The sequence below is a fragment of the Dorea longicatena genome (assembly GCF_025150085.1).
GTDB lineage: Bacteria > Bacillota > Clostridia > Lachnospirales > Lachnospiraceae > Dorea_A > Dorea_A longicatena.
Genome location: NZ_CP102280.1, coordinates 2,679,800 through 2,795,142 on the forward strand (window position 1 = coordinate 2,679,800; position 115,343 = coordinate 2,795,142).

Sequence of the window (115,343 nt, forward strand, 5' to 3'; positions counted from 1 at the left end):
CAGTAAGCACATCCGGCAGATCTCCTGACATCACGGATGCATTGATCTTATCCGAATAGCCTCCACCACTGTCATTTCGTGGAATAAATTCAATATCTGCAAAATATTTCCCATCATATTTCTTATTAAATGCATCTACAGATTTCCTGTAGCACTGTCCTTCTTCTGTGTCTTCGATTGAATGTACCCAGATAGAAAGATATTCTTCGCCTTTGTCATATCCCTTTACTTCTCCTGGTTGCGGCTGTTTATCTCCACACCCCGTCAATGCCATTGCAAAGAATGCTGCCAGCAGTACCCCTACTGTTCGTTTCTTCATAGCTTTCTCCTTTCAGATTCACGATTGCGTAACCAGTTAAGTAACCGGTTACTTTATATGCTCATAATACTATCCAGAATCTTACTTGTCAATAGATTTCAAAGAAAAAGTTACCGGTTACTTAACTAGTTATTTTTTGTTTGATTTTTTTCAATGCACTTGCTATACTGATAATATACATTATAAGAAAGAGGATTTACATGAAACAGAAAAAAGTAACTTTTGCAGATATAGCCGCTTATACAGGCTTTTCAAAAACTACCATTTCCAGATATTTTAATAATCCGGATTCTCTGACTCTTGAAAATCAGGAAAAAATCGCTCATGCACTGGATGTCCTTGGATACCAGGAAAATAAGCTCGCCAAAGTACTGGCTAATGGAAAAAGTGAATTTGTTGGAATTATCATCCCCAACCTGTATCTTCATTATTACTCTGAGATGTTAAACCAGTTACTTTCTACTTACGAAAAGTATAATTATAAATTTCTTGTATTCATTGGAAATAATAAAAAAGAGATTGAAGAAAAATATATTCATGAACTGATGGCTTATAAGATTGAGGGACTTATTGTCTTAAGCAATACCATTTCTTCCGAAGAACTTGCTTCTTATAAACTACCAGTTGTTACCATCGAACGCGAATGTGACCATGTCTGCAGTGTATCTACAGACAACTATCTCGGTGGAGTTCAGGCAACCAGCTTATTGATACGCAATAAATGTGATGTTATTTTACACATCAATTCCATATTCCCAGATACACTTCCAACCTATGGACGTATCCGGGGATTCGAAGATATCTGTAACGAACACCATGTCGTTCACGAATTAATCCAAAGAAATCTTGGAAACACTTATCAGGAAACCCTGACTCAACTAAAAAACATATTTAACGAAATTGAAGAAAAATATCCCTCACAAAAAAAGGGGGTCTTTCTTGCAAATGACACTTATGCCAGTATGTTCCTGAATCTGATATTTCAAAAATACGGGAAACTCCCGAAAGACTATCAGATTGTCGGATTTGATGATTCTCCTATTGCAAGCGAAGCAATCCTTCCAATCACAACTGTTGGACAACAGATTGAAAAAATTGCGCAGACTGCCATGGAACTTCTCGTCCTTCAAATGAACGAAATGAAAAAAAGGAAACCGGCTCCTTTAAAAGAACCGGTTCATAAACAGATTACGCCGGTATTGATCCGACGTGATACTACGGAATAATATCGGTAGTGAGCAAATGATAAATTCCCTGAAGTTTTATTATTCACTTCAGGGAATTCTTTTGACAAATTCTATATTTGGCTTTTTAATTTCTCAACCACTTTTTGAATTATGTTTATATCTTCTTCTAATTCATCTGCTATCTGTTCTGTTGATTTTCCTTTTTTCAATTTCTTCTTTATTATTTTTTCTAAGAGTATCCGCTTTCCAATTTCGATTCCATCCTGTCTTCCAATCTCGATTCCGTCCTGTCTTCCAATCTCGATTCCATCCTGTCTTCCAATCTCGATTCCATCCTGTCTTCCAGCCTCATACTCTGCTTTCCGCAGTTTCTTTTCTTCAAACTCTTTGTCATATTCATAGATGCTCACTCTGATCACCTCAGTCTTATTCTTCAATAAAAACTCTGCCAGGATTCCTTCTTCTATGCATTCGTCAACTGCTCTCGTAACTGCTTCTTCTAAAGAGACATCCTGTTTCGCCGCATATTTTCTTACTCTGGCGACATACTGTGCATATTCCTTTAATGTTCTACAATGTTCCATCAAATCTGAACTGTGGCCATCATTCACATTCAGCATAGTCACTCTTAACTCCAGATCTGGATTTTCTGTTGGATTCTCGTATGCAGAAGATAATCGGAACTCACTACGATCTTCTACTTCTTTTGTTCCATTATAAAATACTAAAAATCTTGGCGTTGGTATCTTTTGTATCACAGTTGAATATAATGATTTCCGAACCACTAATCGTTGATACTCATCCGCAATATAAAACAAATTTCTAAGTGGAATATTCGGATTATACGTTGACTGATGTTCATATAAATATAAATTCATATCCATGATAAACGCCAGATCGTTTTTCATTCCCATATAAATCGCATTTTCCAATGTAACAACCTGCAACTTTTCCGGATCTGTGTACTCTCTCCCATTCACCGCATTGTACAATGATAACAAATTCTCTTTGTCATGGTACAACATTCTAAAAATTGTATCCTTGTACATCCTTTTTGCCTTTAACTGCCGGTTATTCACCTGATACTTTTGAATACGTCTTTTCTGACCCTTTCTTTTCGCCATATTCTGTTTCCTCCTGTATGCAAGAGGATGTCTTTTTACTCTTTCAGTCATCTCCTGCTTTTTTACAATTGATTGGTATGAAAGCATAGATTTCTGAAATAAAATTAGATTATAGATGGTATATGTCCGTTTTTATATACCGTTGATTTTTTTGAAATATGCTTTGGTACATATTAACATATCAATAAATATTAATCAATGTATTTTTTACTATTTCCTTTTTTTGATAATGTTAATCACCTTAGCAATAAGGTATTACAAAATAATATTTTTTTCTTGTTTCAATTCTGTATACAGAATTTTTTGTATCCCATGAAACATAATATAATCCCGGAATAATTTTTTGCGTATCAACATCCACTATTTGCTTTTGTGTTTCTTCATTCTTTTGATATACTATTTCTTTTTTAACTTTTGGAGCAGACCATCCAAAATATACAATATAAATACGTGTACCATTTTCACATTTATGCCGGCGTGCTGGTCCTAACTCGTATAATTCATCAAAAGAATTTACACTCTGTCTCGTTACTAACCCATCTTTCATGAATGCAATTGGTCCATATATATACAAAAATACGATTCCAATTATGAGCAAACATAATATTTTGATTTTATTATTCTTTAACATGCGGCACCTCCTAAAACAGAGTATATTTTTGAATATAGCTCCTGTTTTTAGATTAGAATAACGTTCCATGTTGTAAATGTCAATATAAATGTAAAAGATAAGCGTTGTCAGATCATCCTGTTTGTCTTCTTTCATCAAGGTGCCTTTATAAAAGCCAATTATCTCATATTTCTTTTCACATGCCTTTAATTTGCTCTCATCAATCACTTTCGCTTTTTCTGTTCTATATTCAAAAGCAAAGCTAGTGAATTACTTTGAATTTTTACTATGTTCATAATTACTGCAATGCACAAAATAACACACATATAAAAACATGTACTTCCAATATTCTTTAGAAACCAGCATGGATCTTGAACTGTTTGAATCCCTTCTTTTCTGAATATAGACTGAAGAAGAATTACAAAAGGCGTTCCCACTACACACCCAATCAGCCACGAAATACCACATATAATCCCATATTCCAGAATTATCATCCGGATAATATCTTTCTTTTCTTCTCCGAATACCATAAACATTCCATAATCTTTGATTCTTATCCGGCTATAATTGCTTACTGTATAGCTGATCAAAATCAGACCAATAAACAGCAATATATACATGTACGTTTGAATCGCAACTCCTTGTTGCGACCGAACCCTTTCTTCCATACTCATTGTTCCAAGAACCAATTCTTTAACTTCCAGAAACACGAATAATATAATTGCAACTAAAATAGTACTCATAAAACATACAATACTATTACGCACATTCTTTTTTAATATTTTCAATAATACTTTCATATACTATTCCTTTAAGGAAAAATGTTTCCCCATCTTTTGTCATCTATTCTCAACTTCTATCTGTTCTCCTGCCGGTCTGTTCCTTCTTGCTCCAACCAGATACAGAATCGCCGGAACAAAATCAACAATAATCCCAACAATCATAAGTGGAAAGTCCGACGCTTTCAAAAATGCTTTTCCTGTATCTATTGCAATAATAATTTCATTGCAATATATTAACAGATTAATAATCATATAGATAGAACTACCTACTGTTAACTGTTTTATTTTTTCCGTATTATTACAGTTTGCTTCCCCATAATGTCCCAGATACCACATGCCGATTGAATAAGCAAGTAGCCATAACTCATGCATGCGTTCTCCATTTAAAAAGCAAATATTAATCAAGGAACCTACAATCCCACAAAGTCCAAATATCTGAAAATATATCGAAGTCGCTCTAAGCAATTTCCGTCCTCCCGGTGCTCTGCTTCCTCCTACAGAATAAATCAGATCATCACAGAATTCATGAACCGACTTTCCCAATACTGTTTCAAAATCTTCATTACGCTCCTGTGCTTCTTCCGCCATTCCCGTAATATCCTCAACCATCTGATTTATTTCTCTTTCCGTAAGTGGAAATGTCTTTATATACTTACGCATCTTCCGGATCATTCTTTTATTTTTCTTCGTTAACATAATCTACTTCTCCTTTTTCAAAATTCTATTTACTGATGATTGTACTTCCGTCCAACATTTAATAAATTCCTTCAAATATGCCTGCCCCTCATCCGTTAGTGAATAATACTTTCTTTTCGGTCCAAGCGGCGAAGACCGTAATTCTGAAGAAATCATTCCTTTCTTTTCCAATCGTACAAGTAATGGATAAATACTTCCCTCTTTTACATCTTCAAATCCGAATTCTTCTAATGTTGTTACAATCTCATATCCATATGTAACTGTCTCGGATAAAATCTGTAATATACATCCTTCTAAAGTTCCCTTCATTAATTGTGATTTATCATACATGTTCCCACCTACCTTGCATACTATAGTAGTTCTTAACTATATTGTATCACATAGTAGTTGTTTGTCAAGTAATTTAAGAAGCTTATTTTGAAACAGAATATTTGACACTGAAAAAAATATTTTTGTATCTACAAAACCTGCCATCAGCAGCTTCTTCCGAACGAATGGCGATAAAAAACCGCAGATGCAAGCTTTTCAACTTACCTCTGCGGTTTTTTACAATATAGTCTTTTATTCTCTCTCTTTATAATGATGCGCATCCTCCAGCATCATATCTTTCACCTTCATCAGACGGATCTGGGTGCTTCGTTCATTCTCATCAAGCTTCATCGTAATATACTTGATATTCTTCTGCGCTTCCGGAATGATCACATGCTCCAGGGCGTTGACACGTCTTCTGGTCTTCTCGATCTCAGCCGCCATAAGCTGACAGGCTTTTTCTGTCTCTGCAAGCTTCAGCATATCCGGAAGGATATCTGCAAGAGATTTTACAGCTCCGTCCAGATCACTGGATGTAAACGCAAATCCATACGAATAAATATCATTCGCATCGGCGGTTCTGGTCTTTGTCTCGAATACAGGAATGTCTACACTCATGACATTCTTCTGTCCGACTTCCAGATCTACTTCCTGCTTGGGTGCCATCAGTGACGTATTCAGAGTAGCTTCGTCCATACCCGCTTTGGCTATGACGAAATTCTTATTGGCAGAACGGATACCTGCTTCCACTTTTTCTCTGAGCTCCATGTTTACTTTTACCAGATCCAGGAACTGACGCATCAGTTCGTCTCGTTTATCTTTCAGAAGTTTGTGACCTTTTATGGCTGTGACCAGCTTTTTCTTTGTTCTGGTCAGTTCCATACGGGTAGGGGTTACCTGGGTTGACGCCATAGTATCACTCCTTTCCGTAGTACTCGTCTAAGAACTTATCATCAATTCGCTTAAGCTCTGCTCTAGGCAGCATAGACAGCAGCTTCCATCCAATCTCCAGTGTCTCTTCGATCGGTCTGTCGGTATCGTATCCCTGGGATACATATTCTTTCTCGAATGCATCTGCAAATTTTGCATATACCAGGTCGATATCGGTAAGGGCTGCTTCTCCTAAGATGGTCATTAATTCTTTGGCATCTTTTCCTCGTGCATACGCTGCGAATAACTGGTTCATCGTGTTCGCATGGTCAGCTCTTGTCTTGCCTTCTCCGATTCCTTTATCTTTCAGACGGGACAAGGATGGCAGTACATCAATCGGAGGCTTGATACCTTTGCGGTACAGGTCACGGCTTAAGATGATCTGTCCTTCTGTGATGTATCCGGTAAGGTCCGGGATTGGATGCGTCTTGTCATCCTCCGGCATGGTCAGGATCGGAATCAGTGTGATACTTCCTTTCTTACCATTCTGTCTTCCGGCTCTTTCGTATAAGGTTGCAAGGTCCGTGTACATATATCCAGGATATCCACGACGTCCCGGTACTTCCTTACGTGCAGCAGATACCTCACGGAGTGCATCTGCATAATTGGTAATATCTGTCATGATTACCAGTACGTGCATATCTTTTTCGAACGCCAGATACTCCGCTGCCGTCAGTGCCATACGAGGGGTTGATATACGCTCGATGGCCGGGTCATTTGCCAGGTTGACGAACAGTACCGTTCGGTCAATGGCTCCTGTCTCTTTGAAGGATTCTACGAAGAAGTTGGACTCTTCGAATGTAATACCCATAGCAGCAAATACTACGGCGAATTTCTCATTGCTTCCGCGTACCTTCGCCTGCTTTGCGATCTGTGCTGCCAGGTTGGCATGTGGAAGTCCGGATGCCGAGAAAATTGGAAGCTTCTGTCCACGAACCAGTGTGTTCAGTCCGTCGATGGCAGATACTCCGGTCTGGATGAACTCTTCCGGATAACTTCTGGCTGCCGGATTCATTGGCAGACCGTTGATATCACGTCTTTCATCCGGCAGGATCTCCGGTCCGCCGTCGATCGGGCGGCCCAGTCCGTCAAAGACACGTCCCAGCATATCTTCCGATACGCCAAGCTCCATGCTCCGTCCGAGGAAACGTACTTTACTATTACTTAAGTTGATACCCGTGGCACTTTCGAACAACTGCACCAGTGCATCATTTCCATTAATCTCCAGAACCTTGCAACGGCGCTTCTCACCGCTTGCAAGTTCAATCTCGCCTAATTCGTCATAGGCTACATTTTCAACACCGCGTACCAGCATCAGAGGTCCGGCAACTTCCTGTATGGTTCTATATTCTTTTGGCATAATTAGAAGTCCTCCTTCCCGAATGCAGCCGCAACTTCTTTGTCCAGTTCTTCTTCTACATTCTTATATTCGTTTTCGATATCGGCGTCTGTTGTATATTTATAACGGCCGATCTTTTCTCTTACCGGCATGGCGATCAGTGCATTCATGTCCGCACCCTTGTTCAGTGCGTCGACAGATTTCTCATAAAATGCCAGTACCAGTTTCATCATCAGATACTGCTTACGAAGCGGCGTGTAAGTGTCGATCTCATGGAAGGAGTTCTGATGTAAGAAGTCCTCACGGATGGATCTTGCCGCTTCCATCTTCAGACGGTCAGTCGGTGACAGGGCATCCATACCTACCATCTGTACGATTTCATTTAACTCGGCTTCTTCCTGAAGGATTGTCATCATCTTCTGACGGTCTTCCATCCAGTCCGCTGCCACTTCCTCGTTGAACCAGTTTGCCATATTGTCAACATACAGCGAATAACTGGTCAGCCAGTTGATGGCTGGGAAATGTCTCTTATACGCAAGTGCGGAATCCAGTCCCCAGAATACCTTTACAATACGAAGGGTTGCCTGTGATACCGGTTCAGAGATATCACCACCCGGAGGAGATACCGCTCCGATAACGGAAAGTGCACCTTCTCTTCCTTCTTTACCAAGGGATACCACATGTCCGGCTCTTTCATAGAACTGTGCCAGACGGGAACCTAAGTATGCCGGGTAACCTTCCTCACCAGGCATCTCTTCCAGACGTCCCGACATCTCTCGAAGTGCCTCTGCCCAACGGGATGTAGAATCTGCCATCAACGCTACAGAATATCCCATATCACGGAAATATTCTGCGATCGTGATTCCGGTATAGATGGAAGCCTCACGGGCTGCAACCGGCATATCCGATGTATTTGCGATCAGCACGGTTCTTTCCATCAGAGACTGTCCGGTCTTCGGGTCTTTCAGTTCCGGGAATTCATTCAGAACGTCGGTCATCTCATTGCCACGTTCTCCGCATCCGATATAGACCACGATATCAGCCTCTGCCCACTTAGCCAGCTGGTGTTGGATAACTGTCTTGCCGCTTCCGAAAGGTCCCGGAACAGCTGCCACACCACCTTTGGCGATCGGGAAGAATGTATCGATAACACGCTGACCGGTTACCAGTGGTTTTACCGGCGGCAGCTTCTTCTGATACGGACGGCCCTTTCGTACCGGCCATCTCTGCATCATCGTCAGTTCTTTGTCACCTTTTTCGGTAGCGATCACTGCTACCACTTCTTCTACGGTAAATGTTCCGGCTTTGATCTCTTTTACCGTTCCTTTTACTCCATAAGGAACCATGATCTTCTGCTGTACAACGATGGTCTCCTGCACAGTTCCGAGTACGTCACCTGCTTCGACCTCATCGCCGGCTTTTGCGACCGGTACAAATTCCCATTTCTTATCACGCTTTAACGATGCGACTTCCACGCCTCGTTTTAAGTTATTTCCGGAAATCTTCATAATGTCATCCAGTGGTCTCTGGATTCCATCGTATATACTTGTGATCAGTCCGGGACCAAGTTCTACTGACATTGGTACTCCCATAGACTCTACCGGCTCTCCAGGTCCAAGTCCCGATGTCTCTTCGTATACCTGGATGGATGCCTCATCTCCGTGAATCTCTATGATCTCTCCGATCAAACGCTGGCTGCTTACACGTACCACGTCAAACATGTTGGCGTCACGCATACCTTCTGCAATGACCAGCGGTCCTGCTACTTTTTTAATCGTTCCTGTACTCATACGGACGAATCAACCTCCTTTAGCTGCCAAATATAATATCGGAACCGACAGCCTGCTCTACCGATTTCTTCACACCTGCAACTCCGGCGCCTGTATTTCCGGCGATACCCGGAATCTGAATGATCGCCGGTGTGACCTGTTCCTGATATTTTTCTATCTCATGCGTTAACTCAGCGGCAAGTTTCTCTGTGATATAGATAATTCCATATCCGCCCTGTGCCAGCTGATGTAATTTCTCTGCGGCTTCCTCACGGGTCTGGACGGCAAATGTATCAAGGCCCAGTGCTGCGAATCCGAAGATGCTGTCATAATCACCCACTACTGCGATCTTATACATACATTTCCCTTACCCTTTCCCGGATTGAATCATCCGGCAGTTCATTCTGCTTTCCGGATAAAATGATTCGTACCGTTTTAATCTCATTCTGCCTTGCAATTACGTAGGCAATTACCGGTCCTATCGTAAATGCATGATATTTCTCCGGGCTTATCGTCTGAATGATCCGGTTGTCACACCATCTTTCAAATGCCGACGGCGACTCTGCCAGTGCATCCGCACCTTCTGCATAAGCCGTTCCTCTTAAGTATTCACAGATGGCATCCATGCCGCTAAGTGCCGCTTTCGAGAGTTGGCTGACACTTAAGGAATCACATTCCGCCATTGCCCGTTTCATAAAGTCTGTTGATTTTGCGGTCTTCTGTGACCGGACAGCGATCTTGATGTCCGCCACTGCCACTGTGGATTCTGCATAATCCTGTATGATCTTATCCGGTGACTCTTTTCCCGCCTGATAGATAGCATCCAGTGCTGCCCGGTCTATGATCACATCACAGAGCTGCCCGTCTCCTGTATGAAGAAGTGTCTCGTATGCTTCTTCTCCTGCAATCCGCATACTGTCCGGAAGCTTTCCAAAGTCTCTGTCTTCTACGATCTTACGCATCTCTTCTCCAGGAATCCGAACATCTTCATAATAGATATGCCGGTTCTTATCTCCGGTGCATACTTCCTTGACCGCTGCCTTTAAATTATGAAAAAGCTTCGGATAAGAAAGCACATCGAAATGTTCCATTCCGATCGACAGTTCTTTTACTACTTCCCATGTCTTTTCTTCTTCTCTCGTCAGGATCTTTTCCGCATCCCCGCTGCTTTCGGCATCTCCCCAGCCTTTCTCTTCTAAGAACTGCAGTGCCTGATCATAATTCTGGCACGCAATCAGCTGGTCGATGGTACTGTCAGAGAACAGGGATACTTCCAGGGCACGGATTCTTGCGACCGCATAGGTATATTGTTCACTCATGTTGTTCCTCCATTTCCGAACATTCCTGATATCTGAACATTCCTACTGGTTCTTCTGATGCTTTCCGCATCATACAAAGAGCAGCCGGTGAACGATATCTGAAAGCTCATCCCGCTTCGCATCGAACATTGCCCTGATCGTACAGTTCTCTTCAATTCCACCGTACGCAAGAATGAATCCATTGTCAATATTATCTCTGCCCGCTCCGGCTACAGTAAGTTTTCCTCCCTTTGCCAGAGCTATTTCTTCAATTTCTTTGCCAAATCCTACCGGCATATTTTCCAGATCTTTTACGGAGAAATAGATCTCTCCCTCCTGCGGAAGTATATATGCTTCCAGAATCGACAGAAGCATCTGATAATAATCATCCGGCGCAAGGTTTATAACCTTTTCATACGCCTTCTCGATGATCTCAGCGATCATCTCCTGCTTTGCTTCCAGAAGTCTCGTTCTTCTCTGAAGATCGATGGCTGATTTCACACGCTCTTTCTGCGATGCAGTATCTGCTTCCGACTTTTTCAGGATAGTATCTGCCTGTCTGGCTCCCTCTTCCTGTGCCTTAAGCTTCATCTGTTCTGCCTGTGCTTTCGCATCTTCGATCTTCGCATCCGCTGTCACTTTTGCCTCGTCAAGGATCTGACTTTTGATCTTATCTAATCCAGCCATTGTCCTTCACACTCCTTCTATACCTGAATTGCTGTTACGGAAAGGATAGAAATCAGAAGTGCAAGGATGGCATATGTCTCAACCATTGCAGGGAACAACATTGCTTTACCGAACTGATCCGGTTTCTTTGCTACAATTCCGATTGCTGCCGCTGCTGTCTGTCCCTGTGCTTTTCCTGAGATCAGACCAACGATTCCGATTGGAAGACAAGCTGCCAGGATCAGAAGTCCTGTCTTAGGATCCAGATCTGCTGCACCACCGCCAAGAAGTCCGATCTTGGATAATGTAATGAAACCAACCAGCAGTCCGTAGATTCCCTGTGTACCAGGAAGCAGCTGCATGATCAGTACTTTTGCGAATTTGCTTGGGTCTTCTGTTACAACTCCGGACGCTGCCTGTCCTGCAATACCAACTCCGATCGCAGATCCTGCACCTGCCAGGAATACTGCCACTGCCGCACCAAGAAGTGCATATACCATTCCCATATCATTCCAAATACTCATATCTATTTTTCCTCCTTAATATCTACATATTTTGTCTCCGCATGAAACGGTTCGAAAGGTTTTCCACCGCCTTCGTAGAATTTTCCGAAGAATTCCACAAATTGAAGTCGGTTGGTGTGGACATATGCACCAAGCAGGTTGATTGCCAGGTTCATTGCATGTCCGACGATAAATACTACGATAAATAAGATGACTCCAAATACACTCTTACCAAGCATGCTTCCCATCTGGTTGACAACGGATGCGATAACACCTGTTGCAAGTCCCAGTGCCAGAAGTCTGGAGTATGATAATACATCACTTAACCATCCGGTGATATTATAGATATCATATGCTCCAAGTGCCAGCCGAAGTGCCGGATTCTTGCTCGATCTTCCGGACATCAATAACAGTCCGAGTGCCCCGATGATTGCCAGTGCTTTTGACAATGTAACAAGCGCTGCCGGGAACACGATCTTGGTCTGTGCGATTGAAGCAAATATCTCTGACGGAAGTAACATCAGGATCAGTCCGATCAGGAAAATGTACCACAATACGATATCGCAGAAGAAATCCAGTACCTTTCCGTCTTTTAACAACATATATCCCTTGATCCCAAGACCCACGAACAGATGGACCAGTCCGAATGCCATCGAATAAATCAGAAGTCGCATCGGATCATTTAACGGTGCAAACCACAGCGGCTTGATCGTCAGTTCTTTTCCAAAGAATGTGCTCGATACGACGTCTACGACATCTCCGAAATATCCACCGAATAAGATTCCCCATACCATGGTAGAAATTCCACAGTACATGAACATTTTCATAGATTTCCTCATACCGGCACTCATGCGCGGGAATTTCTTAAGGACGATCAGACACACGATTGCGATGATCGCACCATACGCTGCATCTGATAACATCATTCCAAAGAAAAATACATAGAAGAATGACATGATCGCGGTCGGATCGATCTCTCCTTTATGCGGAAGTCCGTAAGACTCCAGGACTCCTTCCACACTTTCCGAAAATCCGTTATTCTTAAGGATCACCGGTGGTTCTTCGTCTTCTTTTAACTCTTCTACATCGATCACACAGTCATATGCATCCCCGATTCCTTTCTGGATCGCCGGTATCGCTTCTTTTGCTGCGTAACCACTGATAATAAATGTACGTCTGGACTGCGGAAGTGTTCCCAGTACTTCGTACTTTTCTGCACGCATCCGGTAATAGTCACCGATGATCTTCAGTTCCTCCCGGTCTTCTGCGTAAGATATGATCTCTCCCCGGATATCTGCAATTGTCTGTTCGATCTGTCTGATCTGTTCTTCCAGTTCTTCTTTCTGCTTTGCCGGAATCTGCTCTGTCGATACAACCGGTCTTGAGAATCCTGCAGTGCGGAGTGTATTCTCCACATCTGCTGCCTGGTCCTTCATACAGAACACGCTTAAGTACACGGCATCTTTATCCTGACTTATAACCGATATATCTACGGCTTCGATCTCCGGATGATCTTCGGCAAGCTTTCCGTAGATCATTTCCAGTGTCGTCTCCGCCGCCATGGTTCCAAGAAGCATTGCCGTCTTTTTCGTGCCCGGATAATTCATCGCAACTTCCAGACTCATCCATGGTGTAAGTGCTTCTATCTGGGTATTCCGCTTCACAATCTCAGCCTGTGCTTCCGCAATTTTCTTATGATCAGCGATCAGAAGTCCCGCCACTTCCATGACTGCTTCCTGCTTCGCTGCGGCAGCTTCCATCGTCTTTTTATCGATCAGCTCATTTCCTTCCAGACTGGCGAACATGGATTTTTTCTCCGGTGTATACTGATTCAATACATCCAGTGCGTTTTCCGTGATCTGCACCCGTTTCTCGAAGCTTGATTTCGCACTCTGCGTATCCATCTTCTCGAATCCGGCTTCGTCCTGCGCGACCTGATGCATCTCTATCATGCCCATGGACTGCAGTTTTTCCAGAATCGCTTTCCGGTCATGTTTCAATGCGCAGATACTGATTCGCTGCATCTGCAATACTGCCATAACTGCATCCCTCCTTTTTTATTTTTTCACGTTCTTACTCTTCCCATATCATCAGAGCAATGCTTTGATGACTGCGGATACCGCCTCCTCTTCTTTTCCCTGAGCCAGTGCTTTTAATGCTTCTGTCTCCTGTTCCGTCTTCTCGGAAGCCTGTTTTTTTAAGACTTCTCCTTCTTCTTTCGCCTGCAAAAGATCTGCTTCTGCCTGTTTCTTTGCATTTGCTACAGCCTGCTCTTTTATCTCTTTTGCCTCTCTGGCAGCTTTTTCAAGGATCTCGGTACACGTTGCATCTGCTTTTCTTATGATCTCATCCGCTTCATTCTCCGTTTCCTTGATGGTCTTAATGGTTTCTTCTACCATTCATCTACCACCTCTCCTTCAAAAAAATACAAAATCTAATTTAAATTATAATCTTATTTCTGCAATTTTACCATACATTTATTACATTTGTTGTAAATTGTATGTCACTTTGATACATTTTTATCATTTTGTCGTTTTATATTTGTGCACTTATTAATAAGTAGAAACGCCTGCCAGCGCCTCCTGTATTTTTTCATATACCTGGTATGAAAATAAGGATATCATCTCATTTTCTCAACGAAAACGGACAATATCCTTATTTTGTCTAAATAATATGGAATTTATACAGATTGGATTCCTTTTCTTACCAGTGTAATTCGTGAAGATGCCCCTCCAGATTCATACCTGCAAATCCGTTCTGTCTGAGTGCTTCGTAAAGCACGATCGCAACCGAGTTGCCGAGGTTCAGCGAACGGATGTCGCCTACCATCGGGATACGCACGCAGTCTTCTTTATGCTCTACCAGAATCTCTTCCGGGATTCCGGCACTTTCTTTTCCGAACATGATGTAGCAGTCCGGTTCATAGTTCACTTCTGTATATACCTTCGGTGCTTTTGTCGTTGCCATGTAGATCTTGGCTCCCGGGTTCTTTTCCAGGAAATCATTGTAATCAATATAGGTTCTGACATCCAGATGCTCCCAGTAGTCCATGCCGGCACGCTTTAAGTTCTTTTCATTCAAGCGGAAGCCGAGTGGCTCGATCAGGTGTAATCTGGTGTTGGTGGCTACGCAGGTTCTTCCGATATTGCCTGTGTTTGCCGGGATTTCTGGTTCGTGTAATACGATGTTTAACATGTTGTGGTCCTCCGTTTTTCTATTCTTTTTCAAATAAAAATTCTATATAGCTGTATATTTCCGAAAAGTCAATCTGACATTTTCCAGCAAATATCTTCACCGGCACCTGGTCTTCAAAACCATAGATGGCCGGTAATTCATTATGTTCCAAGTCATATACTACAACTTTTTTCTTATCCGGGTCAACCATCCAGTATTCTCTGACTCTTGCAGTAATATATTTTTTTAGTTTTAAGCCCATATCTTTTTTTCTTGTAGATGGTGACAATATCTCAATTACCATATCCGGAGCTCCGTAGACATGGCTTTGAAGTATCTTCTCTCTATCGCAGCATATCACGACATCCGGCTGTATCATCGTCCTGTCATCTTCATCCAGCTGTACGCTGACCGGTGACGGCAGTACCATACATAATCCTTTGTTCTGCCTAATGTACTCTCTTAATTTGATACTGATCTCAAACTTTTCCAGATATCACCTTCATGATCTGTGCCATCTCCATAGATGCGATAAGCCGATACGCTTTCTTTCATCATACCAGGATATGGATTAGAAACAGATCCTTTCATATCTTCTGTACCGTTCCCAATGGTACACCGGAACGATCTGATATCTGTTCGCAGCTGAAACCTAATTCTGTTTTCTTCTTTTTCATCTCTTCTACAGTCATAGGATCATCTCCTTCTTCCGAACGCATAACAATCTATATTTCTAATATTGTTTTCCATATTCTTCTAATAATCTGATATACTTCTCTCCACCTGCACTGCCGCGATCGCACCATCTGCTACCGCAGTCACTACCTGGCGCAGGCTCTTGACTCTTACATCTCCGGCCGCATACACGCCCGGTACGTTGGTATGCATATCCTCATCCGTCTTAATGTATCCCTTGTCATCCGTCTCTACTTTATCTGCAAACACGCCGGTATTCGGGATCATACCGATGAATCCAAACAGTCCGAACAGTCCGTCTTTCGGATCAGCTTCTATCTTCGTAAACTCCCCGGTCTTTATATTCTTCACGGTCATCGTCTGGAGCAGTCCGTCGCCGCTCACTTCTTCCACTACCGAATCCCACAGGAATGCAATCTTCGGATTGGCAAATGCTTTTTCCTGAATAGACTTCGCCGCACGCAGCTCGTCCCTTCTGTGAATGATCGTAACTTTTCTGGCGAATTTTGTAAGGTACAGCGCTTCTTCCACCGCTGCATCCCCGCCGCCCGCTACATAGACTTCCAGGTCGGTAAAGAAGTTCGCATCACAGGTCGCACAGTAAGAGATTCCGCGTCCCTTGTACTCCTGCTCACCTTTGCATCCGATCGGTCTTGCGTATGCACCGGTTGCGATGATGATATTTTTTGCCTGATACGTATCTTTTTCGCCTGTCAGGACTTTGATCTCTCCGTTCAGTTCTACATCTGTAATTGTATCACGGACATGTTCTGCTCCGAACTGCTCTGTCTGTTCGTACATTCTGCGTACAAGAGAAACGCCTGTCTCTCCTTCTACGATCTGTCCCGGATAGTTTTCTATTTCGTCTGTGTTGATAATCTGGCCGCCGGCCTGTCCTTTTTCGATGATCAGGGTGTCCAATCTGCTTCTGCCTGCGTATAAGCCTGCGCTTAATCCCGCCGGACCGGCGCCAAGGATGATTACGTCATATATGTGATCCATGTGTGTCCTCTCTTTCTTTTCGTATGTATTTTTAAAATTATTGATCGTATGATTCTATCTTATTTTACATGATTTTAGCTGTTGGCATACCAACAAATTACAATTAAAAATTCCCTTTTTATTTTTATATTACTTGCTAAAGATATATTTCTATGATATTATAATTATACAAAAAACAACCGCTCAAAGTGGTTGGCCATATTGAGTAATAGAAATCCACCCAGTCCTGCCAAGACTTTTTAGAGGGTGGGTTTTCTATTTCCTACTGACATATCAAATATATAAAAGTCAAAATTTTTATTGTTCATTTACACCACCTCCTATCTATGTATCTTAGGAGGCCTTCCACCCATATTGCGGTTGTTTGTAGTAGTATATCATATACGTTTTATTTATTCAATTTTTAAATAAACTTCATTATACCTTCCGTAATTTGCTCTTTCGTCAGATGATTCTCTTTCAGAACTTCTGCCACATCATAACGATCGAGGAACTCTTTCTTCAGTCCGAAGTTCAGAACCTTCATGTCCGAATCTCCGTAGAATCTTGCGATCTTCTCGCCGAATCCGCCATCCAGAATACCATCTTCCAGAGTGATCACAACATCATGATCTTTCTTAAGCTCTTCCAGAAGTTCTGCATCAATACCTGTAATATAATATGGATTGATCACAGTTGCATCTGTTCCGGTTACTTTCTTAAGCTCTTCAGCAACTTCTTTACCAAGTCCGTAGAATGTTCCAAGTCCAATCACTGCAACCTTAGAACCTTTCTGAGTTACTTCGTATTTGTTCAGATCACCGAAGTCTTTTGTAATCTCTTTTCCGTCTGAGATCACGCTGCCGCCCGGAAGCTTGATTGCTACCGGATACTCATTCTGTTCGATACTCCAGTCGAGCATTGCCAGGTATTCTTCCTTCGTTGTCGGAGCAAAGTATACTAGATTCGGGATATTTGCCATCATCGGGATGTCATATAGTCCAAGGTGTGTCACATCATTCATTCCGTATACCGAACCACAGAATGTTACAATAGTTGCCGGGCTGTTGTTGATGCAGAGATCCTGTGCGATCTGATCATAAGTTCTCTGTACAAATGTGCTGTATACACCATAAACCGGTTTTCCGCCATTTGCGGCAATTCCGGAAGCAAGTGCTACAGCTGTCTCTTCTGCGATACCGACATCTACGAACTGTTTTCCTGCTTCTTTTCTCTTATCTTCTGTGAATCCCATAACAGTCGGTGTTCCGGATGTGATCGCTACTACTGCCGGATCTTTTTTCATCTTATCCAAAAGATAATTCATGGAAATATCCGAATAGTCTTCTTCTGTCATCTCGTATAACGGTTCACCTGTCTCGATATGAAATGGTCCGTTATAATGCCATACTTCTTTGTTCTGCTCTGCCGGTGCATAACCCTTTCCCTTTAAGGTATTGATATGCACAACAACTGGTTTCTTGCTGTCTTTGACACTCTGGAATGCTTCGATCAGCTCTCCGACGTCATTTCCGTGATCCACGTAAATGTAATCTAATCCCATAGCTTTGAACAGGTTGCATTCTGCCTGTCCGTTTGCCTCACGGAGTAATTTTAAGTTGCCATATAATCCGCCGTGGTTTTCTGCGATGGACATATCATTGTCATTTACAATGATGATCAGATTTCCGTCTAATTCTACTGCATAGTCCAGTCCTTCCAGTGCTTCACCGCCGCTTAAGGAACCGTCACCGATCACTGCGATCACATTTCCTTCTTCCCCTTTCAGGTCTCTTGCTTTTGCAAGTCCACACGCAAGGCTGACGGATGTAGATGTATGACCTACAGTGAAATGATCGTGTACACTTTCATTTGGATTGCTGTAGCCGGACACGTCATCGTAATGTTCTTCATAAAGATATGCATCCTTTCTTCCTGTCAGCATCTTGTGCGGATAGGTCTGGTGTGATACGTCATATACAATCTTGTCTTTTGGTGACTCGAATACATAATGCAGTGCGATCGTTGCCTCTACCATACCGAAGTTTGGTCCGAAGTGTCCGCCGTGGATACTGGCTCTCTTTAACAGTGCTTCTCTCATCTCACCTGCCATTACGGTCATCTCGTCTACGGTTAATTTCTTTACGTCTTCTGGTCCGTTAATCTTTTCTATATACATGAACTATTCTCCTCCCAGTTTAATACTCCTGTCTTTACTGCTTCTTCGTATTTGGAAATTTTGTGATTCAACCGGTTGATCGCTGACTCTATCTGCGCTTTCTGCTCTTCTAACTTCTCTCTTTCTTCCGAAAGAAGCTGAAGTCTTGCTTCAAATGTCTCGTCGCCCTCCTGATATAATTTTACATACTCGATCAGTGCCTCCACGGGAAGTCCTGCTTTTCTCATACAGATCACAAGCTCCACCCATCCAAGGTCTGATTCCTGATAGTCTCTGATTCCGCCTGCCGTACGTGTTACTTCCGGTATCATGCCGATGCGTTCATAATAACGCAGGGTATCAGCGGAAATGTCATATGTTTCACTTACTTCTTTTATCGTCAATCCAGACACCACCTTTCCGTTCATTACTATAGCACTTGGAGTTCGCTCCAAGTCAAGATTTTTTCCAAAAATGTAAGAGTAAATTCCGGATTATACAATTCATCCTGTATTTTCTGATATCTGCAGAAGCTGCATAGCAATAACAAAAGCCGTCAGGGAATATAATTCTAATTCATACATTAACATTCCCTGACGGCTTTTCTATTTCTATTATTTCTTTTAAATTCTCTTCAAATCAGCTTCCGTCAACCTTACTTCTGGCTTCTCAGTCTCTCAACAAACCGACTGAGTCTTCCGATCGCTTCTTTCAGATCTTCCAGTGAGTACGCATACGATACACGCAGGAAACCTTCCCCGCTCTCACCAAACGCACTTCCCGGTACGACCGCAACCTTTTCCTCTTCCAGGAACCGCATTGCGAATTCTTCAGAAGTCATACCAAATTCTTTGATACTTGGGAAGATATAGAATGCACCAAACGGCTCGAAGCATTCTAACTTCATCTTTGCAAATTCATTGACCAGATATCTTCGTCTCTGGTTGTATGCATTTCTCATCTGCTGTACTTCATCTTCGCAGTGGCGTAAGCCCTCGATGGCTGCATACTGGCTGTTGGTCGGCGCACACATGATTGCAAACTGATGGATCTTCAGCATCTGTTCTATGATCACAGATGGTCCGCAGATATAGCCAAGTCTCCATCCTGTCATGGCAAATCCTTTGGAGAATCCGTTGATCACCAGTGTTCTTTCCTTCATTCCCGGAAGGGATGAAATGGACACATGCTCTGTCTTATATGTAAGTTCGGAGTAAATCTCATCCGAAAGTACATACAGATCATGTCTCTTCACAACTTCGGCGATCGGCTCCAGATCTTCTTTTGTCATGATCGATCCGGTCGGGTTATTTGGGAACGGCATTACCAGCATCTTTGTCTTCGGTGTGATCGCTGCTTCCAATTCTTCTGCCGTCAGCTTGAATTCATTTTTCTGCTGAAGCGGAATCACAACCGGGTTACCGTCTGCCAAAATCGTACAAGGCACATAAGACACATAACTTGGCTGCGGGATCAGGACTTCATCTCCCTGATCCAGCATTGCACGCAGTGCCACATCGATTCCTTCACTTCCTCCGACCGTCACCATGATCTCATGATCCGGGTCATATTCTACATGGATCTTACGTTCCAGATATTTACTGATCTCAATCTTCAAATCCTTAAGACCTGCATTCGATGTATAGAAAGTCTTGCCCTGTTCCAGGGTGTAGATACCTTCCTCTCTGATTCTCCATGGTGTGTCAAAATCAGGTTCTCCTACACCAAGGGATATTGCGTCCGGCATCTCACTTACCAGGTCAAAGAATTTACGGATTCCAGATGGTTCGATGCCTGTGATTTTCTTAGATAATGGATTTCTCATCATGGTGTTATAAGCATCCTTTCTGGTTTTTTCTGCCCGAACATGATTGTTCCATGGTCTTTATATTTCTTTAATACGAACTGTGTACTGGTTCCTGTGACATCTTCGATCGGTGATAATTTACTTGATACGAACTTTGACACTTCCTGTAATGTCTTGCCTTCAATCAGCACCATCATGTCAAAATCACCGGAGATCAGATATACAGCCGATACTTCCGGATAATTACAGATCCGTTCTGCGGTCTTGTCAAATCCTGTGTCACGCTGTGGTGTTACTTTTACTTCGATCAGTGCATTGACGTACTCGGTTCCTGTCTTATCCCAGTCGATCAGTGTATGATACCCACAGATGATCTTTGCTCTTTCCATGGCTGAAATCTCATTTGCTACGGTTACTTCATCGGTTCCAAGAAGAACTGCCAGTTCTCCGAGGTCTACCCTGCTATGCTTCTCCAGATACAGGAGTATCTGCTTTCTTAATTCTTCCATCATTCATACCTCCGCTGTAAAGCTTCAAGATCTCATCCGGAGCCGGACGGTCGATATAACGCATCTCTTCTCCATTTCTTAAGATCTTATCGTTATTGTCTGTTGTATGTCCGATTACTGCTGCTGTAATCCCCTGATTGTTCAGCGCATCTGCCAGTACTTCCCCATTGTCAGTCACAGCCAGAAAACTTCCTGTGGATATCATCTGATACGGATTCAGTCGGAAATGTTCGCATACCTCGATCGTTTCCTGTAAAATGCTGATCTTCTTCATATCAAGATCCAGTCCCTGATTAAGTTCCAGGGCAAGATTCCACAGTGCTGCCAAGATTCCGCCATCTGCGACCTGACGTACGACAAATGCGCCCCCGGCTTTTGCGGCTTCGATTTCTTTTGGAGCAAATATCTGCTGTCCGTATAACTTTATCTGCTTCATGAAAACCGGCGCAAAACGAGTCTTAAGTTCCTGTTCTTTTTCTTCTGTGATCCTGAGCATGCCATCCATTCCCGCATGACCCACGAACACGATGTCCCTGCAGGCTCGTGCGGTTTCCCGGTTCCAGGCTTCTTCCTTCGGTGCCTTTGCAATTCCCGTAACAGTCACTGCGATCACCTGAACTGCCGGATTGGCGGATGCCTGTACCGCAACAAGGTTTATGTTATATTTTTTACATGCTTTTTTCAGAAGTTTTTCGATCTTGTGGATTCTGGATTTGAACACATATTCCGGATAGGCAATCTGTACACTGACGCTTGCAGATGTTTCGTGCGTATCCTGCATATCCTCGTTCTTTATATCTGTGTCTGTTTCCTCGTCTTCTGTTATATCCGGGCAGACAGAAAACACTGTACCCTGCGCTGCCAGTGCATTTGCAGTCTGTGCAAGTGCGTGTACACCGATCTGCGGTGATAATCCGTAGACGGTAACTGTTTCACTTATAAGCTGTTCTGTCTGTGTCTCTAACTTCATGCTTGTTACGTTCCCCTTTTATCTTTTATTCTCTTCATTCCCAGCATTCCGTACATTCTTACTATGTCTGCACGATGGCAACACACTTTTCTTTATATAAGATGCTTATACAAGATACGGAATGATCATCGTTGCCACCATGGCAATGATAACAATAAGTACAACAATTGATACAATTCTTCTTGTTCTTTTATTGTTAAAATTCATTCTTCTACCTTCTTTAATTCTATTCCCGTTACCGATTATCAGTTTTTACGTAAACAGTAACGTATTTCTCTACATTTTATACTCTTTACAATATTTTTGCAAGAAACAATCCTCACATTTCGGACTCCTTGCACTGCAGATCGTACGTCCGAATGTAATGATATGAATATTCCAGAGAATCCAGTGATCCTCCGGCAGTTCCTTCATCAAATCCTGTTCGATCTTGTCCGGATCCTGATTCTTCGTAAGTCCGAGCCGATTGGATATGCGCTTTACATGTGTATCCACGACCACACTCGGCACGTGATAGATATTTCCGCGGATCACATTGGCTGTCTTTCTGCCTACTCCCGCCAGACTTAAAAGGTCTTCAAGTTCTGATGGGACTTCTCCGTTATATTTATCCCGGATGTCTTTCATACAGGCTATGATATTCTTCGCTTTATTATGATAGAATCCCGTTGGTTTGATATCCTGTTCTAATTCTTTCAGGTCTGCGTCCGCAAATGCTTCGACAGACGGGTACTTCCGGAACAGATCTTTTGTTACAATATTGACTCTTGCATCGGTACACTGCGCACTTAACATCGTAGCGATCAGAAGCTGCCACGGAGTTTCATAATTCAGATAACAGATAAATTCTGTTCCGTATTTTTCATCCAGAAGTTCCAGGATCTCTCCCGTTCTTTTTTTCATAATTCTATTTCCTTTTATATTGATACTTATTTTATTCTCACTTTATCAATTTCCACTTTACAGACCCTGGCTTCCTGATTCAGCGGGTTTCTGTTCTGATAATCGAACAGGATATAGGTATCTGCCAGTTTAAAATATTCTAAATGCGTCATTTTACGCATCTGATTTCTGTCGTATTTTCCATAATCCGGAAGGTACATATGTGTCTCTTCTTCTTTTTCATAAAATGCTCTCGCCACATTCTTTTCCACCAGATAATCCCCGGCGAATTCCGGACGGCTCTTCGCATTTTCACGAAGATAATAATCATATGTGAGCACTTCCCGGAACAGATCTTCTTTTTCTTTATGATGAAGCCGTATATAATTCAGCAGTATCTCATATCTGGCACTCCGCTTGTGTTGAACGGCGTTATAACCATTGTCTTCGTAATAAGATGCAAGCCGGTCATACATGGTGAATGCAGAATCGTATTCCTTTTCCAGTTCTTCCATCGTATTCGTAAACTGACGGCTGTTATAGTAGACCTCCACCATCTCCTCAATCCCTTTCAGGCGCAGCACATCTTCATAGGAAATCCATTTTGTATACAGTACTTCATACGGTGGGTGCGCTTTATGGACAATGCCGTACTCTTCCTGATGCTCCTGCATAAAGGATCCCTTAAGCACTTTCAGGAATCCCAGCTGGAGCTGCTCCGGTTTTAATGCATAGACATCATCAAAGGAATGTGCGAAGCTTTCCACATCTTCGTACGGAAGGCCGGCGATCAGATCCAGATGTTCGTGCACATTTACCTTATTCTGAATTCTTCTCACGATTTTAGATACTTTTTCAAAGTCCATAACTCTGTGGATCTCTTTGATCGTCTTCGGATTTGTTGACTGTACACCGATCTCAAGCTGTACCAGTCCCGGGCGCATCTGTTCCAGAAGTTCCAGTTCTTCTTCATTCAGAATATCCGCGGCAATCTCAAAGTGGAAGTTCGTAATGCCATTATCATGCTCCATGATATATTTCCAGATAGCAATGCTGTGGTCGTGTTTGCAGTTGAATGTACGGTCAACAAATTTCACCTGCGGTACTTTGTGGTCAAGGAAAAACTGCAGCTCCTTCTTCACCAGTTCTATATCCCTGAAACGCAGACGCTTGTCCACCGATGACAGACAATAGCTGCAGGAGAACGGGCATCCTCTGCTTGTCTCGTAGTAAATGATCTTGTGTTCAAAATCTTCCATATGATCGTAGACAAATGGGACTTCGCTCAGATCCATGATCGGACGCCACGGATTGTCGATAATTTTCTCTTTTTCTTCCCGGAAAGTGATTCCGTCCACACCCTTTAACTGGTTATCCACACTCTCCGATTTCTTCCAGGAATTATCCACATTTTTATCCTGATATCCACATACATTTTCTCTTTTTTCGAATTCATTTCGGTATATCCGGCAGATTTCTTTGAAAGTTTTCTCTCCTTCGCCTTTCATCACTCCTTTGACACATGGAAGCCGTCTTAATACTTCTTTTGCATCATAGGAAACCTCCGGCCCGCCAAGCCAGATTGGCATATCCGGACGCAGCTTTCCGATTTCCAGCACAATTTCTTCTATATAGTCCAAATTCCAGATATAGCAGGAAAGGCAGAGAATATCCGGTTGTCTCTTATAGATGTCCATCAGGATATCGTCCTTTTGCTGGTTGATCGTATATTCTCCGATCTCCACCGCCGGATCCTCGGCATAGGCTTTCAGGCTGTAGACCGCCAGATTGGAATGTATATATTTTGCATTGACTGCTGCCAGTAATATCTTCATTATTCTTTCCTCCAGATCAGAATTTTTCCCTTCAGGCATACACCCGATCAGATAAATTCTCATATATCTAGGTATTATAAATTGGTATCGCCTTTTTTACAACATTTCCATTGACTTTTTGCCCGGAACACGTTAAAATGTTGAGCTGTGCAGCCGGGGTGTTAGCGGTACCTTGCACCTGCAATCCGCTATAGCAGGGGTGATATTGCGCAGAGGGCTTGTTTTTGCAGAGCTGCCCTTGGAAAGTGACGTTGATGTTTGGGTCTTACGCGACGGGACTCCATGAACCGTGTCAGGTCAGGAATGAAGCAGCACTAAGTGGAACCTCTCGGGTGCCGTAAGGGTGCCTGGGCTGAGTTAACTACCAAGGTAACGTCTGTGAAGGCTCGTTCGAAGCGCAATGCACATAAATAATAATATAGTATTCATCTTATCCACTGTGATTTTTCGCATGTGGGTATTTTTTATATACAGAACCTGCCATGGCCGGTTTTCTATAAAAATAGAGACAGAAGAATTTCCAAAATTCCTCTGTCTCCGTTTTTTATACTATGCCAAATATTAACGCCAGCAATATCACAATTGCATTTGTTACTGTCTGTACCGGAACTGCCTTCTTACAGAAGTGCTGTACATCTGTCTCTGTCAATGCACATCCAAGATAAGTTGATGAGTTTGTCGGTGTTGAACTCGTTGCCAGTGACAGGTTACATACGAACGGTGCAATGATCGTCACTGCCGGAATTCCAAATCCTGCCCCGATAGAGATGAACACCGGATACATTGCATTGAAGATCTGGAATGGAATAAAGTAAATGATAATCACACATAACAGCAGTAAGATGATATGTATATATTCCAGCATGAACTTCGGACAGATCTTAATCAGTCCGTCTGAGACAGCTCCTACCATTCCCGTATTATTGAATACTGCCTGATATACAGAGATTGCAAGCAGCATTACGATAATGTTCAGATACATCGGTCCGACTTTACCAAATATCTCACCAAAATTCTTTGGATAGTTGATCATTGCCGTTACGACCGTTGCTGCCATAAATACCAGATATGGAGGCAGACTGAATACACCAAGACCGACCATGAATACAATGAATAAGATAAAATTAATCCAGAAAAGCTTTGGCCGTCTGTATGGATTCTCTTCTACTTCTTTTGTCTCCTCTTCTACATTTTCTACAACTACGCCAAATGTTCCCACACGTTTCTTATGCTTGATCCCAAAGTATACCCACTGCAGAACGATGGCCGGGATAAAACATAATGCCCATGGAACCGATGCCTTTGACAGTTCATTGGCAGATAATCCTGCAGAAGATGCCGTATATGCCATTCCAATCCCCCACGGAATGAAGCACATCGCAGACATTGCAGTCTGTGCTATGATAAATGCTGCCTCACGGTCAAAATCATATTTCTTATAAAGTGGTACCAGGATCGGGAATGTGATCAGGTACGCCGGTGTAAAGTTTCCTGTCAGAATTGCAAATGCTGCAATTACGGATGTCAGGATCATAATTACGATGACATTCATCTTATCGCCAAGCTTGTTCGTCACTGCTGATATGATAGTATCAAATACTCCTGCTTCTGTAAGCATCTGAAAATACAGAAATGCAAACAATAACATGAATCCCGCAGATTTCATGATCGAACTGAACTGCTCCAGTACAAAGTCACTTGTCTCCTGTAAGCTAAAGCCCAAAAGTAACGAGCAAATGATCGGTACAATAAATAATACAAAGTTAAATGGTACTTTCTTCGTGACAACCGTTGCCACAACGATCAATACCAGAATAATAGCCATTACAGTAGCATTCATAGTCTGCACCTCCTTAATTCATGTGTGCTTTCAGGAATTTTTCCACAATATCCATATTCTTCTCTGTCCAGAATGCCGGATCTCCGTGTTTTGCATTCTCTACCAGATAGAATTCTACTTCTTTGTCTTCTTCTCTTAATTTCTTATACAGGCGGATACTCTGCTCCGGTGCTACCAGATCATCGGCAAGTCCGTGCATCATCAGGACCGGTGGTATCTCTGTCTCTTTTTTTACATAATTCATACAGGTAACTGCATTGGAAAGTTCCGGATATTCATATACATTCTTCTTACCGATCAGCATTCCTTCCGGACTGTCCGGTTCTCCCTGGTTCAATGTAGTTGGGAAATCTTCTTTTATCTGTACGCATGTAACTCCGTAGAAATCTACGATTGCATTTACCTTGCAGGAATATTCTCCATATACATCTGTGTCCATCAGCTCCTGATCTGCCGTAACCCCCGCAATAAACGCTGTATTGCCGCCGCTTGAATCTCCCATTATAAAGACCTGGGACGGATCAATACGATATTCCTCTGCATGTTTTCTTAAGAAACGTACACCTGTCTTTGCATCTTCTACAGGAGCAGGAAATGTAGCAAGATCGCTTTCTCTGTATTGAAGAATCGCTGTCACAAATCCACGTCTTGCAAGATCTGCCATTGCTCCAAGCCGTTTATAGTTGTCCTGTTTTCTCCATGCCGATCCCTGAACATACAAAATTGCCGGATATATCTTTGGTGCTTTGGCATTCGTCTCTGGTACGATCATCTGGAGCGTACGCTCAATCCCGTCTCTGTTTACATAGCATACATCATGCTTATATATACCATATCTCTCCGTTCCGTCTGCTGTGAGTTTCTGAACCTCTTCCATCCCCTCAATCTGTGTCCGGAAATCTTCAAAACTCATATTTTTGATTTCTTCACTTGTCATTATCCGTTTCCTCCTGACCCGTTTTTCTATATTGTTAATTTTATAACTGGATACAGGTATCAGGTCAAGTGTACTCATATTAATACATTTTATAATTTTCAGTCTTTTTAATCATTTTCTATTAATTTTTTCTATTCTTTTCTTTCTAATTTCACCTCTTTAATGGCATTTTACCTCACTAAAGTGCAAAAACCTGAGATTAACTCTCAGGTTTCAGTAATATATATATTTTCAAATAATTCCAATCATTTCCTTCTTCATCATGTGTGATCTTAATCCTTACACAGTAAGCATCTCCCGGTATCTTTGCATCTTGTTGAAACTTTCGGTATATCTTTCGGATTTTCTTCTGCAGCACTCCTTCCGATGCATACGGTCCGGTAATTTTCAGATACAGGACAAATGCTCTTCCGCCTTTTATCCTGGTATATCCTTTTTGCCTGCTCCAGACATTTTCATTTTTTTCGATATCTTCTATATACTCTGCCCGTACTGCCTGTCCCCAGGAGAACTGGTTTTCCGTTCCATTCAGACTTTCTCTGCTTATCTTAAGTACCGATTTGCTTTCCGGTGCATAATCCATGAAATTAATCCCGTCCGATTCAAGTTGTGCATTTTTGCCATATTCCAGGTTATTCGTCTGAAATCTGATCCAGAAATCCGGCATTTCTTCTATATACCAGTTTCCCTGTTTCTTTTCTATCTCTTCCGTCTCTGCAAGATAATCCGTCACACGTTTTTTTAATTCCTGCAATTCTGACAGTGAAGCATCTATTTCCTCTAATCTTTTTTTCAACAGATTATCTATCGCTTCTGAATCTGCTTCCTTTATCAGATTCCCGACCTCTTTCAATGCGAACCCAAGATTCTTATACTTCATACATTCGTAAATATCCGTGCATGCCCTTATATCGTAAGACCTGTAATTCGAATGTTCTCTTCTCGTAGAACTCAGAAGACCAATCTTCTCATAATATTTTATTGTATGTACAGACACACCTGTAAACTTTGCAAGCATTCCTACTGTCTTTTCATTCATATGATCACCTGTCTTTTATATTTCCCCGGTCTGTTCTTTTTCCAGCTGCTTTTTCTTCTTCCTTGCTTCTCTCAATTCTTTAAAAAATGATTTCATCATCTGACTGCATTCTTCTTCCATCACTCCTGTCGTCAATTCTACCTGATGATTAAATTCAGGTATATCCAGAAGATTTAAGATAGAGCCTGCACAGCCGGCTTTCGGATTCATACATCCGACTACTACCCGTGTCATCCGGGACTGTACGATCGCACCGGAACACATCTGGCATGGTTCCAGAGTTACATACATCGTACAATCCTCCAGTCTCCAGTCATTCATCTTCTTGCTTGCTTTTTTGATCGCGATCAGTTCTGCATGCGCCAGGGTATTATTATCAATTGTTCTGCGGTTATATCCTCTCCCAATGATCTTATCCTGATATACGATCACACATCCGATCGGCACCTCACCGATCGCATATGCTTTCTTTGCCTGTTTGATCGCTTCTTTCATATATTTTTCATCTGTGCTTTGCATATTCATTCTCCGTCTATTTTCCTGTTTTCTATCTCTTCTGTGGTTCTACACAGTCATGTGATCCTCTTATATCCCTGCACCAGTATCCGAACTTCTCTCTGTCATTCTTCTCTTCATCTGTAAGCTTAAGATCCAGCTCTTCTGCAGGAATGAATTCCGGAAATCCAAAGCTTTCTGCGGCTTTTTCTTCCTGCGGATGATACACTCCCGGTACTCCTAATTTTAACCGGTCATCACGGACTGTCAATATCAGATGGTGATAATTATAATACCCGTGGATCAAAAAACTATTATTTGCATGTCTCCATTCACACCTCGGAAGACACACCATATCTTTACGCTGGATCTTGCGGACTTTACCCCCCAGGCAGGCCTCTTTTTCCAAATCATCTTCAAGTTTCCCACTCTCTGATTCTTCATCCTGCACGGTTTCCTTCTTACATTCCGGTTCTTCGTCCTGCGCTAATCCCTTCTTACATTCCGTTTCTTCGTCCTGCGCTAATCCCTTCTTACATTCCGGTTCTTCGCCCTGCGCTAATCCCTTCTTACATTCCGGTTCTTCACCCTGCACGGAATCTTCTTCCATCTTCCACATTTCCATCCTGCAGACGTTTACTACATCGTCATTCCAGACTGCCGCATACCAGTGTCCATTTACGTCCTTTAATATAATTCCGTTGACAAGATCATAATTTTCTTTCTTACCGACATTCTCCGGTGTATAGCATAGCTGCCAGTTCACCGCCGGGCCGGGAACCTCTGTCACTCCCTGCGGGATTCCAATACATTTATCTTCTGTATTCCAGAACAGATACGCCCTAAGTCCCTGCGCATTTTCTTCCATCCGGAATCCTTTTCCGTGCACATGGATCACGCACTGATCCACATCCTGTTCTACTTTTACGAAGCCTACATTCCGCATCTTTTTCTCTTGTTCGTATTCATACAGATATCGAATAAACCGTCTCAAAATATCCTCTCCTGTTTCCGGCTATTTATCACAATCTATTCTGAAATATTTTCTTTTATGCCATAATCGCATTCAATTCCTGATACAGCCTCTTCGCATAGCTGTCTGTCATACCACAGATATAATCCGTAACCAGCAGAAGTCTCAGATAAAGACGATAAACTTCTGATTTTTCTTCTGCATGATAACGATATGCTTTTTTATAATTATTGGAAATAAATGAAATCAGTCTCTCTTCTATTGAGTTCAGTTTCTGCGTTGGATCATCATATTTTATTGCTGCACCGACAAACCTGTCCAGCAGATTATCCAGCATCACCGCCTCTTTCACCTCCATACGATAGATCGTCTCTGTTTTAAATACACATTTGCACGCTATCTCTCCAAGCAGTTTTACCAATCCTTCAGCCAAAGTACCTGCAAACAGATCTTTTTTATACGTGCCTTCCATAATCTCTTCATAATGAGAAGTAAATCCGAAAGTTGCGCAGCCAATCAAAAATCCCTGTGCTTTTACGATCCAGTTCTTCACTGCATAATCACCGGGATCATCTACCCCGTTCTTCTTTGCACGGTCGTATAATTCTACCAGTTTATCTGCCGGGCAGAACCAGTTCTGATCTTTCTCTTCTGGGGCTGCATACTTTTTCTCCCTGTTCTGTAGTTTTCTGAGTTCATCTCTGAGACTATGATATGTAAGAAATCTTTTTACAAATGCATCTTCAATATCTGCGGTCTTATATGCAATATCATCTGCTGCCTCAAGTATAAAGGTAAGTGGATGTCTGTGATTTCCCGCACCCGTCTCTGATACAATATCCTCGAACAGTTCCCGGTCTGCATAATAATAGCCCATCTTCTTCTCTCTGATATCTCCTGATTCCGGATGGATCTTTGTAGATGCTACCGGATATTTTATAATTGTATTCAAAAGCGCATACGTCAGATTCATTCCATTTTCATCTACCAGAAAATGTAATTTGCTGACCAGCCTAAGTGCCTGTGCATTTCCTTCAAAATGATAAAAATCCTCCCTCATCTGAGGTTCGAGCAACTCCTCAAGTGACGTTCCATGATATGTCAGAAGCGGAAGATTTCTTTCAAACCATTCCCTGATCGCCGCTTCTCCATAATGACCAAACGGTGGATTGCCGATATCATGAATCAGTCCTGCACACTGAAGAATATTGCAGATATCCTCTTTCATCTGTACAGTGAAACTGGAATCTTTCTTGTGTACCAATATGCTTTCTCCTATATTCTGACCCAGAGATTTTGCCAGCGAAGAGACTTCCATGGAATGGGTCAGTCTCGTACGGATAAAATCACTTTTATCCAGTGGAAATACCTGTGTCTTATCCTGAAGTCTCCTAAATGACGCACTGCCGATGATTCTGTGATAATCTTTTTCGAATTCACTTCTAAGGTCTGCATCACCATATTTTTGACTCTTGTATCTGTTCTGTCTTTGACGTTTTGTTGATAAAAGCCTTGTCCATTCCATTTTCTGCTCCTCCTTCATATTTTAATCTACAAAATTTGCCACTGGAAGTTCCTGTAGGCGGCAGCTTCTCTTGCATCCCCTTGTACAAAAAGTGTCCAGCCGGAGATCCGGCTGAACACCTTATTCATAACATTTTCTTTCTATGTTCATTCAACACTAATCCAGATAGATCGGCGGCTCATAATCTTTTCCGAGAAGTGCCTTTTTACGTTCCTGATATCCAAGGAATGCCCACTCCGTCATATCTGTCCACTGATGTTTTCCTCTGTCATATACCTGTACATAGCCGATTCTCTTCGGATGCATTCTTACGCTGTTTGATTCATATTCATGTCCTGTGTAAGGATTAAGTTCACCTTTACTGAGATCCTCTTCATCGGATGTGAATAAGTCTTCTTCATTTTCCTGCGCATACCGGCTCTGATATCCGTTATTCTCATAACCGGAGGTCTCATCAGCTGCTGCATATGTTTCCTCCTGTTCCGGTTCCTCCGGCATAAATTCTTCTGCAAGTTTCTCTGACTCACCGTCTCCCGAATAATCAAACTCATGATACTGGATTTCCGGCTTTTCTTCTTTTGCCGGTTCTTCATGCGCTGATTCTTCTTCATGCTTTTTACGTATTCCGAAGAGCGCTCTCCATCCATGCGCTTTCTTCTCCGGTTCAACTTTCTTCGGCTCCGGTTTTTCCGGTTCCTCTGGCTCTTCTACTTCCGGTTCTGACTCATGAGCTGACTCCTCTGTATATTTCGGTTCCGACTCATAAGCCGGCTCCTCTGCATATTCCAGCTCACTTTCATAGGCTGGTTCTTCTGCATATTCTGGCTCTGCTTCATACACTGGTTCTTCTGCATACTCTGGCTCTGCTTCATACGCCGATTCTTCTGCGTATTCTGGCTCTGCTTCATACACCGGTTCTTCTGCGTATTCTGGCTCTGCTTCATACACCGGTTCTTCTGCATATTCTGGCTCTGCTTCATACACTGGTTCTTCTGCATATTCTGGCTCTGCTTCATACACTGGTTCTTCTGCATATTCAGGTTTTGACTCATACACCGGTTCTTCTTCATATACAGGTTCCTCAGCATGCTCCTCTACACCCGCTGCAGGTTCTTCTTCACTTACAGTCACCGACTCTTCTGCTTCCAGTGTCACAGCTTCCGAACTTCCGGTTTCTTCCACCGGCTCCTGTATCTCTTCTTCCTGCTCTTCTATTTCTGTGGCAGGTTCTGCTGTCGCTTCTTTCTCTCTTACAAAATCAAATATTGTTTCCTGAACATATTCCGGATCTGGCTCTACAACCTTTTTAGACTTCTTCTTTTTCTTCTTTTCTATTGCATCTAATTCTTTATGAATATCTACAAGCTCACCTATCGTAATATCTCTTTCTTCTGCTTTGGCAGGTGTTTTCTTCTTTTCAGGCTCTGTAATTTTCTGGGCCTTTGAAAGCTTCTCTTCATGCTCCTCATGTTCTTCTAATATATCCAGATAAAACGGACAATCAAGAATCTTTGCGATCATTCGCATATCCTGCTCCTGGAAATTATCTCTGCCAAGACGCTGGGTCAGATTCTGACGCGACATCTTCTTTCCTGTCTGTTTTTCTATCTTCTCTGCAAGTTCTTTGATCGTCATCCCTTTACGGCTCAGAATGATCTTGACCTGTTCTCCAAACGTTAATTCCAACATTCTTTTCCTCCTTATTATTCTTACTCTCCCATACTCTCCTCGTGTGCTTTTTTATGGTTTTGTAAACATTTTTCTATCTTGATAAATCTTTATTTTTCCCTTTTATATTCTAACAAATCACAGAAAACACGTCAACTCTGCTTACGTTACATTTCCCCGAAAATAAAGGCTAAAAATGAAGTTTTTCATTCAGTTTTTTAACAGTCTTTTCATCCATTTTGACTATTTTTCTATCATAAGAAATGATTCCATTTACCTCTTCTTCTATATCCGATAATTGTGTGTAAACAGTTGCACTTAATCCACGGCTGATATTCGGAATAATGAGCTTTTTTATCAATTTCTCATAGCCCGCCGTAAGTTCTCTTTTTCTCTTGAACTTTTTATAACCGTAGACCTTTTTCTCGTACATACTATGCTTCGGGATCTGCAGCGAATACCCGCCAAACTCAGTAAGTGCCGTTACCCTCTTTTCCGGTGTTACATGCAAAGGGAAGAAATAATCATGGATGCTTCGTATATCCCCGCACCCCTGATCAAACCAGCCACTCGCAGAATCTGTCAGCCTGTAAGGATCTTCTGCCCTTACTATATCTGTCATCTTCTTCGTCTGAAACTGTCCCCATCCTTCATTAAAAATAACCCATGTAACAATGGATGGATGATCATAAAGCAATCGAACCGTCTCCTTCATCTCTTTTTCAAACTGTCTCTGCCCGGCCGGATCCTGACGTCCCATCAGATGAATCCTGGTATCTTTTGCCCGGATATGCATTCCCTCCATGGCCGTCGCCATATACGTTACATACCAGCTCTTATAATCCCGTCCTCCGTTCACCATATCCTGCCAGACCAGCATACCGATACGGTCGCAGTGATAATACCATCTCTGCGGTTCTATCTTAATATGCTTGCGGATCATATTGAACCCCAGGTCCTTCATCTTCTGGATATCATAGATCATCGCTTCATCACACGGCGGTGTGTATAGACCATCCGGCCAATATCCCTGATCCAGTACTCCCTTTTCAAAATACGGCTCATTGTTCAAAAATATCCTCGGTATTCCCTCTTTGTCATTTTTAACTTCTACCTTACGCATGGCAAAGTAACTTTCTACCGAATCCTCTCCCATCCTCACATGAAGATCATACAGAAATGGATCTTCCGGACTCCAGCTTCTCATATGTGGTATCATGATCACACACGGCTTTCCCGTCTTTCCGGATGCTTTCACCGGCCACATCTTTCTTGCCGTTATCGTAACTTCGTAATCAATATCTTTTATGCCATGTTCTTCTTCCATCTGGATCATTATAGAAGACTGGTCATAAAGAGGTGTGATCTTAAGATGTCTGATATAACACTCTGGAACTTTTTCAATCCATACGGTCTGCCAGATTCCACTCTGTGCCGTATAGAACATCCCTCCGTTTTTAAGTTTCTGTTTTCCTCTGCTATAATAACAAGTCTCCGAATAATCTCTTACTTTTACGGTCAACAGATTCTTTTCTTCTTTTAATGCTTCCGTAATATCATATGAAAATGGAAGATAGCCTCCCACATGCTTTCCCTGTTTCTTTCCATTTATATATACGACCGCACACTGATCTACCGCTCCAAAATGAAGGATCCATCTGCTTCCCTTCTCCGGCTTTACTTCATCCGGAAGCCTTCTCTTATACCATAGATATTCTTCTGGTTTTAACTGTCTGTTTACCCCCGACAATACAGCTTCCGGCGAAAACGGAACCAGGATATCCCCATCCATTTTCTTTGGAAATCCTTTTGTTTCTCTTATTGCATATTTCCATATTCCGTTCAGATTTATATAGCTTTTTCTGCGCATGAGCGGTCTTGGGTACTCCCCTAGTACATTCTTTTCATTTATATTGTCTGCCCATTTTGTCATTAACTGTTTCATGTTCATACACCCCTTTATTAAGCAAGTCTGACTTCGTGTAATCTCCCCTCGATCTCATTATCTGTCGTAATTACCGCGACCCTTGCGTCCCCCTGCTCCAGTTCGTACTCCCTGCACAGATATTTCTCCGGATATTCCTCAGGCTGCTTTTTCAGATATGGTATGCCGTCCTGTCCCCAGGCAAATTCATATGTGCGCATGTCCAGGCCCATTCCTCTTCTGGTTGCTTTCATAAAGCTTTCTTTTAATACCCAGAAGCGGTAAAACCACTCCGCCTGTTCTTTTTCATCCTTCCCATTGCGGATGATCTCACATTCTTCCCGGCAAAAATACCGTTCTGCCACCGGCATCCGCAGCTTTCCCTTCATCTCCACATCACAGCCTGTCTGAACATCTTCACGGTCACTACAGGCACACAATACATATTTTCCCGAATGTGACAGATTGAAAACTGCCGATTCCGGAAGTCTCAGAGCCTTCTTCATCTTTTCCCACAATATCCAGGCACCGACACTCCTTGCTTTGTCATCCACATTTTTAAGTTTATCCGCTTTATCTTTTCTCCACTCAGGCACTTTATCATAATATGCCTGATACGTCTCTTCTATTAGTAATGGTGTAATATCTGCTGCCCAAACACTTACCATTTTCCCACTCCTTTTTTACTATACAATTTTAGTCTAACACACTTTTTTAAAAATGAAAGAATTTATCGAATAAAAGTGTTGACAATCAAATCCCATTGCGTTAATATATCATTAGTTTTACGCTTTAAGTAATTAAAGTTTTGCAGTGCGAATATTTTACAGTGCGACTATACTAGACTCACACGGGAAAAGAAATATCACACATGCACAATTATCATACATGTTGGAGGATATTTATTATGATTATCGTATTAAAACCACGCACTACAAAAGATGATGTTTCTCGTGTCGAGAACATGGTCAAAAAGAGAGGACTTAACACACACGTTGTACAGGGCGAAGAGATGACAGTTATCGGTTGTATCGGTGACACAGCCAAAGTCGATTCCAAATTATTCGAAATTGATTCTGCAGTCGATAAAGTTATGCATGTACAGGAGCCATACAAATTAGCCAACCGTGCATTCCATCCGGAAGATTCCATCATCGATGTATCCGGTGTAAAAGTTGGCGGCGACAACCTGGCAATGATCGCCGGTCCTTGTTCCGTAGAATCTTACGAACAGGTACTTGAAATCGCCCAGGCTGCAAAAGCTTCTGGAGCCAACTTACTCCGCGGAGGTGCATTCAAGCCAAGAACAAGTCCTTATTCATTCCAGGGACTCGGACTGGAAGGACTCGACATCTTAACATCTGTAAAAGAAGCAACAGGACTTCCGATCGTAACCGAACTGATGTCAGACAAATACCTCGATATCTTTAACGAGAAAGTAGATCTTATCCAGATCGGTGCACGTAACATGCAGAACTTCGATCTGTTAAAAGAATTAGGACAACTTGACCGTCCAATCCTTTTAAAGAGAGGTCTGAACGCAACTTACGAAGAATGGATCATGTCAGCAGAATACATCATGGCATCCGGTAATGAAAATGTCATCCTCTGCGAACGCGGAATCCGTACTTTCGAAAGCTATACAAGAAATACTCTGGATCTTCAGAGTATCCCGGTACTTCGTAAACTGACACATCTTCCGATCATCGTTGACCCAAGTCATGCGGGCGGCAAATGGTGGTTAGTAGATTCTATGGCAATGGCCGCTGTAGCAGCAGGAGCCGACGGACTGATGATAGAAGTACACAATGATCCGGAATCCGCACTCTGCGACGGAGCTCAGTCATTAAAACCTAAGAAATACGACGAATTGATCAAAAAGGTTTCACAGATTGCAGGTGTTGTCGGCAAGACGATCTAATGCAGATAACCTACCACTGGCAGTTCCTTACGAACGCATGGCGGTTCAGACAAAAACCTTACAGGAGTATATATTATGAAACTTACAGTTAATCTGGAAAAAGACAGTTATCCTATCTATATTGAAAATAACATATTATCCCAGGCCGGAGATTACATCCGAAAGATCTACCACGGAAAACGCATTATGATCATTTCCGATGACAATGTATTTCCGTTATATGGTGACCGGCTGATCCATACATTGGACTCCACTTACGAATGTCACCATCTGGTACTTCCTCACGGTGAATCAACCAAGGATTTCCAGACACTTCCGACTGTCTACAAGGCAATGCTGGAGGCAAAGATTTCCCGTAGTGATCTGGTCATCGCTCTTGGCGGCGGTGTCATCGGTGATCTTGCAGGATTTGCCGCTTCCAGTTATCTAAGAGGTGTAAGACTGGTACAGATCCCAACTTCACTGTTGGCGCAGGTTGATTCTTCTGTCGGTGGAAAAGTCGCAGTAGACCTTCCGGAAGGCAAGAATCTGGTCGGCGCATTCTATCAGCCTTCACTGGTGCTGATCGATCCACTGGTACTTAACACACTGAAGGAACGATTTATCAGCGATGGTATGGGAGAGGTTATCAAATACGGCTGCATCAAAGATGCGGATTTATTTAGTACCTTGGAATCACACAGTTCTTTTGAAGATTTAAAAGAAGAACTGCCTGCCATCATCACACGCTGTGTAGATATCAAACGAATGGTTGTAGAAAATGATCAGTTTGACACAGGTGAGCGTATGTTACTGAATTTCGGACATACACTGGCTCACACCATTGAACAACATTTCCATTATCAGCGGGAAAGTCATGGCGAAGCCGTTGCCATCGGCATGTATCAGATCACCAGGATTGCCGAAGAAAAAGGATTAACACCAAAAGGAACTGCAGAACGTATCCAGAAGGTTTTAAAGACCTACGGACTTCCTTTTGAATGCGGTCTCACTCTTGGGACATTAACCGAAGCGATTGCCTTAGATAAGAAGAATCTGAACGGTAATCTCAACGTCATACTACTTCATGAAATCGGTGACAGCTACATCGAAGCTACAGACATTCAGTTCTTTGCTGAAACAGCAAGGCTTGTATAAATAACAACAATTCTACGAACCGGCCTTATATGGCACTTCGTAATCAGAAAATAATGAATGTAATTTTGGAGGATATATATCATGGGTAAATTAGAAGGAAAAATCGCAATTGTAACAGGATCAGGAAAAGGAATCGGACGTGACGCAGCACTTGCTATCGCTGCTGAAGGTGCCACTGTCGTAACAGTAGCAAGAACACAGTCTGATCTTGATGAAACAGTAAAAATGATCGAAGATGCCGGCGGAACAGCAATCTCACTTTCCAGAGACCTTACAGACGGAGAACAGGTTGCCGACATGGTCAAAACTGTTGTTGATAAATACGGAAGAATTGATATTCTCGTTAACAATGCAGGCGGATACCCAAAAGAGATCTACAAAAATATCGAACATCAGGCAATTAAGATCTGGGAATGGTCAGAAGAACAGTGGGATCAGATCATCAAAACAAACTTGAGAATCCCATTCCTTGTAACTAAAAATGTTGTACCTGTAATGATAAAACAAGGAAAAGGAGATATCGTAAATGTATCTTCAAGAATGGGTCGTATTGCATCTCAGATGGGTGCATACGCTGTTGCAAAAGGCGGTATCGTAACCATGACCAAGACAACTGCTATCCAGACCAAAGAATACGGAATCAAATGCAATGCCGTATCTCCTGGAATCGTGGACACACCGGGGCAGAGAGTCTACAACCACTCTGTAGGACAGGACGGCTGCCCGATGGGAAGCTCAAAAGATGTTGCAAAAGCAATCATCTACCTGCTGGCAGATTCACCGGCAGTTATGACAGGACAGTCTATCGACCTGTTCACAACAGTATAGAACCAAATGACTACAAGAGACACTGTCATCACTGGCAGTGTCTCTTGTAGTCACTTCACAATTATTAACAATTTGTTCGTCTTTTCATCACACTTTCATCACAATTGCACTCTATACTATAAATTGTTCGAAAAAACAACACTTTAAATCTTTTTCATAACTTTTTCCTCAGGACTGCACTCCTCCCAAATAATGCAGTCCTTTTTTTATTTAATTTTTTAACACGATTGGTCTCCCGGTCCGGATATCCACCAGCCTAATGAATTAAATGTCAACCAAATTTATTTCCCCGGCTGTCCATAATAAGCATTTGCTCCATGTTTTCTATAGTAATGCTTATCCTGTAATTCCTGTGGTGCAGGTTTAACGTCTGGGTTGATCATTTCGCATCTTGCTGCCATCTTGGCAACTTCCTCTAATACTACTGCGTTGTGAACTGCTTCGTGAGCATCTTTGCCCCATGTGAATGGTCCATGGTTCTTGCAGAGTACTGCAGGTGTTGCAACATAGTCCAGATCATCTTCATCGAATCTGTCTGCGATCAGGACACCTGTATTTTTCTCATAAGCTTCATCGATTTCTTCTTTTGTAAGATTTCTTACACATGGTACTGTTCCGTACAGGTAATCTGCATGTGTAGTTCCGTAGCAAGGGATTCCTCTTCCTGCCTGAGCCCAGCTTGTTGCCCAAGGAGAATGTGTATGTACAACACCACCAATGTTCGGGAATCTGTTATACAGCTCTACATGTGTTGCTGTATCAGAAGATGGATTTAAGTCTCCCTCTACTTTATTACCCTGAAGGTCTACAACTACCATATCTTCCGGTGTTAATTTGTCATAATCTACTCCACTTGGTTTGATTACGAAAAGACCTTTTTCACGGTCGATTCCGCTTACATTTCCCCATGTGAATGTTACCAGGCCATATTTTGGAAGAAGCATGTTTGCTTCATATACTTCTTTTTTTAATTCTTCCAGCATCTCTTTCTATCTCCTTTATATTTCTGTTACTGCGGAAAAGCTGTTATCAACATTTTCCCCTTGTATATAAGAATATGCAGATACGGGGACATAACCTATGCCCCCTCTGCTTTCATATAATATTTCTTACAGATCTGCACAAGCTCTGCGCTCTACGTCAAGACCTTTCTTGTATGTCTCCATAAATGCTTCGTATCCAGCTACGCCTTCCGGATCCGGATCGATTCTGCTTCCGGCATCGCTTCCGAATACTTTATTCTTCAGGTAGTCTTCCAGCTTCTCGCCTTCTTCACGTTTTACCATGTACTCAGCAAGGATAGCCATTCCCCATGGTCCGCCTTCGCCTGCTGTCTCCATAACTACTACAGGTGTGTTGATCGCATCTGCAAGGATCTTCTGTCCGACACCTTTTGTCTTGAAGAGTCCGCCATGTCCAAGAACGGTATCAATCTCAACACCTTCGTCTTTTGTTAAGATATCCATTCCGACTTTGATAACACCAAGTGCTGTGTACAGGTGAGATCTCATGAAGTTAGCCAGATTGAATTTTGTCTCTGGTGTTCTGACTACCATTGGGCGTCCTTTTTCTACATTTGTGATAGGCTCGCCTGCGTAGTTACCATAAGAAAGGATTCCACCACAGTCAGCATCGCCTTCCAGTGCTTTATTGTAAAGTGTTCCATACATCTGATTCATGTCTACGTCTGCTCCGATAGAATCAGCGAATTCTTTGAACAGATTTACCCATGCATTCAGATCTGTTGTTCCGTTATTGGAATGTACCATGGCAACCAGACTTCCGTCAGGTGTTGTAACCATGTCGATCTCTGTATGTAAGTCTTTCAGAGGTTTCTCAAGGACAACCATAGAGAAGAATGAAGTACCAGCGGAAATGTTGCTTGTACGCTGTGCTACGCTGTTTGTAGCTACCATACCTGTTCCTGCATCTCCTTCCGGAGGACAAAGCGGGATTCCGGCTTCCAGATTACCTGTAGGGTCAAGTTTCTTTGCTCCTTCTTCTGTCAGGATACCGGCTGCGTCTCCTGCTACCAGAACTTTAGGAAGAATCTCTTTTATTTTCCATGGATAGTTCTCACCTTCGATGAGTTTATCGAACTTCTGGATCATTTCTTCATCATAGTCTTTTGTATTCATGTCGATTGGGAACATTCCGGATGCATCTCCTACACCAAGAACCTTCTCACCTGTCATCTGCCAGTGGATATATCCTGCAAGTGTTGTCGTGAATGCGATATCTTTTACATGATCTTCTTTATCCAGAATGCACTGATACAGATGTGCGATACTCCATCTCAGCGGAATATTATACTGGAACAGATCTACCAGCACTTCGGAAGCTTTTCCTGTATTGCTGTTTCTCCATGTCTGGAATGGTGCAAGAAGCTTTCCTTCTTTGTCAAATGCCATATATCCGTGCATCATGGCACTGAATCCGATCGCTCCCAGTTTCTTGATCGTTACTCCGTATTCTTTCTGTACATTTTCTGCCATATCGCGGTAGCTGTCCTGAAGACCTGCCCAGATATCGTCCAGAGAGTAGGTCCACAGTCCGTTCTCATAACGGTTCTCCCATGTATGGCTTCCGGATGCGATCGGATTGTGCTCCTCATCGATCAGTACTGCTTTAATTCTTGTAGAACCGAATTCGATTCCAAGATATGCTTTTCCGCTTTCAATGATCTCTTTTACATTGCTCATTGTACGCTTCCTCCTAAACATTATATTTTAAGTTTTCTTAATATCTCCATTATACTATTTTTGCAGGGAAATATCTATTTCGATATCCCCTGCAAATATAATCTTTTACCCGTAATTCTTTATTTGATTATTTGCGGTATGCAACGCTGTTCCACAGGAGTTCATTCTTGAACTGTCTGATTGTTGTATCCTTATCAATGTATACAGCTTCGATTCCCATGCATGCTGCCCAGTCACCCATCTGCTCTGCTGTTAAATCATAAGAGAATGCTGTGTGGTGAGCTCCTCCTGCCAGGATCCATGCTTCTGTTCCAACCTTTAAGTTCGGCTGTGGTGTCCAGAATGCTGTTGCTACTGGAAGTTTTGGCATTGGTTTCTCTGTCTTCTTGCAGTCTACATCGTTGATGATCAGACGGAATCTGTCACCAAGGTCGATCAGAGATGTTGCGATAGCCGGACCTGTCTTAGATGTGAATACAAGTCTTGCAGGATCTTCTCTGTTACCCATGCTAAGTGGCTGCTCTTTGATGCTGATCTTGCCATCTGCGATTGTCGGGCAAACTTCCAGCATGTGAGCTTCCAGAACGCCTTCTTTACCTGATACAAGGTTGTATGTGTAATCTTCCATGAATGAAGTTCCCTTAGCGTCCTTCATTCCCTGAGTCATGATCTTCATAACACGAACCATAGCAGCTGTCTTCCAGTCACCTTCTGCTCCGAATCCGTATCCTTTTTCCATCAGTCTCTGCATTGCAAGTCCTGGAAGCTGTTTCAGTCCGCCAAGATCTCCGAAGTGTGTTACAACTGCCTGATAGTTATTCTCATCCAGGAATCTTTCAAATCCAAGTTCGATTCCAGCCTGTACTGCTACATGCTCACGGAATTCTTTCTCATCTCTTCCTTCAAGAAGGATGTCATATTTGTCATAGTATTCTTCTACTAATGTGTCGATATCAGCCTGAGATACTGCATTAACAGCTTCTACAACTTCATTTACAGGATAAGCATCTACTTCCCATCCGAATTTGATCTGAGCTTCTACTTTGTCGCCTTCTGTTACGGCTACGTTTCTCATGTTGTCAGCTACACGCATAACTCTGACGTGGCTGCTTTCTACAACACCTACTGCTGTACGCATCCATGATCCAATCTGTTTCTGAACGTCTTCGTCTTCCCAGTATCCTGCAACAACTTTGCGTTCCATGTTCAGACGGCTGAAGATGTGTCCGTACTCTCTGTCACCATGTGCTGCCTGGTTCTCGTTCATGAAGTCCATGTCGATTGTGTCGTATGGGATTTCACGGTTGAACTGTGTATGTAAGTGAAGTAATGGTTTTCTGTATTCCTGTAATCCTAAGATCCATGATTTTGCAGGAGAGAATGTATGCATCCATGTGATAACACCGGCACAGTTCTCGTCTGTGTTAGCTTCGTTGAATGTCTTTCTGATTACTTCGTTTGTGATCATGGTTGGTTTCCATACTACTTCATATGGAAGGTTTCCTGATTTGTTCAATGCATCTACGATAATCTTTGAATGCTCTGCTACGTGTGCAAGACACTCATCTCCATAAAGATCCTGTGATCCTGTGCAGAACCAAAACTGATAATTCTTTGTTTTTAACATGTTTAATTACTCCTTTTCGCTCAAATTTTCTGTTTCATTTACAGCTTCATTATGTCTCTATTATAAAAATATGGACTTGTTTTCTCAATTTCTTAACTCTGCACTTTTGGGAAAATAGTTACCTATTCCGACCTCTGTTATGATATAATCTAAGGAGAATCCAAGGAGGTATTTTATATGAATTTATCCGATTTTTGCCGCCGGATCACAGGACCCGATACACGGCTTCTTCCGGAAAACCATAAATTAGGCGCAAGACTTGTCTGTCCGGAATATTCCAAATCCGTTCAGGAAGTCAAGACGTATCCGTTACTCGGTCAGGACCGCAGCTTCTTATTATGCTGGAACTTCGATTCTCCCGGTAACCTGTATGCAACGATGATGCCGTCTCCGGAGAATTTCTGCTATCATTATTCCTATTCGGAAGGGAAATATACGCAGCTTCACACGCATGATTATCTGGAACTTTCCTATGTTGTGGAAGGAGAATTTCACCAACGGATATTGAATAAAGATGTAGTCTTTCAGAAAGGTGATCTCTGCCTGATCGACAAAAACTGTCTGCACCAGGACTGCCTGACAGACCAGTCTGGGGTCGTACTTTTTATCGGAATTGCCAACGATATGTTTACGGAGATCATGAATGAGAACAGTACCCCGCAGAAGATTCTTTCCTTCCTGCAGTCTGCATTGTTAAAGCAAAAGGATGTCCAGCAATTTCTGCATTTCCGACCATCCGACGGGGCAAGCGAATCTCTGGACGACAGTCTTTTGTTGCTTTTGAAAGAATCTTATTCGCCGGACAGTGGTTCCAGATATATTACAAAAGGTCTGTTATTCCGGATCTTCCGGATCTTAAGTACACAGTATGATTTTTCTCTTTCCAAAGAGCAGAAGCAGACGATGAACTGGATCGTATTCGAAGAGATTTCGGACTATATCCGGGCACATTTCAGAGATATCACCATCCAGGATCTGGTGGATGAATTCCACTATCAGGAGGATTACTTCAACCGCCTGATCAAACGAAAGACCGGACTTACCTATTCCGCTTATGTCCAGCAGATCCGGCTGGAACGTGCGGAACATCTGCTTGTGTCGACTGACAAGAGTATCGAAGAGATTGCCGATTCGGTAGGATATCATAACAAGGGATATTTCTACAAATTATTTCAGGAAAAATACGAAGAGACACCTGCAAGTTACAGACGTCATACAAGATAACGCACGCAATACAAAAAGGATTCTGCAATGCAGAATCCTTTTTTGTACATAGATTTAATTTATATATATCATATTGAGGTTTGTCAGTTTTATGTATGATCTCTAATTCTTTTTCTTCATACTTCCGATGATTGACTGTAATACAATGAAGAAGCACAGTAATGCGGAAAGTGCGATACGTACCCACCAGCTGGAAAGTGTTCCCTGTGTGGTGATAAGACTTGAGATCGTTCCTTTGATCAATACACCAAAGACTGTACCAAATGGTGTTCCTACACCACCGCTTAACAGTGTACCACCGATAACGGAAGCTGAGATCGCATCCATTTCAAGACCTTTGGCCTGCTCTACGAATCCGGAACAGCTGTTTAAGCAGAAGAGGAATCCGCCGCATCCTGCAAGCAGTCCGTCCAGAACGACAATAAAGATCAGTATTGCGATGATAACAGTCGGATATATGTATGCCGGAATGAATTTTCCACGACGGCTGTATGATCCGATTGGGAGATAAATCTTATAATTAGCCCATGCAAGGAATGTCTTATTTTTGATAGAAATCATATCAGTACTGATGATTGATGTCATACCACGTCCAAAGAACATACCTGCAAGTGATACGATGAATGGCTGGATTTCAAGATAAGATACCAGGAATCCCTGAACGATACCAAAAAGGAGTCCGATCAGAAGTGCGATGGCAACTGCCAGAAATACAAGTCCTACCGCCGCGACAACTCTTGTCCAGTTTTTTCTTCCATTCCCTGTTTCACTCATAAAAAAAGTCCTCCTATAATATGTAAACAGCTAATGGCTATTATACACTAATTATAGAAGAACTTCTTCATTACTTATATAATTTTATTTACGAAAATAGTTCGTTTTTTTGCGATTCTAAATATCCCCGCGTCTGTTTCTGGACGCTTTCAGTCGTGTCATGGCACGGGCCATAGAAGCCTGTGACAGATAATACTCCTGAATGCTCTGCTTCTGACGAAGCTGTTCTTCGGCACGTTCCTTTGCTTCCTCTGCACGCTTCACATCGATGTCTTCCGGACGCTCTGCCGTATTAACCAGTACAGAAGCACGGTTATTCACGATCTCTGCAAATCCCTTGGATACAACCGCTGTTACCCACTCACCATCAGGCTTGCGGAAACGCAGTTCTCCGATCTCCACTGCGATGACCATGTTCTCATGATGAGCCAGAATACCTTTCTCCCCGTCGATCGTCGGGATGACCAGATATTCACATTTACCATCGTAGAAGACCTTATCCGTAGATATAATTTTCAATGAAAATGTGCTCATACTAAGCCACTCCTTCTGCCTTCGCCTTAGCGATCACGTCTTCGATCGTACCTACATTGAAGAATGCATTTTCCGGATATTCATCCATCTCACCGTCGATGATCGCTTTGAATCCACGAACAGTTTCTTTCAGTGGAACATATTTTCCAGGAACACCGGTAAATGTCTCAGCTACTGAGAATGGCTGTGACAGGAATTTCTGGATCTTTCTTGCACGGGCTACTGTCATCTTATCCTCTTCGGATAATTCTTCCATACCGAGGATTGCGATGATGTCCTGTAACTCTTTGTACTTCTGCAGGATCTCCTGTACCTTACGTGCTACCTGGTAGTGCTCCTCACCTACAACTGCAGGCTCCAGGATACGGGATGTAGAATCCAGTGGATCTACGGCTGGGTAGATACCCTGCTCAACGATCTTTCTGGAAAGTACGGTTGTCGCATCCAGATGTGAGAATGTTGTTGCAGGAGCCGGGTCAGTTAAGTCATCGGCTGGTACATATACGGCCTGAACTGATGTTACAGATCCGTTCTTTGTAGAAGCGATACGTTCCTGAAGGGCACCCATTTCATTTGCCAGTGTCGGCTGATAACCTACGGCTGACGGCATACGTCCGAGAAGTGCGGATACTTCGGAACCTGCCTGTACGAAACGGAAGATATTGTCGATGAAGAGAAGCACGTTCTGATGCTCTACATCACGGAAATATTCTGCCATTGTAAGTCCTGTCTCAGCGACACGCATACGAGATCCAGGCGGCTCATTCATCTGTCCGAATACCAAGGCTGTCTTATCAAGTACGCCTGATTCTCTCATTTCTGTCCATAAGTCATTACCTTCACGGGAACGCTCTCCGACACCGGTGAAGATGGAATATCCACCATGCTCTGTTGCGATGTTATGGATCAGTTCCTGGATCAGTACGGTCTTACCTACACCGGCACCACCGAACAGACCGATCTTACCACCTTTTGCGTAAGGTGTCAGAAGGTCGATGACCTTGATTCCTGTCTCTAATACTTCGACAGCAGGGCTCTGCTCTTCAAAGCTTGGTGCTTTTCTGTGGATAACCCATTCTTCGCTGTCTTTAATTGGTTCTCCGTTATCGATTGTCTCTCCAAGTACATTGAACAGACGTCCCAGAGTCTTCTCACCTACCGGCACTTTGATACCAGCTCCGGTAGCGGTAACTTCCATTCCCTTCTGCAGACCTTCACTGGAAGCCAGCATGATACAACGTGCAATGTTGTTACCTACATGCTGGGCTACTTCCATGACGCAGCGTTTTCCGCCATTGTCTACTTCCAGAGCATCTTTGATAAATGGAAGTTCTTCTCTACTATTAAATTCTACGTCTACGACAGGTCCCATGACCTGTACGATTCTTCCTTTTGTCATATTACTGCTGCCCACTTTCTTTTTTATTATTTCGTGGTTATTATTTGTTCTGTATACAGTTCCGCCATTTGCGAACTTTGTATCTTACTTCCGTTTCTGCGCATTGGCTCCGCCGATGATCTCTGTCAATTCCTGTGTGATGTCTGCCTGACGGACACGGTTATAAGTAATATTTAATTCATTCAGCATATCTGTTGCACTGTCTGTTGCATTCTGCATTGCCTGCATTCTGGCATTATGCTCACTGCAGTAGGCCTCTACCAGGCATCCATATACGATACCGTTGATGTAGTTCGGAACAATGTTCGCCATCACACTGTGTGTAGATGGCCAGAACACCATATCTTCCTGATACAGTCCGGTTCCGACAAGAGCCGGCATATCTTCCGGAAGGAAGGTTGTCTTCTTCATAGGAAGAAGCTTCTGTTCCTCCGTCTCTGCTGTCATTGCATTGATCATACGTGTATATACGATGTGGATCTCGTCCAGATCTCCATTTCTGAACTGCTCTACCATCTCCGAAGAAATGATTCTCGATCTGTGTAATGTCGGATTCTGAACGGTGTAACGGAACTGAGTATCCATCTCAATTCCTTCCCTCTTGGCAAAGTACTGTCTTCCAGCTTCTCCAAGTACGAATAATTTGTGTTTTCCCGGTTTTTTTAACAGTTCTTCCGTTGCCTTGATCACGTTATGATTATATGCTCCTGCAAGTCCTTTATCTGCGGTGACAACGATATAGCCAATCTTTCTTTCCTCAGCCGGGATACTCTCACGGCCATCAAAGAACTGGCTGTGCATATCCGGCACATGCCGCAAAATTCTGGCGATCTCTGCCTGCATGGCATAGAAGAAAGGTTCTGTGTCAGCAAGCTTTTTCTTGGCCTGTTTCATCTTCGAAGAAGAGATCAGATACATGGCATTTGTTATCTTTCTCGTCTCTTCGATGCTGGCCATTCTTTCCTTAATCTCTTTTGCATTTGCCATAGCTACACCCGCTTATCTTCTTTCCTTGAATTCCTTTGCTGCTGCAAGAATCTGCTCTTTCAGTTCATCATCCAGAACTTTCTTCTCATCGATCGCTTTGCCGATTTCTTTATGTTCTCTGTCGAAGAATGCAAGCATATCCATCTGGAATTCTTTGATCTTCTTTGTGTCAATATCAAGCATCAGTTTATTAGTAGCGACACAAAGTGTGATAACCTGCTCATGAAGACTTAACGGACGTCCCAGAGGCTGTTTCAAAAGTTCTGTCAGACAACTTCCGTATTTCAGCTGATTCTTTGTTGCCTCGTCAAGGTCTGAACTGAACTGGGTAAATGATTCCATCTCTCGTGCCTGTGCCAGGTCGATACGAACACTACCACTGGCTTTCTTCATAGCCTTTGTCTGTGCAGCTCCACCTACACGGGATACAGAAAGACCAACGTTAACGGCCGGACGCATACCGGCATTGAACAGGTCACTCTCCAGGAAGATCTGTCCGTCTGTGATGGAGATAACGTTGGTAGGAATGTATGCAGATACATCTCCTGCCTGTGTCTCAATGATCGGAAGTGCTGTGATAGAACCACCGCCTGCTTCCTCGCTTAATCGGCTGCTTCGTTCAAGCAGTCTTGAATGTAAGTAGAATACATCACCAGGATAAGCTTCTCGTCCAGGTGAACGTCCAAGTAACAGAGAAATGGCACGGTAAGCTACCGCATGTTTGGAAAGATCATCATATACGATCAATACATCTTTTCCCTGATACATGAAATACTCTGCAAGTGCTGTTGCTGAATAAGGTACGATATACTGAAGCGGTGCACACTCACTGGCTGTTGAGCAGAATACCGTGGTGTAATCCAGTGCATCATGTGCTTTTAAGTCATTTACAAGTCTTGCTACGGTTGATGCTTTCTGTCCGATGGCTACATAGATACAGATGACATCTTTTCCCTTCTGGTTGATGATCGTATCGGTTGCAATGGATGTCTTACCTGTCTGTCTGTCACCGATGATCAACTCTCTCTGTCCACGTCCGATTGGGAACATGGAATCGATTGAAAGGATACCTGTCTCAAGCGGAACGCTTACCGACTTACGGTCAACGATTCCCGGTGCCTCATTCTCTACCGGACGATATCCGTCGGCTTTGATCTCACCTTTTCCGTCGATTGGTGCTCCAAGAGCATCTACGATTCTTCCGATATAGCCTTCACCTACCGGAATACCTGCTTTTTTACCTGTACGGCACACTTTTGTGCCCTGTTTGATCTCTGAATCATCTCCGAACAGGATACAGCTGATCTCATTTTCCTTGATATCCTGTACCATACCCTTAAGACCAGTCTCCAATGTGACGATCTCGCCATACATTGCGTGGTCGATTCCGTATACGGAGGCGATTCCATCACCAACAGAGATAACGGTACCAACTTCCTGATCTCTGCTTATTACATCATAATTCTTTATCTCTTCTTTTAATATAGAGATAATTTCATCTGAGCTGATTGCACTCAATTCCTTCACCTCCATGTTAATTCGTTAATTTCCGCTCTAAGCGGTTCAGACGGCCCTGCACACTGTAGTCATATTCTTTTCCGTCAACCTGCAGGATGAATCCGCCGATCAGTGCCTTGTCTTCTGCCATAACCCATTTGATGTCTCCGGCACCGTATTTCTTCTTGATAAAGTCACCCATCTGTTTCTTTTGTTCTTCACTTGGAAGCGCTGTATAACGAAGATAGACTGTCTTAACTCCTGCTGCCTGATTCTGTAATTCTTCGTATGCCGCAAAGATCTGTTCTGCGATCGTCATCTTTTCATGATCGCAGACAACCTTCAGAAATGTTCTCATTTCTTCTGAAAATACTTTATCAATGATATTGTGTTTTGTCTCTTTTGTGATCACTGGATTAACCAGTGCTGCTTTCAATTCCTGTGATTTTTCGAAAATATTCCCTGCCTCCAGGACAGCTTCTTTCGAAATACCAAGTTCATTCAGAACTTTCGCATACCGGAGGGCTGCCACCTGGCAGAATACCGGCTCTGCTTCTTTTCTATTCTTCGCTGTCATGGGAATCACCTGCATCTTTCAAAAACTGGTCATATGCATTCACGCCGCTTATGTTGTCAGCATTCTCAAGTAATATCTTCTTCGCAGCATCCATTGCCAGCCCTGCAACCTGTGCCTTCATATCATCAAAGGCCTGTTCTCTTTCCTGATTCAGGCTTTCTCTTGCTGTCTTCATAACCTTGTCTGCCTTTTCGTTAGCCTCGTTCAGGATCTGGTTGTATTCCTGTTTTGCATCCAGTTTCGCCTGTTCGATCATCTTTGTGGATTCTTCTTTTGCTCCATTCAGTGCATCTTCATACTGTTTCTTCAGAGCATGGGCTTTGTCCTGCTCTTCATTCGCGTGGCTGATTCCGTCTGCAATCATCTTTTCCCGCTTTTCCATAATGTCCATGACCGGGCGAAACAGGAATTTTCTGAGAATCAGATACAGAACGATCAGGTTGATGATCGTCAGTACCAGATTAAAATCTATTCTCAGCATATATCTCTACCTGCCTTTCCCTTCTTTTAATCTGTTATCGTCAGCAAACATTATTTCAAAAGAAGGACGATCAGAAGTGCGATAATGAAACCGTAAATAGCGGTTGCCTCTGCAAGTGCACAACCAAGGATCAGGGAAGTTCTGATCTTTCCGTCTGCTTCCGGCTGTCTTGCGATAGCATCTACTGCTTTGCTTGTTGCGATTCCGATACCAACACCGGCTCCGATACCTGTAAGTACTGCGATACCTGCTCCAATTGCGATAATTGTTCCACTCATAATTTGTTCTCCTTTTCTTGTCTTAAGTTTTCTTATACTAAATGTTGTAAATGTCTGATTCGTCTTATTCCATCTCTTCTGTCATAAATAATGCAGTTAAGAATACGAATACATATGCCTGTAATAATCCGTCAAATATATCAAAATAAAAACTAAACGGTATCGGCACGATTAACGGAACGACCTCTTTGATCAGTTCCATGACTACAAATCCGCCTAACATATTACCAAACAGTCGCATACAAAGCGACAGCGGACGGATCACGATCTCCAGTATCATGATTGGTGCTACGATCGGCACTGGCTTTGCAAAATGTTTGCACCAGTGAACCAGACCATTTCTATGGATACCGGACCACTCGATCACGAACATACTCATAACGGCAAGTGCGATTGTTACGTTCATGTCCTTTGTCGGAGGCTTGAATCCTAACAGTCCGATGACATTTGATATTGCCAGATAAAGTGCAACCGTCATCAGATATGGAATATAGCCCTTGTTTTCTTTTCCTATAATACCTTCAAAGAAATCCTGTGCCCAGCCGATCACTGATTCCAGCATAAGCTGTACCTTTCCCGGTTTCTCTATACTTAGATTCCTTACGAATACTATACTGAGAATAGTAAGAACCGCCATGATGATCCAAGTTACAACAACACCTTCGTCAACAGCGATTCCTCCAAATACCGGGATCGTAAATACGGTTTCACAGTTAAGTTCTTTAACAAGGCTTTCAACAAGCTTTTCCGTACTATCCCCTTCCTTCATAATTTTTTTGCTAGTTTACAGCCATTTTTTGAAAATGTCAATCATTTTGTCTAATGGTCATTTTGCTTAATTTTTTATTATTTTTTTGTGTATTTTTACTTTTATTTATTTTAATTTTTCCGTTTTTCTCATCAAATTTCCACGTCAAAATGGTAGTTCCAATCTTCGTCCTTTTTTTCACAAGGAAAATGCACAATTTTTATTTTTCATTTCCTGTCTTTTTCTACAAAACGATATTTTTCTTCAATTTTCTTCTTGATAAAATGTCCTCATTGTCTCATCTCCAAAAAACGACATTTTATATTAATTGTATATTGCATTCTCCGTAAATAGCGGCTCTTTATGCACCTATAGTATAGAAAACCTGCTACCTGCCACTTCTTTTGAACACATAGCAACAAAAAAGGAGTGTAACAACTTTTTTTAGCCGTTACACTCCTTTTTTCGTTATTTAATTTTGTATCTCAATTTTATATGTATCATCATTCAAAATTGATATATCCGTTCTCTTTGGTATTTTATTCTTTTAATCGGCGATGATCCGGTACTGCAGATTCTCATATAAAAGCTTATTCCCTTCCATGATATCTCCCGGCAACAATGCTCTTGCCACCGTCTTGGTTTCTTCCGGATCATGCTTAAGTGCATCGACACGTCTGAGTTCTGCGTAATCACCATCAATCTTCTCGACTACATAAATACATGTTAACATAATTTTGCCTCCTTTTTTCTGTCTTATCATCCTGTCTTTTGTATAAGTTGGTTTAATTATACTATCTTTAATTCAAAAAGTAAATTTTTCTGTATTGATTATTGCTAAGATTTATAATAATATATACTTATATAAATTCGTTATACATTACATATTAAAAGGAGCCTTGCAATGAACGAAGTGGATTTTTCAAAAGTGGGATTAAAAATGAAACAATTAAGGAGTGAGCGTGGAATCACTCAGGAACAGGTTGCCAAAGATCTGAACTGTACTGTTCCTTTCGTCAGTAATGTCGAAAACAATCGAGCAAAGCTTAATTTAAGAGTTCTTCTTTATTACTCTAAGCTCTGCAACGTATCCGTGGATACTATTCTGGATGCCGGAAGAGATATTCCTCCTCTGGATGAGAAAGAGCATCAGTTAAATGATGAGATGCTGAATGTATTCCGTGGTTTTTCTGTAACAGAAAAAGAAAAGATCATCAAGATGTTACGCATCTGGCAGGAGAAATAATCTCCTGCCCTTTTTATACCCAAGTATGCAAGAGGACCTGCCAGCGGCCAAAGCATCCGTAATGAGCTGCCAATGGCAGGTCCTGTAGATTTCTATATTTTGTTAAAAATCCTTAAGCACAACCGTTCCCTGATTCCGGCTTTCCTGTACATCAATGATTCTCTGATTCTGGCTTCCTCTGAACACCAGTGTTACATCTTTTAATTCTTCCTTGAATTCTCCGTCTACCAGTACATCAATATACGACAGCATCTCCTCTGTCACATCTGTATGGACACATCCTCCCGGAACCATATCACGGTCAAAAAGATACCCACTGTAACACCAGATATCTTTCTGCGGATAAGTTTCTCTTATCTTCTTAAGGAGCTTTACCAGTTCCAGCTGGTTCTCCGGTTCGAACGGTTCACCACCCAGAAGCGTAAATCCCTGGACAAAACCAGCCCCCAGCAATCTTAATATTTCTGCTTCTGTCTCTTCTGTATAGTGCTGGCCGAATCCGAAATCCCATGTCTCTGCATTAAAGCAGCCTTTGCAGTGATGTCTGCAGCCTGATACGAACAAACTGACTCTTACGCCGGGTCCGTCTGCAATATCACACTCTTTGATATTTCCGTAATTCATAATCTGTATACTCTCCCTAGTCACTGATCATCATCTTGATGATCTCTTCATTAGTCTCTTTCATACCATCTTTTCCGAGACGACCAATATTCTGGATCGTTGCCTCTACTCCTTTTGTAACGATTCCGTCACCGGCATAGAACTGCTGCCCTCTTAAATACATATTATATCCAAGAATCCCGGCATCTACAGATGAAGCGATTTTCGCAGCACAGGATGCTTTTGCACCATCACATACCATACCGGATACAATTGCCAGAGCATTTACCACTGTATGGATCACTTCTTCATAACCACCGCCACAAAGATATGCTATTCCGGCTCCGGCTGCCGCACCCGCACTTACTGCACCACAATATGCCGACAGTCGCCCGATTCCCGTCTTCTGGTGGATTGCGACCAGATTCGAAAGAACCAGTGCGCGGTATGTCTTTTCCTCTCCGGATTGTAATTCATCTGCATATTCCAGAACCGGAAGAGAACAGGTCATTCCCTGATTACCGCTTCCCGCATTGATCACAACCGGAAGCTCACATCCGTTCATACGCGCATCGGAACCTGCCGCCGCACGTGCTTTTGCTCTGGTACGTACATCGTTTCCATAAGTATCCAGAAGAACACTTCCGATGTTTGCTCCGTAATTTCCTTTCAATCCTTCATCCGCAATTGCAGAATTATATTCTATCTGACGTCCGATCACTTCCCGGATATCTTCTATGTCCACTGTATTTGCAAAATCCCAGATAGATTTCATATCCAGAAGACTTCTGTCTGTCAGTCCTTCTTCGCTTTCTCCTGCGACCGGTACATTAAGCAGGATCTCTCCATTCTTTTCTATTCTTACAATATTCGTATGATAGTTGGCAATTCTTACTTTTGCCTTATCTTCCCCGTGAAATACCTCCACAATAATATCAAATACACATCCGTTATTGATATGTTCTACCGTAATCTCTGTATGTTCAAGAAATTCTGCGATTTCTTTTGTCTCTTCTTCTGTTACCTCGGAGATAACTTCCAGTTCTTTTTCTGCGTTTCCTGCAACAATCCCCGCTGCTGCTGCCGCCGGTATTCCTTTTAAATGATTTGTATTCGGCACAATTACACTCTTTACATTCTTAATGATACTTCCGCTTGCTCCGATACAGACTCTGTCCGGCAGACATCCCAGTACTTCTCTTGCCTTTGCAGCCGCATAAGCCAGCGCGATCGGTTCCGTACACCCCATTGCAGGAATCAGCTCTTCATTTAAAATCTGAACATATGCCTGATACTTTTCATTATCTTTTGTCATTTTTTAATCCTCCTGTCGACATTTTCTTTTCCCCATATTTTTTTATTATAACGCATGCCCTTTTGAAAAGCTATCTTTATACGATATAAAAAGGCCTTTCAAAAAGCTTTCTCACTTCTTAAAAGGCCTTTTTTACTGTCTTTATATCTTGCAGTTTTACAAATGCAATACTCTGTCCTTAATCTCCTGCGTACGTCCTTGATTCCAGAACTGTGTTCCGATATATCCGCAGGTTCTTCTTGCCACAAATAACTTATCCTGATCCTGATTACCACAGTTCGGGCATTCCCAGATCAGCTTTCCATTCTCATCTTCTTTAATCTGGATCTCTCCGTCATATCCACAGCATTCACAGTAATCACTCTTTGTATTCAGCTCTGCATACATAATGTTATTGTAAATATACTGCATAACAGAAAGTACTGCCGGAATATTGTTCTGCATATTCGGTACTTCGATGTAACTGATTGCTCCACCCGGTGAAAGCTTCTGGAAATCGGCTTCGAATTTCAGTTTCTTGAATGCATCAATCTTCTCTGATACATGTACATGATAGCTGTTCGTAATATAATTCTTATCTGTTACACCCTTGATGATTCCAAAACGCTTCTGCAGACATTTTGCAAATTTGTATGTGGTAGATTCCATCGGTGTTCCGTATACAGAATAGCTGATATTCTCTGCTTTTTTCCACTCTTCACATTTATCATTTAACTTCTGCATTACCTGCATTGCAAATGGTCTTGCTGCGGGATCGGTATGTGATTTGCCAAGCATACGTACACACATCTCATAAAGTCCTGCATATCCAAGCGAAATAGTGGAGTAACCATTAAATAATAATTTATCGATCGTCTCACCCTTCTTCAGTCTTGCAAGTGCACCGTTCTGCCACAGAATCGGAGCAACATCGGAAACCGTTCCCAGGAGACGTTCATGTCTGCATCTCAGTGCTCTGTGACATAATTCCAGACGCTCATCCAGGATCTTCCAGAATTTCTCCATATCTCCTTCTGATGAACATGCAACATCAACTAAGTTGATCGTTACAACTCCCTGGTTAAAACGTCCATAGAACTTATGGCTTCCGTCCGGATTTCTCTGGCTGTCTTCTACCGTCAGGAACGAACGGCATCCCATACAAGGATATACTTCTCCATTCTTCATCTCTTTCATAATCTTGGCAGAGATGTAGTCCGGTACCATACGTTTTGCGGTACATTTTGCTGCCAGTTCTGTCAGATGCCAGTATTTGGAATCTTCTGTAATATTATCCTCATCCAGTACATAGATCAGTTTCGGGAATGCCGGTGTGATCCATACACCTTTTTCATTCTTTACTCCCTGCATTCTCTGAATCATCACTTCTTCAATGATCATAGCCAGGTCATCACGGGTTCTGCCTTCTTCTACCTCATCCAGATACATGAACATCGTCACAAATGGTGCCTGACCGTTACATGTCATTAATGTGATAAGCTGATACTGAATTGTCTGGATACCACTCTTTACTTCTTCTCTTAAACGGCGCTCTGTCACCTTATTGATAATTGTCTCATCTAAAGCTTCTCCGCATTCTTCACGCTCTGCGATTACATTTCTGCGGATCTTCTTACGGCTGATATCGACAAACGGTGCCAGATGTGCCAGTGTAAATGACTGTCCGCCGTACTGGTTACTTGCTACCTGTGCAACGATCTGTGTCGTTACATTACATGCTGTAAAGAAGCTGTGCGGCTTCTCGATCATGGTCTCACTAATGACAGTTCCATTCTGAAGCATATCCTGAAGATTGATCAGGTCACAGTTATGCTCTTTCTGTGCGAAATAGTCGGAATCATGGAAATGAATGATTCCCGCTTCATGCGCACGTACAACCTCTTCTGGAAGAAGGACACGTCTTGACAAGTCCTTACTTACTTCTCCGGCCATATAATCACGCTGTGTAGAGTTGATCACAGGATTCTTGTTAGAGTTCTCCTGATTCACCTCTTCATTCATATGATCCAGAAGTGCAAGAATTCCGTTATCTGTTGTATTCGTCTTTCTCATCAGTTCTCTTTTATAACGATAGCGCACATATTTCTGTGCGACTTCATAGCCGCGCAGTTCCATAATTCCAGTCTCTACCATATCCTGTATATCTTCTACATTGACAGCATGAGTGGATTCCTCAATTTTCTTTGCAACGTTGTCCGCCACTGCCATAATCTGATATTCATTCATCCGATGCAGTTTATCGACGTCCTTGTTTGCACCTTTGATCGCATTAATGATCTTCTCCAGGTCGAAGGCTACCTCTTCGCCGTTTCTCTTAATTACGTTCGTCTTTATTTCTGCGTTCATGTTTATCCCTCTCTTGTTTTTATTGCCGATGTAGTATGTGCTCACCCTCAAATACTACTAAATATTGTTTTTTTAACATCATTTCCGCACAAGATATTGTGCAAGTAATATGATACTCTATAACAGGCGAAAATGAAAGAGGTAATTTTGTTAAAATAAATGTTTGAAATGTGGTCTAAATTTTGGTGATATTTTTTTACGAAATCTGTTGCATTTTTAATTTTGTGACGGGTAAAGTGTGGCACATAGTTAAGAATACTTAAGACGCATTCCCTGTATTGATTTTTGCATTCAAAGATACTGATAATATGAAGTTGTTGTGCCGATATTTCTTCATTTATAAAATTAATCTCTGTCAATCTTAATCCATATAACAAATTATCATTTTTTGTTGTTTCGTAACATTTGTTACAAACCATTTCCTATAAAAGCTATATACTCTAATCACAACATAAGTTGTACAACACCAGTTAACACCAACTAAGTTTTAATAAAAAGGAGATTTTAATTATGAAAAAATATGTATGTGAACCATGTGGCTACGAATATGACCCAGCTGTAGGAGACCCGGATAACGGAATCGCACCGGGCACAGCCTTTGAAGATATTCCGGATGACTGGGTATGTCCAATCTGTGGATTAGGAAAAGAGGTATTTGTTGCAGAAGATTAATTACTATTGATTACTCTTCTTCCTGCAGCCTTTCATAATCCGTGATCTCAATTACCTTACGGCCTACAAGACGGATGATACCTTCATCCTGTAAAGTAAGCAGCATACGCGACAGAGATGGTCTTGTAGTATTCAGATATACTGCCAGATCTTCCCTGTTCATATGCAGACGAACCCGGTAGTCCGGATCACAGTTTTCCAACAGGTACGCCGCTACACGCTGACGTAAGTTTCCACTGGTAAGAACCTCTATCTGACGGTTACATTTCTCTGCTTTTTCCGCAAAAAGCTGAAGCATATTGAACACAACCTTACTGTGATGTACACAATTTCTTTCGCATCTTCCGCCAAAGAAATTCTGTGAAACCTCCAGAACCGACACTTCACTTTTTGCTTTTGCATAACCGGAGTAAGCAGACTGGCGCAGAAATAGTTCTACTTCGCCAAACTCCTCACCCACCGTAACATAACTGCTTCGAGTAATCTTGCCATTCAGGTTGATACTGCCAAGCTCAACCATTCCTTCCAATATGAAATATAATTTTAACGGTGCATCACCCTGGCGGAAAATATAGGTACCTTTCGGATATTTCTTTACTACAGCCTGTGAACAGACAAGACTTTTTTCCAGTTCTTCTTCTGTCAGGTTCTGAAATATCTGTAACTGTTGTAACTTCATAATCCAATCCTTTTCTCTGCTGATAACAATTTCTATGATTCATTATAGACTATGCGAGACTGGGATTCAATGCGTATCAAAGACAGGAGGTTTCTCTATGAATATTACATTTGACGATAACTTAATTACAGGCAACAAGACCATCGATTCCCAGCATCAGGAACTGATTGACCGCATCCGGCAGTTCGTTGCAGCATGCGAATCCAGTGACAGTAAGATCAAAGCAATCAAAATGTTAGATTATCTTGATGAATATACGAATTTCCATTTTCAGGAAGAAGAAGATCTGCAGAAAAAAGTATCTTACCCGGAACTTGCCGCACATCATGCCAAACATGAAGAATTCAAGAAATCCATTCAGGAATTATATGATTATCTTAATGAAAACGAAGGACCTGATGATCAGTTTATCGAACAGGTAAAGCGCAATGTCGTAGACTGGCTGTTCCAGCATATCAAGACTTTTGACCGGTCTGTAGCAGAATATATTCATTTGAAAGATAATTCTGATCGATTATAGTGATTCATAAAAATGCACAAAACGGACATGTTCTCATAACAATGTCCGTTTTTGTGATATACTTAATTTATTATATTTACAAAGGATTGGGGTACTTATGAATCAGAAACTTACCAAATACGCCTGGTTACTGCCATTTTTCTCCGGCATCTGCTGGGGTGCTGCCGGAATCTTTGTCCGTACACTGGAACACGATGGGCTCGACAACTTTTCCATCATTAGTTTCCGGATGTTGCTTGCAGCTCTGATCACTGGCATATGGATTCTATTCTATAACCGACATTTATTTTATGTACATCGGCGTGACTTCTGGCTTTTTATCGGAAGCGGCATGATCGGCATGACCGCCCTCAGTGTCTTTTATAATATTTCCGTTACGAAAGGATCTCTTGCACTTTCTGCCGTGTTACTTGCCATGTCTCCAGTCTTTGTTCTGTTTCTGGCTGCTATATTCTTCCATGAACCAGTAACCAGACACAAACTGACCTGTGTAACACTCGCACTCATTGGCTGTGTACTGGTAAGCGGAGTACTGGAAAGCAATGGACTTTCCTGGAGCATAACAGGAATTCTCTGCGGAATTCTGGCAAGCTTTTTCTATGCTGTATATGGAATCATAAGCAAAAAAGTCACACAAAAAGGATATCATTTCCTGACGATTACTTTTTACGGCACACTCTTTTCCGGCATGACAATGCTGCCTTTCAGTAATATACACTCTTTAAGCGGTATGATTGTCTCAGGGCAAAGGACCACCTTTTTTATCCTGGTTATTCATGCGCTGGTATCATCCGTCCTGCCTTATGCACTATATTCTTTATCCATGCGCTATATGGAGGCCGGCAAGGCATCGATTCTCGCTTCCAGCGAACCTGCCGCCGCCATGTTATTCGGAGCGGTACTCTATGCCGAAACACCAGGTATTCTTTCCATCTGTGGACTTTGTTTTACAATTACTGCTGTAATATTATTAAATTATGAAAGGAATTGAACATATGGTACACCCGAACGACAATGCTATTGCCTATATGAATAAACGCGGATTCCGCAACATCATACTTTCCATCGAAACAATCACCAGTTGATGTGCCCCTCCGCGTCTGGAGATATCGGTAGGATTTACCGATAAAGAAAAAGAGGACATGCTCGCACAGGGGTATGTCTGCGAGACCAGTCCTCTTGGAAATGTCTATTATCTGCCTGATGGGGTTACTGTAACCGGGGATATCAGCATCAATTATATGGAATATCCCTGGATTACATGCTTTGAGGTAAGCGGTCTGGCTGTTTCACGTTCCTGAGACAGCCAGGCTATGTATTACTCTTTTGCTTCCTCCATTTTTTGTATTTCTTGTTCTGATTGTTTTATCTGTTCATCCAACTGTCTTATCTGCCTATCGCTTTCTTTTATCTGTTCATCCAACTGTCCTATCTGCCTATCACTTTCTTTTATCTGTTCATCCAGTTGTCTTATTTGCTTATCACTTTCTTTTATTTGTTTATTCCGTTGTCTTATCTGTTCATCCAGTTGTCTTGACTGCTCATCTTTCTGTTTTATCTGCTCATCTAGTTGTTTTATCTGCTCATCTTTCTCTTCTATCTGCCTCCGCATATCTTCAATCATGAATTCTACTGTATTTCGATCTAATTCTAACAATTCTTCCGAAAACATCTACATCACCTCTTTCAACTGACTAGTTATTTTTATAAGTATCTAAAACAATTCTTTTGACATTTTTCATGCTATTTTTTATCCAATAGCTGCTGTAATCGTTGTATTTCTTTCCTCATTTCTAACATCTCCTCATCCTTCTGACTCAACTGCTCTCTCTGGCAGTCTATCTCCTTCTGCATATCATCAATCATCAGCTTTACTGTATTCCTGTCTAACTCCAGCAATTCTTTCGAAAACATCTGCATCACCTCTTCGATATTCCGGCAGACATCATAAGCCTGTTCATACATTTCTTTAAAATCCGGATATTTCTCTATAATTTCTATAATTGTCTCCGGATCATCCATGCAGAAAAATGCAAGCCATGCCTCCAGCCGATTTTCTATTTTTACACTTCTATTTTCATTTTGCTGATTCTTTTTGAATATGTCAAGAGGTATGAACAGATATTCCTGTAATAAATTTATATTTACCCCTGTATCAGATTTTTGCATAAACCGATGGATATAATTATTGGAAAATTTCTGGAATTCGGTTGGACTTTTTTCGAATAACACGATCGTGTACACCTGTTTGATATCTCTGTAAGAGAATCGTTTTCCTTTGATTCCTCTCACTCTCTTATACTGCCGAAGCAACAGATCCGCCGAGTAACAGGCACTTCTTTCTCCCGGAAAATAATATCCGATTTTCTGAATTTCCAGATTCGCAATACTTCCATCTTCCAGTTGCACCACCATATCTGTAATAAGAAGCGTAGATTCATCCGCTAATCTTGTCCCGTCATTTGGTAATACATCTACGATTCTCACTCTTTGTCCAAGAAGCAGTGTGAGTAATTCATTTACCCTCTCCGGTGTATTCTCCGGATTCAGAATTTCTTTTATCATGAAATCATACATGATTTTTATACCTTTCACTCCGGTACAAAAATCCAGAAATTCATTTTGATTTTCCTCTGTCCACTCATAAAATAAATTTTTTAATCTGCTTTTACTTTCAATCTCATTCAACACCTCCTCCCTTGTCCGAATCATCGGGAAATACTGTTGAAGTTTGTTTGTCATAGGCACGTCCTCCTGAATAGATTATAAAATTTTCGTGTTCTCTCAAGTCGGAAATATGTTTCAGACATTTTTAGGTGTGAAACGGTCGAAACTTGATGCCTTTTGGCCTAGAAATACTTAAGAGTTTGTAGAAGTCACTCTTTGAAGTGCATTCAGAATAGCATATTGTTCATATGATTACAAGATTAATTTTCGTAAAAAAAGCGGCAGAATTATCTTCCGCCGCATAGCCCATATCACCATCTATATATTATCTCATCTTAAAACTTCTCCATCTCCCCAATGATCGTTCTGTAAAATTCTTCTTCCGTGCCCTCTTTTCTCACATCATTCATCACATATCCGTCTTTCAGAAATATCACTCTCTTACACCGGCTTGCCATCTGTGGATCATGCGTTACCATCAGAAGGGTCTTCCCTAACTCCTCATTGATTTTCCGGAATTCCTCCGCAACAACTTTTCCGGATTTTGAGTCGAGGTTTCCCGTCGGCTCATCTGCAAATATGATACTCGGATCATTGATCAGCGCCCTGCAGATTGCCACTCTCTGCCGCTCACCGCCGGACAGTTCATAAGGATTCTTTTCCTGAAGATGTTCAATCCCAAACTGCTTTTCCAATGCTTCCGCTTTCTCTTCACATTCTTTCTGTTCCTTTTTATCCAGCAATACCGGAAGCATGATATTTTCTTTTACCGAAAGACTGTCCATCAGATTAAAATCCTGGAATACAAATCCGATCTTTCTACGTCTGATATCCGTAAGTTCTTCTTTCCACAGCTCATTCGTATTCGCACCGTCAAAGATCACATCTCCGTCCGTCTGCTGATCCATAAATCCCAGGATCTTCAGAAGTGTTGTCTTTCCACAGCCGGATTTTCCCATAATTCCGACGTACTCTCCCTGTTCTACATCAAAGTTAATGCCTTTCAGTACCGAAATCGCATCCGCATCATCAATCTCCCCACCGGCTTTTGGAAATTTCTTGATCAGGTTATTTACCTTTAATATTTCTTTCATGCTTTCCTTCTACCTTTCTTATTGTATACTGCTCAATCACCTTTACACCGATGCCCTGCACTACAAGATATATAACTGCAAAGATCAACAGATATCGCAGATAATGTACACAGTCAGCCTTCGTATATTCCCGCATGTTCCATATCTCCCCGGTTAACACCGGCACCATAACAACCGCAACTGCTGCAGGGATCCAGAAAAAGATTCCCGTCTCTGTCCGGATCAGCTTTTCTCTTTCTTTCGAGCTCATTCCAATACAGGTTAAGAAATGATTCCGCTTCTTCTTGTCCGTCATCTCAGATTCATATTTCAAGTAAATGACCAGAACGCTTCCCAGCAGAAATGCTCCCATGATAAATATATCTACTACCGTTGTCATAAAGCGTTCGCTTTCAATCTGTTCCATCGATGTACGTTTGGAATAGCAGGATAATACATCCTTGTCAAATCTTTCATCCTCTTTATGTACCTTCCGAAAAGCCTGGAGCTCTTTTTCTATCTTCTGATAATCTACATTTTTCACATTCAAAAGGACAAGCTTTGTCGGCCAGTGATGGATCGTCACTCCTTCTTCTGCTTCACCCTCCTCAACCGGATCTCCGGTGATCCAATTATATTTCTTCCAGTCGTCCTGAACCTTTTCAAAATATTCATCCGAAAATACAACCAGATTCTCCTCACTTCCCTGCCGAAATGCACCTGTCAGGATATCCATCTTTTCCCCCTTTACGGTTCGTGTCGGATAGATCTTTTCCCGATCAAGAAATCCATAAGATTCTATCGGCTGTCCGATGTGCAGGTACGGCTCTTTTCTCGAATTCAGGTAATCCAGTGGATGTGCCTTCGTACTCTTGTCCTGTTGGTAAATAATATAGATTTCCTTTCCGTCAGCAGATAGATTCATTTTTTCACTTTTCTTTCCAAGTGCCTTATTCAGTTCTTTATACGTCGTCTCCGAGATGCCTATATGCTGTCCCTGCGGCATGATCACTACTCTGGCATCATCCAGCTTTTCCGAATTATCCACATTCGTCACGCGTACCATCGGATACTCCTGGAATTTCACGTCATATTTTTCCTGCAGCTGTTTCCAGAATGTCTCATCCGCTTCCGTTGCCATACATACAAAATCATACGGGAACAGTCCTTCCGGCTTTTGCGCGATCTTCGCTGAGATCATATCTTTTCCAAATAAGAACAATATCAGTACCGGTATAAGACTGATCACGTACACATAACGGAATGTACTCTTGAAACGGTAATAAAACGAATTATATGGGATCAACTTTGCATAATAACTCTTTTTATGCTTCCGCACTTTCAGGAACAATCCAAATCCAAACTTTTCCGCCAGATAAATGCCCAGGAAGATAAATAAAAGTATCCTTAACCCTTCGGCATTCTTCCGCATTCCGAAATTCACGATTCCAAATACCACAATGACCAGGCCAATTGTAAGCCACAGACCGATCCGTTTTTCCGGCATCTTCTCCTTTTCCACATCGCCCAGCTGCATTTTTTTTAGTTCCCTGTACAGGAAGAAATCCCGCAGGATCATCAGTCCAATCCCGGATATTCCGATCAGGATAAGACTTGCAATCAAATATGTGAATCCTGTAATCTTCGCCGGCTGTGCTCCCACTCCGGATCTTGCCATGAAGATTCTGCGGATGATACACAAGATCACACTTCCGATGCAGGCTCCCCCGATCAGCATTCCCAGAATTCCAGCCACAATCTCTGCTCCAAGCACTTCATAAAGTGTAGACTTCCGCATTCCCAGAGTCGAAAATATACTGTAATTTCTCATCCGTTTTCTGAAATATGACAACAGATTCGTGATCATCAGCATCAGCGATGCGATCAGACTCACGATCAGGAATTCCAGCAGAATTGCCGTGATTCCATGCCCCGTCAGTATATTTCCTTCTTTATTAAATGGTGCCAGCATCTGTGCCATTCCGACTCCGGAAAATATCAGCGTCGCCGGAAGCAGGTTCATACTTACGTAAACAATAAAATCTCTTTTTGAACTTTTAAAATTCTTCCACAGGGCCGTATAGAATCCTTTCGGATACTTCCCCGAAAATTCCAGATGCTTTTTCTTTTCTTCTTTGTAATTTTTCTCTCTGGCTTTAACTTCTTCCTGTATCTTTTTCTCTTCCTGCCACGAATCAATCAGCTTCGCACCGATCAAATTGATCACCAGAAGCACTACCAGTAAAAATGGATACACCTGTGACAGCGGATCTGAAAATACTGCCCCATCTGCCCCAAGAAATGATATCATACATCCTGCGATCAGTGACATGATATCCAGAAGCAGTTTATGGTGATTGCTTAAAGCCAGTATTAGATTCACAATTCCTATCACCTGGATTACCAGTACCATTACCAGTTCACAGATGAACAGCATCAGTATCTGAACCATCATCTGTTCATCTGCACCGTCCAGTACTCCCAAAGGCTTCAGACTTTTCTTTATGTAACTCATCCCATCGCCCGAAGCAGCCAATTTTATCAGATATCCCGGCACATTGCATTTCCATGTCCCCATGTTCATCCACGGAAATAATAGCACCGCCTGGATGATCACCTGCATGATCAGCGTGAATATCTTCATTCTCTTTTCCGTCTTATTCATAACTTTTGCCTCTCATTTTTCATACACGCTTATTATCCGAGATCTAACGTCTCTCTTCATATACGCTTACTATCCAAGATCTAACGTCTCTCTCTTTATACCTGCGCCACCACCGGCTTAAATCCCTCCATTCCTACAACCATCACCGGTGCTCCTGCCGGGATCTCCGTTCCTTTCTCAGATCCCTGTACTCTTACTTTCATATGATGTCCACACAGATATCCTTTTCCCTTCCAGTTGATTCTGGTATCTGCCGTTCCGATCTCCCATAAAAGTCTGGTCTCTCTTCTGCTCTGCAAAAGATTCATAAATCCTCTCAGTACCATATTCAGCAGACATGCGATCAATACACAGCAGAGGATTCCTGCATATCCCTTCACCGGGAAGCTCGGAGCAAAACATAATGCCGAGATAAAAAGTACCAGCCCGCTGTTTGCAACGTAACATCCCTGCCCCCAGTCTCTTCCGACTGCATAGAATAAAGCTTTGCCCGTGTATTTCTCCCAGAAGCTCAATCCGATTCCATAGACAGCCAATCCGATTCCGATATTCCGGTGTATAACTGCCGGGATTTTATTCAAGCCAAGCGCCTCATTCCACAACCATAAAAATGCGTTTGGATCTCTTGCGATAAGATAAGAAATGCACACACATACAATTGGTACACATCCCAGTGCCAGCATCCACAGAAACATATTGGAATCAAACACTTTATGATAGATCTTATCCATTGCTTCACCTGCTTCCTGCGGATCGCCCATCTGGCGGACTGCTTCTTCCTCTGCTTCAACTTCCGTCATCCCTGATTCCATTAATGCGGCTTTGCAGTCTTCTATATGCGCTTCATATTCATTTACAATCTCTTTTCTTACAGACGAATCGGTAATCTTCTTCCCAAGTTCTTTCAGATATTCTCTTTCCTTCATATCTAACACCGTCCTTTTCTGCCACCTTCACTGCCTTACCTGTGCTATACGGAATACTGGATCATGCTCGTAACTGCATTAGCATAAGCATTCCATTCTTCGATCATTTTCTCCAGATATTTCTTCCCGTTAGGTGTGATCCGGTAATACTTTCTGAGTTTCCCGTTCGCCTCCTGGTTATAACTTTCCAAATATCCGGACTGTACCATGCTGTGAAGCAGCGGATACAATGTTCCTACCTTTAATTCGAATACATTGTCCGATCTCTTTGAGAGTGTATCGATCATTTCATATCCGTACATATCCTTTTCTGAGATCAATTTGAGAATTAACATTGCGGTATTTCCTGAGACCATATTTTTGTTTACTTTCATAGTGATTGCTCCTTTCTTATATTTGCTTTCATTATATATCGGCTTTCGATAGTTGAGTGTAAAAAAATTTTCTTTCTTCTTGGTTTTATTATATATCGTATCTCGATATATGTCAATATGCAAGAATAAAAAGAACCAGAAATGCAAACCTGCATTCCCAGTCCCTTTACCTTCTTCTTTCCTACAACAGCTCCGCAAACAATCGCAGGAACAACTGTCCCAGCCGCAGAGTCGCACTTCGGCCGGACTTATACTTCTCCGTCACTTCCCTGCACTGCTCAAAAGTCTGCTCCATATCCCGTCGGATGTCCAGTACTGCATCACAGTCCGCCATAAAACATCCATTTTCAAAATGATGATAAAGGCTCCGGTAATCCAGATTGATCGTGCCGCAAGTCGCCATGCAGTCATCCGCCACGCTCATCTTGGCATGACAGAACCCCGGTGTCCACTCATAGATCCTTACACCATCCTGTACCAGATTGTGATAGAACGACCTGGTGATACTGTAGATCAGTTTCTTATCCGGAATTCCCGGCGTGATGATCCGTACATCCACACCGCGCTTGGCCGCCAGCGAAAGGGCATGTGTCATCTCATCCGTGATGATCAGATACGGCGTCATGAACCAGCAGTATCTGTCCGCTTTATTGACGATACTGATATAGACATCCTCTCCAACCTGGATCCCATCTAACGGACAATCTGCATACGGCTGGATATATCCCGTCTGCTGCGCCTGATACGGATGCTGTACCAGATATTTTTTCTGTGCCTCTATATCCAGAACGTCCACACCGGCCGGGGTCTTCCCGGACGATTCCCACATCTCCAGAAATGCTGCCGTAAGCGAAGCCACCGCATCCCCTTCCAGACGGATTCCCGTATCCTTCCATTCTCCGTATGGATGTGTATAGTTAAAATACTCATTTGCCAGGTTATAACCGCCTGTGTACCCAACCTTTCCGTCAATCACCGTAATCTTTCTGTGGTCACGGTTATTCAGGAACATATTAAGTCCCGGAAGCAGCGGATTGAATACCCGGCAGGCAATTCCTTTCGCTTCCAGTTTTCTCGCAAAACTCAGATTGACGAATCCGATCGATCCCATGTCATCATAGAACACCCGGACCTCTACACCTGCCTTCACCCGTTCCTCCAGAACCGTCTGGATCCTGCTCCATGCATATTCATCCTCAATTGCATGATATTCCATGAAAATGAATTGCTCCGCCTTCGCAAGATCAGCAAGCTGCGCCTCCAGTCCTTTGACCGCTTCATCAAAATAAATCACATCCGTATTCTGATACACCGGATAACACGCATTTCTTTCTATATAATTGGAAACATTTCCCGCTTTCGGATCTGATGCATTCAGACATTGCAATACTTCTTTGTTCTCCGGCAAAAGAGGCAGAAGCTTCTCATCAATCTTTTTGTAGCGCATCCGCATCTTCCAGGTTCCGCCGTTCAGACCGATCAGAAAATAGAGTGCCACTCCAAGAATCGGCAGTGTCAGGATCAGGATGATCCACGGTGTCTTCATCGAGGAAGTCTCATTTCTTCCATATATTTTCAGAACCAGTATGACGGCAAATATTCTGGTCATATTATCTATAACTACTGCATATTCATTCAGTCCCTTGAATATTCCAACCAGGAACACCACTTCCAATAATATCGAAAACACCGTGAACATCAGCCGCTTCACGCCATTTTGTGTCTTTTTCTTTCCTTCCAGTGTATGACTGCTCATCTTCTCACTCTTTTCTTCTATTGTAAATTATGATTATACTAACACGAACGTGTTTCCGGCTCAAGACTTATCCGAAGTTCAATCAGAAATTATTGACCTCAGTTTTCCCGGAAATAAGCAACAAAAAAATCACCATCCCCGCAGCTCGCAGTCTGCAAAAACAGTGATTTAATAGTGCGCGATCAGGGGTTCGAACCCTGGACACCCTGATTAAGAGTCAGGTGCTCTACCAACTGAGCTAATCGCGCATCTTTGGTTGTCTGTGTTACGTTCTCCGTAACGACAAGACTTATTATATAATAAGGTTTTTAAAAATGCAAGTACTTTTTTACTTTTTTTCATATTTTTTTATTTTTCTCATATATTGATATGGGGGTTGAATTTATGAGCCATATTATCCATTATGTTACAACCAATTTCAAAAAAATCTTTTATACTGTCTGCACAGAGATTATCTCCTGCATTCAAGGCACAGCTCTGCATTTTGTCCTGGTCGCTGCCTTTCTCGGAACACTGAATCATTTCCTGTATTTTTTATCCGGGCAGTCTCCAATCGTTGCACTTTTCTGCCCGGTTAATGAATCCGTGTGGGAACATTTGAAACTTTTATATTTTCCTTTTTTATTCGTAAGCATATGGGAATATCTGTCTCTGCATCCGGTTGTTTTACCGTTCTTTTACTGTCGGTATCTGGGTGTGCTTCTCGGAATGTTTTTTACTGTTTCTGTTTTTTACACATATTCCGGGATTCTCGGCCGGAATTTTCTGATCTTAGACATCCTGCTTTTTTATTCCAGTGTAATATTTTCATTTGGAATGTCTGAATATATTTCCGGCAAGACCCGTTCTCCTCACGAGACAGAACCTGGCTTTGTAGTCTCACTCTGGTTGATAACATCTTTTTTCTTCTTTGTATTTACATGTTTTCCGCCAGATCTTCCGTTATTCTATTCAACATAAGTACAACAACCATCAACACATTTCCCTACATATATAATTAATTATTCACACCATGATGTGCAACATAGCTGTTAATACCCAATGCTTTGAACACATATCCCTGTGACTGATAATATTCAATAATTTTCGGCAGCGCTTCCACAGTTGTATCTTTGGTCTCGGAATCATGTGACAGCAGGATGATATTATTGTCATGGAAACTGGTTGCCTGATCCACAAGCTGTTCCGTTGTCCTCACGGCCCCGTCTCCCGAACTTCCATTCCAGTCATAATATTGATATCCTCTTGCCTGAACCTCCTGCGTAAGCGTTGTCATAATTCCCTTCGTGTAACTTGCAGATATGGTATTCGAAGATCCTCCCGGAAATCTGATAAAACACGGAACATAGCCGATCTCTTCTTTTACAAGCTGTCCAATCTGGTCAAGATCCTGAAAATATGCATCAACAGATGCATACACCTTTGCGTAATCATGAGAATATGTATGCATTCCGATCGTATGTCCCTTATCATAAGCCTTTTTGATCATATCTTTATATTCCGGCATGGCTCCTGTAACAAAAAATGTTGCTTTCGCATTGTATTTATCCAAAATGTCCAGCACCGCCTGCGTATTCTTAGACGGTCCGTCATCCAACGTCAGATAGACAACTTTTTCATCCGATTGTTCTGTTGTACCCACTTTTCTTCCTGGTTGAACTGCAAATTCACTTCTGTCATCTGCCTGATCTTTTTGGCCTTGATTTTCTTTATTGGATGCATCAGTTTCATTCTCATTGATCGTAAGTTTTTTTGCAGTTGCTTTTTTCTTTGATACTGCCTTTTTACTTTCCGTCTCGGCCGTTGTCATCGTTTTACCGGCATTCTTTTTTATAACATGCCCGCCGATTCCCACACCTATGATCACTGCTGCTATGCAGACTGCTGCAATCAGAATCTTTCTCTGTGCACGATCTTTTCGTCTTCTATTTTTTAACTTTTTCCTGCTCATACTTTTTTCCTCTTTAATTTTCAACTTTATTCTCACTTTTAAGTAATTGCTTTTTCTTTTTTACTATCATACCGCTTTTTTCCTTTTTATCAAGCCTTTTCTCGAGACTTTTTCACTGCAATGTAGTATTGTAATAAATAGATTATCACTTACAAATGTCGAAAGGAGTTTTTAATATGAGTGAAAATGGAAATAAAGTCTGTCCTGTCAGCTGCAAAATCGAACATCATGCCATGATGTTCGCATTTCTCGCCAAACATGCAATTGAATTATGCGGTGAAGCCGGAAAAGACGCAATCCTTGCCGGAATGACTACCTATGGAAATGAGCGGGGTGCCCGCATGGCGGCAAATGCACTCGCACACGGTGATGAACTGACTACCATGACCAATCAGGCATACGGTGAATGGAAACCAGATTACGCCGGACAAATGGACTTCGGAACGCTTCGCACCGAACCGACACTTCAGACTTACATTGCAAAATGTGCATGGTGTGAAGCATGGAAAAAGCATAACATTACCGAATATGGGAAATATTATTGCGTCAATGTAGATAATGCCGTTTACCAGGGTTTCCGTTCCGACTTCGTCTGTACACCGACTGCCACATCTATGAGCTGGGGCGGCAAGCGTTGTGAATTCGACTGGGGACACCCGCTCTCGCAGGAAGAGGTAAAAGAACTGGCTGAGAAAAAGGCCAAACTTGGGACTTCCTGTATGAAAGATTTTAATTTCCACACAGCACATTTAAAATATACCGTCAGTCAGGCTCTGATCCTGAATCTTGGTGAAAAAGGGGACGAGGCAGTTAAACTTGCGCTTGCTGATTATGTAGATACATTTGGACAGGAATATCTGGATGTACTGAACGGTCTTTATCCGGTTGAATAGAATTTGCTGCTTATTGACATTTTTTTACTTTTCATATAAGAAAGCTATGAAATCTATTTACATCCTGTTTTTCTATGCTAAAATGATAGATAAACACCCGATTCTATGAGGAGGTATCTATATTTTGAATAAACTAACAACCGAACATACACCTGACAATATTATTGCCAGCTGGCTCGACGATCATCAGGAAGAACTTGTACATACTGCCGATTACATTTTCCATCACCCGGAACTTGCATATCAGGAGACACTTTCTTCCAAATGCCTGGCAGATTATCTGGAAAGCCAGGGATTTAAAATAACATGGAAAACAGCCGGTATCGACACCTCATTTACCGCAGTCTGGGGAAGTGGAAAACCACTCCTTGGATTCCTGGCTGAGTATGATGCTCTGGCAGGTGTCGGACACGCCTGCGGACACAACCTGCTTGGAACTGCTGTTGCCGCAGCGGCCTGCGCATTAAAAGCCGATATGGAAGCAACCGGTGCTGCCGGAACGATCCGCGTCTACGGCTGCCCGGCCGAAGAGATCATGTCCGGCAAGATCGTGATGAACGATCAGGGAGTCTTTGATGACCTCGATGTTGCTATTACCTGGCATCCATTCGACCGCAACCGTGTCAGCAACGATATCTGGCAGGCACAGGACATTAAGAACTACACATTCCACGGAATCAGTTCCCATGCCGCCAAAGCTCCTGAAAAGGGACGCAGTGCCCTCGATGCCGCTGAACTTATGAATGTAGGCGTCAACTATCTCCGTGAGCACGTACCGGGAGATGTCCGCATGCATTATGCCTACATTGATAACGGCCTTCCGGCAAATGTTGTTCCGGATATCGCGAAGACAAATTATTTCATCCGCTCCTACTTACGTTCCCGCACCGAAGATGCAAGCGAACGTGTAGACAATTGCGCAAGAGGTGCCGCTCTTATGACAGACACCACCGTCGATATCGAACTGGTTGCAAGCTGCAGTGAGATGAAAGTTAACCGGGTACTGACAGAATTATATTACGATGCCATGACCCAAGTCCCGACACCGACTTATACACCGGAAGAACTGGATTTCGCAAAGCAGATTACAGAAGAAGCCGGGCTCATCAATGACGGAACACTATTCTCCGGCCTGGAACCGCTTGAAGATGAGCCGGTTCCGATCGCTATCGGCACAGATGCTTCACAGGTCAGCCACACGGTTCCGCTGATCACCTTAAGTGCCGCTACGATGTGTAAAGGCACCCCGCTTCATCACTGGGCTGCTGCCAAACAGGCCGGTATGACTATCGGACAGAAAGGTATGCTCTATGTTGCAAGATGTATGGCAGAAGGTACGAAATTATTGATGGAAACACCGGGAAGTATTGAGAAAGCGTGGGAGCTTCATAAGCTGACTCCTTAAAGTTTCTGTTCATAAGGAGACGGAGGATTTTTATAAATTCTCCGTCCCAAACAAAAAACTATAACAATTTATCCCCCAAGGAGGTTATAACTATGGTCACAAAAAAAGCGAGATCATTCTTCTTGCCGTAAAACCACAAAATGCACCAGAAGCTCTGTCACAGTGCCAAAAAGCCCCGGATGGAAAAGCTTTGATGTCCATCGTAGCCGGTGTCACTGTCGAGAGACTCCAGAATATGATCGATGGCACACCTAGAATTTTAAGACTTCTTCCTAACACCCCTGCAATGGTATTCGAAGGTGCATTTGCACTCTGCTCCGACAACGATCTGACAGAGGACGAATTAGAAGCAGCAAAATCTATCTACAGCACGATCGGTGTGGTAGAAATGATTCCGGAGCACCTCTTAGATGCAGCCTGTGGCTTAAGCGGCGGAGGTCCTGCTTATGTAGCTATGTTCATTGAACCCATGGCTGACGGCGGTGTAAAACAGGGACTCCCGCGTGCAACGGCATACCGCCTTGCAGCACAGACCTGCCTTGGTACTGCAAAGATGATTCTCGAAAAAGGAATCCACCCGGGCGAGTTAAAAGACATGGTTACATCACCGGGCGGAACAACCATCGAAGGCTGCGAAGCTCTCGAAAAGGCTGGTATGCGTGGTGCTGTAATTGAATGCATCAATGTAAGTACAGAAAAATCCCGTTCATTATAATCATTGTCATTCTATGTCGATTAATGCGGCGGAATTATCAGACAAAAGAGGAGTTATCCACAGTTTCCCGTGGATAACTCCTCTTTTGTTGGGGATAACTGGAATTACTCTGCAAAATTTGTCGTTGAAATAAGCCGGGAGATTTTCAGAAATCTACCGGCCTATTTTACATTTTTTCTACATTTTCATCCTCTTTATCACCTTCAACCGTGTAAATTCTTCTCTTTCCTTCTCCTCCAGCGCATTACTGATCGTATGCACCAGATTCGTATACATCGGTATCGTAATATTCTTAAGCGCATTTGCCCGCTTCTGTGTCTTCTTGATATTTGCCGCCAGACGGTACGCCGAGTTCTCCACCTCAGCCAACTTGATCGTAAGTTCCTTCACTTCCCGGAAAGCTTCTCTTGCAATATCCACCGACTCATGTGTCGTGCTGAACGAATACGTCAGATCATTCTGCTTCGCATCATACTTGATGTGCGGGATCTCCGTTCCCATGATGCTTCTGGTCTGCATCTTCAGAGAATCCTCGATTGGAACAGTAAATGCCAGTTCCTGGACTTTACTGATCCCGTGTTCGATATTGGCACGCTGCAGGCAGGCGTATGCTTTTGTAAATGTCGCATCGATCTCTTCCTGAATATCTTTTGCCTCATCGATCAGTCCCATCAGTTCTTTCAGAAGAATATTCCGCTTCTTATCCATCAGATCGTAGCCCTGACGCGCAAGCATCAGAGAATTCTTCGCAAGCATCAGATTTCCCTTGGTAGGAAATTCTCTCGGATCCATATGCATCCCTCCTACTCTTCTGTCACCAGCGTATCCCGCGTATCCTTCCAGTACTTCTCAATCAGCTTCGTATCAATACGGTCCAGTTCTTCCTTCGGCAGAAGTCCAAGTAGTTCCCATCCAAGATCCAAAGTCTCCATCATCGTACGGTTCTCCGTCGGTCCCTGCCCGATATAACGTTTTTCAAATTCTTCACCGAACTTCAGATACTGCTTGTCAATCGGCGACAATTCATCCTCGCCAATAACGGAAGCAAGGTTTCTTGCCTCTCCGACCTTCGCATAAGCGGAGAATAACTGGTTTGCAAGATCCTGATGATCTTCTCTCGTGTATCCTTTTCCGATACCGTCCTTCATCAGACGCGAAAGCGATGGCAGGATACTGATCGGCGGATAGACTGCCTGACCGTGAAGATTACGGTCCAGTACGATCTGTCCTTCTGTGATATATCCGGTAAGGTCAGGGATCGGATGTGTAATATCATCATTCGGCATGGTCAGGATCGGAAGCTGTGTTACGGAACCATTTGCCCCGTCCACAATACCGGCACGTTCATAGATCGTTGCCAGTTCACTGTATAAATATCCCGGATATCCTTTTCTTGACGGAATCTCGCCACGGGAAGAAGACACTTCACGCATAGCTTCCGCAAAAGAAGTCATATCCGTCAGGATAACCAAAATATGCATATTTTTCTCAAATGCCAGATACTCTGCTACCGTCAGTGCTACCTTCGGCGTGATCAGACGCTCCACCACCGGGTCATTCGCCAGGTTCAAGAACATACACACATGGTCTGCCACACCGCTTTCCTCAAATGTCTTACGGAAGAATTCCGCCACATCGTGCTTCACACCCATTGCTCCGAATACAACTGCGAACTGTTCATCCGAATTGTCACCAAGCGAAGCCTGCTTGACGATCTGTGCCGCAAGCTGATCATGCGGAAGTCCATTTCCTGAGAATATCGGAAGCTTCTGCCCGCGGATCAGTGTCGTCAGTCCGTCAATTGCCGAGATTCCGGTACGGATATAGTTTCTCGGGTATTCCCGTCTGACCGGATTCAGCGGAAGTCCGTTTACATCCCGCTTCTCAGCATCTGTGATCGGTCCAAGGCCATCGATTGCTTCCCCGATCCCGTTAAATGTACGGCCCAGCATTTCCTCTGACACGGCAACTTCCATCGGATGTCCCGTAAGCCTCGTGTGGGTATTATCCAGCGACATATTTTCCGTTCCTTCAAATACCTGGATCACGGCCTTATCTTCATCCAGCTCCACGATACGTCCCATTTTCCTCGTATCATGATCTACAATAAATTCCACGATCTCATCGTAAAATGCATTTTCCACGCCTTCCAGTACGACGAGAGGGCCATTAATGCTGCTCAGTCCAAGATATTCTATTGCCATCTTACGTCCCTCCCTTTACGCATTTTTCTCGATGACGCGGTTATAAAAGTCATCAATATCCAGTTTATACAGATCCAGTAACTGCAGATTGTCATTCGGCACATCATACTTGATCGCAATGACCTTCTCAAATATACCTTCTGCCTTCAGCACCGACATCGGCATCCCCATCGCCACCAGTTTCCGGCTCGTCTTATACAGATACAGAATAACATCCATCATCTTGAACTGCTTCTCAAGTGATACACACGTATCATCCTTATGAAATGCATTCTGCTGCAGGAATCCCAGACGGATCACCTTCGCAATCTCCAGGATCAGCTTCTGGTCATCCGGAAGCACATCCCCGCCGATCAGTTTTACAATCTCCATCAGGCTGCTCTCCTGGTTCAGGATCGCCATCAGACGGTTCCGGTAATCAACGAATTTCGGCGATACATGATCCGAATACCAGCCGCTTAAGTCATTCAGATATTCACTGTAACTCGTCAGCCAATGGATCGCAGGGAAATGTCTCGCATACGCCAGGGATTTATCCAGTCCCCAGAAGCAGCGCACAAAACGCTTCGTATTCTGCGTAACCGGTTCAGAAAAATCTCCTCCCTGCGGAGATACCGCTCCGATGATAGAGACCGATCCTGTCGCACCATTTAACGTCTGCATCATGCCGGCTCTTTCATAGAATGCCGACAGTCTCGATGCCAGATACGCCGGGAATCCTTCCTCCGCCGGCATCTCTTCCAGTCGTCCCGAAAGCTCTCGCAGTGCCTCTGCCCATCTGGATGTCGAATCCGCCATGATCGCCACATCATACCCCATGTCACGGTAATATTCCGCCAGTGTCAGTCCGGTATAAATGGACGCCTCACGGGCAGCTACCGGCATGTTCGATGTATTGGCGATCAGCGTCGTTCTGTCCATCAATGGATTGCCCGATTTCGGATCGACCAGCTCCGAAAACTCTTCCAGAACCTGTGTCATCTCATTTCCACGCTCGCCGCATCCGATATATATGATAATATCCGCATCCGACCATTTTGCGATCTGATGCTGGGTCATCGTCTTACCCGTTCCGAATCCTCCCGGGATCGCAGCCGTTCCACCTTTTGCAATCGGGAACATCGTATCCAGAATTCGCTGTCCTGTTACCAGCGGCACACTTGCCGGGAATCTCCGGTTCACCGGTCTCGGTACACGGATCGGCCAGTGCTGTGTCATCGAAAGTTCTCGTTTTTCTCCATTGAACAGTTCAATCGTAACCAGCGTCTCATCAATCGTATATTCACCATCCGGAACCACCGATACAACAGTCCCTTCTACTCCCGGCGGAACCATGCATTTGTGCACGATAGCCCGCGTCTCCGGCACTTCCGCAATGATCGTTCCACCCTGTACCATATCGCCTTCAGCCACTGTGATATGCGTCTCCCAGAGTTTCTGACGGTCCAGTGCGTCCACACTGACACCACGGGTGATAAATGCCCCGCCCTTGTCAGCGATCCGCTCCAGCGGTCTCTCAATACCGTCAAAGATATTATTCAGGATGCCGGGTGCCAGCGTAACCGACACTGCCGCTCCCGTACCTTCCACAAGTTCTCCCGGATGCAGTCCGGAAGTCTCCTCATACACCTGTACCGTCGTCCGGTCCTTATCCAGGGAAATGACTTCGCCAACCAGCTTTTCTTCTCCCACATGGACCATTTCCGACATCTTAAAATCCGTCTTCCCTTTCAGGTAAATGACCGGGCCGTTGATGCCATATATCTTTTCTGTCTTTCCGCTACTCACCCTTTACACCTCCCCGGAACTGGAATTTCTGGTATTCATTCTCCAGTGCACCTTTGAATGCATAGTCCACCAGGACATTCTTCTCAGGCACAACCGCACGCACCCCGCCGATAAAATCCACTTTGCTGATCGTCAGCGTCATTCCCGTACGTTCTTCCAGATATGTCTTCTTGTCTGCATCAGACGGATTGATATAGATCGTCATCGCCATCCCTGATGCAAACTGTGCTGCTTTCTCTATATAACGGATCAGAACTTCTTTATACTCTTCCGTTCTCATGAACGCCAGAAGCTTTAACTGCACTTCTTCGAACAGTTCCGTCTTAAGTTCTGTCTGCGTCTTTCCCATCTCACGTTTTAATTCAAGCTGCGCCTTTGACATCGCCATATTCAGCTGCTGTTTTGCAGTCACACTCTCCGCACGCACTCTCGTCTCCGACTGCCGTCTGGCTTCGATCTGATGCTGTTCGAACACACTTCGAAGCGCATCCTCATGCTGCTTTACGATCGCATTCGCCTCCGCTCTTGCTTCTTCCATCGCCGCCGTCCGGATATGCGTGATCTTCTCTTCGTTTGTCAAATGTGCCACCTTCTTCCTGTCTATAATTTCAACCCTATCGCTTCATTTACATACGACGTGATAAAATCTTTCTTACGTCCGGTCCCGTGTCTGTCAGGAATCTCGATCAGAAGCGGCATCGTCCGCTCCAGCTTGATCTCGTCTATCAGGTCCGGGAATTCTCTTCCGAATTTCTCCGTCAGCAGAATCACACCTACATTCTTATCCTCCATGGCATTTTCGATCGCACACCGGAGTTCTTCTCTTTCATGTACCACGATTCCGTCTACCCCTGCGAGACGCATTCCTGTCAGAGTATCGATATTATCACTGATCAGATACATCTTCATCTTACAATTTACCTAAGATCATGAAGGAGATGATCAGTCCGTACAGACACACACCTTCTGCAAGACCTACGAAGATCAGTGACTTACCAAGTGCACTGGAATCCTCGCTGATTGCCCCAAGAGCCGCACTTGCTGCACTTGCAACGGCGATACCACCACCGACGCAGGAAAGACCGGTTGAAAGTGCTGCTGCCAGGTATCCGAATCCGGTTGCGTTCGATGCCGTATTGCCGGCTGCTTCTGCTGCCTGTACCGGATCTCCCGCAAAGAGCATGATTCCCGCGATCAGGACAGTACTAAAGAAGAAAAATACATTCGTGCCGATGGCTCTTTTATAACGCTTCTTCGTCCTCTGTCCGATCAGGAAATATCCGAATGGAATTACAATGCTAAGTAACAATGTTGCAATTAACAATAATCTAACTGTCAGGCTCATATTTTTGTCCTCCTGTAAATATATCTCTGAATTCTGTCTTATTATTTTTCCTCTACAGAACCTGCCACTGGCAGCTTCTTTCGAACGCATGGCGATTTATCCTCTGGATCACAAAATCACTTAAATCGTTTCTTTACTTTTCGTCACTCTGGCTGTGAAACGGCTTGAACTCCCGTCCGGTTCCCTTATAGAACCTGCTGAACATCTCATAATATTCCAGACGCAGTACCTGGATACCGACGACCAGACCTTCCAGTCCGCACACCAGCACATTTCCAAGCACGAACACGATCCAGTTCGTGTGTCCCGCACTTGCGCCGGATAACATCAACACAACCTCCATCATCGCCGCATGGCTGACGGCAAATGCACCGATACGCACATAAGAAATGGTATTGGAGAAATAGCTCAGCATCGTCTCGAACAGTTCGAAGAACGCCTGCACGAAGAACATTACCTTGCCCTCTTCCATCTTCTTATGCTGCTTTGTCACCAGATTTCCCAGCGGTTCCTTGAATACGAACAAGATCACCGGAACTCCTAGGAAGATTACCATCAGGATATTGCCCGGAACCTTATGTCCCGTCATGTAAAGCACGATCGTCAGCACCAGGAATCCGTAGAACACCAGTCCCGCGATTCCATTATGGGAAAATAACATATTTTCCACATCATGACTCTTGATCGAATTAATCACGTTAAAGATCATCACCAGGATATTCAGTCCCATGCCAAATGCAATGGCAACCACAAATACTGTGTTGAGCTGTCCGATAAACGGCAGGTTCGTCATCGCATCCACCGGCCTTAACCAGTGTGCCTGTATCACATCTTCGAATCCGAAGATACTTCCGAACATGAATCCAAAGAATGTTGAGAACAGTCCCGCAATGGATATGATCCCAGCCAGGTTGATCTTCTTAATCAGGTACAAAAGCCCGCCGAATACAAACAGGCATAAGCCCTGGCCGACATCCCCAAACATCGCACCAAAGATAAATGTATACGTCAGTGCCACGAACATCGTCGGATCCATCTCATCATTTGCCGGAAGCCCGTACATCCGGATGAACATCTCGAACGGCTTGAAGAACCTTGGATTCTTAAGCTTCGTCGGCGGCTCTCCGAAGAATTTCTCCTTGTCTTCTTCTACAACAACGAATACCTTATCATCATTCTTCGATTCCGCCAGGAATTTGTTCACATCATCTTCGCCCATCCATCCGCACAGGATGTAATAGTCTTCTTTATTATCTCCCTCTTCAATCCTTGCCGCCAGCTTGCGGACATCAAAGTTCGTAGCCAGTTCTTCCAGACGCGTCTTCGCACCTCGGAGCTTTGCGGCATTCTTTGCCATCAGCTCACTGATCTGTTTTTTAATCCCAGCAATCTCTTTCTGTTTTTCTTCAATTTCTTTTTCAAGCTCTTCACAGGCCTGCGCCGGCGTTCCTATGTATTCGGATGGAATTGCAATCCTTTCAAAATGTAAGGAATTGAATACCGAATCCACCTTACTGGAATCCGCATTCGATACGAAATAACATCCATATACATAATTTTCATTCCTCGTACCTTCGATAAATACCGCATTCAGATCATCAAATAAATATTTTTCCAGACGTTTGTAATAATTCACATCTACCCGTCCGAACCGGACTTTCATATATTTATACTTTAATGATTTCTGCATATCCAGTTCCAGTGTCCGGAACGGCTCCATGATCAGAAGCTTTTCTTTGTATTCATCTACCTGCTTCTTCGTTAACTCTTTCTTCTCCAGCAGATCCAGATAGTCATGATTGACATCCCGGATCAGGTTCAGCATATCCTCCTGATTCATCGATACATCGATCCTCTGGTCTTCATCCGCTAACAGTGCGCTGAACTGTTCTGCCTTCGCAAGCGGCTCTTTGTATGGATTGACTTCCACAAAAGGCTGCAGGTTGTCGGTCGTCTTAAGCTCCGCCGCCGCATTCTCAAGCTGCATCTCGTATTTCGACAGATACACCTCGCAGACACGGTCGATATCATTCTTCGGTCCGCTGATGCTTAAGAACTTCATCTTAACAATCATTGATTCACACCTCCTAAGTATCCTAATGTCTCTCCCTTCGTCAAACCGTAACGGATACACTCAAGGGCTGTCGTTAGTTTATAGATTTCTTCTTCTTTCAGGAACAGATACGTATTGACGATCGCGATCGAATACGGATCATTCCTTTTATCAGTCAGGTACAACTTCCGCAGGCAGTCGCGGTACATCTGTTCCAGTGTTTTATCCGTCTGCATATAATTATATTTTCCTGCATAGTACGTCTTTTCCACTTCTGCTTCAAACTGTTCCAGTGTCGGCGTCTCCACCAGTGTCTTGAATTCTTCTACTTTTATCCGATAGTGGATCGGGATCGTCATCGAATAGATATCCGGCGGAAGCATATGATAATACTTCTTCGCACGGTAGATCCACTGAAGATTCAGAAGATCGATCTTCATTCCATAGTCCTTTAAGAATATCTTCTGCTCATGTCCTTTCAGAACCCGTTTTCCCTTTTTCCACATCGTAGAAAAATAATACAGATCCAATGCCAGATCATAATCAAACAGCGTTCCCGCTCCGGAATCTCTGATTCTGGCAAGCGCACCATAATATTCCGTATCCCGTAAGTTATCTACAAGCTCGTCGATATTTTTCGAAGTTATCAACCGGTCTATGGAAATTTGTGAATATCTGTTGAAAAACTCTTTCTTGTATTCCAGATCAAATGGTTTCTCATAATGATTGAACACGATCCTCAAACAGTAGTTGATCAGATCGACTTCATACCGTTTCCAGTATAATTTTAAGAACGTCTTCTGCTCCATCCCGGCAAACCGGAAGATCCTCGAATAATCATCGAACAACGACTGATACAGGATCTTCTCCACATTTCCCCTATGATATAAGGAAACATCCATCCGCTCCACATATGGTGCATACGCCGTCTTGTCTTTCAGATATTCAATTGCTTCTGTCACTGTACCAAGACCTGCGATCGTATCATAATCTTTCTCTTTCAGAAGCTTCGCCGACATCGCACGTACCTTTGTCGTGATCCCGCTGTAAGCCATCACATTTCCCATACGCTACACCTCGATCATATGTCTTACGATTTCCTCTGCATAAATGTCATGATTTTCTTCGTATTCCCTCTTCAGATCATCAATCGCCTTCTGGTCCTTCTTCCGTTCCCGGTCCAGAACTTTCTCTACTTCCTGCTGCGACTTTGCTTTTATCTTCTCCAGTTTTTTCTGTGTCTCTTCTTCCAGGTCCCGGTCAAATTGATTCCTTTCTTCCTGTATCTGTTTTTCAATTTCACTTTTCTGCTGTCTGGCATGCTCTACGATCGCCTCCGCCGTTTCTTCCACTTCAGCCAATTTCTCAATAACAGAGTTCATAAGCCGCCCTCCTTTTTGCACATTTCACAACGAATAATTGTTACTTTTTTATCCATGTTATAATAATACACCTATTTTCTAAAATTACCACTATCATTTTGTATATATTGTATTATTTTTCTCAATTCTTCTGACAATTTCCACTTCCATTGACTTTTTCCTGCACAGACGCTAAACTAAGAACGATTTGCAAAATGTCAGAAAATCCTTGCAAATCCATTGATTATAAGGAGGAACACACATATGCGTCTTAGAAATATACCACGTGCAGAGAGCGTTCTCGAAGCCTGCAAAGAAGTTGTTAAGAATCCGGAAAGCTTATGCGGACACTGGAATCAGGAGTTCCAAAATGAACGACCGCTGCACATCGAGATCGGTATGGGAAAAGGTCAGTTTCTTCTGACTCTCGCAGCCGAAAACCCACAGATCAACTACGTCGGCATCGAACGCTATTCCAGCGTCTTATTACGTGCCGTTGAGAAATTCCAGGAACTGGAAACCGAAGGAAAAGCTCCTGCCAACATCCGATTCATCTGTATGGATGCGAATGACCTGCCGACGGTATTCGCCCCGGCGGAAGTATCCCGTATCTACCTGAACTTCTCCGATCCATGGCCAAAGGCCCGCCATGCAAGAAGAAGACTGACATCCAACGAATTTTTCAAGCTTTATGACAAAGTCCTGACTGCAGACGGAACCGTAGAATTCAAGACAGACAACCGTCCGCTCTTCGACTTTTCCGTAGAAGAACTTAAGACTTCCGAACTGTTCGTTCTGGATCAGCTTTCCTATGATCTTCATAATGACAGTAAGATGAACCAGGGAAATATTATGACCGAATATGAAGCAAAATTCTCTTCCATGGGCAATCCGATCTGCAAACTGATCGCAAAACGCAGATAAAGGAACCTCTTCCCTTTCCTTTCATATATTAATAGAGAGCATATCTTATGCTCCTGTAATCCTGTGAAAGGGTGGAAGCTTATGTTACATCTGACGACACAAAACTTTGAAAGCTTCAGGTCCTGTCACTGGCAGCTTTCTTCCGATGCACCGGCGGGTGAAAGCACGGACCATCCCGTGTTTGCCGTAGTCATGTTCTACGCCGTCTGGTGTGGAAAATGTGCAATGATGCGTCCCATTATAGAAGATCTCGAAAAAAAATATCAGAAAAAATATTCCGGCAGCATTCGCTTTTTTGAAGTAGAGACCACAGAATCCGGACTTCTCGCAGCTGAGTATCAGACAGATCTTCTTCCGACATTTCTCTTTTTCAAAGGCCAGGAACTGATCGCTGTCATGCAGGGGATGATATCACAGAACGATTTTGACGCACGTCTACAGAAAATCTTTAGAAATAGTTAATTTATATTTCCTAGGAAAACATAGTTTTTTATGCTATATTTAAGAAGTAACAGGGATAAATATATTTAATAAAAAGGGGGCATGGTGAACACACCACGCATTATGAAAAATTTAAAAAGAGCATTACCAGTTGCCATGGCAGTTGTACTTGGTTCTACTGCGGCACCATTGGTCGTAAAGGCAGATTCATCTAAAGTTGTAACACTTGGAGCCAACCTGTCAGATTCACAGAAGAATTCCATGTATGAGTACTTTGGTACCTCTTCTGACAAAGCAGAAGTCATCGAAGTTACCAATGCAGATGAAAGAAAATATCTCGAAGGGGTCGCTCCGGAAGAACAGATCGGTACCCGTACCTACAGCTGTTCATATGTAGAGCCGACCACAAGCGGCGGAATCCAAGTAAAGGTTTCCAACTTAACTTATGTTACAAGTTCTATGATCTCCAGTACACTTCTTACATCCGGTGTTGAGAACTGTAACGTTATCGCTGCTTCTCCGATCGAAGTATCCGGAACAGGCGCACTGACAGGAATCATGATGGCTTATGAGAAAGCCACCGGAACAACTCTGAACGAAGATCAGAAGGCTGCCGCAACCGACGAACTTGTCACAACAGGAGATCTGGCAAATGATATCGGACAGGACAAAGCCGAAGATGTCATGAATGATGCCAAAGAAAGCGTTATTGAAGACGGCTTAAAAGATGAAAACGATATTCAGGATGCAGTGGAAGATGCTGCCAAGAATAACGATGTCACTCTGACACAGGAACAGATCGACAAGATCTCTGAACTGTTAAAGAACATTTCCCAGTATGACTATGATGTCAAAGCACTGAAGAATACACTGAACAACATCGACGGAAAGAGCGAGGGATTCTTCTCCAACCTCTGGAATTCCATCAAAGGAATCTTCGGCGGCAGTGACAGCTCTGATGGCGGAATCATCAACAATACGGATGACAGTGCACTCGGCGATGATGTCGTAAGTAACAGCACACTGGATTCTTCCGACAACTCTTCTTCGAACAATTCCGACAGCGCAGATAATTCTTCCGACAGCAGTTCGGATGACAACAGCGATGACAGCGGATTCTGGGGCAAGATCAAGAAATTCTTCAAGGATCTGTTCGGCGGAAGCGATTCTAAAAAAGACAATTCAGATAAGAGCAAAAACGATGCCAATACAGAGGACAGCAAAGATACTGATGATGATCAGTCTGACGACACACAGAATGATTCTCTGAACAGTGATGCAGATTCTTCAGATGCCGGCACAACAGACAACTCTGCTGATGATTCTTCACTGAATAACAGTGCCGATGATCAGTCCGATACTCAGAGCAGCTTACCAGGCAGCAGCGAATCAGATTCTTCCAACTCTGATACGTCTGATTCCACAGCTAACGGCTCTGCCAACTAGACATAAGCATTAGCAGGTAATTATAGTAACAAACGAATTATAATGACAATACAGCAAACCTGCCACTGGCAGCTTTTCTTGCACACTTTGGTATAAAAACACCGGGAAGCTTAAAAAAACTTCCCGGCGTTTTTTATTTTACTTCATTCAAATTAAAATCTCTCTATTCCAAAATTTAAATAATCCTAAAATTACTCCTCTTAAAATTCAAACACAGCAACTCCGTAAGGCGGCAGCTTATAAGCAAATGAATACGGTCTTCCATCACATTCTTTTGCCTCAGCCTTATAGATCTTCTTCCTTACCTCTCCGGTTCCGCCGTATTTTTCCTCATCACTGTTCAGAATCAACTTATACTGTTTCTTTCTCGGAACTCCGACTCTGTAATCATCTCTTGCCATCGGCGTAAAGTTGCAGACGAACAACAGATTCTTCTTTGCACCTTTGGAATGTCTCATGAAACTATAGATACTTCTGTATCCATCATCCGCATTGATCCATTCAAATCCTTCCCAGCTCTGATCCATCTCATACATCGCCTTATGACTCTTATACAGATGAAGCAACGCTTTTACCCACTCTTTCATCTGCTGATGCTCCGGCTCAGCCAACAGGAACCAGTCAAGTTCTCTTTCCTCGCTCCATTCACGAAGCTGTGCGAATTCCTGCCCCATGAAAAGAAGCTTCTTACCGGCGTGTCCCATCATGAATGCATAACCAGCTTTAAGGTTAGCATATTTATCAAATCCCAGTCCCGGCATCTTATTAAGCATCGAACACTTAAGATGTACCACTTCATCATGCGACAATACCAAGATATAATTCTCACTGTATGCATAACTCATGGCAAATGTCATCAGATGATGATTATCCTTACGGAAATATGGATCCAGCTTCATATATTCCGTGAAATCGTGCATCCATCCCATATTCCACTTTAGGCTGAAACCTAAACCGCCTTCTTCCACATCACCGGTAACCTTCGGCCATGCTGTAGATTCTTCTGCGATCATGAGTGCTCCCGGATTTCTTCCAAGAACAACAGAGTTCAAATGTTTGAAGAAATCAATCACTTCAAGGTTCTTATTCTCACCATACTTATTCGCTACCCATTCGCCATCTTTCCGTCCATAATCCAGATATAACATAGACGCAACAGCATCTACACGAAGTCCGTCTATATGGAATTTTTCAATCCAGAACAATGCATTGGAGATCAGGAAATTGCGGACTTCATTTTTTCCAAAGTCAAACACTTTTGTTCCCCAGTCCGGATGTTCTCCAAGTCTTGGATCTGCATATTCATACGTCGCAGTTCCGTCAAAATCAGCAAGTCCATGTGCATCCTTCGGGAAATGGGCCGGTACCCAGTCCAGAATGATACCGATCTTATTTCTATGCAGATAATTGATCATCCATGCGAAATCTTCCGGTGTCCCATACCGGGATGTCGGTGCATAATAACCAGTCACCTGATATCCCCAGGAACCGTCAAACGGATGCTCCGCGATCCCCATCAGCTCCACATGTGTATAACCCATTTCTTTAATATATTTGGTAATTGCTCTGGCAAACTCTCTATATGTATAGAAACCTTCATCTTCCCGTCCCGGATGGCGCATCCAGGAACCAATATGTGCCTCATAGACAGACATCGGCTTATGCTTATGATTCCAGGTCTTTCTGTGGGTCATCCATTCTGTATCCGTCCATTTTATATTCTCAATATCTGTAACTCTGGATGCTGTTCCAGGTCTTAATTCCGCATAATTGGCATATGGATCTGCCTTAAATATCTGTTCTCCCGAATAAGTCTCAATACAATACTTATACATCTGATTTTTCTTCACACCAGGTATAAAACAGGTATAGATTCCCAGAGGTTCTTCTCTCTTCATCGGGTTCGCCTCTGTATCCCATTCATTGAACTCTCCGACTACCGAAACTGCCTGTGCATGCGGTGCCCATACCGCAAAATACACACCTTTTTGTTTTCCGTCCTGTACCAGATGTGCACCCAGCTTCTTATAAATCTCGTAATGATTGCCCTGTCCGAAAAGGTATTGATCCAGCTCGCCTATTTCATACGGTTTCTTCTTTTTTTCAGCCATAATTACCCCTCGCATTCTGTTGCATATTTATAACAACATTATACTTTACAAAAGGGCAAAAAGAAAGAGTTTTGACAGTTTAGTTTGTCAAAACTCTTCCAAAATCTGACTTAAATTTTAAAATCTTCTTCTTTCAGAATAATTCTGTCAGAATCATCTGTTCCCTTACCAAATACTCTTCGTGCAAGGTGTTTTACATTTGCTTTCTGTGAATGAGCAATTGCTTCATCCATGATCTCTTTAACTTCTGCAACAGATACTGCATGGTCTTCTCTTTGCATTACATCGATACGGCTGTACAGTGCAAGGATTCCCATCTCATCCAGTTTATATCCATTCTCTTTCGCATATGTCTGACCGAATGTTACCAGCTCATCATTAATGAATACCGGAAGTTCCAGTTTCGAACTGAATTTCTTCTTGAATTCCGGATTAGCTGTCATCAGACGCTCCAGAGGTTTTCTCTGATCTTCCAGTACGAAAAGTAATTCACCTGTCTTCTTTTCCATCAGATAATTAAGTTCTTTTACCGTTCTTGAATTCAGCTTGCCAGCATGTTCAATGATGATTGCTCCTCCACGAAGCTTCTGGATGATATTCGTAAGTTCTTTCTTATTCAAAGACTCACCTGTAACGATCGCTACTTTACCCTGTTTCAGATTTCTCTGTTTCTGGATTGCTTTTACGATATCAACCGCAAGAACTGTTTTACCAGATCCTTTTCTTCCGATTACCAGAAGGTTTCCTGTCTTGGAAGTACCCTCTCTCTGGGCACGTCTGTCATTATCAAGAACCTCTACGATCTGTTCACTCATTCCTCTTACCGGAACGAAATATGAGAATAACTTCTTCTGTTCTTCCGTAAGTCCTGCCTTTAATCCGATTTCACTCGTTGCACTCAGATCATATCTTCCTGTTACAACGAATCCGGTATCAAATGGAACTCCACCTTTTGACTTTTTAATTCTTGCCTGGATCTCTTCTTCGGATGGCTCTTCAATCTCTAATTCTTCTGTGTCATCCTCATCTTCGATCTCTTCTTCGTCAAAATCTTCTTCCTCAAAGTCGCCTTCGTCAAAGTCTCCTTCATCAAGATCCTCTTCCTCAAAGTCAGCTTCGTCAAAATCTTCCCCTTCAAGGTCTTCGCCAAAATCAAGCTCTTCGTCATCGTCGATCTCTTCTTCGTCGAAATCCTCTTCGTCCATATCTTCTTCAAAGTCGCCTTCGTCAAAATCGGTTTCTTCATCATCTATGTCTTCAAAGTCGTCTTCGTCATCGGCTTCGTCAAAATCGGCCTCTTCAAGTTCTTCCTCGTCAAGATCTTCTTCCTCAAAGTCAGCTTCGTCAAAGTCTTCCTCGTCGAAATCTTCTTCCTCAAAGTCGCCTTCGTCAAAGTCTTCTCCTTCAAGATCTTCTTCCTCAAAGTCGCCTTCGTCAAAGTCTTCCCCTTCAAGATCCTCTTCCTCAAAGTCGCCTTCGTCAAAATCACCTTCCTCGAAACTGCTTCCATTCATATCCAGTCCGTCAAGCTCATCTTCGATTCCTTCTATGAAATCTTCATCCATTCCCGGACCGTCTTCAAATTCTTCCTCATAAATCTCATCTTCGGAATCTTCATTTTCACTCTCCATCTCTTCCATCAGACGGACAATGTCATCCGGTATTCTCTGTGTATTTCTTTCAGATTCTTTCTCGTCGGCTGCCTCTTCCTCAGCTTTTCTTGCTGCCTCTTCCTCGGCCTTTCTTCTGGCCTCTTCTTCAGCTGCTTTTCTTGCTGCCTCTTCCTCGGCTTTTCTTCTGGCTTCTTCTTCAGCCTTTCTTCTGGCCTCTTCTTCGGCTGCTTTTCTTGCTGCCTCTTCCTCGGCTTTTCTTCTGGCTTCTTCCTCAGCTGCTTTTCTTGCTGCTTCTTCTTCAGCCTTTCTTCTGGCCTCTTCTTCGGCTGCTTTTCTTGCTGCCTCTTCCTCGGCTGCTCTTCTTGCTTCTTCTTCAGCCTTTCTTCTGGCCTCTTCTTCGGCTGCTTTTCTTGCTGCCTCTTCCTCAGCTGCTTTTCTTGCTGCCTCTTCTTCAGCTTTTCTTCTGGCCTCTGCTTCAGCTGCTTTTCTTTCTACTTCTTTGCGCTCTTCTTCCTGACGGATTCTTGCCTGTTCTCTTTCCTTCTGGAGACGCTCCTCATCTTTGGCTTTCTGCTTTGCAATCGCCTCTTCATGATCTTTCTGTTTTGCTTCCCATTTCTGAAGGATATCATCGATCATCATCTGACCGTTTGCCAGGATTTCATCCTCGCGCTCTTTCATTGCTTCTTCTTCAATATTAATACCGCTTGCAACAGCAACACCCTGTGCCAGAGCTTCTTCTAATGTGGCCCCCGTAACTACCTGTTTGATTGCTGATGCATGCTCTTCAGGTGTCTCAACAGATGCTTCCGGTTCTTCTTCCCTGTACATCGGAGTCTCTTCCACTGCTGCAGTTGCTTCCGGTACAACTTCCTCCGGTACGACATCTGCCTGTGCGGCTTCCTCCGGTATTTCAAACTCTTCCTGCATCGGAACCGGCTCCGGCGGAATCTCCTGTACTTGTGCATCATCTATTCTCTGCACCGTACTTTCCTGTACCTCTTCCTCAGAACCTTCATCATATTCATTCTCATCGTCAACTTCTTCCAATGTTGACTCCGTCTGTTTTACAGGTTGCGGCTGCTTCTTTACTGCTCCCGGACGGCTGTCATATTTTTCCTGCTGAAGCGGCGTCAGTGGCTTATACTTCATCTTAAGTTCCATCGCCAGGTATACATACTTTCCTTCGCTGAACCAAAGAATCAGGTCATCACATTCTTCCAGACATTCCGCAGTCATTCCCGCCTCATCATATAACTTGGCAAGTTCATATGCCCATTTTTCAATATATTCCGCTTTTTTAAATTCTTCCAACGCCGCAATCTGATCCGAAAGTGCTGCTCCCTGAGTTCTCAGGATCTTATACTTCAGGATATATTGATTCGGGTCTTTTGGCGCCAGCTTAACAAACTCTTCATAACAGTCTGTCGCTTCTCTGATATCCTTAATCTTTAATGCCAATGTACCTAATCGATATACGATTTTACGGCTTCCCGGTGCTCTGTCAAATGCCAGGAATAAGATATCTCTCCCTTTCTTAAATTCTCCGTTATATTCATAAATCTCACTTACCGTATTAAGCATAGAAGCGTTCTTTACTCTTCGCCAGTCTATACTTTCAGCAATATCCATTGCTTTCTGGTATTCCTTTTTTTCCAGATGATCAAGCATCTGCTCGGTCTTTACCCTATATTCATATTTATCCAATATTTCTCACCTCAAATATTTATTTTAAAAAAGCGTATTTCCCTACAATTTTACTTATATAAGTTTATCATATGACCTGTCTATTGTCAAAATATCCGGTTAAATATGTTAAAAAAATATTACAAAAGTTACAAAAGTTTATAATTTATTGTCGGCAGCTTCTTCCGAATGCATGGCAATGCCGAAAACCTGCCACTGGCAGCTCCTTACGAACGCATGGCGATAAAAAAACAGCCATCATAATTCTTTTTATTATGATGGCTGTTACATATTCAATTTTATCATATACTTTTCATTTGTTTCGGAGAATTAATTATTATTTTATTCCCTGACGCCTTTTTATGTATTTCAATGATCTTTTACTCATTGTCCTACATGTTCATTCAAATCTACTATTCATGTTTCTTTACACATTTTAATAATATATTTAAATATATGGTATTATGTTCAATATGTTTACAGTTTTTTTATTTTTATTATCCGGTTTTATTTTCTCCGTTTATTTTTATTATTATCTGAATCTCCTCTACCGGCCTTTTTATCTATTATTATAAAGGCTTACTCTATGGGAATTTTTAACTGTCATACCACTAACATATTGATTCGATGATTCTACTGTGTCCATTGGATTAAGCCTCCTTTTCATAAATTTCCAATCAACATATCTCACCGACATATGAAATATTTTTTATCCTTATAAACTTTTTTCATTCTTTATACACATAAAATATAAATGATATTTATTACCTTGTCTCTTTCATTAAGATTATTCCTATATCCCCGTGATATCATTTTATAATCTTACCTCATCCATTCTCTATCTTTACAATATACTTTACGATATCTAATATTCGATGCATTACCAAATACTTTATACCTATATATGCATTTTAGATTTCTAAATGAATCGGAACTCTGATAATAAAAATTCTCTTATAAAATATATGCTATAGAATTTTCAAGATTCCCTTTCTCGTCAGAAATTCTTTTTTGTTTATTTTGGATTTCCTTTGGATTGATTACATAATATCATTCGGCTTTTATTTTGTCAATACTTTTTGCAATTTATTTTATTTATTTTTCATTATTTCATTTTAGCAATTGAATTGTCTGATTTTTCTTTATTTATTTTAATGTTTACACAATACTATACATTTTCAAATCGTATGCTTTTGTTAACATCATACGCTTGCACATGTCCAATTGTTAACCAGCCATCTTTTGTAGTTGACATTTTATCCTGTTTATTTTATACTTCTGTTATATTTTTGATATAAAACTAAAGGAAAGGAGTTCTGCCATGTCGTACGGCAGACAATTACCACTATGAACAACACAGTAAATAGCACAACAACGAAAAAGCTTTCCACCCGCAAACTGGTTCTGATTGCTTTGATGACTGCAATCACCTGTATCTTCGCTCCTATGGCGATTCCGATTCCGGTCAGCCCGGTACCGATCAGTCTTACCAACCTGGTGATCATGATCAGTATCTATGTACTTGGTTTTAGAGATGCAACCATCAGTTACATCGTATATCTGTTACTTGGTCTTGTCGGTCTCCCTGTATTTTCCGGTTTTACCGGTGGATTAGGAAAGCTTGCAGGTCCTACCGGCGGATACCTGATTGGTTTCATCTTCCTTGCACTGATTTCCGGACTGTTCGTTGATAAATTTCCAAAGAACAGAATCCTGGCAGTTGTCGGTATGATCATCGGTATGGCAGTCACTTATATCTTCGGTACAGAGTGGCTTGCGATCCAGTTAAAAATGTCATTCGTTGCAGCACTTTCTATCGGAGTAATCCCTTATCTTGCCGGTGATGCAGTGAAGATTATCATTGCGATCATCGTCGGACCTGTACTCCGCGCACGTTTGCAGATATTTCAGTAATATCATCTATTACTGAAATATCTGCAGAACCTGCTGCCGCATGTTCTTATACAAAAATACACAATACAGGAAAATCAAATTAACATGTTCTTCCTTGTATTGTGTATTTTTATTATTCCAACATTCTTTTTCTAGCACAAACTGCTTAGCCACTTCCGACGTAGTTCTTCCACCGACCTCATAATATAATCCGGATGGTATTTATATTTCTTTTCTTCTTCCTCAGTTGCCTCTCCCGTAAGCACCAGCACGGTATCTATCCCGGCATTGTATCCACACAAAATATCCGTATACAGACGATCTCCTACGATTACTGTCTCTTCTTTCCTGTAATTATTTCTCCTTAATGCCAGTTCTGCTATATCAGGTTCCGGTTTCCCGATAAAATGCGGCATCCGTTTTACTGCATGTGCCAGCATCTCACAGATTGCTCCGCAGTCCGGTACATATCCGAACTCGATCGGACACACATAATCGGGATTCGTAGCAAGATAGTCTACCTTCTTTGTACTTAGAAGTTTACAGGTGTCTGTCAATTTCTCATAAGTGAGCTGATTATCATAAGAGATTACCACACAGGTAATCTCCTCATCTTCACAATCCGTTGTCACACGGATCTTATTCTTCTTCAATTCCCGGATGAATGATTTCGTCCCTAATACATAGATCAGTTCTCCGTCATGATGTTTCTTCAGATAATCAATCATTGCATAAGATGCTGTCAGAAAATTCGTATATTCCGTATGAATTCCAAGCCTCTGAAAAAAACGGATATAATCTTCCACACTTCTGGTCGCATTATTGGTAATAAAGACATACTGCCCGCCATTTTCTTTAATGTCTCTTAAAAACTTTGCTGCACCTTCGATCAGTTGATTTCCTTTGCAGATCGTACCATCTATGTCCAGAAGGAACAGTTTCTTTTCTCCCAGCATCCGCTTTAGTTCTCACTTTCTTTCCGGACACGGACGGCCACATCTGGATAATTTGTGATCACTGCAGTTATGCCTACTTCTATCAGTTCTTTCATATCGGTTTCTTCATTCACAGTCCAGACACGGACCTTCAGACCACTCTTTTTATATTCTTTCAGGAAATCGGCCATCTTCACATGATATACCGCCGGATGTAAACCATCTACGTTTGTCTCTTTGGCATATCCTCCCACGTTCAATATTACGTCGCTGTACAGATACGCCGTCTCTGCATCCGGTACGATTTCTTTCAGCCGCTGCACACTGTAATGATTGAAAGACGAGTATACGATCCGGTCTTTCATTCCTGTTTCTTCTACAATCTCTGCAACCTTTTTCTCAATATCCGGATACCAGTAAATTCCCGTCTTTAATTCTATATTTACCTGAATGCCGGATGGTTTTACTGCTTCCAAAACTTCTTTTAATGTCGGAATTTTTGACTGGTTGTATGCAGGAAATCTATCCTTTAATACAGTCAGTTCTTTTAATTCCTGAAGTGTATAATCTTTTACATAACCGGTCTTATCTGTCACCCGGTCGATTGTCTCGTCATGAATGACAACCGGAATTCCGTCGCTGGATAATTGTACATCCAGCTCGATTCCGTCCGCCCCCTGTCTGATTGCCAGGGCAAATGCCTCCAGTGTGTTTTCCGGAGCATAGCCGCTGGCACCTCTGTGCGCAAATACTTTTGTATTACTCAATTGTAACGCCTCTTCTTTTTCTAATTATTTACAGTGTTATAGTCTTTGATGGATTTGTTAATCGTATCTGACATTTTCTGTACCGCTGTATCTACATCTTCTTTTCCATTCAGCATACTTTCAATTTCAGATTCTACCGTTGCTCTTGCCTCTGGGAATACGCTCAACAACGCTCCGCAATACTTCGGTGAAGAATCATGCAGCTGATCGATCGCTGTCTGGAACTGTGGATACTGTGCAATGTTGTCTTTAAATGTCTGCTCGTCCTGTGACTTTGTTGTAACTGGAAAATAACCTGTCTGTGCATTCCAGTATGCCTGAGACTCTGGAGAGATCAGGAATTTTACGAATTCCCATGTTGCACGGAGTTTCTTTGGATCTTTATTGTCCAGAGCCCACAAAGATGCACCACCGATAGACACGCCGCCTTTATCACTTTCTTTTACCTTAGGGAAGTATGCTGTTCCAACATTGAATTTACCATTCACATCCTGAAGAATCTGCTTTAAGGATGCTGTAGATCCCAGTGTAATTGCTGATTTTCCTGCTGAGAAATCTGCAAGTCCTGCGTCCCCGCCTTTTCCTACGATCGGTGCATATCCATCTTTATTTAATTTCTGCCACTCAGTCAGAATATTTTTGGCTGCACCGTTTTTATCAAACTCAACTGCTGTTGCTGTCTTATCTCGTCCATTTCCATTATTTGCATAGTTAAGTCCCTGTTTTCCGATAAGTTCCTCGAAGAACCATCCATAGATTCCAAGAGACATTACTTCACTGGCTCCGCCTTTTGACATCAGCTGTTCACCAATCTTATCAATTCCTTCCAGACTGTCAGGTACATCCGTGATTCCTGCTTTGTCGAACATGTCTTTATTATAATACATGATCGGTGTAGAGGAATTAAATGGCATAGAATATAATTTATCATCAATTGTATAATATGCTGACAAGTTTGGTTCGATCTGAGACACATCATATTTATCTGCATCGATCATTTCCTGCATCGGAACGGTCCATCCGGATTCGATCATAAATCGTGTACCAACTTCATATACCTGCACCAGATCTGCACCCATGTTACCGATCTGTGCACTCTTTAACTTATTCAGGGAATCATCATACTCGCCCTGATACTGTGACTCTACTTTGATTCCATATTTGTTCTCGTCATTGAACTTCTTTACCAGCGCATCAATTGCCTGCCCGTTAACACCACCCATGGAATGCCAGAATGTGATCGTTGTTCCATCTACGTCTTTTGCATCAGCCATTTCTACTTTTTCATTGCTGTCTTTACTTCCGTCGGAACCATTCTGGCTCACAGATGATTTTCCATTGCCACATCCTGCCAGCATTCCGGCTGCCATTGCTGCCACAAGCAATAATGAAACTGCTTTTTTCTTCATAATACTTTTCCCTCCTGAGAAATTTTTGTTTTCATTTTTGTAATATCAGAGATAAATATTGGTTTGCAGATTATTTTATTCATTTATCTCTGATATCCTGGTATTGTACGTGTATGTGGTATACACAGATGTTATATGCAGAGAACTTGCCACTGGCAGCTTCTCTTGCATACTTTGATATATAGAATCGGGACCGTACGTATTTTTATTTCCCGTTTCTACTGTTATAATGTTAGAACCTTTAGCCTTTTACGGCTCCCGAGAACATTCCTCTGATCAGCTGTTTCTGACCTATGATGAAGATGGAAATCGACGGGATAATGATCATCACAACTCCCGCGATCATCAGTGTGATCGACTGCGAATCTACGCTGTCCAGCATGCTGATACCGATCTGTACCGTTCTCATATTGTTGGAACCTGTAACCAGTAATGGCCACATATACATGTTCCATGCATTAATAAATGTATAGACTGCCATTGCCCCGATTGCCGACTTGGTAAGCGGAATTAGGATCTTGGCAATAAATCTTAAGTTACTGCATCCATCCAGTTTTGCAGATTCATATAAAGACATCGGGAAGGTCATATAGAACTGACGAAACAGGAAGATTCCCATTGCCGATGTCAGGTATGGAATAATCAGTACCGGATAAGTGTCCAGGATTCCCCAGTTACCTACTGTCAAATAATTGGAGATAATCGTTGCTTCTCCAGGGACCATCATCGTTGCCATAACGACTGCGAATAATAATCCTTTTCCCTTAAAATCCAGGAATGAAAATGCAAATGCTGCCAGCGAGCATGAGATGATCTGCCCGATCGTAATACATCCTGCCATGATGAATGAGTTCACGATAAACCGGAATAACGGCACCGTTGTAAATGCCTCTTTAAAATTCTGTAATGTCGGATGCTTTGGAAGCAGATTCAGATCTGTTGTAAATAATTCATTCGATGGCATAAATGCGATGCTTATTGCATACAAAAGTGGAAGTAAAATCAATACTGCAAATACAACATTTGCCACAAGTCTTAATGCTGTACGGCTTCTCTTTTTCGCAAGTGCCCTGGCATTCATTTTATTCTTTAATTCCAGAAGTTCGCTTTTTGATAAACGTCCCTCCATTGGAATTGCCATACTTTCTGACTGACTCATTAATAATTCACTCCCTTCTTTTCAATACGGAACATTACCAGCGTTACCAGCATGATGATCACAAATAAGATAACTGACTGTGCAGATGCGCTTCCGAATTTATAATTGAAGAACGCATCCCGGTAAATGGAATATACGATTACATTGGTCGATTCATTCGGTCCGCCCTCTGTCAGGATCTTGATCTGTCCAAATGACTGGAAAGCCTGAATAATATTTACCACTACGGTGTAGAACATGATCGGTGAAAGTCCCGGAAGTGTTAAGCTGAAGAACTGCTGTACTCCGCTTGCCCCGTCCACGGATGCTCTTTCATAAATGGTCTCGTCAATATTTCCAAGTCCTGCCGAAAAATACAGGAAGTTAATCCCACTGTTCAGCCATGCCGTCAGGATTGCCACACAGTAAAGTGCTGTGTGCGGATCATTCAGCCAGTTGATATCCAGTCCCAGAAGCTTATTTACAATTCCGACTGCCGGATGAAGCATGATCTGGAATATCATGGCTGCCGAACTTGATGCGATTGCCATCGGCAGTGCATATGCCGTACTGAATACCCGGATTCCCGGAAATGCCTTATTACACAGTACTGCTGCGATCAGTCCCAGAAGCATTCCGCCGAATACTACGATCACTACAAAGATTAACGTTACTTTCAAACTATTTCTAAATGACTCTGAAGTCAGCAGATCCACATAGTTCTGAAGTCCTACGAACAACTTTGCCTGTCCCATTTTATTTGTCATAAACAGACTTAAGTAAACTGTCTTCACAAATGGATAGAACAGAAATATGGCAAATATCAGAAGACTGGGTACCAGATAGAAATATGGCGTAATCCGCAATTTCTTTTTCTTTTTCATTCTTAACATCCTTTCCTGTACAAGACATTTTCTTCTGTCTCTATATCAAATACATGGGCACGGTCCATATCAAAATACAGCTTCACCTTTTCTCCCACCTTTGTCTGGTTGGATGGCTGCAATCTGACCGCATGTGTTTTATGCTGCTCATCAAAATACAGCACCACTTCTGCACCAAGCATTTCTCTTGTCACAACAGTCTCTTCCACGCCTACACTGTTCTGCTCGAACCCACCGGCTTTTGCCTCTTCATACTCATAGATGTCTTCCGGGCGGATTCCTAAGATCACTCGTTTTCCATTGTATTTTTCACGGATGATTTCCGCATTCTGTCCGGTCAAATATACCTTCTTCACAGGTCCGGTTGTTGCAAAAATCAATGCCGTCTTCTCTCTTTCTGCATACACATCACATGCGATAAAGTTCATCGACGGAGAACCGACAAATCCTGCTACAAATTTGTTGATTGGATTGTCATAAATGCTCTGCGGTGTATCTACCTGCTGGATCAGCCCGTCTCTCATAACCACAATTTTTGTTCCCAATGTCATCGCTTCTGTCTGGTCATGCGTAACATAGATGATTGTTGTATCCAGTTCTTTATGTAATTTCTGAAGTTCCACACGCATCTGGGCACGTAATTTGGCATCCAGATTGGAAAGTGGTTCATCCATCAGAAATGCTTTCGGCTGTCGGATGATTGCCGCTCCGATCGCCACTCTCTGCTTCTGCCCTCCGGACAGTGCAACTGGTTTACGGTCTAGCAGGGAATCAATCTCCAGGATCTTTGCCACCTGTCTGACTTTCTGATCAATCTCCTTTTTTGGTACTTTCCGGATCTTCAGTGAATAAGCAATATTTCCGTAGACCGTCATATTCGGATATAATGCATAATTCTGAAATACCATCGACATATCCCTCTCTTTCGGTTCCAGGTAATTGCAGAGTTTTCCATCAATCCATAACTCACCATCTGTAATCTCTTCAAGACCTGCTATCAATCTTAATGTCGTTGACTTTCCACATCCGGAAGGCCCAACAAAAATCACAAACTCTTTATCATGAATGTCCAGATTAAAGTCCTTTACTCCATAATGCTCTGAATCGAATTGCTTACAGACATTCCTCAACGCAATTTCTGACATTCCTTTTCCTCCTTTGCAGCCTGATGACTGCTTTCTTTTTCATCATTTCTCGTACGGTGAATATCCTATCACTTTTGTTTAGGGGGCTCTATCATGGTTTTACAAAGATTTTGTTAAATGTTGGTAATTGAATTGGCGGGAAGATTTAACAAATTTTACTTGTATTTAATGCATCAGGCTGACGGATACCCGGACCAGAATAAAAAGTAGGAAACCGTTCCTGTTCAGGTTGCGTCGGTGGGAAATACTAAAGCGTCAAAATTATGCTAAAAGCGGGCCTTCGAAATTTGCAACTCGCCATCCGGCTCAAACAAGCAATTTTCGAAAACTCAACGCATAATTTTGACGCTTAACTATTTCCAACACCTCCTACACATTCACTGGAACGGTTTCCTACTTTTTATTCCGTGTGTATCGAATGCCTGAAGAATTAAGTGCCGGAAGTGTAACCTTTGTGGTAACGGAAGGTTATGAAATACAACTATAAAAAATTTGAAATATTAGCGGATTTATAAGGATTATCGCTAATTTCTGTACTGTAGTGGCCGACACAAAGGTTACTGCTCCTGGTACTTAATTATTAACTTCCGCAACCAGTCACGACTTAAGTTAATACATTAAATATCAATTAAACACCTAATTTACAATATGATATCCCCGGTTTTCTCCCCTGTATTCATATCATAAGCTTCAATAATATTTCCACTGATCACATACAGTGTATCTTCTATATATATTCCACGGACACCCTGCGAAGTATTTCCATTGATGTCTTCTTTTAGAATTGTGTCGAATTTCTTTTCTTTTTCGTTATAGGTCAGCAGGCAGTATGTTTCTCCATTCTGGCTGTAACCAGAGAATCCGATTCGGTTTTTGGCCGCATCGACAAGAACTGATTTGTAATCGTATGCTGCATTTGTTCTATAAAGATCATCCAGAACAAGTGTGGCTTCTTCTTTGACATCTGCGCGGTCTAAAATATCAAACATGGTAACTTTCACACCTTCTGACATGCCAGATTCTTCATCTGTTGACATACCGATTCCAAGCAATTTATCCTCTCCGTAAAAATGCAGGTATTCCGAGAATCCCGGAATCTTTAACTTACCGAGAATCTTAGGTTTTTCTGGATCAGACAGGTCTACGCTGAATAACGGATCTACCTGCTCGTATGTCACAAAATATCCGGTCTCTCCCATGAATCTTGCGGAATAGATGGACTCTCCTTTCGCCAGATTCTCAATAGAACTGATTTTGTCTAATTTTTTATCCAAGATTATTACCAGATTTTCATCATTATTGGTTGTAAATAATCTCAGATTCCCTTTGTATTCATCCAGAGAAAAGGTATCATTCAGGTATCCTTTTACTTTTCCCTGCGCTACAGCCTTTAGTTTCCCTTTCGTATAAGAAATCTTTCTAAGGGTTGTTACAGTCTGATTCTCCTGCTGCCATTCTGATTCGTAATAATAAATGTTCTTTCCGCTGACATACATCTTCCCTCCCCCAGAAAGAACTGCTTTATTATCTACTGTCTCATCCGGTTTACTGATATCCACAGAGCTGATTACTTCGTACATCGTTCCGCAGTTCACCGGCGGCAGACAGATGCTGGCCTGGCTCATCTCTTTATCATTCACAAGCGGTACATAAGTTAGCGGTTTCTCTTTTACCATATCACTGCCTGTATAATATTCACTGAACAGATACAGATACCCATCCGCCATACGGGAAGAATGATAAGTGCCACTCTGTGTGACTTCGCCTTCTTTGACCGGCTTTTGTATATTTTCTATATTATAAGTAACCGCTGCTGTATTCGATTGATTCCAGTTATCTGTGTTCACCTGCTTCTTACTATTCTTATCCGTGCAGTCTTTCTGACATACAACAATTAATTTTCTCTGTTCTGTATTTACATAAAATTCCTGGATATTATACTCTTCTCCCAGTGTAATTTCGTTATATTTTTTTAATCCATTCCTGACATCTACAATGTCGATCGTCCGTCCATTGTCTTCTCTCACATACAGGTATGTTCCATCTGTTTTAGCAATGTCACCCTCGTCTACGCCGGATTGACGGATATTGGTCTGTGAATAGTTCCCGTTTGCAGCCGTTGTTGCAATACCAGTATCTGTTGCAGAAGCTGTCGATGAAGGTGCTGTTGATTTTGCTATTGAAGACTCTGTTGATTTTGCTGTTGAAGCAGAATCCTGTACATCGATCTCATTCCCGCCTCTTGCATACATTGCTATGCCGGAATTATCCTGTGCGCGTTTGATATATTTATAGATTTCATCATAACTTCGGGCTGCCCGGATTTTTTTACTGTTACTGATCTTATTTTCTGTATTGCTATTTCCTGCACTGCTGCCTGCATTGCTACCTGACACACCTGAAGAATTTATCACTCCATTATGCATCCTTCCATACTGCCACACTACAGTTCCCGCCACGACCGCCACACAGGCTGCCGCTACAAGTCCGATCTGGTACGGGCGGAAATGCTTCTTTTGCTTTTTATTCTCTAATAATTTTGCTATGTTTTCCGGCTTCAGACGATTCAGAACTTCTGTATCTTCCGACATTTGTAAAATCTGGTCTACTATATTCTGTTCACAGTATTCATTCTGTTTTTTCCCATTTTTCTGATACTCTTCAGAACCTGTCTCTTTTTTATACCCGGTTTTCTCATATTCATTCTCACGCTTCATACATTTTTCACTCCCTTCTACCGCATCATATGTTCTCTGTATCCGTCCAGCACACATTCCATCTTCCTTAGTGCCCGGCTGCGCTTCGACCGCACCGTATTCGGATTCAGTTTCATCATCTCTCCAATCTCCTGGCTGCAATATCCACCGAATACAGATAGACCCACTAAGATCTGTTCCTCTTCAGACAATACGAAAAAAGCCCTCCTTACATCAATCGCCAGATCATAATCCGGTAACGTGGACTGCTCTGGAAATTCTTCTTCTCTTTCCGGAGATTCTTTCGAAACTTTCTTCCATTTCTTCTTACATTTATTGGTAAGAATCGTAAAAATCCAGCTGCGGAATGCTTCTTCTTTTTTTAATTTATGTATATTCTCGTAAGCTGTAACGACCGCTTCACTTACTGCATCTTCTGCTTCCTGCGGGTCCTTCATCAGGCACAGTGCATAACGGTACAGATCGCGGTAGGCAGCCTCGTACATTTCCGAGAATTTCTTTACACTGCATTTCATATCGTGCCCTCCCTCAGATATGAGTTTTTATAATTTTTTTGTTCTTATATATATTATCTATATATAAGAGTCTTTTGCTTCAAATTCTGTTGCATGTATCTTATCATATTTTTTTGTTTATATTGGAGAGAAAAAAGGTTATTAAAATAATTCTAATTTATTTGTTCACTTTTTTATAAAGTTCAATCATTTCTTCTGCCAGAACCTTGAATACTTCCGTACTCATCATCTGGTCTTCCGCATGTGCAAGGATGAGGCTCATCTTCACGTCTTCACCGACCACTTCTTTCTGCATCAGATCTGTATGTGGTTCATTGCTCTGGCTTAAGAGTTCGTCGCCCTACTTGATCAGTTCTTCACGAACACATGCCAATCTTCAGGACCTGCCACTGACAGCTTCTTTCGAATGCACTGGCAATAAAAAACACTCCGAAAGGTCACCTAAACCTTCCCGGAGTGCTTTTTTGTCCGCATCTGTAATTTATACTATTATTTACTGCCTATCCTCTATAATAATTGATCAGACATCCTTTCAGGATGATCTCTCTTTCCGCATCGGTCATATCACCAAGCTTCAGAGTGATCTCTTTCAGAGAATCTCCAACCACATAAGCCTTGATCTCGGCACTCTTATCTTCCACCGCTTTTCTGATCTCCGGCACGAAGATATAGTCGCCGTTACGGAAGCTTAAGTTCTCGTAATCTTCCTCCGTGATAAATGGAAGCATACCCCAGTTGATCAGGTTCGAACGATATCTCTTGGTTGCATATTCGTTCGCAATATTTGCCCAGCCGCCGAGTACCTTCTGACAGGATGCTGCCTGCTCTCTTGCAGAACCATCTCCCGGTTTTACTGCAAAGATCGTGCTTCCGATTCCGAGATTACCTTTTCCTGTCTCCGGATATGTCTCGTGGATCTTATCCATAACCGGTTTCAGTTCATCTAATACTTCTAACGGACACTGTCCTGCTTCAATTGCTTTCTCAGCTTTCTGTACTTCCTTCGCACGGCCTACATAAGCAGGATCTTTTCTGGACAATGCAAATTCTGCAAGTCCCAGAGGGTTGGATCTGTAAGATGAGGTCTCACCGGATGGAATCAGTTCATCTGTTGTGGTGACCGGATCATGGATCTCAGATACCACTTTCAGAAGTAAGTTTTCCGGAAGTGCTGCCATTGCAGGCCAGTCTTTGATATTTGGTCCGAACTTGATCTCTACCGATGGATCTGCTACACCATGGCTGTCGAAGACACGGTTCGCATAAATGTTCTTATCAAAATGATAAGTCTGTCCTTTATATTCCACATCCATGTCAGTTGCAGGTGTAAGGAATCCCTTATTTGCTGCTGTTGCTGCGATGGAACGTGCATCCATAAGTGCAACAGATGCGATCTGTCCGCTCTGAAGCTTAGAGCCTTCACGGTTCGGGAAGTTTCTGGTTGAGTGACGAATGGAGAACGCATTATTGGCAGGTGTATCTCCGGCACCGAAGCAAGGTCCGCAGAATGCTGTCTTCACAATCGTTCCTGCTTCCATAAGGTCAGCAACTGCACCGTTCTTTACAAGTTCCATGTAAATCGGTGTACTTGCCGGATATACGCTGAATGTAAATTCATCAGAACCAATGTAATGTCCTTTGATAATGTCTGCTGCAGCACAGATATTTTCAAATCCACCACCGGCACATCCTGCGATGATTCCCTGATCCACATATAACTGTCCGTTCACAATCTTATCCTGCAGAGAATAATTAACTGCTCCGTCCAGGCTTACGAGAGCTTTCTGCTCTACATCGTGAAGGATGTCTTTTAAGTTCGTTCTTACTTCGTCAATCGTGTACACATTAGACGGATGGAACGGCATTGCGATCATTGGCTTGATCTCGCTTAAGTTCACATATACCATACCGTCATAGTAAGCAACAGCTCCAGGATTCAGCTCTTTATAATCTTCGCTTCTTCCGTGAATGTCGTAAAATTCTTTAATCTTGTCGTCGGTCTTCCAGATAGATGACAGACAGGTGGTCTCGGTTGTCATAACATCGATACCGATACGGAAGTCAGCGCTTAATTTACTTACACCAGGTCCTACGAATTCCATTACTTTATTGTTAACATAGCCATTTCCAAATGTTGCACCGATGATCGCAAGTGCTACGTCCTGTGGTCCGACACCTTTCATTGGTTCGCCGTCTAAGTAGATTCCGACTATGCCCGGCATCTTGATATCATAAGTCTTATTCAGGAGCTGTTTTACAAGCTCCGGTCCGCCTTCTCCCATAGCCATGGTTCCGAGTGCTCCGTAACGGGTGTGGCTGTCTGATCCTAAGATCATCTTGCCGCCGCCGGCTAACATCTCACGAGCAAATTGATGGATGACTGCCTGATGAGGCGGTACATAGACTCCACCGTATTTCTTCGCGCAGGTAAGACCAAACATGTGGTCATCTTCGTTGATGGTTCCTCCAACCGCACAAAGTGAGTTATGACAGTTCGTAAGTACATAAGGAATCGGGAATTTTTCAAGTCCGGATGCTCTGGCCGTCTGAATAATTCCGACAAATGTAATGTCATGGGACGTCAGCTTATCGAACTTGATCTGCAGACGATCCATATTTCCTGAGGTATTATGCGCTGCCAGAATGTTATATGCCATCGTATTCTTTGCAGCTTCCTGTGGAGTCACATCTTTACCTGTCTTTGCAGCAACTGCTTCTTTTTCTTCCACAATCTCTGTTCCATTCAGTAAATAGACTCCCTTGTCATATAATTTCAGCATGTTTTGTCCTCCTACTATCGTGTTATAAATATATTGAAATGTCTGAATTCAGACACTTTCTAACAAAATTACTGTTTCATATATTTCATATGATCCGCTACCATCATAGCAATCTTGAATGTCAGTGCATCATCAAATACACGAACATCCAGTCCAGTCTTCTTCTGAATCTTCTCCAGACGGTACACCAGTGTATTTCTATGCACATACAGGCGCCTTGCCGTCTCTGATATATTCAGATTATTATCAAAAAATGTATAAACAGTCGTCAGTTCTTCTTCTTCGAAAATGTCTGCTTTGCCATCTTCGAATACTTCATTCAGGAACATCTCACAGAGTGATGCCGGAAGCTGATGGATCAGACGCCCGATCCCAAGTTCATTGTATGCAAGAATTTTCTTCTCTACATAGAATACTCTTCCAACCTCCAGTGCCATATCTGCTTCCTTATATGATCTGGATACATCCTTTAACTCCTCTACAATTGTTCCATATGCTGCTCTTACACTTACCATAGCTTCCATGTTCAGTGTTGTGACCAGCTCTTTGGCGATCTGTTCTACCTGCGGATAGTCATCGGTCGACTGCAATGATTTTACCAGAATGATATGTTTTTCATCAATTGCGGTTACGAAATCCTTTGTTCCCGTCGCATACAGACCTTTCAGTGTTTCCTGTACCAGAATGTCTCCTTCATTCTTCGGTTCGATTACAAATACAACCCTCTTAATTTCTGCCGGAATCTTCATCTTCTTTGCCTGATTATAGATATCGACCAGAAGCAGGTTATCCAGAAGCAGATTCTGAATGAACCGGTTCTTATCCATCCGTTCTTTGTATGCATAAAGAAGATTCCTAAGCTGGCTTGCTCCCATGCGCCCCGCCAGTTCCATACCATCTGCATTTCCCTTCAGCATCAGTATATAAGTCGGATCACTGTCCTCATAGATGCGGAACATTCCCATCTCATCCAGGATCATCTCATCCGGCTCTTCTTCATCATCACGGAAATCCTGAATCTGAAGCTCATACTCTGTCAGATTCTCATTCGTCCTTACAAGACAAAGTCCCTGCATATCCCATATTGCACAGTCAAATCCGGTGATCTCCCTGATATCCTGCGCTGTTTTGTGTAATATCTGATTTGATAACACTCATTGTCCTCCATTTCCTGTCCGCAATACTGTTCTTTGTGTCCTCTTGCATACTTGTATACATTTTAACACGCTAACGAACTGCATTACGAATACATTATAACAGATAATAACGCTTTAACAAAGTAAAATTTTATTGTCTGCATAAAAAATGCAAAAGACCGGACGCTGTCTCACGCCCGGCCCCTCTTATATTCATCTGTTCCCCACGATTACCGCGGTCTTTATTCCTATCTGTAATTACAGACTAGTTAGTGATTGTAACCTGTGTCTCTTTATCAAATACGTGAATCTTCTCAGCATCCAGAGCAAATTTCACATGGTCACCTGTTCTTGCTGTTGTTCTAGGATCAACTCTTGCTGTCATGCTTGATCCTTCATAGTCAAAGTATAAGAATACTTCTGCACCAAGCATCTCATATACACGGATCTTAGCTTCGATCACTGTATTAGGAGAAGTTTCGATGAACATCTGCTCATCATGTACATCTTCCGGACGGATTCCGAGAACAACTGTCTTTCCTGCATATCCACCTTCGATCAGCTTCTTAGCTTTTGCCGGTGGAAGTTCGATCTCTGAAGGTCCTGCTACTAAGTATACTTTATCTCCGACAACTTTACATGTAGCGTCAACAAAGTTCATCTGTGGTGATCCGATGAATCCGGCTACGAACTGGTTGCATGGATGATCGTACAGAGTCTGTGGTGTATCTACCTGCTGAACGATACCTGCGTTCATAACTACGATTCTGGTTCCCAGTGTCATAGCTTCTGTCTGGTCATGTGTTACGTAGATGATAGTTGTACCTAATCTCTGATGTAATTTAGAGATCTCGATACGCATCTGTCCACGAAGTTTTGCATCCAAGTTTGAAAGAGGCTCGTCCATAAGGAATACCTTAGGATTACGAACGATCGCACGTCCCATTGCAACACGCTGTCTCTGTCCACCTGAAAGAGCCTTTGGTTTACGGTCAAGCAGTGGTTCCAGATCAAGGATCTTAGCTGCTTCACGAACCATTTTGTCAATCTGGTCTTTTGGTACTTTTCTTAATTTCAGCCCAAATGCCATGTTATCGTATACTGTCATATGTGGGTACAGAGCATAGTTCTGGAATACCATTGCGATATCTCTGTCTTTTGGCTCTACGTCATTTACCACTCTGTCTCCGATCTTTAATTCTCCGGAAGTGATATCTTCCAGACCGGCAATCATACGAAGTGTTGTAGATTTACCACATCCTGAAGGTCCTACGAAGATGATGAATTCTTTATCTTCAATCTCAAGGTTGAAGTCTTTCACTGCTTCAAATCCATTTGGATATGTTTTGTTAATGTGTTTCAATGATAAACTTGCCATTGCTATAATTCCTCCTGATTTATAATCATTTTTATTCCAGTCGTTATCTGTTTCGTTCTGATAAAAGTATATAAAAAAAGTTCAACCCGGGTAATGCCCAAGTTGAACAATCTTTTTCTCTTTTTCTATACAAGTTGACGAACAGCCTATAAAAGTGCCTGGTAAATATCTCTTTTTCCTACACCTCTGTCTTTTGCCACCTGTTTCATCGCAGATTTTTTGTCCATTCCCTGTCCGAGATAAAGTTCCATATGTTCTTCGATACTCATCTCTTCCCATCTGGCTTTTTCCTCATTGCGGATCTCTTCTCTGCTCTTTCCTTCGATCACCATGACACATTCACCCTTCGGCTCCTGTACATCATAATATGCCAGCGCATCTTCGATCGTTGTGGCAAATACGGTCTCGTGCTTCTTCGTAAGTTCTCTGCAGATGCTGATACGTCTGTTACCGAGAGTCTCCTGAAGCGTCTTCAATGTACGGACCAGTCTGTGCGGTGCTTCATAGATGACCATAGTTCTCGTCTCATCTTTCAGTTCCTCCAGAACGGCCTGTCTTTCTTTCTTATCCGTTGGAAGAAATGCCTCAAATGCGAACCTTCTCGTTCCAAGTCCGGATATCGTAAGCGCCGTGACACATGCACAGGCTCCCGGAACAGCTGTAACCGTGATCCCTGCTTCCTGACACATCTTCACCAGTTCTTCGCCCGGATCAGAAATTCCTGGCATCCCGGCATCCGTGATCACTGCAATGTTCTCACCGCCTTGCAGACGTTCTACAAGTTTGTGTCCTTTTTCTATCTTATTATATTCATGATAGCTGGTCATCGGTGTCTTAATCTCAAAATGATTCAGAAGCTTGATACTGTTTCTGGTATCTTCTGCTGCGATCAGATCCACTTCTTTTAATATCCTCACCGCCCGGAATGTCATATCTTCCAGATTCCCTATCGGTGTTGCACATAAGTACAATGTTCCTGCCATCTCATACTCCTCCATCTTATGTTTGGTGCCTGCTCTGTATCTATCTGCCCGGTCCATCTGCTGCCATGGCTGCCATGGCTTTTGCGCCGTGATATTTTCCTTACTTACGACGGACTCATTCCGTAGAGTGCAAGCAGTTCCTCCGTATAACTTCCATCTTTCTGATATACAACCAACGGCGGTTCTACCTGCATCCTCGGATTGCCACCCTTCATTCCCTCGATCAGAACCATATTCGGTTCTTTATCTATATACGGATATACCAGCCGCATACGCTTCGGCTCAATTCCATACGCACACATCTTTGTCATGATCTCCGGAAGCCTGAACGGTCTGTGGACCATATAGAATCTTCCTTTGACTTTCAGTATCTTCGCACTCTCTCTTAAGATATCATCCAGTGTACAAAGTGCCTCATGTCTTGCAATATACAATGCTTCATTCTGATTCTTCAGTCCGTGGTCTCCGATCATATACGGGGGATTGGTTGTAATAACCCCAAAAGAGGCGGCTCCGAATATGGATGCTGCCTCCTTGATATCTCCCGTTACAATGTCGATCCGTTCTTCCAGCCCGTTATAACTGACACTGCGCCTTGCCATATCTGCACTCTCTTCCTGGATCTCCAGTCCTGTATAATGCAGTCCCGGATATTTTGCCTCCAGAAGTATCGGAAGAATTCCTGTTCCCGTTCCGAGATCCAGTGCTTTTTCATTCTTCTTTACTCTGGCAAATGCTGACAAAAGCACTGCATCCATTCCAAAACAGAAACGGCCCGGACTTTGAATGATCTCATATCCTTTGATCTGCAGATCATCCAGTCTTTCATTCGGAAGTAATTTAGTTATCATCTAATTTTGACGCTCCGTTCTTTTCTTCTAACGCCTTCAGTTCCTTCATCTCTTCTTTCGAAAGTCTTACGTCTTTCTTCTTACGTCTTGGTTTGAACTTCAGTTCTGCTGCCGGATATTCACGGATCTCTTTCTCGTCATTATCCAGCGTCACAACAACCTTAACCAGCTGGCGGAGCACGTTAACTGACTGTACATCTCCTCTTAATCCTTCCGGTGTCGTCACATGATCTCCGTTCGCCGGAAGATGGCTGTTCAGTTCTTCATATGTCTCTTCTTCATTCGTCAGACAACACATCAGTCTTCCGCAGACTCCGGATATCTTTGTCGGGTTCAGTGAAAGATTCTGTTCTTTCGCCATCTTGATCGATACCGGTGCGAACTCGGATAAATACGTGTGGCAGCAAAGTGGTCTTCCACAGATACCGATCCCGCCGCGGATCTTCGTCTCATCACGCACTCCGATCTGTCTTAACTCGATTCTGGTACGGAACACACTCGCCAGATCCTTTACAAGCTCACGGAAATCAATTCGTCCGTCTGCCGTAAAGTAAAACAGCACTTTATTATTATCAAATGTATATTCCGCATCGATCAGTTTCATCTCAAGGCCGTGTTTGTGGATCTTGTCTAAACAAATCTTGAATGCTTCTTTTTCTTTTTCTTTATTCTTCTCTTCTTTTTTCTTATCGTCCTCTGTCGCAAGACGGATCACGGATTTGAGTGGCTGTGTGATCTTGTCATCTTCCACTTCTTTCGGTCCGGTTACTACGGAACCAAATTCCACACCTCTTGCAGTCTCAACGATTACCTTATCACCGGTCTTGATCTCAAGTTTTCCCGGTGAAAAGAAATATATTTTTCCGGCAGTTCTGAATCTAACGCCTATTACCTTCGTCATATGATTAGTTCTCCTTTATGGTCAGGAACAAAAGCTCCATAACCAGATCGAAGTTAACATTCGCTTTCAGTCTGGCTTTCGCTTTCTCAAGGCTCTCCAGGATCAGTTCGATTCCTTCATAAGAGCTCTTTCTCGCCTGTTCTTTTATACTCTGTAACTGGTCTTTGAATACGACCTTGTCAATCTCTTTTGTTGCTTTATATAATAAGACATCCCTGTACCAGATCATGATAATGTCCAGGTAGTCTGTGATCTCTAATTTATATACGGATATATTCTTAACCGCAGCAACGATTTCATTTAATTCCATCTCATTGATATGCTTCAGAAGCTGTACCGCTTCTTCTCTGATCTCGTTAAAATGATCGGAATTGGCCAGCATGATCGCACGTCCCATATTACCCTGTGCAAATGCCGTGCACATATCTGCTTTATAATCCGGAATCTCCAGATTCTCCATCAGATACTTTTTGATCAGTGTATCTTTGATATTACGCAGCTTTAACATTACACATCTGGAATTGATCGTCGGAAGTAATGTCTCCGCATTCTCCGTCAGCAGCAAGAAAACTGCATATGACGGCGGTTCCTCGATCGTCTTCAGGATCGCATTCTGTGCCTGCGGTGTCATCATATCTGCCTGTGGGATAATGTAGACTTTGTACGGTCCCTGATATGGTTTGATATCCACAGTGTTATTCACCTGTGTACGGATATCATCTACGCTGATGCTGTTCGGCTTTTCATGTGTCACACGGATAATGTCCGGATGATTGCCACTCTCTGCCTGCTTGCAGGAATGACATTTTCCACACGGTTCATTGTCCCCGGTCTCACACAAAAGCGTCATGGCGAACAGATTCGCCAACATCTTCTTACCGGAACCTCTCTCCCCGTTCAGAATATATGCATGAGAGACCCTGTTATTCTCTACTGCACTGCTGATATATTTTAATATGTCTTTGTGGCCAACCACATCTTTAAAGCTTCCCATCTCGTATTACCTCTACTATCTCTTCTTTGCATCGTACTTTATCATCATTCTGATATCTTCTTGTAATTCCTGCTTTCTTCAGATTATCCTCCGAAAAATCTTTCTGATCAGCCAGAAATCTTCTGCAGACTTCTTCATAGCCCGGATGATTCTGCTGCTGTTCTCGCACGATCGCGCGCATCAGGCGTTCTTTATCCTCCACTTCGATATAAAGCGGGATCAGGTTCTCATTTCCATAGTACTCTTTTGTCTTTATATAAGACTCCAGTGTACCGATCATGAGATAATCATTTTCATCCAGATTAATCTGTCCATCATCTATTGTAGCATATTTCCAGTCCCCATACACGGTTTGATAGGTGCGAAGTTCAATTATTTTACCCTCTTCACGGTATTTTTCAAGTATTTCATCCGTTACGAAGTAATATTCCACTCCATCTTTCTCGCCTTCACGCATCGGTCTGGTCGTATATAAAGTTAAAGTCTTAAGCTCCGGAAGATCCTTTCTGATATCTTTGTAAATCGTATCCTTTCCCGAAGAGCTTTTACCCATCATGTAGTATATCTTACCCATCTATCCACACCTCTATGCCATCTTCCGATTGAAGTCCCTCAATCGAAAAATCATGTTCCTGATACCAGTGAAGTATCTCTACCGCTTCTTTTGTAATACGCTCACCCGGTACAATCAGCGGGCTTCCCGGCGGATAGAGGTATGCGTATTCCACAGAAATGCATCCGATACTGTCTTCAAAGCTTCGTTTTTGTATCTTATCCGTGCGGTTCACTGCCTCTGCGATCGTCCACACTTTTTCAAGTGCCGGCTGTCTGCCGGAAAGTGGGAGGTCGGTTTCAATAGCAGCCGGCCGGCCTTGCTTGGTATCTATCTCTTTATCAATCTCTAGCAGCGCATCTCTCAACCGGTCCAGACCTTCCTGCGTATCTCCCACAGTTGTCATAGCCAGAACATAGGTCCCTGCCAGCATTTCCATCTGCAAATGATATCTATGAAGTAATATCTCATACAGCTCGTGACTGGACATCGGTGCGTGTTTTACGGAGATCACGAATTTGGATCTGTCATAGCGGTCTGTATTATCAGTCTGGATAATTTTCAGATACTTAAGCCGTTTCAGATCTTTGCGAAGTGCTTCAATGCGATTGGCATACTCAGAAAAAATATTTTTATATTTATAATCTGGTCTTGCATCCGAATGCGTTTCAAGTGTCTCTTCCAGCATTCCGATACACGCATCGATACTCGCCATCAATATGTACGACGGACTGCTCGTCTGCAACATATCCAGATACTGTTTCACTTTTCTTCGCTTCACCATGTCCCCGTTCACATGCAGAAGCGCCGTCTGTGTCAGCGCCGGAAGCGTCTTATGAAGACTGTTGATCACCAGATCCGCACCATATATATTCGCACTCTTTGGGAAATACGGATCAAATCCGAAATGCGCACCGTGTGCTTCATCCACGATCAGCGGACACCCTTTTGCATGCACAATCTCTGCAATCTTTTCGATGTCCGACACCACACCATCATATGTCGGTGACACGATCATCACCGCGCGGATCTTCGGATGTTCTTCCAGTGCTTTCTGTACATCCGCAACATCAATCTCTGTGCTCAGTCCCTGTTCCGTATCGAATTTCGGATAGAGGTAGACCGGATCCAGTTCATTCAGATATATCGCATGATACACAGACTTGTGGCAATTTCTTGCCACAAGTATGGAATCTCCTTTTTCAGTTGTTCCTAATATTGCACTTAAGATTCCAACCGTACTTCCATTCACCAGAAAATGTGTCTCGTCCGCATGGTAAACTCTTGCTGCTCTTTCCTGCGCATCTCTTAGAATTCCCTCTGCATGATGCAGATCATCAAAGCCATCAATCTCTGTAATATCGATCCGGTACGGAGATGTCCCGTCCATCAGATCCAGATTTCTCTTGTGCCCCGGCATATGGAATGCATAGTAGTCAGAATCGCTGTAAGCCTTTAATTTATCAAATATATTATTCATGCGTATATTTTAGCAAAATAACATTATATTATCAAGCCATAAACTCCCGCAGGATCTGGCGGATCATCTCATCCTTTGGAAGCTCACGTATGGTGTCTTCTTTCGGTATTTCTTCCTGTACATCTTCCTGTGCAGACTCCTTATCGGCATTTCCTTTAATCTCCATTGCCTGCGCATTACCGGCCAGAGTCCCGGTACTTTGTACCTCTTCTTGCAATATATCTTCTGTCCTTTTACTCCCGTCTGTACCGGCAAGCCGCGCCGATGCTTTTGCCAGGTTCCTGGCGTTCTCCTTTACTCTTTCTTTTCTGCGGCTCTCACGCTGCATCTGCACAACACCGGAGCCGGATACCGGAACAGATTCTTCTTTTTCTTCTTGCTCCGTTTTGTCCTCTTTTTCTGCCTTTTCTTCTTTTGTATCATTTGTCTCGTCTTTTTTGATCACACTGTCTCTTCGTCCGGTGCGTTCTTTCTGATTTGCCTTTTCATACTTGTGGAGACATACATTTTCCAGATAATCTACCATATAGTTCTTTGCCATCTGCATGCAATAATTCTCATCCGTTGTCAGATGGAACAGCCATACCAGGATTCCAAGTCCTGCGCCACATGCACCCATCCGCAGGACAGCATCTCCCATGCCATATACCTGATAACTCAGTCCCGCACCGACAAGTCCGGTTACGATAAGCAGTCCCGCACATATCTTCTCCAGTCTGCGCAGCGTGTGAAGTCGTAATCCACAGACTTTATACTCATACAGATACTTATCCACAAATACCCCTACGTTTTCCACCGTATCGCTGATCATACATGCGTGTTCGAATTTCGCACGGACCAGGCGCATCAGCGGGTGGTTACTCTTACTCATACTTCCCGCCGCCTCCACCATACGTTTCATCGTCATACTCACGATACACTTGTCCACCACACCAAGTCCGGTCAGGATCCCCATGAGTACGAACAGTAACTTCTTGTCCAATAACATTTCCAGCATAATAAAAGCCCTCCTTTTGATTTGCATTATACTGTAAATCAAACAGAAGGGCGCTTAATTTCGTTCCTTATATTTCGCACGGAAAACCACATATCATGTCAGTTCCGGGCACATTCTGTGATATTTTAAATTGTATGCCTTTTCACTTATACCTAGATCATCGGCAGTAATTCCTTCATAAGTCTTACACTGTGGGCAATTGCCTTCTTTTCAAACGTTGGATAATCCATAGTCGCGCTGTTGTCAGCTTTATCCGAAATTGCACGAATGATGACATACGAAACTTTGTTCAGGTAAGCTGCCTGGGCAATTCCCGCACCTTCCATCTCTACACACATCGGATGGAATAATGATGAGATTCTTTCCTTCACATCTTTATCCGAAATAAACTGATCGCCGCTTACCACTCTTCCGGTAAATGTGTGAATATCCGGATTGGCTTTCTCATTTGCTGCTACTGCCTTCTTGACCAGTTTTTCATCTGCCGGGAATGACAGTGTGTCCATTCTTGGGATCTGTCCTGCCGGATCTCCGAATATCGTCGCATCCATATCGTGATGCAGTGCATCTGTCGAGATCACCATATCTCCGATATCAATCTGTGCATCCAGTGAACCCGCAATACCGGTATTAATCAATGTATCCACACCAAATCTGTCCACCAGGATCTGTGCACAGATTCCTGCATTCACCTTACCGATACCACTTCTTACAATAACAACATCTTTGCCGCCCAATGAACCTTTGCAGAATACCATCCCTGCCTGTTCTATAGTCTCATCGATCTGCATATCTTTTTTAAGTTCTGCCACTTCTTCTTCCATTGCTCCGATAATACCTATCATAGCTCTATATCCTCCTGTTATTACGATATTTTCTATATTAATTCGTCTATGCCCTATTATATCTTATAGAAAATTCGATTTCAACCGGCGAAATAAGTAGCAAACAGACAGAATCTCTGTTATAATCTGAGACGTATGACAATAAAACAATTATTTACAAAAGCAACAGGAGGTAATAGATATGGATTACAAACCATCAGGAGTCTGTTCTCGACTGATCCATGTAGAACTTGACGGAGATAAAATCGCAAATGTAGAATTCGTAGGCGGATGTGCCGGAAATACAGCCGGAATCAGCAGCCTTGTAAAAGGAATGGACGCTCACGAAGTGATCAAACGTCTGGAAGGAACAAAATGTGGTGCAAGACCAACATCCTGCCCTGACCAGTTATCCAAAGCTTTAAAACAGGCTCTTGGAGAATAATTTTCTGCGAATTTCATAACTACAGAAAAAAAGGCTACTTGTCCTCCCCTTATCGGGGAAGACTTGTAGCCTTTTATGGGGATACCTTCTTTTTTATGTACTCATACTGCAAGATTTCGATCTTTATTCAGTGTTTCGTTTACTTGTTACAATTGTTACTTTTTTAATTGTTTTTCGTTCA

At 42.6% G+C, this 115,343-nt stretch carries 107 protein-coding genes, 1 tRNA gene, 1 other RNA gene and 2 pseudogenes (1 of these 111 cut by a window edge); 20 read left to right on the forward strand and 91 right to left on the reverse strand.

The window, feature by feature from the left end; translation table 11 throughout:
* Positions 1-319: the beginning of an ABC transporter substrate-binding protein gene (locus NQ508_RS12850; RefSeq protein ID WP_006428716.1), read on the reverse strand. The gene continues 1,004 nt to the left of window position 1, outside the view; only the first 319 of its 1,323 coding nucleotides appear in the window; its start codon is at positions 317-319; its stop codon lies beyond the left edge, outside the window.
* 200 nt (positions 320-519) lie between these two features.
* Between NQ508_RS12850 and NQ508_RS12855 the strand changes: the two genes are divergently transcribed.
* Positions 520-1,545 carry a substrate-binding domain-containing protein gene (locus NQ508_RS12855; RefSeq protein ID WP_006428717.1) on the forward strand — a complete coding sequence of 342 codons (1,026 nt, stop codon included), beginning with the start codon at positions 520-522 and terminating at the stop codon, positions 1,543-1,545.
* Between the two features lie 71 nt (positions 1,546-1,616).
* Here the strand turns inward: NQ508_RS12855 and NQ508_RS12860 are convergent, their stop codons facing one another.
* The 24 genes from NQ508_RS12860 to NQ508_RS12980 all read right to left on the reverse strand — a co-directional run bounded on the left by NQ508_RS12860 (position 1,617) and on the right by NQ508_RS12980 (position 24,544).
* Complete coding sequence (locus NQ508_RS12860) at positions 1,617-2,630, reverse strand: FliH/SctL family protein (RefSeq protein ID WP_044920611.1); 1,014 nt, start codon at positions 2,628-2,630, stop codon at positions 1,617-1,619.
* A gap of 241 nt (positions 2,631-2,871) precedes the next feature.
* A complete protein-coding gene (locus tag NQ508_RS12865; RefSeq protein ID WP_022415069.1) occupies positions 2,872-3,261 on the reverse strand; it encodes a hypothetical protein in 390 nt (129 codons plus the stop codon).
* 203 nt (positions 3,262-3,464) lie between these two features.
* Entirely contained in the window at positions 3,465-4,040 is a 576-nt protein-coding gene (locus NQ508_RS12870; protein WP_006428720.1) for an FtsX-like permease family protein, read from the reverse strand.
* 39 nt (positions 4,041-4,079) lie between these two features.
* Entirely contained in the window at positions 4,080-4,718 is a 639-nt protein-coding gene (locus NQ508_RS12875) for a hypothetical protein (RefSeq protein ID WP_006428721.1), read from the reverse strand.
* Between the two features lie 3 nt (positions 4,719-4,721).
* Positions 4,722-5,048: a PadR family transcriptional regulator gene (locus NQ508_RS12880; RefSeq protein WP_006428722.1), complete on the reverse strand. Its 327-nt coding sequence runs from the start codon at positions 5,046-5,048 to the stop codon at positions 4,722-4,724.
* 231 nt (positions 5,049-5,279) lie between these two features.
* Positions 5,280-5,939, reverse strand: coding sequence for a V-type ATP synthase subunit D (locus NQ508_RS12885; RefSeq protein WP_044920618.1), 660 nt, complete (start codon positions 5,937-5,939; stop codon positions 5,280-5,282).
* A gap of 4 nt (positions 5,940-5,943) precedes the next feature.
* Positions 5,944-7,317, reverse strand: a complete 1,374-nt coding sequence (locus NQ508_RS12890; RefSeq protein WP_006428724.1) for a V-type ATP synthase subunit B — start codon at positions 7,315-7,317, stop codon at positions 5,944-5,946.
* Between the two features lie 2 nt (positions 7,318-7,319).
* Complete coding sequence (locus NQ508_RS12895) at positions 7,320-9,086, reverse strand: V-type ATP synthase subunit A (RefSeq protein WP_006428725.1); 1,767 nt, start codon at positions 9,084-9,086, stop codon at positions 7,320-7,322.
* Between the two features lie 19 nt (positions 9,087-9,105).
* On the reverse strand, positions 9,106-9,423 hold the full coding sequence (locus tag NQ508_RS12900) for a V-type ATP synthase subunit F (RefSeq protein ID WP_006428726.1): 318 nt from the start codon (positions 9,421-9,423) through the stop codon (positions 9,106-9,108).
* Entirely contained in the window at positions 9,416-10,384 is a 969-nt protein-coding gene (locus NQ508_RS12905; protein ID WP_006428727.1) for a V0D/AC39 family V-type ATPase subunit, read from the reverse strand. Before NQ508_RS12905 ends, NQ508_RS12900 begins: the two co-directional genes overlap by 8 nt.
* 69 nt (positions 10,385-10,453) lie before the next feature.
* Entirely contained in the window at positions 10,454-11,050 is a 597-nt protein-coding gene (locus tag NQ508_RS12910) for a V-type ATP synthase subunit E (protein WP_006428728.1), read from the reverse strand.
* Positions 11,051-11,067: 17 nt separating this feature from the next.
* The gene (locus NQ508_RS12915; protein WP_006428729.1) at positions 11,068-11,553 is read right to left on the reverse strand and encodes a V-type ATP synthase subunit K; all 486 of its coding nucleotides are present in this window, start codon (positions 11,551-11,553) and stop codon (positions 11,068-11,070) included.
* 2 nt (positions 11,554-11,555) lie between these two features.
* Positions 11,556-13,571, reverse strand: coding sequence for a V-type ATP synthase subunit I (locus tag NQ508_RS12920; protein ID WP_006428730.1), 2,016 nt, complete (start codon positions 13,569-13,571; stop codon positions 11,556-11,558).
* A 51-nt stretch (positions 13,572-13,622) separates the two neighbouring features.
* Positions 13,623-13,931, reverse strand: coding sequence for a hypothetical protein (locus NQ508_RS12925; protein WP_006428731.1), 309 nt, complete (start codon positions 13,929-13,931; stop codon positions 13,623-13,625).
* A gap of 304 nt (positions 13,932-14,235) precedes the next feature.
* On the reverse strand, positions 14,236-14,727 hold the full coding sequence (locus tag NQ508_RS12930) for a tRNA (cytidine(34)-2'-O)-methyltransferase (RefSeq protein ID WP_006428732.1): 492 nt from the start codon (positions 14,725-14,727) through the stop codon (positions 14,236-14,238).
* Positions 14,728-14,746: 19 nt separating this feature from the next.
* Complete coding sequence (locus NQ508_RS12935) at positions 14,747-15,136, reverse strand: Uma2 family endonuclease (RefSeq protein ID WP_006428733.1); 390 nt, start codon at positions 15,134-15,136, stop codon at positions 14,747-14,749.
* Between the two features lie 326 nt (positions 15,137-15,462).
* Complete coding sequence (gene trxB, locus NQ508_RS12945) at positions 15,463-16,404, reverse strand: thioredoxin-disulfide reductase (protein ID WP_006428736.1); 942 nt, start codon at positions 16,402-16,404, stop codon at positions 15,463-15,465.
* A 403-nt stretch (positions 16,405-16,807) separates the two neighbouring features.
* Positions 16,808-18,562 carry a 1-deoxy-D-xylulose-5-phosphate synthase gene (locus tag NQ508_RS12950; RefSeq protein WP_006428737.1) on the reverse strand — a complete coding sequence of 585 codons (1,755 nt, stop codon included), beginning with the start codon at positions 18,560-18,562 and terminating at the stop codon, positions 16,808-16,810.
* Positions 18,553-18,945, reverse strand: coding sequence for a MerR family transcriptional regulator (locus NQ508_RS12955; RefSeq protein ID WP_022416401.1), 393 nt, complete (start codon positions 18,943-18,945; stop codon positions 18,553-18,555). The genes NQ508_RS12950 and NQ508_RS12955 overlap by 10 nt, the downstream gene beginning before the upstream one ends.
* Positions 18,946-19,196: 251 nt before the next feature.
* Entirely contained in the window at positions 19,197-20,366 is a 1,170-nt protein-coding gene (locus tag NQ508_RS12960; RefSeq protein WP_044920690.1) for an aminotransferase class I/II-fold pyridoxal phosphate-dependent enzyme, read from the reverse strand.
* Positions 20,366-20,857 carry an Lrp/AsnC family transcriptional regulator gene (locus tag NQ508_RS12965; protein ID WP_006428740.1) on the reverse strand — a complete coding sequence of 164 codons (492 nt, stop codon included), beginning with the start codon at positions 20,855-20,857 and terminating at the stop codon, positions 20,366-20,368. Before NQ508_RS12965 ends, NQ508_RS12960 begins: the two co-directional genes overlap by 1 nt.
* Positions 20,811-21,827 (reverse strand): AIR synthase-related protein, encoded by a 1,017-nt coding sequence (locus NQ508_RS12970; protein WP_006428741.1) that lies wholly within the window; start codon positions 21,825-21,827, stop codon positions 20,811-20,813. The genes NQ508_RS12965 and NQ508_RS12970 overlap by 47 nt, the downstream gene beginning before the upstream one ends.
* A gap of 276 nt (positions 21,828-22,103) precedes the next feature.
* Positions 22,104-22,730, reverse strand: coding sequence for an endonuclease III (gene nth, locus NQ508_RS12975; RefSeq protein WP_006428742.1), 627 nt, complete (start codon positions 22,728-22,730; stop codon positions 22,104-22,106).
* Positions 22,731-22,756: 26 nt separating this feature from the next.
* Positions 22,757-24,544, reverse strand: coding sequence for a B12-binding domain-containing radical SAM protein (locus NQ508_RS12980; protein ID WP_044920623.1), 1,788 nt, complete (start codon positions 24,542-24,544; stop codon positions 22,757-22,759).
* A gap of 145 nt (positions 24,545-24,689) precedes the next feature.
* Between NQ508_RS12980 and ffs the strand changes: the two genes are divergently transcribed.
* Positions 24,690-24,952: signal recognition particle sRNA large type (gene ffs, locus NQ508_RS12985), an RNA gene on the forward strand.
* 136 nt (positions 24,953-25,088) lie between these two features.
* Here the strand turns inward: ffs and NQ508_RS12990 are convergent.
* The 9 genes from NQ508_RS12990 to NQ508_RS13030 form a co-directional block, all read right to left on the reverse strand.
* Positions 25,089-26,384: an SLC13 family permease gene (locus tag NQ508_RS12990; protein ID WP_006428744.1), complete on the reverse strand. Its 1,296-nt coding sequence runs from the start codon at positions 26,382-26,384 to the stop codon at positions 25,089-25,091.
* A 13-nt stretch (positions 26,385-26,397) separates the two neighbouring features.
* Positions 26,398-27,321: an alpha/beta hydrolase gene (locus tag NQ508_RS12995; protein WP_070099255.1), complete on the reverse strand. Its 924-nt coding sequence runs from the start codon at positions 27,319-27,321 to the stop codon at positions 26,398-26,400.
* A gap of 199 nt (positions 27,322-27,520) precedes the next feature.
* The gene (locus tag NQ508_RS13000; protein WP_006428746.1) at positions 27,521-28,360 is read right to left on the reverse strand and encodes a helix-turn-helix domain-containing protein; all 840 of its coding nucleotides are present in this window, start codon (positions 28,358-28,360) and stop codon (positions 27,521-27,523) included.
* Positions 28,361-28,375: 15 nt separating this feature from the next.
* Positions 28,376-28,879 (reverse strand): tRNA adenosine(34) deaminase TadA, encoded by a 504-nt coding sequence (gene tadA, locus NQ508_RS13005; RefSeq protein WP_044920694.1) that lies wholly within the window; start codon positions 28,877-28,879, stop codon positions 28,376-28,378.
* 28 nt (positions 28,880-28,907) lie between these two features.
* On the reverse strand, positions 28,908-29,849 hold the full coding sequence (locus NQ508_RS13010; RefSeq protein ID WP_044920626.1) for a hypothetical protein: 942 nt from the start codon (positions 29,847-29,849) through the stop codon (positions 28,908-28,910).
* Between the two features lie 55 nt (positions 29,850-29,904).
* Positions 29,905-31,353, reverse strand: coding sequence for a deoxyguanosinetriphosphate triphosphohydrolase (locus tag NQ508_RS13015; RefSeq protein WP_044920630.1), 1,449 nt, complete (start codon positions 31,351-31,353; stop codon positions 29,905-29,907).
* 156 nt (positions 31,354-31,509) lie between these two features.
* Positions 31,510-33,042: a helix-turn-helix domain-containing protein gene (locus NQ508_RS13020; RefSeq protein ID WP_006428751.1), complete on the reverse strand. Its 1,533-nt coding sequence runs from the start codon at positions 33,040-33,042 to the stop codon at positions 31,510-31,512.
* A 169-nt stretch (positions 33,043-33,211) separates the two neighbouring features.
* A complete protein-coding gene (locus tag NQ508_RS13025; protein WP_006428752.1) occupies positions 33,212-34,972 on the reverse strand; it encodes a glycoside hydrolase family 2 protein in 1,761 nt (586 codons plus the stop codon).
* A gap of 11 nt (positions 34,973-34,983) precedes the next feature.
* Positions 34,984-35,613 (reverse strand): 4'-phosphopantetheinyl transferase family protein, encoded by a 630-nt coding sequence (locus NQ508_RS13030; RefSeq protein ID WP_006428753.1) that lies wholly within the window; start codon positions 35,611-35,613, stop codon positions 34,984-34,986.
* Positions 35,614-35,852: 239 nt separating this feature from the next.
* On the opposite strand from NQ508_RS13030, the gene aroF reads away from it, so the two are divergent.
* The 3 genes from aroF to NQ508_RS13045 all read left to right on the forward strand — a co-directional run bounded on the left by aroF (position 35,853) and on the right by NQ508_RS13045 (position 38,831).
* On the forward strand, positions 35,853-36,866 hold the full coding sequence (aroF, locus tag NQ508_RS13035; RefSeq protein ID WP_006428754.1) for a 3-deoxy-7-phosphoheptulonate synthase: 1,014 nt from the start codon (positions 35,853-35,855) through the stop codon (positions 36,864-36,866).
* Positions 36,867-36,941: 75 nt separating this feature from the next.
* Positions 36,942-38,003 (forward strand): 3-dehydroquinate synthase, encoded by a 1,062-nt coding sequence (gene aroB / locus NQ508_RS13040; protein WP_006428755.1) that lies wholly within the window; start codon positions 36,942-36,944, stop codon positions 38,001-38,003.
* Positions 38,004-38,084: 81 nt separating this feature from the next.
* Positions 38,085-38,831: an SDR family NAD(P)-dependent oxidoreductase gene (locus tag NQ508_RS13045; protein WP_006428756.1), complete on the forward strand. Its 747-nt coding sequence runs from the start codon at positions 38,085-38,087 to the stop codon at positions 38,829-38,831.
* A gap of 281 nt (positions 38,832-39,112) precedes the next feature.
* Here NQ508_RS13045 and NQ508_RS13050 read toward each other — a convergent pair whose 3' ends face one another.
* The 3 genes from NQ508_RS13050 to araA all read right to left on the reverse strand — a co-directional run bounded on the left by NQ508_RS13050 (position 39,113) and on the right by araA (position 43,160).
* Positions 39,113-39,814, reverse strand: coding sequence for an L-ribulose-5-phosphate 4-epimerase (locus tag NQ508_RS13050; protein ID WP_006428757.1), 702 nt, complete (start codon positions 39,812-39,814; stop codon positions 39,113-39,115).
* A 126-nt stretch (positions 39,815-39,940) separates the two neighbouring features.
* Positions 39,941-41,533 (reverse strand): xylulokinase, encoded by a 1,593-nt coding sequence (locus tag NQ508_RS13055; protein WP_139009273.1) that lies wholly within the window; start codon positions 41,531-41,533, stop codon positions 39,941-39,943.
* A gap of 127 nt (positions 41,534-41,660) precedes the next feature.
* On the reverse strand, positions 41,661-43,160 hold the full coding sequence (gene araA, locus NQ508_RS13060; RefSeq protein ID WP_006428759.1) for an L-arabinose isomerase: 1,500 nt from the start codon (positions 43,158-43,160) through the stop codon (positions 41,661-41,663).
* A 177-nt stretch (positions 43,161-43,337) separates the two neighbouring features.
* Here araA and NQ508_RS13065 point away from each other — a divergent pair, with 177 nt between their 5' ends.
* On the forward strand, positions 43,338-44,384 hold the full coding sequence (locus NQ508_RS13065) for an AraC family transcriptional regulator (RefSeq protein WP_006428760.1): 1,047 nt from the start codon (positions 43,338-43,340) through the stop codon (positions 44,382-44,384).
* Positions 44,385-44,486: 102 nt separating this feature from the next.
* Here NQ508_RS13065 and NQ508_RS13070 read toward each other — a convergent pair.
* The 10 genes and pseudogenes from NQ508_RS13070 to NQ508_RS13115 all read right to left on the reverse strand — a co-directional run.
* Positions 44,487-45,095 (reverse strand): annotated as a pseudogene (locus tag NQ508_RS13070) (ABC transporter permease subunit); the annotation flags it as partial.
* 180 nt (positions 45,096-45,275) lie between these two features.
* Positions 45,276-45,692: an ATP synthase F1 subunit epsilon gene (gene atpC, locus NQ508_RS13075; RefSeq protein WP_006428762.1), complete on the reverse strand. Its 417-nt coding sequence runs from the start codon at positions 45,690-45,692 to the stop codon at positions 45,276-45,278.
* Between the two features lies 1 nt (position 45,693).
* On the reverse strand, positions 45,694-47,091 hold the full coding sequence (gene atpD / locus NQ508_RS13080) for a F0F1 ATP synthase subunit beta (RefSeq protein WP_006428763.1): 1,398 nt from the start codon (positions 47,089-47,091) through the stop codon (positions 45,694-45,696).
* Between the two features lie 84 nt (positions 47,092-47,175).
* On the reverse strand, positions 47,176-48,078 hold the full coding sequence (gene atpG / locus NQ508_RS13085) for an ATP synthase F1 subunit gamma (protein WP_006428764.1): 903 nt from the start codon (positions 48,076-48,078) through the stop codon (positions 47,176-47,178).
* A gap of 12 nt (positions 48,079-48,090) precedes the next feature.
* A complete protein-coding gene (gene atpA / locus NQ508_RS13090; RefSeq protein WP_006428765.1) occupies positions 48,091-49,611 on the reverse strand; it encodes a F0F1 ATP synthase subunit alpha in 1,521 nt (506 codons plus the stop codon).
* Between the two features lies 1 nt (position 49,612).
* A complete protein-coding gene (atpH, locus tag NQ508_RS13095; protein ID WP_006428766.1) occupies positions 49,613-50,152 on the reverse strand; it encodes an ATP synthase F1 subunit delta in 540 nt (179 codons plus the stop codon).
* Positions 50,136-50,633 (reverse strand): F0F1 ATP synthase subunit B, encoded by a 498-nt coding sequence (gene atpF / locus NQ508_RS13100; RefSeq protein WP_006428767.1) that lies wholly within the window; start codon positions 50,631-50,633, stop codon positions 50,136-50,138. The genes atpH and atpF overlap by 17 nt, the downstream gene beginning before the upstream one ends.
* A 50-nt stretch (positions 50,634-50,683) precedes the next feature.
* Complete coding sequence (gene atpE / locus NQ508_RS13105; protein ID WP_006428768.1) at positions 50,684-50,911, reverse strand: ATP synthase F0 subunit C; 228 nt, start codon at positions 50,909-50,911, stop codon at positions 50,684-50,686.
* 64 nt (positions 50,912-50,975) lie between these two features.
* On the reverse strand, positions 50,976-51,680 hold the full coding sequence (locus NQ508_RS13110; RefSeq protein WP_006428769.1) for a F0F1 ATP synthase subunit A: 705 nt from the start codon (positions 51,678-51,680) through the stop codon (positions 50,976-50,978).
* Positions 51,681-52,206: 526 nt separating this feature from the next.
* On the reverse strand, positions 52,207-52,392 hold the full coding sequence (locus NQ508_RS13115; RefSeq protein WP_044920637.1) for a hypothetical protein: 186 nt from the start codon (positions 52,390-52,392) through the stop codon (positions 52,207-52,209).
* A gap of 171 nt (positions 52,393-52,563) precedes the next feature.
* Between NQ508_RS13115 and NQ508_RS13120 the strand changes: the two genes are divergently transcribed.
* Positions 52,564-52,905 (forward strand): helix-turn-helix domain-containing protein, encoded by a 342-nt coding sequence (locus NQ508_RS13120; protein WP_006428771.1) that lies wholly within the window; start codon positions 52,564-52,566, stop codon positions 52,903-52,905.
* 102 nt (positions 52,906-53,007) lie between these two features.
* Here the strand turns inward: NQ508_RS13120 and nrdG are convergent, their stop codons facing one another.
* The 3 genes from nrdG to nrdD all read right to left on the reverse strand — a co-directional run bounded on the left by nrdG (position 53,008) and on the right by nrdD (position 57,169).
* On the reverse strand, positions 53,008-53,529 hold the full coding sequence (nrdG, locus tag NQ508_RS13125; protein WP_006428772.1) for an anaerobic ribonucleoside-triphosphate reductase activating protein: 522 nt from the start codon (positions 53,527-53,529) through the stop codon (positions 53,008-53,010).
* Positions 53,530-53,545: 16 nt separating this feature from the next.
* Positions 53,546-54,823 carry an L-cysteine desulfidase family protein gene (locus NQ508_RS13130; protein WP_006428773.1) on the reverse strand — a complete coding sequence of 426 codons (1,278 nt, stop codon included), beginning with the start codon at positions 54,821-54,823 and terminating at the stop codon, positions 53,546-53,548.
* Positions 54,824-54,979: 156 nt separating this feature from the next.
* Positions 54,980-57,169, reverse strand: coding sequence for an anaerobic ribonucleoside-triphosphate reductase (gene nrdD, locus NQ508_RS13135; RefSeq protein ID WP_006428774.1), 2,190 nt, complete (start codon positions 57,167-57,169; stop codon positions 54,980-54,982).
* 510 nt (positions 57,170-57,679) lie between these two features.
* On the opposite strand from nrdD, the gene rd reads away from it, so the two are divergent.
* Positions 57,680-57,841: a rubredoxin gene (gene rd / locus NQ508_RS13140; RefSeq protein WP_006428775.1), complete on the forward strand. Its 162-nt coding sequence runs from the start codon at positions 57,680-57,682 to the stop codon at positions 57,839-57,841.
* Between the two features lie 10 nt (positions 57,842-57,851).
* Here the strand turns inward: rd and NQ508_RS13145 are convergent, their stop codons facing one another.
* The gene (locus NQ508_RS13145) at positions 57,852-58,520 is read right to left on the reverse strand and encodes a Crp/Fnr family transcriptional regulator (protein ID WP_006428776.1); all 669 of its coding nucleotides are present in this window, start codon (positions 58,518-58,520) and stop codon (positions 57,852-57,854) included.
* A gap of 97 nt (positions 58,521-58,617) precedes the next feature.
* On the opposite strand from NQ508_RS13145, the gene NQ508_RS13150 reads away from it, so the two are divergent.
* The 3 genes from NQ508_RS13150 to NQ508_RS13160 all read left to right on the forward strand — a co-directional run bounded on the left by NQ508_RS13150 (position 58,618) and on the right by NQ508_RS13160 (position 60,341).
* Positions 58,618-59,040, forward strand: coding sequence for a bacteriohemerythrin (locus tag NQ508_RS13150; protein WP_006428777.1), 423 nt, complete (start codon positions 58,618-58,620; stop codon positions 59,038-59,040).
* A 97-nt stretch (positions 59,041-59,137) separates the two neighbouring features.
* Positions 59,138-60,031 carry a DMT family transporter gene (locus tag NQ508_RS13155; protein ID WP_006428778.1) on the forward strand — a complete coding sequence of 298 codons (894 nt, stop codon included), beginning with the start codon at positions 59,138-59,140 and terminating at the stop codon, positions 60,029-60,031.
* A 151-nt stretch (positions 60,032-60,182) separates the two neighbouring features.
* Positions 60,183-60,341, forward strand: a complete 159-nt coding sequence (locus NQ508_RS13160; RefSeq protein ID WP_155116003.1) for a hypothetical protein — start codon at positions 60,183-60,185, stop codon at positions 60,339-60,341.
* Between the two features lie 17 nt (positions 60,342-60,358).
* Here NQ508_RS13160 and NQ508_RS13165 read toward each other — a convergent pair whose 3' ends face one another.
* From NQ508_RS13165 to NQ508_RS13200, 8 genes are all read right to left on the reverse strand, one after another.
* A complete protein-coding gene (locus NQ508_RS13165; RefSeq protein WP_044920644.1) occupies positions 60,359-60,712 on the reverse strand; it encodes a hypothetical protein in 354 nt (117 codons plus the stop codon).
* A gap of 71 nt (positions 60,713-60,783) precedes the next feature.
* Entirely contained in the window at positions 60,784-61,782 is a 999-nt protein-coding gene (locus NQ508_RS13170) for a PD-(D/E)XK nuclease family transposase (RefSeq protein ID WP_006428780.1), read from the reverse strand.
* A 260-nt stretch (positions 61,783-62,042) separates the two neighbouring features.
* A complete protein-coding gene (locus NQ508_RS13175; protein ID WP_006428781.1) occupies positions 62,043-62,801 on the reverse strand; it encodes an ABC transporter ATP-binding protein in 759 nt (252 codons plus the stop codon).
* Entirely contained in the window at positions 62,776-65,445 is a 2,670-nt protein-coding gene (locus tag NQ508_RS13180) for an ABC transporter permease family protein (RefSeq protein WP_006428782.1), read from the reverse strand. The genes NQ508_RS13175 and NQ508_RS13180 overlap by 26 nt, the downstream gene beginning before the upstream one ends.
* 95 nt (positions 65,446-65,540) lie before the next feature.
* Positions 65,541-66,371 carry an NfeD family protein gene (locus NQ508_RS13185; RefSeq protein WP_006428783.1) on the reverse strand — a complete coding sequence of 277 codons (831 nt, stop codon included), beginning with the start codon at positions 66,369-66,371 and terminating at the stop codon, positions 65,541-65,543.
* Positions 66,372-66,415: 44 nt separating this feature from the next.
* Entirely contained in the window at positions 66,416-66,745 is a 330-nt protein-coding gene (locus tag NQ508_RS13190) for a PadR family transcriptional regulator (protein ID WP_006428785.1), read from the reverse strand.
* 181 nt (positions 66,746-66,926) lie between these two features.
* Positions 66,927-68,501, reverse strand: coding sequence for a phospholipase D-like domain-containing protein (locus NQ508_RS13195; protein ID WP_006428786.1), 1,575 nt, complete (start codon positions 68,499-68,501; stop codon positions 66,927-66,929).
* Between the two features lie 175 nt (positions 68,502-68,676).
* A tRNA-Lys gene (locus NQ508_RS13200) sits at positions 68,677-68,749 on the reverse strand.
* Positions 68,750-68,885: 136 nt separating this feature from the next.
* Here NQ508_RS13200 and NQ508_RS14325 point away from each other — a divergent pair.
* Positions 68,886-69,461, forward strand: a complete 576-nt coding sequence (locus tag NQ508_RS14325; protein ID WP_242654802.1) for a DUF6512 family protein — start codon at positions 68,886-68,888, stop codon at positions 69,459-69,461.
* A gap of 37 nt (positions 69,462-69,498) precedes the next feature.
* Here NQ508_RS14325 and NQ508_RS13210 read toward each other — a convergent pair whose 3' ends face one another.
* Positions 69,499-70,452: a polysaccharide deacetylase family protein gene (locus NQ508_RS13210; RefSeq protein WP_006428789.1), complete on the reverse strand. Its 954-nt coding sequence runs from the start codon at positions 70,450-70,452 to the stop codon at positions 69,499-69,501.
* A 176-nt stretch (positions 70,453-70,628) separates the two neighbouring features.
* On the opposite strand from NQ508_RS13210, the gene NQ508_RS13215 reads away from it, so the two are divergent.
* From NQ508_RS13215 to proC, 3 genes are all read left to right on the forward strand, one after another.
* Positions 70,629-71,345, forward strand: a complete 717-nt coding sequence (locus NQ508_RS13215; protein WP_044920647.1) for an L-2-amino-thiazoline-4-carboxylic acid hydrolase — start codon at positions 70,629-70,631, stop codon at positions 71,343-71,345.
* A 121-nt stretch (positions 71,346-71,466) separates the two neighbouring features.
* Positions 71,467-72,750 (forward strand): amidohydrolase, encoded by a 1,284-nt coding sequence (locus NQ508_RS13220; RefSeq protein ID WP_416387610.1) that lies wholly within the window; start codon positions 71,467-71,469, stop codon positions 72,748-72,750.
* Positions 72,751-72,820: 70 nt separating this feature from the next.
* A complete protein-coding gene (proC, locus tag NQ508_RS13225) occupies positions 72,821-73,465 on the forward strand; it encodes a pyrroline-5-carboxylate reductase (protein WP_080543161.1) in 645 nt (214 codons plus the stop codon).
* Between the two features lie 177 nt (positions 73,466-73,642).
* On the opposite strand, the gene NQ508_RS13230 is transcribed toward proC, so the two are convergent.
* From NQ508_RS13230 to NQ508_RS13270, 9 genes are all read right to left on the reverse strand, one after another.
* Complete coding sequence (locus NQ508_RS13230) at positions 73,643-74,257, reverse strand: V-type ATP synthase subunit D (RefSeq protein ID WP_022415198.1); 615 nt, start codon at positions 74,255-74,257, stop codon at positions 73,643-73,645.
* A gap of 11 nt (positions 74,258-74,268) precedes the next feature.
* Positions 74,269-75,669, reverse strand: coding sequence for a V-type ATP synthase subunit B (locus tag NQ508_RS13235; RefSeq protein WP_006428794.1), 1,401 nt, complete (start codon positions 75,667-75,669; stop codon positions 74,269-74,271).
* A 15-nt stretch (positions 75,670-75,684) separates the two neighbouring features.
* Entirely contained in the window at positions 75,685-77,457 is a 1,773-nt protein-coding gene (locus NQ508_RS13240) for a V-type ATP synthase subunit A (RefSeq protein ID WP_022415200.1), read from the reverse strand.
* Positions 77,450-78,037, reverse strand: coding sequence for a V-type ATP synthase subunit E (locus NQ508_RS13245; protein WP_022415201.1), 588 nt, complete (start codon positions 78,035-78,037; stop codon positions 77,450-77,452). Before NQ508_RS13245 ends, NQ508_RS13240 begins: the two co-directional genes overlap by 8 nt.
* Positions 78,038-78,057: 20 nt before the next feature.
* On the reverse strand, positions 78,058-78,366 hold the full coding sequence (locus tag NQ508_RS13250) for a V-type ATP synthase subunit F (protein WP_006428797.1): 309 nt from the start codon (positions 78,364-78,366) through the stop codon (positions 78,058-78,060).
* Between the two features lies 1 nt (position 78,367).
* Positions 78,368-78,802: an ATP synthase subunit C gene (locus NQ508_RS13255; RefSeq protein WP_022415203.1), complete on the reverse strand. Its 435-nt coding sequence runs from the start codon at positions 78,800-78,802 to the stop codon at positions 78,368-78,370.
* Between the two features lie 133 nt (positions 78,803-78,935).
* The gene (locus tag NQ508_RS13260; RefSeq protein ID WP_006428799.1) at positions 78,936-80,876 is read right to left on the reverse strand and encodes a V-type ATP synthase subunit I; all 1,941 of its coding nucleotides are present in this window, start codon (positions 80,874-80,876) and stop codon (positions 78,936-78,938) included.
* On the reverse strand, positions 80,873-81,922 hold the full coding sequence (locus NQ508_RS13265) for a V0D/AC39 family V-type ATPase subunit (protein ID WP_006428800.1): 1,050 nt from the start codon (positions 81,920-81,922) through the stop codon (positions 80,873-80,875). The genes NQ508_RS13260 and NQ508_RS13265 overlap by 4 nt, the downstream gene beginning before the upstream one ends.
* A gap of 3 nt (positions 81,923-81,925) precedes the next feature.
* On the reverse strand, positions 81,926-82,237 hold the full coding sequence (locus NQ508_RS13270) for a hypothetical protein (protein WP_006428801.1): 312 nt from the start codon (positions 82,235-82,237) through the stop codon (positions 81,926-81,928).
* Between the two features lie 243 nt (positions 82,238-82,480).
* Here NQ508_RS13270 and trmB point away from each other — a divergent pair, with 243 nt between their 5' ends.
* From trmB to NQ508_RS13285, 3 genes are all read left to right on the forward strand, one after another.
* Positions 82,481-83,140, forward strand: a complete 660-nt coding sequence (gene trmB, locus NQ508_RS13275; protein WP_006428802.1) for a tRNA (guanosine(46)-N7)-methyltransferase TrmB — start codon at positions 82,481-82,483, stop codon at positions 83,138-83,140.
* 81 nt (positions 83,141-83,221) lie between these two features.
* Positions 83,222-83,602 (forward strand): thioredoxin family protein, encoded by a 381-nt coding sequence (locus NQ508_RS13280; protein WP_006428803.1) that lies wholly within the window; start codon positions 83,222-83,224, stop codon positions 83,600-83,602.
* 102 nt (positions 83,603-83,704) lie between these two features.
* Positions 83,705-85,027 carry a DUF1002 domain-containing protein gene (locus NQ508_RS13285; protein ID WP_006428804.1) on the forward strand — a complete coding sequence of 441 codons (1,323 nt, stop codon included), beginning with the start codon at positions 83,705-83,707 and terminating at the stop codon, positions 85,025-85,027.
* Positions 85,028-85,227: 200 nt separating this feature from the next.
* Here the strand turns inward: NQ508_RS13285 and glgB are convergent, their stop codons facing one another.
* The gene (glgB, locus tag NQ508_RS13290) at positions 85,228-87,138 is read right to left on the reverse strand and encodes a 1,4-alpha-glucan branching protein GlgB (protein WP_022416449.1); all 1,911 of its coding nucleotides are present in this window, start codon (positions 87,136-87,138) and stop codon (positions 85,228-85,230) included.
* Positions 87,139-87,248: 110 nt separating this feature from the next.
* Positions 87,249-90,422 (reverse strand): hypothetical protein, encoded by a 3,174-nt coding sequence (locus NQ508_RS13295; RefSeq protein ID WP_006428806.1) that lies wholly within the window; start codon positions 90,420-90,422, stop codon positions 87,249-87,251.
* Positions 90,423-91,784: 1,362 nt separating this feature from the next.
* On the opposite strand from NQ508_RS13295, the gene NQ508_RS13300 reads away from it, so the two are divergent.
* Entirely contained in the window at positions 91,785-92,351 is a 567-nt protein-coding gene (locus NQ508_RS13300) for a biotin transporter BioY (protein ID WP_006428808.1), read from the forward strand.
* A 131-nt stretch (positions 92,352-92,482) separates the two neighbouring features.
* Here the strand turns inward: NQ508_RS13300 and NQ508_RS13305 are convergent, their stop codons facing one another.
* The 20 genes and pseudogenes from NQ508_RS13305 to NQ508_RS13400 all read right to left on the reverse strand — a co-directional run bounded on the left by NQ508_RS13305 (position 92,483) and on the right by NQ508_RS13400 (position 114,738).
* Complete coding sequence (locus tag NQ508_RS13305; protein ID WP_006428810.1) at positions 92,483-93,286, reverse strand: HAD-IIA family hydrolase; 804 nt, start codon at positions 93,284-93,286, stop codon at positions 92,483-92,485.
* Between the two features lie 5 nt (positions 93,287-93,291).
* Positions 93,292-94,032 carry a glycerophosphodiester phosphodiesterase gene (locus NQ508_RS13310; RefSeq protein ID WP_044920654.1) on the reverse strand — a complete coding sequence of 247 codons (741 nt, stop codon included), beginning with the start codon at positions 94,030-94,032 and terminating at the stop codon, positions 93,292-93,294.
* A 20-nt stretch (positions 94,033-94,052) separates the two neighbouring features.
* Positions 94,053-95,441, reverse strand: a complete 1,389-nt coding sequence (locus NQ508_RS13315; RefSeq protein ID WP_006428812.1) for an ABC transporter substrate-binding protein — start codon at positions 95,439-95,441, stop codon at positions 94,053-94,055.
* A gap of 241 nt (positions 95,442-95,682) precedes the next feature.
* Positions 95,683-96,600, reverse strand: a complete 918-nt coding sequence (locus NQ508_RS13320) for a carbohydrate ABC transporter permease (protein WP_006428813.1) — start codon at positions 96,598-96,600, stop codon at positions 95,683-95,685.
* Complete coding sequence (locus NQ508_RS13325) at positions 96,600-97,463, reverse strand: carbohydrate ABC transporter permease (protein ID WP_044920657.1); 864 nt, start codon at positions 97,461-97,463, stop codon at positions 96,600-96,602. Before NQ508_RS13325 ends, NQ508_RS13320 begins: the two co-directional genes overlap by 1 nt.
* 2 nt (positions 97,464-97,465) lie before the next feature.
* Complete coding sequence (locus NQ508_RS13330) at positions 97,466-98,608, reverse strand: ABC transporter ATP-binding protein (RefSeq protein ID WP_006428817.1); 1,143 nt, start codon at positions 98,606-98,608, stop codon at positions 97,466-97,468.
* 641 nt (positions 98,609-99,249) lie between these two features.
* Positions 99,250-101,325 carry a beta-propeller domain-containing protein gene (locus tag NQ508_RS13335; RefSeq protein ID WP_006428819.1) on the reverse strand — a complete coding sequence of 692 codons (2,076 nt, stop codon included), beginning with the start codon at positions 101,323-101,325 and terminating at the stop codon, positions 99,250-99,252.
* A gap of 17 nt (positions 101,326-101,342) precedes the next feature.
* On the reverse strand, positions 101,343-101,840 hold the full coding sequence (locus NQ508_RS13340; RefSeq protein WP_006428820.1) for an RNA polymerase sigma factor: 498 nt from the start codon (positions 101,838-101,840) through the stop codon (positions 101,343-101,345).
* A 157-nt stretch (positions 101,841-101,997) separates the two neighbouring features.
* A pseudogene (locus NQ508_RS13345) lies at positions 101,998-102,165 on the reverse strand (PTS lactose/cellobiose transporter subunit IIA); the annotation flags it as partial.
* A 175-nt stretch (positions 102,166-102,340) separates the two neighbouring features.
* Positions 102,341-104,620, reverse strand: a complete 2,280-nt coding sequence (locus NQ508_RS13350) for a hydratase (protein ID WP_006428822.1) — start codon at positions 104,618-104,620, stop codon at positions 102,341-102,343.
* 68 nt (positions 104,621-104,688) lie between these two features.
* Complete coding sequence (locus NQ508_RS13355; RefSeq protein ID WP_022416442.1) at positions 104,689-105,774, reverse strand: PucR family transcriptional regulator; 1,086 nt, start codon at positions 105,772-105,774, stop codon at positions 104,689-104,691.
* A 247-nt stretch (positions 105,775-106,021) separates the two neighbouring features.
* Positions 106,022-107,134 carry an ABC transporter ATP-binding protein gene (locus NQ508_RS13360; RefSeq protein ID WP_006428825.1) on the reverse strand — a complete coding sequence of 371 codons (1,113 nt, stop codon included), beginning with the start codon at positions 107,132-107,134 and terminating at the stop codon, positions 106,022-106,024.
* Between the two features lie 146 nt (positions 107,135-107,280).
* Positions 107,281-108,117 carry a 16S rRNA (cytidine(1402)-2'-O)-methyltransferase gene (rsmI, locus tag NQ508_RS13365; RefSeq protein ID WP_044920663.1) on the reverse strand — a complete coding sequence of 279 codons (837 nt, stop codon included), beginning with the start codon at positions 108,115-108,117 and terminating at the stop codon, positions 107,281-107,283.
* A gap of 104 nt (positions 108,118-108,221) precedes the next feature.
* Positions 108,222-108,968, reverse strand: a complete 747-nt coding sequence (locus NQ508_RS13370; protein WP_006428827.1) for a tRNA1(Val) (adenine(37)-N6)-methyltransferase — start codon at positions 108,966-108,968, stop codon at positions 108,222-108,224.
* Positions 108,958-109,869: a PSP1 domain-containing protein gene (locus tag NQ508_RS13375; protein ID WP_006428828.1), complete on the reverse strand. Its 912-nt coding sequence runs from the start codon at positions 109,867-109,869 to the stop codon at positions 108,958-108,960. The genes NQ508_RS13370 and NQ508_RS13375 overlap by 11 nt, the downstream gene beginning before the upstream one ends.
* Positions 109,870-109,873: 4 nt before the next feature.
* The gene (gene holB, locus NQ508_RS13380; RefSeq protein WP_006428829.1) at positions 109,874-110,863 is read right to left on the reverse strand and encodes a DNA polymerase III subunit delta'; all 990 of its coding nucleotides are present in this window, start codon (positions 110,861-110,863) and stop codon (positions 109,874-109,876) included.
* Positions 110,850-111,437, reverse strand: a complete 588-nt coding sequence (locus NQ508_RS13385; RefSeq protein WP_006428830.1) for a nucleoside/nucleotide kinase family protein — start codon at positions 111,435-111,437, stop codon at positions 110,850-110,852. Before NQ508_RS13385 ends, holB begins: the two co-directional genes overlap by 14 nt.
* Complete coding sequence (locus NQ508_RS13390; protein WP_006428831.1) at positions 111,430-112,896, reverse strand: aminotransferase class I/II-fold pyridoxal phosphate-dependent enzyme; 1,467 nt, start codon at positions 112,894-112,896, stop codon at positions 111,430-111,432. The genes NQ508_RS13385 and NQ508_RS13390 overlap by 8 nt, the downstream gene beginning before the upstream one ends.
* A 31-nt stretch (positions 112,897-112,927) precedes the next feature.
* The gene (locus tag NQ508_RS13395; RefSeq protein ID WP_049940548.1) at positions 112,928-113,893 is read right to left on the reverse strand and encodes a hypothetical protein; all 966 of its coding nucleotides are present in this window, start codon (positions 113,891-113,893) and stop codon (positions 112,928-112,930) included.
* A 152-nt stretch (positions 113,894-114,045) separates the two neighbouring features.
* Positions 114,046-114,738: a 5'-methylthioadenosine/adenosylhomocysteine nucleosidase gene (locus tag NQ508_RS13400; RefSeq protein ID WP_006428833.1), complete on the reverse strand. Its 693-nt coding sequence runs from the start codon at positions 114,736-114,738 to the stop codon at positions 114,046-114,048.
* A gap of 181 nt (positions 114,739-114,919) precedes the next feature.
* On the opposite strand from NQ508_RS13400, the gene NQ508_RS13405 reads away from it, so the two are divergent.
* Positions 114,920-115,162, forward strand: coding sequence for a TIGR03905 family TSCPD domain-containing protein (locus tag NQ508_RS13405; RefSeq protein ID WP_006428834.1), 243 nt, complete (start codon positions 114,920-114,922; stop codon positions 115,160-115,162).
* The last annotated feature ends 181 nt before the right edge of the window (positions 115,163-115,343 follow it).

Bases quoted from the DNA above. Each gene is read 5' to 3' on its own strand.
- NQ508_RS12855 (WP_006428717.1), top strand. From the start codon at position 520: ATGAAACAGAAAAAAGTAACTTTTGCAGATATAGCCGCTTATACAGGC.
- NQ508_RS12860 (WP_044920611.1), bottom strand. From the start codon at position 2,630: ATGGCGAAAAGAAAGGGTCAGAAAAGACGTATTCAAAAGTATCAGGTG.
- NQ508_RS12865 (WP_022415069.1), bottom strand. From the start codon at position 3,261: ATGTTAAAGAATAATAAAATCAAAATATTATGTTTGCTCATAATTGGA.
- NQ508_RS12870 (WP_006428720.1), bottom strand. From the start codon at position 4,040: ATGAAAGTATTATTGAAAATATTAAAAAAGAATGTGCGTAATAGTATT.
- NQ508_RS12875 (WP_006428721.1), bottom strand. From the start codon at position 4,718: ATGTTAACGAAGAAAAATAAAAGAATGATCCGGAAGATGCGTAAGTAT.
- NQ508_RS12880 (WP_006428722.1), bottom strand. From the start codon at position 5,048: ATGTATGATAAATCACAATTAATGAAGGGAACTTTAGAAGGATGTATA.
- NQ508_RS12885 (WP_044920618.1), bottom strand. From the start codon at position 5,939: ATGGCGTCAACCCAGGTAACCCCTACCCGTATGGAACTGACCAGAACA.
- NQ508_RS12890 (WP_006428724.1), bottom strand. From the start codon at position 7,317: ATGCCAAAAGAATATAGAACCATACAGGAAGTTGCCGGACCTCTGATG.
- NQ508_RS12895 (WP_006428725.1), bottom strand. From the start codon at position 9,086: ATGAGTACAGGAACGATTAAAAAAGTAGCAGGACCGCTGGTCATTGCA.
- NQ508_RS12900 (WP_006428726.1), bottom strand. From the start codon at position 9,423: ATGTATAAGATCGCAGTAGTGGGTGATTATGACAGCATCTTCGGATTC.
- NQ508_RS12905 (WP_006428727.1), bottom strand. From the start codon at position 10,384: ATGAGTGAACAATATACCTATGCGGTCGCAAGAATCCGTGCCCTGGAA.
- NQ508_RS12910 (WP_006428728.1), bottom strand. From the start codon at position 11,050: ATGGCTGGATTAGATAAGATCAAAAGTCAGATCCTTGACGAGGCAAAA.
- NQ508_RS12915 (WP_006428729.1), bottom strand. From the start codon at position 11,553: ATGAGTATTTGGAATGATATGGGAATGGTATATGCACTTCTTGGTGCG.
- NQ508_RS12920 (WP_006428730.1), bottom strand. From the start codon at position 13,571: ATGGCAGTATTGCAGATGCAGCGAATCAGTATCTGCGCATTGAAACAT.
- NQ508_RS12925 (WP_006428731.1), bottom strand. From the start codon at position 13,931: ATGGTAGAAGAAACCATTAAGACCATCAAGGAAACGGAGAATGAAGCG.
- NQ508_RS12930 (WP_006428732.1), bottom strand. From the start codon at position 14,727: ATGTTAAACATCGTATTACACGAACCAGAAATCCCGGCAAACACAGGC.
- NQ508_RS12935 (WP_006428733.1), bottom strand. From the start codon at position 15,136: ATGGTACTGCCGTCACCGGTCAGCGTACAGCTGGATGAAGATGACAGG.
- trxB (WP_006428736.1), bottom strand. From the start codon at position 16,404: ATGGATCACATATATGACGTAATCATCCTTGGCGCCGGTCCGGCGGGA.
- NQ508_RS12950 (WP_006428737.1), bottom strand. From the start codon at position 18,562: ATGTATATAGAAAAGATTAACGGACCAGAAGACGTAAAGAAATTAACC.
- NQ508_RS12960 (WP_044920690.1), bottom strand. From the start codon at position 20,366: ATGAGAAATCCATTATCTAAGAAAATCACAGGCATCGAACCATCTGGA.
- NQ508_RS12965 (WP_006428740.1), bottom strand. From the start codon at position 20,857: ATGGAAGAATTAAGAAAGCAGATACTCCTGTATCTGGAGAAGCATAGC.
- NQ508_RS12970 (WP_006428741.1), bottom strand. From the start codon at position 21,827: ATGAAGTTAGAGACACAGACAGAACAGCTTATAAGTGAAACAGTTACC.
- nth (WP_006428742.1), bottom strand. From the start codon at position 22,730: ATGAAAAAAAGAACGGGAGAGATCCTGGAACTTCTGGATGAAAAATAC.
- NQ508_RS12980 (WP_044920623.1), bottom strand. From the start codon at position 24,544: ATGAAGATATTACTGGCAGCAGTCAATGCAAAATATATACATTCCAAT.
- NQ508_RS12990 (WP_006428744.1), bottom strand. From the start codon at position 26,384: ATGAATGCTACTGTAATGGCTATTATTCTGGTATTGATCGTTGTGGCA.
- NQ508_RS12995 (WP_070099255.1), bottom strand. From the start codon at position 27,321: ATGACAAGTGAAGAAATCAAAAATATGAGTTTTGAAGATTTCCGGACA.
- NQ508_RS13000 (WP_006428746.1), bottom strand. From the start codon at position 28,360: ATGAATGAAAAGACAGTAGGAATGCTTGCAAAGTTTACAGGTGTGTCT.
- tadA (WP_044920694.1), bottom strand. From the start codon at position 28,879: ATGCAAAGCACAGATGAAAAATATATGAAAGAAGCGATCAAACAGGCA.
- NQ508_RS13015 (WP_044920630.1), bottom strand. From the start codon at position 31,353: ATGGAATGGACAAGGCTTTTATCAACAAAACGTCAAAGACAGAACAGA.
- NQ508_RS13020 (WP_006428751.1), bottom strand. From the start codon at position 33,042: ATGTTGGAATTAACGTTTGGAGAACAGGTCAAGATCATTCTGAGCCGT.
- NQ508_RS13025 (WP_006428752.1), bottom strand. From the start codon at position 34,972: ATGAACATGAAACAGTTAATGACAAAATGGGCAGACAATATAAATGAA.
- NQ508_RS13030 (WP_006428753.1), bottom strand. From the start codon at position 35,613: ATGGTAAGTGTTTGGGCAGCAGATATTACACCATTACTAATAGAAGAG.
- aroF (WP_006428754.1), top strand. From the start codon at position 35,853: ATGATTATCGTATTAAAACCACGCACTACAAAAGATGATGTTTCTCGT.
- aroB (WP_006428755.1), top strand. From the start codon at position 36,942: ATGAAACTTACAGTTAATCTGGAAAAAGACAGTTATCCTATCTATATT.
- NQ508_RS13045 (WP_006428756.1), top strand. From the start codon at position 38,085: ATGGGTAAATTAGAAGGAAAAATCGCAATTGTAACAGGATCAGGAAAA.
- NQ508_RS13050 (WP_006428757.1), bottom strand. From the start codon at position 39,814: ATGCTGGAAGAATTAAAAAAAGAAGTATATGAAGCAAACATGCTTCTT.
- NQ508_RS13055 (WP_139009273.1), bottom strand. From the start codon at position 41,533: ATGAGCAATGTAAAAGAGATCATTGAAAGCGGAAAAGCATATCTTGGA.
- araA (WP_006428759.1), bottom strand. From the start codon at position 43,160: ATGTTAAAAACAAAGAATTATCAGTTTTGGTTCTGCACAGGATCACAG.
- NQ508_RS13065 (WP_006428760.1), top strand. From the start codon at position 43,338: ATGAATTTATCCGATTTTTGCCGCCGGATCACAGGACCCGATACACGG.
- atpC (WP_006428762.1), bottom strand. From the start codon at position 45,692: ATGAGCACATTTTCATTGAAAATTATATCTACGGATAAGGTCTTCTAC.
- atpD (WP_006428763.1), bottom strand. From the start codon at position 47,091: ATGACAAAAGGAAGAATCGTACAGGTCATGGGACCTGTCGTAGACGTA.
- atpG (WP_006428764.1), bottom strand. From the start codon at position 48,078: ATGGCAAATGCAAAAGAGATTAAGGAAAGAATGGCCAGCATCGAAGAG.
- atpA (WP_006428765.1), bottom strand. From the start codon at position 49,611: ATGGAGGTGAAGGAATTGAGTGCAATCAGCTCAGATGAAATTATCTCT.
- atpH (WP_006428766.1), bottom strand. From the start codon at position 50,152: ATGACAGCGAAGAATAGAAAAGAAGCAGAGCCGGTATTCTGCCAGGTG.
- atpF (WP_006428767.1), bottom strand. From the start codon at position 50,633: ATGCTGAGAATAGATTTTAATCTGGTACTGACGATCATCAACCTGATC.
- atpE (WP_006428768.1), bottom strand. From the start codon at position 50,911: ATGAGTGGAACAATTATCGCAATTGGAGCAGGTATCGCAGTACTTACA.
- NQ508_RS13110 (WP_006428769.1), bottom strand. From the start codon at position 51,680: ATGAAGGAAGGGGATAGTACGGAAAAGCTTGTTGAAAGCCTTGTTAAA.
- NQ508_RS13115 (WP_044920637.1), bottom strand. From the start codon at position 52,392: ATGTTAACATGTATTTATGTAGTCGAGAAGATTGATGGTGATTACGCA.
- NQ508_RS13120 (WP_006428771.1), top strand. From the start codon at position 52,564: ATGAACGAAGTGGATTTTTCAAAAGTGGGATTAAAAATGAAACAATTA.
- nrdG (WP_006428772.1), bottom strand. From the start codon at position 53,529: ATGAATTACGGAAATATCAAAGAGTGTGATATTGCAGACGGACCCGGC.
- NQ508_RS13130 (WP_006428773.1), bottom strand. From the start codon at position 54,823: ATGACAAAAGATAATGAAAAGTATCAGGCATATGTTCAGATTTTAAAT.
- nrdD (WP_006428774.1), bottom strand. From the start codon at position 57,169: ATGAACGCAGAAATAAAGACGAACGTAATTAAGAGAAACGGCGAAGAG.
- rd (WP_006428775.1), top strand. From the start codon at position 57,680: ATGAAAAAATATGTATGTGAACCATGTGGCTACGAATATGACCCAGCT.
- NQ508_RS13145 (WP_006428776.1), bottom strand. From the start codon at position 58,520: ATGAAGTTACAACAGTTACAGATATTTCAGAACCTGACAGAAGAAGAA.
- NQ508_RS13150 (WP_006428777.1), top strand. From the start codon at position 58,618: ATGAATATTACATTTGACGATAACTTAATTACAGGCAACAAGACCATC.
- NQ508_RS13155 (WP_006428778.1), top strand. From the start codon at position 59,138: ATGAATCAGAAACTTACCAAATACGCCTGGTTACTGCCATTTTTCTCC.
- NQ508_RS13160 (WP_155116003.1), top strand. From the start codon at position 60,183: ATGCTCGCACAGGGGTATGTCTGCGAGACCAGTCCTCTTGGAAATGTC.
- NQ508_RS13165 (WP_044920644.1), bottom strand. From the start codon at position 60,712: ATGTTTTCGGAAGAATTGTTAGAATTAGATCGAAATACAGTAGAATTC.
- NQ508_RS13170 (WP_006428780.1), bottom strand. From the start codon at position 61,782: ATGACAAACAAACTTCAACAGTATTTCCCGATGATTCGGACAAGGGAG.
- NQ508_RS13175 (WP_006428781.1), bottom strand. From the start codon at position 62,801: ATGAAAGAAATATTAAAGGTAAATAACCTGATCAAGAAATTTCCAAAA.
- NQ508_RS13180 (WP_006428782.1), bottom strand. From the start codon at position 65,445: ATGAATAAGACGGAAAAGAGAATGAAGATATTCACGCTGATCATGCAG.
- NQ508_RS13185 (WP_006428783.1), bottom strand. From the start codon at position 66,371: ATGAAGGAAAGAGAATATCTGAAAGAACTTGGGAAGAAGATTACCGAT.
- NQ508_RS13190 (WP_006428785.1), bottom strand. From the start codon at position 66,745: ATGAAAGTAAACAAAAATATGGTCTCAGGAAATACCGCAATGTTAATT.
- NQ508_RS13195 (WP_006428786.1), bottom strand. From the start codon at position 68,501: ATGAGCAGTCATACACTGGAAGGAAAGAAAAAGACACAAAATGGCGTG.
- NQ508_RS14325 (WP_242654802.1), top strand. From the start codon at position 68,886: ATGAGCCATATTATCCATTATGTTACAACCAATTTCAAAAAAATCTTT.
- NQ508_RS13210 (WP_006428789.1), bottom strand. From the start codon at position 70,452: ATGAGCAGGAAAAAGTTAAAAAATAGAAGACGAAAAGATCGTGCACAG.
- NQ508_RS13215 (WP_044920647.1), top strand. From the start codon at position 70,629: ATGAGTGAAAATGGAAATAAAGTCTGTCCTGTCAGCTGCAAAATCGAA.
- NQ508_RS13230 (WP_022415198.1), bottom strand. From the start codon at position 74,257: ATGGATCCGAGAGAATTTCCTACCAAGGGAAATCTGATGCTTGCGAAG.
- NQ508_RS13235 (WP_006428794.1), bottom strand. From the start codon at position 75,669: ATGGCAATAGAATATCTTGGACTGAGCAGCATTAATGGCCCTCTCGTC.
- NQ508_RS13250 (WP_006428797.1), bottom strand. From the start codon at position 78,366: ATGAAGATGTATCTGATCAGTGATAATATCGATACTCTGACAGGAATG.
- NQ508_RS13255 (WP_022415203.1), bottom strand. From the start codon at position 78,802: ATGAGCCTGACAGTTAGATTATTGTTAATTGCAACATTGTTACTTAGC.
- NQ508_RS13260 (WP_006428799.1), bottom strand. From the start codon at position 80,876: ATGATTGTTAAGATGAAGTTCTTAAGCATCAGCGGACCGAAGAATGAT.
- NQ508_RS13265 (WP_006428800.1), bottom strand. From the start codon at position 81,922: ATGGGAAATGTGATGGCTTACAGCGGGATCACGACAAAGGTACGTGCG.
- NQ508_RS13270 (WP_006428801.1), bottom strand. From the start codon at position 82,237: ATGAACTCTGTTATTGAGAAATTGGCTGAAGTGGAAGAAACGGCGGAG.
- trmB (WP_006428802.1), top strand. From the start codon at position 82,481: ATGCGTCTTAGAAATATACCACGTGCAGAGAGCGTTCTCGAAGCCTGC.
- NQ508_RS13280 (WP_006428803.1), top strand. From the start codon at position 83,222: ATGTTACATCTGACGACACAAAACTTTGAAAGCTTCAGGTCCTGTCAC.
- NQ508_RS13285 (WP_006428804.1), top strand. From the start codon at position 83,705: ATGAAAAATTTAAAAAGAGCATTACCAGTTGCCATGGCAGTTGTACTT.
- glgB (WP_022416449.1), bottom strand. From the start codon at position 87,138: ATGGCTGAAAAAAAGAAGAAACCGTATGAAATAGGCGAGCTGGATCAA.
- NQ508_RS13295 (WP_006428806.1), bottom strand. From the start codon at position 90,422: ATGCTTGATCATCTGGAAAAAAAGGAATACCAGAAAGCAATGGATATT.
- NQ508_RS13300 (WP_006428808.1), top strand. From the start codon at position 91,785: ATGAACAACACAGTAAATAGCACAACAACGAAAAAGCTTTCCACCCGC.
- NQ508_RS13305 (WP_006428810.1), bottom strand. From the start codon at position 93,286: ATGCTGGGAGAAAAGAAACTGTTCCTTCTGGACATAGATGGTACGATC.
- NQ508_RS13315 (WP_006428812.1), bottom strand. From the start codon at position 95,441: ATGAAGAAAAAAGCAGTTTCATTATTGCTTGTGGCAGCAATGGCAGCC.
- NQ508_RS13320 (WP_006428813.1), bottom strand. From the start codon at position 96,600: ATGAGTCAGTCAGAAAGTATGGCAATTCCAATGGAGGGACGTTTATCA.
- NQ508_RS13325 (WP_044920657.1), bottom strand. From the start codon at position 97,463: ATGAAAAAGAAAAAGAAATTGCGGATTACGCCATATTTCTATCTGGTA.
- NQ508_RS13330 (WP_006428817.1), bottom strand. From the start codon at position 98,608: ATGTCAGAAATTGCGTTGAGGAATGTCTGTAAGCAATTCGATTCAGAG.
- NQ508_RS13335 (WP_006428819.1), bottom strand. From the start codon at position 101,325: ATGAAGCGTGAGAATGAATATGAGAAAACCGGGTATAAAAAAGAGACA.
- NQ508_RS13340 (WP_006428820.1), bottom strand. From the start codon at position 101,840: ATGAAATGCAGTGTAAAGAAATTCTCGGAAATGTACGAGGCTGCCTAC.
- NQ508_RS13350 (WP_006428822.1), bottom strand. From the start codon at position 104,620: ATGCTGAAATTATATGACAAGGGAGTCTATTTACTGAATGGAACAGAG.
- NQ508_RS13360 (WP_006428825.1), bottom strand. From the start codon at position 107,134: ATGGCAAGTTTATCATTGAAACACATTAACAAAACATATCCAAATGGA.
- rsmI (WP_044920663.1), bottom strand. From the start codon at position 108,117: ATGGCAGGAACATTGTACTTATGTGCAACACCGATAGGGAATCTGGAA.
- NQ508_RS13370 (WP_006428827.1), bottom strand. From the start codon at position 108,968: ATGATAACTAAATTACTTCCGAATGAAAGACTGGATGATCTGCAGATC.
- NQ508_RS13375 (WP_006428828.1), bottom strand. From the start codon at position 109,869: ATGACGAAGGTAATAGGCGTTAGATTCAGAACTGCCGGAAAAATATAT.
- holB (WP_006428829.1), bottom strand. From the start codon at position 110,863: ATGGGAAGCTTTAAAGATGTGGTTGGCCACAAAGACATATTAAAATAT.
- NQ508_RS13385 (WP_006428830.1), bottom strand. From the start codon at position 111,437: ATGGGTAAGATATACTACATGATGGGTAAAAGCTCTTCGGGAAAGGAT.
- NQ508_RS13390 (WP_006428831.1), bottom strand. From the start codon at position 112,896: ATGAATAATATATTTGATAAATTAAAGGCTTACAGCGATTCTGACTAC.
- NQ508_RS13395 (WP_049940548.1), bottom strand. From the start codon at position 113,893: ATGCTGGAAATGTTATTGGACAAGAAGTTACTGTTCGTACTCATGGGG.
- NQ508_RS13400 (WP_006428833.1), bottom strand. From the start codon at position 114,738: ATGATAGGTATTATCGGAGCAATGGAAGAAGAAGTGGCAGAACTTAAA.
- NQ508_RS13405 (WP_006428834.1), top strand. From the start codon at position 114,920: ATGGATTACAAACCATCAGGAGTCTGTTCTCGACTGATCCATGTAGAA.